Consider the following 115343-nt stretch of genomic DNA (forward strand, 5'->3'; position numbering starts at 1 on the left):
TGAATAAAACTTCAGCATTATCGTCTGCTTTATCAATCCGGTCCATAAAGAGGTATATATTTTGGTTAGCTAAGAGTGGACTGATAGCATAATATAAAAGCCTCACAGCTAATCCCTTCTTAGCACCAGACTTTTTCTTAGACAAATGATAAAGTCTCTTTGCCATACCTGCCTCTTTTTTTATCCTCTTGAAAAACGTGTGTGGTACTACTACCAATTTTTCCTTACCTGGGAAAATAATCAACTTATCCTTTGCATAGTAACTAGGAACCTTTTTTGAAAATTTGACATGTTTACCAAGCTTGTATCCTAAAACACGTTCCGTACCATCAACATTTATCTTAAACTTCACGTCATTTGTGGCTCTTGTTCCGTTAATCGGTATTTCATATTTAAAACCATGTATTTTTTTCACGGTTATTCCCCAGACTTTTACATCACTTAGGGGCCGATCAACCTGAACAGTGTTGTACTCTTGATCATTTACAAGAAGAGAAATTTGGCACTCATTTGCATCAAATGCGCTTGCAAACATACCTTCAACAAGTATTTTGTTATTATTAATTTCCATTGTATTAATATAAACTTTTTGATCCTCAAGCCTATTAATTAGACTTCCATTGAAATATAAATGAATACTATCTTTTAGTACCACCTTTTTCAGAAGGCTGTCTTCACTATTTAGATATTTTAACTTTAATGCGAACAATTTCAAATGGAAATTAATATATTTTTGATTATTGATAACATCGCTGTCAATGTAAAATAAGACATCTTGTATTAAGCTTACAAATTGCTGCTGATCTTCTTCGCTTAACACAGAGGTTGGTAATTCTTTAACTCTAAACTTCCATTGTAAATCGTACATGATTACATGTTGGAGATATTTAGGAACAGTACCCCACCTATCCAGAGCATCTTTAATTAATGCTAGAGAAAAGTGCACAAGACTTTCGTTATACCAAGCTTTAGAAGAACTACTGTTTTGGATAGCAGACGTTTGACTATTTCTAACCCTATAGAAATACTTGGTGTTAGATAATACTCCATACGCCTCCTTATTTAAGATTATTTGATTTATATATTTTGCATCTTCTCCGTATTTAAGGTTCTCATCAAACCTATACAGTGTTGCTTGTTCTGCTGTGATAAATGTGCTGCTAACATGTAATTGAATTTTGTTTGGTGTTTCATTAATATCAATTATACGTGTTTTATCAAATTTATCACTTAACATGTGTAACCCTTTTTTTGCTTCAAAGTAATAAATTGGAAGACATACAACATCAATTTTTTCAGTGTTTTTTGTAAAAAAACGGTAAACTTTTTCGAGAGCATCTTCTTTCAAAATATCATCAGAATCCAGAAAATTCACATACTTGCCCTTTACAAATTCAATCCCCTTATTTCTCGCACTACTGACTCCGCCATTATCTTTTTTAACATAATAAACATTGTTAGGGTATTGTTCAGAATACCTCAAGCAAACTTCCTCGCTATTATCAGGACTTCCATCATTTACAAGTATTATTTGAACATGGGTTTCAAAATCTAACGTTTGATCGATAACACTTTGAATTGTTTCACCGATATAATCTTCAACATTATAAACCGGGATAATTATTGAAAAAAGAAATTCTGATTCATTAGCATTAGGAAATCTATATTTATAAGCTAGTTTATTCTCATATTCGTTAATTGTACTTTTATAAATACCTTGCTTCATTATATAACACTCTCCTATAACGACCTTACTAACATTCATTCATATCCTAAGGGATTGTTTTTTTGCCAATTCCACGCGTCTGTACACATATTTTTAAGGTTTAATGTTGCACTCCAAGAAAGAATCTTTTTCGCTTTAGACGGATCGGCGTAACATATAGCTGCATCTCCGCTTCTTCTTTCAGTTATTACATACGGTATATTAACACCGGAAACTTCCTTAAAAGTTTCGATCATTTCTAATACCGATGTACCTTCTCCAGTCCCTAAATTAAATGCATCTATTCCTCTGGACCCTTCCACTTTTTTCAAAGCGCTTAAATGGCCATTAGCTAAATCAACTACATGAATATAATCTCTGACCCCAGTACCGTCTTTTGTAGGATAGTTATCCCCAAACACTTTTAACTTTTCCAACTTGCCGATAGCAACTTGAGTAATGTAAGGCATTAAATTATTCGGCGCATCGGATGGATCTTCTCCTATTAAGCCACTTGGATGTGACCCTACAGGGTTAAAATACCTTAAAAGTGCAATACTCCAGCGCTGATCTGATTTATATAAATCAGAAAGTATTTCTTCAATCATGAGTTTGGTCTGACCATAGGGGTTTATAGCATCAAGTCTTGCTTCTTCAGTAATTGGGTTACTTTCCGGCACACCATATACTGTAGCTGAGGAACTAAAAACTAAATTTCTAACATTATTTGCCTGCATTACTTCACATAAGTTTAAAGTACCCACAACATTATTTTGATAATATTTCATTGGATGCGTCACAGATTCTCCAACTGACTTTAATCCCGCAAAATGAATAACAGAATCTATTTCATTTTTTGCAAAAACCTCTTCAATCTCACTTTTTTCCTTTAGATCTATTTCATAATAATTAATTTCTTTACCGGTTATCTCGGCAATTTTATCAAAAACAATTTTTTTGCTATTGGAAAAATTATCGGCAACTACCACTTCATAATCATTATTTAGAAGTTCAACACAGGTGTGACTCCCTATATAACCTGCTCCTCCAGTTACAAGAATTGCCATTAGTAAATAACCTCCACCATCTATAGTAATACTACTTTTTCTAGTTTACAGCCTTGTAATTATATCAAAACTTGTCGAAATACGCTATGACACTACACTGAAATAGTTAATATCCAATTATAAATAGGCCATTATATAAACATAAAACGCACCCTGAAAAAGGGCACGTTTTATAATTATATTTTTTCTTTCAATGTTTCATTTAGAGTACTTAAATAATCCCTAAGATCATCACTTAGATCTGGTCTTGATAAACCAATTTCAATTGTGGTTTTTATAAAACCTAACTGTTCTCCTACATCATATCTACTACCTTCAAATTCATAACCGTATACCTCTTGTAACTCATTAAGCTTTTCAATCGCATCAGTTAGCTGAATCTCTCCACCAGCACCAATTTCTTGTTCACCTAAGAAATCAAATATTTCAGGTTTTAGTATATATCTGCCAATTATAGCTAAATTAGATGGTGCCGTACCCGGTTTAGGCTTTTCTACAAACTTTTTAACATTATATTTTCTTCCTTCACTGGATATAGGATCAATAATGCCATATCTGTGAGTGTCTGCTTCTGGTACTTGCTGTACGCCAATAACAGAAGATTGTGTTTCGTTATAGACATTGATTAATTGCTTAAGACATGGGGTTTCATTTCTCACGATGTCGTCCCCTAAAAGAACGGCAAATGGCTCGTTTGCTATAAACTTCCTAGCACACCAAACAGCATGGCCAAGACCTTTAGGTTCTTTTTGCCTAATGTAGTGTATATCTACTTTAGATGATTCTCTAACCTTTTCCAACAACTCAAATTTTTCTTTTTGAATAAGGTTGTCTTCTAATTCAAAGGAGTTGTCAAAGTGATCCTCTATCGCCCGTTTTCCTTTACCAGTAATAATTAGGATATCCTCTATTCCTGACTCTATTGCTTCTTCAACGATATACTGAATTGTCGGTTTATCAACTATAGGTAACATTTCTTTCGGCATTGCTTTTGTTGCAGGTAAAAATCTTGTTCCTAACCCAGCAGCAGGTATAATTGCCTTTTTAATACTACTCATCGCACTACCTCCTAATTTTTCTTCTTAACTTTTGCAAAGATTTGTTAATTATTATAAAAACCAGTGAGTTATTTGAAAAATAACTACTTTTTTTGGCATTTTTGACCACATTGTAAATCCTTCTATTAGAAGAGGTATCTTTATATTTAATGAACTTCCTACTTCTTTGAACAAATTCATCCTCAACACCGAAATCCATTTTAGCATATTTCTCAATTAATTCTAGTACACCTTGGTTCGTAAAACAAATTTTGCCTGGAAGATCTCTGTCTAAGTTAAGGTGTGATCCTTTTTTACCTAAAAAACGGCCTTGGTCAAATTGGTAATATATAACAGGTTTATTAAGGAAACTAAAATCAAATCCAACACTCGAATAATCGGTAACCATAAGTGCACTTTCTTTTATAAGGTCCTGAACATTCACTTCACCCAGACTTATTACCCTTACCGAAGGCTGAGCAATAAAATGGTGTGAATACAACTGCATATTAGGATGTAAACAAAAGACGATATCGAATTCATATTTAATTGCTAATTCATGTAACTCCTTACTTTCTAGAAGATTTTTGTATTCCTGGAAATATTCACTGTCAGTAAAGTTTACAGACGTAGTAATCCAATCTCTCCATGTTGGTATAATCAGAATTTGCCTTTTTATATTATTCTTTTTTTTATTTAAAAGTGTATCGAATCTAGATAATCCTGTTATATGAACTTGTCTACTGTCGTACCCTAAATCATTAACAACTATACCCTTTTCAAGATCAGAACTTACTAAAAATTCATCAATATTAAAATTATAAGCCTTCTTGCCATAATTCGAACTCATATTTTTTGTTCCCATTACCCCATGCTGCAAGAAAATCTTAGTCCCCTTGACTTTTCTTTTAAACTTCTCAGTCTTATTTGGATATAAATATTCTGGATGGTGGGAGCTAATTATCCTTCTAGCTCCAATTACATAAAGAATATGTTTTCTCGACTTATATGAAATAATGTTTCCTAGTTCTTTAACCTTCTCATATTCTGCAGATTCAATATCCATTATATAAAATATATTTTTGCTTGGATATTTATCTCTTACATATTTAAAAAATGAAACCCCAGTATCTTGGGCTTTATAGGGTTGTTCACCAACTATCCATATATTTTTTGGGTATAACCAAATTCTTATCAAAAAGGATAACCTGATAACCCACTTGTAGTACCTATATATGCTGGCTGGATATCTAACCACTTCGATAGATAAATTAGATTTTTTAAAAGTATAATAGGCGTTTAATAACATTACCTCTGAATGTTTAGAGTAACTACCATCTTTCTTTAAATATCTACCATTAAAAGTGGGGTTACCTAACCTTAATTCAGTATAACTCCCATTATCTACGATTAGATACAAGTCGTAAATATCCTCTGGAAGAAGTTCCCCGTTATTTAAGCTACTATAATCTAATGACCCTTTAACTAGATAAACAAGATTCTTGTTAGTCTTTTCCTTTGCAACCTCTAAACAAATATTATCGGAAGTGAATTCAGTCAAATTCCTCCTCCCTTTTAAAATAATTTTTCCGTAGGAGGAAAGAGCACGTGAACTGGATATTCTAGCAGTAATTATCATAGCTTCATTTTTTGAATCTATTTTTTCGACCTGAGCAGTTATCATTATCCATTATCCTTTATACTTAATTATTTATTTTTATTTAACTTAGAATTCCTTAACTAATATAGCTACCATATAAATATAGCACAGCCCTGTAATAGTCTAGTTTAATTAACATGATTTAGTTCTTTTTTCCTAAAAACAATATTTTCCTTAAAATTAACTTAACATATCTAGCAGTTTAAACGATAATGAAAACGTAATTAGTAATTTAAAAGGAGGATTTGTCGAAAAATTGCAACTTTTAAAAGGAGGAAATAAGTTTTTGCAAAGATATTCTCATGTACATTTTTGTTTTCGCTTTTTTGTAGTACTTTTGGTGGTTTTCCCATTAACATTTTTAGGTATTAGTGAGGTTTCAGCTGGCACGCCTCTAAGCGGAATAGCTTTAAGCGCTCCCACGCCGATTTATCAGGAGCCATCTAACTCTTCAACAGTAATAAAGGAGTATGAAAAAGGATCTGTATTAAATTATGAATCTTATTCGGCAGATTGGTATGTAGCTTCTGTATTTGTGGATAACAAAATGGTTCAAGGCTTTATACATAAATCTGATATCGCAACCTCAGTGACTCCTTCCGAAAACATACATGGAGTAGCACTCAAGGAAGATACCCCCCTGTATGAAAGGGCAAATGTTAATTCCGACATTACAAAGACTTATTTGGAAGGCACCTTACTTTCTTTCGAAACATTTACAAGTAGTTGGTATAAAGCAAGAGTATATACTGCTAACGGCTATCAGACTACTTATCTCCATCACTCCGATGTTGAAGTCGTAGATCTCAGCTCTACCCAGTTAAATGGGGTCGCTCTAAATAGTCCTACGAAAATTTATGCTAGGGCTACCACCGATGCTTTTGCAGTTAAATATTACGAGAAAGGGACAATACTTTCCTATAAAAACCTAAATAATAACTGGTATATAGCTACTGTTTATGTAGAGGGAAGAGCTAAAACTGGATATATATATAAACCCCACGTGGAAAGTAAAACAGCTAACCAAGAACTCAAGTCAGCAATTTCATTAAAAAGTCCAACTAACGTTTATTCTGAGGCATCAACCTCTTCAAATGCATTAAAGTCTTATGAAATTGGTTCCAATTTATCTTTTAAAACTTTTACTAGTGAATGGTATGAAGCCACTGTTTATATTAATGGTGTTGAAAAAACAGGGTATATTTCAAAAAAAGATGTAGAACAAAAATCTCCACAAAAGGAAAGTTTTAGAGGAGTAGGTTTAAAAGACCCAACACCTATTTATGGAGAAGCTTCAAGAAAATCTGAGGTAATTAAGACATATTCTCAGGGTAGTATACTTAACTATGAAACTTTTTCTGTAAATTGGTATAAAGCTACTGTCTATATTAATGGTTCATACTACACTGGTTTTATCCATAAAGATGATGTGACCAACGCAACTAAGGACCAACAAAATATAAAAGGTTTTGGGTCAGCCAATCCAACTTATATTTACAGCGATGCTTCAATTTATTCTAGCAGAATTAAATCATATCCAGCAGGACAAGTATTAAACTTTAAAACATTTATTGGTGGATGGTATGAAGCAGAAGTATATATTGATGGGCAAATGAAAACAGGGTATATTAACGCTAACCAAATTGAGCAAATTTATTCAGAAAACAAAGTTATTCAGGGGTTAGCCACTAAACAACCTACTAATGTATATAACTACGCTTCTAGAAGTTCTAAAATAGTAAAAAGCTATGGAAAAAATACTATCTTAAAATTTGAAAGTTTTTCCCAAAACTGGTATAGGGCAACCGTTTATGTAGACGGGAAAGCCCAATTTGGATACATCCATCGTTCAGACGTTAGCACTGAAAAGCTAATATATGAAACTACTAAATACAACTATAGCTTCGATTATGCATTAGATATACAAATGACTAGAACACCAAAAGCAGATGGAGCTGGTAGAATACCTGCAACAAGAGAGCAAGTTGCATACTATCTAAACCCATCTAATTTTCCTAAAAATTCAGGGAGTTTTTATCAGTTCCTTGTTCTATCCCAGCCCGCGGGTTTAGATCCTTCTGAAGTTAACTCAAAAATTTTAAATAACGCTGGCATATTAAGTGGAAAAGCAAATGCTTTTATTGAGGCGGGACAAAAATATAACATTAATGAAGCTTATCTTCTCTCACATGTTTTACATGAAACAGGTAATGGAACATCTACCTTAGCTACAGGAGTCCCTGTGGATTCGAATGGGGATGTTGTAAGCGAGTCGAAAGCAACTTATACTGTCTACAATATGTACGGCATCGGAGCAGTTGATGACAACCCATTAAACGGCGGAGCTAAAACTGCTTTCAAAAAAGGTTGGTTTACACCAGAAAAAGCAATTATTGGGGGAGCAGCTTTTGTATCTCAGAATTATATTCAAACTGGACAAGATACCTTATATAAAATGAGGTGGAACCCAGACAATCCTGGAGTACATCAGTACGCTACTCATGTTGCGTGGGCAGAAATACAGACAAATAAATTAACGCAAATTTACAACTCATTAAGCGACTATATCTTAGTTTTTGATATCCCGTCATATCAGGGCCAACCAGAGCCTGGATCAGAGCCTAAACCGGGTCAGGATAAACCAACACAAAACATTACAGAGTTCCCTGTGAATGTTTATGGAATAGTTAATGCAGATCCATCATTAAATTTGCGGGAATTTCCCACCACGAATTCTAGCATCCTAGATAGTATCCCAAATAACTCTAAGATAACAGTATTAGGCAAAGATGGGGCTTGGTACCAAGTTTCCTATAATGGCAAAACTGGATGGGTTCACGGAGATTATTTAAAACTGTTAAATCTATTGGAAATCGGCGTAGATAACCTTAATATTCGCTCAGGTCCTTCTACAAGTAATGAAGTTATAGGACAAGTCTCCCAGGGTTACTTAGTAGCAGGCGTCCTCGATGAAAACAATGAGCTTGTTAGAGACAATGAATGGTATCAAATATATTACAACGGTACAAAAGCTTGGACTAGTAACGGAAATGGTACTTATGTATATGAACGATAGATTAATAGCAACTTTTTAAAATCGGCTCTATCTTGAGCCGATTTTTTTATTCTATAGTAAATTATCTATCTATTGATTAATTAACAAGAGAGATGTAAAATGTGTTAGTGTTAATCCTTATAAACTTTTATGTTAAAATAAACGTAGGTATTGTATATTCCTTTTTGTAAATAAAAATAGACATTTTATTGTTTAATGCTTCTAGGCCAAGGAGGATCTAATGTGAAAAAAGTTATAACTTATGGAACATTTGATTTGTTGCATTGGGGACATATAAATTTATTGAAACGAGCAGCAGAATTAGGGGATTATTTGATTGTAGCGATTTCCTCGGATGGGTTTAATGCTATTAAAAATAAAGAAGCTTATCACAGTTTCGAAAACCGCAAAATGATTTTAGAAGCCATTCGTTATGTTGATGAAGTCATCCCTGAAGATAATTGGGAGCAAAAAGTTAATGACGTTCAGGATCATGACATTGATATCTTTGTCATGGGAGATGACTGGAAAGGTAAATTTGATCATTTGAAGGAATACTGTGAGGTCATTTATCTTCCACGTACTGTAGGGATTTCAACGTCTAAAATAAAAGACGACTTGCTTGATGTGGAAAATGGTTAGAGACCTTCTTGTAAGCATGTACTTGCTTACAGTAAGAATTTTATTTGAAGTGTTTAAAATGAGTCCCCAACAGAGGAAAACGGTGTTTGTTTCTTCTTTTGGGGATAATATTTTGCACACTGTTGAAGCCTTAAAGAAACAGTACAGTGGAAATATAGTCATTTTAAAGGACGTAGGTTGTCGTTATAGTTATAGAGAAGACTCCCAAACCTCCGTTCTTTCCTTTGACATGAAGAAACCTTATGCTTTTATACTATCAATCTATCATCTAGCTACTTGTGAAAAAGTGTTTGTCGATAATTATTTTGGGTTCTTAGCTGCTGCTAATTTTCGTGATAACGTAGAGTGCATACAACTTTGGCATGCCTCTGGAGCTGTAAAAAGGTTCGGGCTTAAGGATCCTTCAATCCACAACAGGACAAAACGGGCCAACGAGCGTTTTCGTAAGGTGTATAGTAAATTTGATCATGTTGTCGTGGGATCTGAAAAAATGGCGGATATATTTAAGGAAAGTTTCGGGCTTTCCGACACTCAAATCTTGAGAACAGGTGTACCCCGAACCGATTACTATTTTAAAGAAGAGGATAACGAAGATATCAAGGCTAGGATGGAGAGAAAACATCCTAGAATTAAAGGTAAAAAGGTTATTTTATATGCCCCAACTTTTCGGGACAATAAGTTAACCGATCCAGATATTCAATTAAATTTAAAATTAATGTATGAGAATTTACAGGAAGACTATGTACTTCTTATGCGTCTTCATCCGGCAATTAGGACAAAGTTCATGAACTCTTTTCCTAACTTTATCATTGATGTCTCGACAGGTGAGAAAATTAATGAACTATTAATGATTACGGATTTATTAATAACCGATTATTCTTCAATTCCTTATGAATTTTCGTTATTGAATAAACCGATGATTTTCTATTCGTATGACCTTGAGGATTATTCGAGGGCACGAGGATTTTGGGATGACTATCATTCGATGGTTCCTGGCCCTGTTGCTTATACAAGTGAAGAAATTATCGAGATTATTCTGAATGAGCCGTACAATATGAATGTTGTCAACCAGTTTTCTCTAGATTGGAATCAATATTCAAAAGGACAATCCAGCCAGCAACTCATCCAAGCTATTTATGGGGATGTAGCAGAGAAAGAAGAAGCTTTATTCGAACAAAGATAGTCGTTAAGGGGATCTTAACGGTTATCTTTGTTTTTTAATATAACGAACCAGACAATGTTTCGTTGAGGCACGCCCCCTTTCAATACCCCTTTTTATTTCCTGCCTTCCCAAACTTTGAATAAAAACATAGGCAGCTTAATCTGTCTCTTGATTCTCCACGGCTCAATGATCAAACGATACAACCACTCAATTCCAAATCGTTGAAAAATAGCTGGAGCACGCTTCACTTTACCTGACAATACATCAAACGAACCGCCTACCCCCTGAAAAATTCGCACATCAAGGTCTTTCATGTTCTCAACAATCCAGTGTTCTTGTCTTGGACTTCCTAGTGCCACAAATAGGATGTCAGGTTTAGCTGCATTGATTTGCTGCTTGATATATCCTTGATCCTTTACATATCCATCCAACACACCAGCTATTTTTAAATTAGGATATTTCCTGATTAGGCTTTCTTTCGCTTTTTCAGCCACCCCTGGCTTAGCCCCATAAAGAAAAACAGATTTATCATGGATGGTTGCCTGTTCACATAATGTAAGCAGCATATCTATCCCCGTTACTCGCTGTGAAATGTCTCCTCCTTTGATCTTTGAAGCCAGGAGAACACCTACACCGTCAGGTATCTGGTATGTTGCCCCATTTAGTAAGCGCCGCAATTCTGCATCTTGTTGAGCTCTAAGAATCTTTTCGGGATTAATCGCTACGATAAAAGATTGTTTCTTTTGTTCAATGTCCAACATAATCTTTTCTTTTAGTTGGTTATAAGAATGGCTGCTTACGTTAACTCCTAGAAACTTCTCCTTCATGATTTCACCTGTACTCTGTCAATTTTTGAATCCCCTAATCTCTTTACAAGGAACCCTGTATTTTTCCATCTGTCTAAATCCAGAACATTCTTCGTATCAAAGACCAGTTTATTCCTCATTGTATCCTTTACCTTTTCAGGATCCAGTGTTTTAAATTCATCATGATCTGTCAAAAAGACTACAATATCAGCTTGATTCAAGGCTTCCTCCAAATCTTGGGTTTGATTCATAACCACATTGTGTTTGATATGCGGATCAAAGGCTGTAAAGTTCATGCCTCTCTCCACCATTTTTTCTATAACCTTCAGGGACGGGCTCTCCCGCTGATCATCAATATTGGCTTTGAACGATATCCCAAATAGAGCTATTTTAGGATCTCCTATAAAGTTTTCCTGGCACAACTCTTCGATTTTATTAGCTGTAAATATAGGCATATGGTCATTTGTATTTCTCGAAAGCTGGATAATATTTGACAGTCCGGGTTCAATTTCAGCTAAAAACCATGGGTCAACTGCTATACAGTGTCCTCCTACTCCAGGGCCTGGTGTGTGGATATTTACACGAGGATGATAGTTGGCCAATCGAATGGCTTCCCATGAATTGACGCCAATTTTCTCACTTATTAACGCAAGCTCATTCGCGAATGCGATATTGACATCACGGTAAGTATTTTCGATCACTTTTGCCATCTCAGCTGTTGTTGCATCAGTCAGATGTATATTCCCGCGTACGAACGATTGATACAATTCTTTAGTCATCTGTGAAGACTCCTGGTCGATTCCCCCAACAATTCGATCATTACCCACCAGTTCTTGAAAAACTTTTCCTGGAATAACACGTTCAGGTGAATGGGAAACGAACAAGTCCTCCCCTAACCTCAATCCGGATTCACGTAAAATAGGGAGCATTACATCTTCAACGGTTCTTGGAGGTACAGTGGATTCCAAAATAACAAGGTTTCCCGGGTTAAGATAAGGAACAATAGACTCAGTAGCACTTCGTACATAATCCAGGTTGGCCGTTTTATCTGCTTTAATTGGAGAAGGTACAGCAATTATAAACACATCAGCTTCTGTCGGCTCTACGGATGCTTTAAATGATCTGGCTTCAACTGCTTCCTCCAAACGTTCACATAGTCCGTTCTCTTCAATATGAAGTTGTTTATTATTAATCATCTCCACTACCCCATCGTTTACGTCTACTCCATGGACCTGATGTCCATTTATGGCAAACATTACTGAGGTTGGAAGACCGATATAACCTAAACCTACTATACACAGTGACTTCTTCATCCCAAATACTCCCCTTTCTCAATCAGAAACATTGTTTATAACAAATTTATGCTTTCCGCCTCTTGTTTTTTCAAAATTATCAGTTATTTCTAAATTTACCTTGTTTAATTCAGCTTGCTCTAATATCCTGCGTCTGATACGTTCGATATTTTGTTCGAATCGGGAGTCTGACAATTTAAGCCTAACTCTCACTTCACCTACGTTATCCTGAATTACTTGGAATTGTTCGATTGCATCATATTGTCTGAAAGTCGTTGAGAAAAACCCTCCATGTACTTTTCGGTTTCCTGCTGAGTAGATAAATTCTTGCTGTCTTCCTTTAATATGTGTAAATCGAATTAAACCTCTGCCACAAGGGCATGGTTTTGTAGAAATAGCGCCATAATCTCCTACTTCATATCGTATGAAAGGCATAGCGTAGTTGGAGAGGTCAGTTAGCAGGATTCTGCCTTCCACACCGTCTGGAACAGAGTTCCCTTCTTCATCGACGATTTCGACAAGACAACGCTCCATCCCAATGTGTAATCCTTCATGTTGTTCACATTCAAACGCTGTCACTCCGCCATCATTTGCTCCGTATTGATCAAATACTTTACATGTAAAAGCCATCTCGATAGCTTTACGGTAATGAGGGAATAATACTTCTGATGTAGTAATCACACCATCCAGTTGAATGCTTTCTCCTCTTTTAATCATGAAGTTTGCCAATTCATACGCAGAGGATGCATAACCGTAAAGAAACTTCACGTTACCTTTTTTCAATTTCCTTACGTAAGATTTCATGGTCTTTTCTGACATGTTGTAAGATGAAAAGGGAATCCAATTGTTCAGGTAATAATACAGTTTCCGCTTCACGTCAAAGCCAGATAGTAATGATCCTCCAGCTAATATCGCGATTTTATCACCTGGTTGATAACCTGTGACGCTCCATCCTCGCCAAAGGTTCGCCCACATTAAGGAATGAGATAACTTCGGGACATAATATTTTAATGGCTCCCCTGTAGAACCGCCTGTCCGCTTTTCCGCTGCATTATAATCCTCTATATTATTAGTGACCATCTCTCTTTTATGAAGTTTAATCTCAGCTTTATCTACAATAGGTAGTTTATTTAGATCTTTTAGTGAGATAATATCCTTAGGTTCGATTTCGGCTTTTTCCATATAATCCTTATAATATGGAACATGTTTGTAAGCGTGACTTATCAACTCAGTTAACTTTTTGAATTGTGAAGAGGTCAATTGTTGCTGGCTGCCCCACTGGCTTTGTTTATATTTTTTATAATAGTGCATTCCATTTGTTTTTCTCATCTTTTCCATAACGAAAATCTTCAACCGTTTGATCAAACCCACACGTCTCTCTCCTTAATGTTTATCTGCTGAATTCCTAGAAAATTTACACCACTTTATCTCTGTAGCTATTTGCAATGGTTGATATGGATAATTCTACTTCCCGCTTATTCATTTCTACAACATTGTTTTTGTAAAGATTTGTTTACGATTGTAAAATGACTTTACATATGGTTAATAGACACCATGAAAATAATGGTTTATACTTCATGTGTCCGAAATAAAACTATTGTTGAGGTGCTATAAGATGCTCACGATTATAAATAAAGAATTTTATACAAAGATTCTGTTACTCTTCATTATAATCCAGCCTGTCCTGGATATACTTACATACTTTTCAATTAAATCACTAGAGACAAGCGTGACCATTGGCATTATTTTCAGAGTATTGTTTATGGTAGTATCTTTATGGTTTATCTTCTTTGGCAATTCAAGTCGACTGAAGAAACATGTCATTTTCTATTTATTGGCTATGTTTATTATCTTCGGCGTTGGCCTTGTCTATAATTTCTTTGCAAAACCCGTCTTTGACCCCTTTGTGGAACTTCAGTTTCTTGCCAAAACCGTTTACTTCTCCATAATGCTTTGTTCTTATTTACTGCTTTTTACTAACATTGATCATAAAGATGATGTCAGCCACCGTATCCTCAAAGCTATATCGGCTGCTATGTTGATCGTGTCTGTGACCATGTTCATAGCTATATTAACAGGGACCTCCTCGAGTACTTATGAATGGAATAAATTCGGGTTTAAAGGCTGGTTTTATTCAGGGAATGAACTCGGTTCTATCGTAGCCATCAGCTTTCCTTTAGTTTACTTATATGCACTAATAAAGTTTGATAAATTGAAAAAGGTCTACTATTTCATACCCGTGCTGATGCTGGCAGCGGTTTCGATCCTTATAGGAACAAAGGTAGGCTACTTCGCTGTTTTGGGAGCGGGTATCATTGTTTTTCTAACCTATCTAATCTACTGGATCATCCAGATGATTCGAAAGACAAAAAACCCTCAGACTAGCATGCGCCTTATCTGTTCATTCGTATTTTTGCTGTTATTTTTGCTGGTCACCCCCTTTTCACCAAGTTTTTCTAATGTGTCGGGGGATGTTGATGCCATAAATGAACAGTCTGAACAAACTAGTGATGAGCAAAATAAAAATCAATCCTCTGGAGATTCCGGGGAGGATAATTCTGACCAGAATCAGGATAAAGACCAGCAGCAATTGATGAAATCACCTATTCTAAAAATCATCTTAAGCTCTAGAAATGTCTACTTTACAGAGATTTATAATGATTATATGGATGCTTCCCCCATGCAGAAAATGTTCGGGATGGGCTATGCCGGGAACTACCGGGAAAGCCCAAAGTTAATTGAAATGGATTTCTTTGATTTATTCTTTTCTTATGGGATTATTGGGTTTCTTTTCATCTTAGTCCCTTTTATTTTTATTGTCGGCTTATTTATCAAGTTACTGTTTCAAGTACCTGGCCGCTTATTGCATCCCGAGAATATGCTCATCCTGCTGTCGATCGGTTTAGGTACAGGCATCGCCTTCTTAGCAGGTCATGTATTGTATGCCCCAGCCGTTAACATTTACTTAGCGATTTCCATGGTATTATTGATGATCAATATGCTGAAAATGAATAAAGACCGTTCTGAAGCTTAAGCCGCATTTGCTTAAGCTTCACTACATGTTAGGAGACCAACCAGATGTCAAAAATCAAAATATTACAGGTAGGACCTCTCCCCCCTCCAATTGGCGGGATGTCTGTATTTCTCAACAACCTGCGGAAATTTAAAAGCAGCCGGTATGAATTAAGCTTTTTTAATATTTTCCCTAAGAAAGACAGAAAACTTAATAAGGTTTTCTTTAACATCTTCATATTGATCAAGTTTTTATGGGAAATGAAAAAACAGAAGCCTGAAATTATTCATATCCACACTGCAGCTTATCGAGCTTTTACGAAAAGTATGTTTTTCGTAAAGTTGGCAAAATGGAGACAGAAGAAGGTTATTATCCATATTCATAGTGGTATGTTTGTAGAGTTTTATAACAAAAGTAGTAAAAAGCGACAACAAAGGATTAATCATACCTTACAGCAGTGCGACCAAATCATTTGTTTGTCTGAGACCTGGAAGAAATTATTTATCAATACTTTTTCTGTGGATGAGGAGAACTATACTGTATTGCCAAATGCAATTTTTATAGAAGAATTTAATGAGGTAGAGCCATTACCACCTAATGAAGGGAAAACGATCCTTTTTGTTGGCAAGCTCATCAAAATTAAAGGAGTACTCGATATCATTGAGATGGCCAAACGGCTGAAAGACCATTCTGAGATCAAGTTTCTTATCATGGGAGACGGCCCTTTGAAACATGTGTTAGAGGAGGCAATTGATACCCACAACTTACATATGAAAACGTTAGGCACACTATCGGGAAAACAGAAGGCAGAACAATTCGAACGTGCTAATCTTTTTCTCCTTCCTTCTTACTTCGAAGCACTCGGTCTATCTAACCTAGAAGGGATGGCTGCTGGACATGTGGTGCTATCTACTAACGTTGGCGCCATTCCAGACGTTATCACTGATGATCAGGAAGGATACTTATTTGAACCGGGGAATATTCAAGCTTTCGTGGAAAAAATATTGGAGCTGGACATGACAGTCATGCAAAGAATCTCCGAACATAATAAAGAACAAGCTAAGCAGTATGACTTCAGCATACTGAACAAAAACCTTGAACAGATATACGACGTTTTTTTAAAAAATAGGAATTAGCAAAAGCAGAGCGGGTGATTACGCTCTGCTTCTTTTTATCCACTACTCTTCTGATTACTTCGTTTAATTACAGACAACATCTGCTGAAACCCTTCCCGGTAAAAAAGATATAAACCAGCTATATAAAAAATGACACCAATAGGAACTAAGATTAACAATTGAAACAATGAATAAATGTGTTGTATGGGAGTCAACCATTGAATCAACAGGATCGGAAGCGCCATTACCGCTGTCGGGATACAGACTTTGACTACTAATTTGAGAAGCCTATACAGCTCACTGCGTGGATACCCTTTATAAATAACCAGCGTAATAAATACTAAATAATAGAATGAAACAATCGTACTGGCTAACGCTAATCCCGGATAGCCTAACGGAATCAGCAGCACGTAGTTCAAAATAATATTTAGCAGCACTGTTGTTGAACTTATCTTAAGCAGGCTTTTTGTAGCTCCTTGTGCATACATTCCTTTAACAGGTACCATAAGCATACCCTGTGTAACAATGAGAGGAATGTACATGTAGAGGGCATCAAGGGTATTCTGAGTATCCTCCGGCGTAAAAGCACCTCGTTCATATATGAATGAAATAGCAGCTTCGGCAACCAGTAATATCCCTATTGCTATTGGGACCAATGTCATTAAGCCTACTTGATATCCCATATATAATGTTTCTTTAAATTTATTTTTGTTATCACTTTGTTCGGATAGTAAAGTGAAAATGATCGCAACAATAGTTGTTTGAAAGATAGCACTTGGAATACTCATTAATAAAGATGAGTTATTTAAATACGTAACTGCTCCTTTCACTGTTCCAGAAGCAAACATTTTATCTACGAAAACGTTGATATGTCCGACTGAAGAGTGCAAGATAGCAGGTATGAGTAAAATAACAAATGTTTTAGCAAACCTTTTATCCAGACGAAGTGTGGGACGCCACTTATAATCGTATTTATATAAGTACCACACCTGGATAATCAAACCTAACGAAAGGCCAAACAAAAAACCATAAGCGATACTATATATTCCCCAACGATCAGCAAATACCAAGATAAACAAGGGAGCCATAATCGCCCCTAATAAATTAACGATCTGGTTCGGTACAAAGCTGCGTACTGCTTGTAGGTAAGATTCCAAGATACTAGTCAGACCAATTACGAGCATGAATAGAAAGAAGATTTTAGTCATCTTGATAGCTACAGTTTCTGTTATTTCCGGCATATCACCAAAGATAGTTGTTACGATAAATGGTGTTGAGAAGTAGGTAACTACCGTCAGGAAGACTAATAGTAAGATTGAATAATTCAACAGACTGTTCGCATTGCGTTGGGCCAGGATATTATCCTCGCGCATCCCTTTTACATACTGTGGCAAAAAAACGGAGTTAAACCCATTCTTAATCAGCGTCTTCATTAAGGTTACAAACGTAAAAGATAACAAAAATCCATCCGTATAAGCGTTAGCTCCAAACTCTTTTGCAATAAGACTTTCTCTTACGAAGCCAACTAACTTTAGAACTAAAGCCAAAATGGTGATCCACAACGCTGCCTTTTTTAGTTTGGACATATACGTATACCTCATTTTTCTCTTTATACTGTATAAACACTATTCCACATACTACCACTACTTATTATAACTGAGAATAAAACCTCTTTACCATTTCAATGAAAAAAGAGCCCGCTTAAGGCTCTTTTATATGATCTTTTTTAGTCTTCTTTTTACTTTAAACAAGAAATAGCCAAATTCTTCAGCCTTACTCGGATCAGGCACCCTTCTTTGTAAACCTTCATTTCTTGTGTATTTACACGGGTTACACAATCCGCATGGAGTGCCATTCTTCTTCGGTGTGTGGCAGAACCAAGTCATCTCCATGATATGTTGATAACCGTTTTCTCTTGCGACCTTTTCCATGTCCAACTTTGAAAGTTCCAACAACGGAAAACGATATGGATGAAAGATACTATACTCCGGTCTGGAAGGCTGTGCTTTCACCCGATAGTAATGATCATTTTCATCTTCTACTTTATAGGCATCATTCTGAATTAGCCCTTGGACTTTATCATGTAAATGCACAGATAATTCAAGATGATCGAGGTTGCGAGAAATTGCATATCTTCCTAACCAGTCATATTGGTCACCGAGTCGATCTGATGAAGCGAGCTTGTTGTACTCTTTAGTAATATCCTCACTAAGAGGAATATCCTCTTTTTTTATTTCGATAGTTGGATAAATATTTTTACTGGCCTCTGGAAAATCTCTTTCCAATTGTTCTTTAATGGAGGCCATCGTCCGAAGTTCCATTTCAGTCGAGGGCCTGACTGGATCAAGTACATAATACGGTTGCACATTTTCATTTTTTTCAATGACCAGATTCAAAACTCTAAATGTTGAATCCCAGCCGCCAGTCCATAAAACATTATGTGTCATACTAACCTCCTCGCTGGAAGCTACCGTAACAACTTAGATTGCTTTAAAACTCTAGTTGTTAGTATTTTTCTGCTTCCTGTTTTTTCTAGATCCTTGCTTCCTAATCGTATCCAACAAAGGTCGTTTTCCTTTATAAACAACCCCAGTTAATTCAGCAAATAAATGTAAAAGCAAAATGAATATTAGCGTAATGATTAGGGATATACCAAATGAGGTTAACGAGAATATAATCGCCAGAAAACCAAACACAGCACTAAATGCATAAACGATTAATACAGTAGCTCGGTGGCTAAATCCTTCCGCTAAAATTTGGTAATGAATATGTTTATTGTCAGGCATCATGATCTTTTGTTTATTTATAATTCGTCTTATAATCGAGAAAACCGTATCAAAGACCGGTACAGCTAACACAATGATTGGAATAACAAAGCTGAATAATGTTACATTCTTAAATAATCCTACGGTGGAGATAATAGCCATACAGTAGCCAAGAAACAGCGAGCCTGTATCCCCCATATAAATTTTAGCAGGATAGAAGTTATGGATCAGAAATCCTAAATTACTTCCTATTAACACAACGCATAAATAGACGATGGATATTTGGGGTTCTATAGCTAGTGCCATAATGGCAATACTTATTAAAGAGATAGTAGTTACACCTGTTGCTAAACCATCAAGTCCATCTATTAAATTGATGGCATTGGTAATCCCGATAATCCAAAGGAAGGTAAAGATCACACTAATTGGTTCATTTAGCGGGATCATCCCTATAAAAGGGATCGTAACAATGTCAATCTTCAATCCAGGGATAATTACCACAAAGGCTGCAATAATCTGACCTGTCAGTTTTACTAATGGATGAAGTTGGTATCGATCATCAAGCAGACCGGTAAGTACAATGACAAAAGCCCCCACACTGATTGGCGTTAAATAATCAATATCAGGTCTTATTATAAGCATACCTGCCACCACTCCTCCAAAGATGGCAATACCACCCATCCGTGGAGTAATTACTTTATGAATTTTTCGTTCCTCTGGATAGTCCATCATTCTCCATTTTACAGCTAGTTTTAATACTGGAAATACAAGCAGATAACTCACTAACATGGATACTGCGAGTGCTATTCCAATTTGGATGTATTCATTCATTAAAAAATCCTCATTTTTTGTTAAAGTCTGTAGAATTTGGCACATTTCAGTTTTATTATACCATAACCTTGTTATCCTAAGCGGACCCTGAATCACTTCTGTTCTAGGTAATGAGTAAACAGGATCCTATCACTATGAATAAGACTCCTATCATTTTTTTTCTTGAAATAATTTCGTTTAAAAAAACGTAGGAGATCAGCATCGTCCAAACATAGGTGATTGATGTTAATGGAAAAACAATCGTATAAGGCAAGTAATTCAAAGTGATAATATTCAAGATTGCCCCTGATCCATAAAACGCGACGCCTATGGTAAGATTTTTCATAAAGTGACCATTCATCGCAACACCTTCGCTGGTCGCTCGTTTAAAAAAATAACCTCCGACAGCTCCTAGTAAGGTGAAAACCATGATGATTCCTACCCACTTAATCATGATCCCCACCTCCTATCAGGGCAGCACCTACAATAATAAATAGCGTTCCAAGTAAATTGCTTTCCGTAATCGTTTCCTGCAGGACTAGACTTCCAAAAAACAGGGCAAACACGTACCCTATGCTTAATAATGGATGAAGCACTGATAAGCTTCCAAAACGGAAGGCTATAATCATAAAGACGGCCCCAAGGAAATATAAGAAAAAGCCGAGAATTAAAGTCCAATTCAATTCTCCATTGGCCATCTTCCAGAACATCTGCCCAAGGGCTGTCTGAAGGGAAGCCAATACCATTAATACTATTCCTAAACCATTCTTTTTAAATGACTGTTTAAATTCATTCATGTTTTACCGTCCCATTATCAAATTTCAGGAAGACAACTACCATCATCAGAAATGCTATAAACACATTAGCTAATTGGTACCGAAAGTCCTGTGCCGGTATAGCCAAAAACATGGTTCCTGTATTAAGCAGCACTGGTAAGATGACCAGTAAAGAGCGTGCGCCATTCTTTATAGCTAGTGCCATACCCGTAAGAATGATCAAAAACGTATAAGTAGCTGGCCGTAAAATAAACTCACGCAAGTTCTGGTCAATCCACCCAAGGCCATAATTGATAAAACGATGAACGGTGTTACTCAAAGGGTCTGTTTGCAGCCCATAATCATTATACAAATACACATTTCTGGCAAACGTACTCGTATAACCGTCATCCGGTTGATTGATTTGCCATAACAGCGAGGTTTGGTCCAGATAAGCTTCTACTGCCAACCCAAAATTGTTATATACGATCGACGCCCAAGTTTTCAGGTAATAAGGAAAGTCATTAAAAATAACATCCTGATTATATTCCCCTGCGAACTTAATAGGGTTGGTTATATAAGGGTTATATTTTTCTTTCCATTTTTCTAGCGGCAATATTTTATTGAGATAGGTGCGTTCCTCTTCTGTAAGATCACCATCTTCTACGATCACCTTAGCTATTTGCTGCGTTGGAATCCCGAGCGCTTCATTTGGACTTGTTGAACTTACATCCATATATGAATAAAATGGGCCAGTCACAACGAAATATGTCACCGCTACTAGTCCCACAGTTAAGATTAACCGTTTCAAATACTGCCGAAAAGTGATCATCATTAAAATGGCCATAACGATGAATATTGGCAAGCCATTATTTCGCATAAAACTAACACCCAGCACTGTTAAACCAAGAATAAAAAGATGACCATTGGAAGCCAGCCATTTTCCTTTTGTAGAGACAATATTGAACACGAGAATGGTAAAAAGGAAAAGGAATGCACTGAAAAAGATATCCTTCCACATGGCGATGGCGAAGATGCCGTTTAAAGGGAAAAGTGCGAACAACATCATACCTGGCCAAAGCCACTTTCTAGGAAGCCCTCTTTTTTCCAAGCTGTACACCATATAACCACTTATGATCGCAATGACTACAATTTGAGAAAAAGCCACAATGGCTGGAGACTTCCATATACTAGTTAGCCCCAGTATGTACCACGTATAAACCACCGGATGCCAATTACTAAAATCGAAAGTATGGATTTGTTCCCAGTGTGAAAATGAATCTGGAGTCATAGTTCCAGGGAAATAAGCAACTAAATAAACTGACCAAATCAAAACCGGCGGAATGGCATATAACAATATCCTCCAACGTGATACTGTTCTTATCTTTAATTGGAAGGAAGTATGAACAAGTATATATAACAGATACGTTATTCCCATAAAAATTAAGACAAATGACATACTATAGACCGATGCTTTGAACAGCCATGGATACAAATCCAAGTATTGATTCGTGTTTTTCAAACTAAAAACTAACAACAAAGAAAATACAGCCCCGAAGATGAGTATCATGGGCCTCTTAACGAATGTATGAAACTCATTCCTTCTTTTAATATAAGAGAATGAAATGGTAAGGCTTAAAGCAAAGAAAACAATAAAGCTCAGAATGACTACTTTCCATGAGGTAGCAGAAAGCTCCTGATATAATGAGATAAAAGATATTGTACTGATTAAACCAACTATACTACTGATAAAGGTGAGCATGACTACTTTTTTCTTCATTTTTGATAGCCCTTCATATCTGATTTGATCTTATTCAATTCGAGTTCATATTGCTTATTAAAATTAGCAGCTACCGTGTCAAGAATCAGCCCACAAACAAGTGATAACATGGATAGAATCACAAGACCTACAGCCAATATAGCAGAAGGTACTTTCGAGATATAACCCGTATTGATAAACTCGACAATGACTGGTACTCCTGCTGAGAGTCCTAATAGCAGGAATACCACTGCCCAAAAAGAGAAAAACAGTAAGGGTTTGTATTCCTTAAATAAGTTAAAAATCTTATTTAACACCTTGTAGCCGTCACTAAATGTGTTTAATTTTGATTCACTTCCGTCTGGGCGATCCTTATACTCAATCGGGATTTCTCTTATTGTAAAACGTTTATCCAAAGTATGAAGGGTCATTTCTGTTTCAATTTCAAACCCTGGACTCATGATCGGAATAGATTTAACGAATAAGCGGTCGAAGGCGCGATAACCTGTCATAATGTCTTTCAAATCACTTTTATATAAAAAGTTAATAAGGTTACGGACGAGGTTGTTCCCCAAATTATGAAACTTTCTTTTATTTTCTTCTATATATGTACCGTTCGATAAACGATCTCCAATCACAATATTGGCTTCTCCATTTATCACAGGTTCCAGCAATTGGTGTACAAATTTCGCGGGATAGGTCCGATCCCCGTCAACCATTACGTAATAATCTGCCTCGATATCGCGAAACATAGAACGTACAACATTCCCTTTCCCTTGTTTGTACTCCCTGCTAACGATAGCACCGTTTTCTCTAGCTACTTTAGATGTTTGATCTTTAGAGTTGTTATCATAAACATAAATGTCAGCCTGCGGGAGTTCCTTTCTGAAATCTTGAATTACACTACCTATTGTCTGTTCTTCATTATAGCAAGGTATTAAAACAGCAACTCTCACAACGACGAACTCCTTTACAAAACAATTTTAAGTTATCGTTCTCCCAACACTTTAAAACATGAAACGACATAATTTATACATCATTTTTGTTAAGTTTTGTTAAGTTGTGTAAAGTTATACCCTGATATATCCATAAAAAAGTAAAACTTGTTAAAGCAGTCAATAACTTTGGTTCTCACAAAAAAACCCGATAAACAGTTAACAAAACTGCTATCGGGCCCTGATATTAAAGATGATGCTGAATTTTATGATTTACAGATTCCTTCACTACTTCAAGCAACTCACTACTATCTCTCCTGGAATTTGTCTTCACACCATAATAAAATTTAATTTTTGGCTCGGTGCCGGATGGACGAAGGCAGAACCAGCAGTCATTCTCGAGGTTAAATTTAAGAACATTTGCTTTTGGCAAGTGAATCGTCTCCACTTCTCCGTTTGCATTCGTTCTTTCAGATGATGTGTAATCTTCAACAGATTCCACTTTTAATCCGCCAGCTTCCTTTAGAGGATTTTCACGAAAGTCATCCATGATAGCTGTGATTTGCTGCGATCCTGATATTCCTTCCATTTTCAACGACTGAAGATCCTCTAGGAAATATCCATGCTTTTTGTAAAGGCCTTCTAACGCTTGCAGTAAAGTTTTTCCTTTAGACTTCCAATAAGCTGCAACCTCTGCTGAGAGCATAGCTGCTTGGACAGCATCCTTGTCTCGGGCAAAGTCTTTAACGAGATAACCATAGCTTTCTTCATAACCAAACAGGAATGTATGTTGGTCTGTTTCTTCATATTCCTTAATTTTCTCACCGATAAACTTAAAGCCAGTTAATGTATCTAATGAGGTCACTCCATAATGATTAGCAATGACTCGCCCAAATTCCGAGGTTACAATCGTCTTAATCATAATTCCATTACTCGGCAAGTCTTTATTCTGGGAAAGTAGGTAATCCAGCAGTAAAGCACCCGTTTGATTACCTGTTAACACTTGGTATTCTTCATTTTCATCCGGCACCGCTATCCCAAGTCTGTCAGCGTCTGGATCTGTTGCAATAAGAATATCAGCGTTTGTCTCTTTCCCTTTATTAATAGCCATTTCAAAAGCCTGATGTTCCTCTGGATTTGGCGAGGCAACAGTTGAAAATTCAGGGTCTGGCTTTGCTTGTTCAGCAACTGTATGAACATTAGTTAGTCCAATCTGACTTAGACCTTTTTCTACTAACATTTTTGCTGTTCCGTGAAGAGGAGTGAAAACGACACTAAAGTCTTCAACTGTTTTCGTTACTTCAGAATTTACATTTACCGTTTTTAATTCATCTAAATAAGCTTGATCAACATCTTCATCAATCCACTTCAATAAACCGGATTGTTCAAGTTCTGCTTGATCAGCTACCTCAACGGTTAATTCATTTTCTACTTGATCAACAAATTTGATGACCGTTCCTGCTTCTTCAGGAGGCATCTGCCCGCCATCACCGTTATAAACCTTGAAGCCATTATATTCTGGTGGATTGTGACTGGCTGTGATGACAACTCCTCCTGCAGCTCCTAGATATCTAACGGCAAACGAAAGTTCTGGAGTCGGTCTTAAGGAAGAAAACACATATGATTGAATGTCATGATTACCTAGTACCTTTGCTGTTTCAACAGCAAATTCCTTGGACATGTATCTGGAATCATAGGCAATAGCGACACCTTTCTCTTGTCCTTCTCTTTCCTCTATGTAGGCCGCCAACCCTTCCGCGGCACGACGAATCGTGTACACATTCATACGGTTCGTTCCTGCTCCTAGTTTGCCACGCATCCCTCCTGTACCAAACTCAAGGTTTTTGTAATAGGCATCCTCAAGGGATTGTTCATCACCTTGAATTTGATCCAATTGGGTACGTAGGTTTTTATCAAGAGATGCGAAAGAATGCCAACGCTCGTATTCCTGCCTCCAACTCATGTAATCATTCCTTTTTTTATATGTATTTAGAGTCAATTATATCATAATTCATTTGTAAAATTAGACATAAAAAGGGACAGGAATTTTACCTGTCCTATACTATTAACTTTGTAATTGTTGGATCAATCGGTTAATTACATCTTCAGAAGAAGCTAGTTCAGATTTTTCAGATTGACTGATAATCGACTGAAGGATTTCTTTCAAATCTTCTGCTTTCATAGTTCCCACCTTTTCCTAAATACTCGTTAATATCTCCTATTCCTCAAAAATTCGATAATAAACTATCTTTTTCGTCGGTTTTTAATAGGTCTTCCATAATTACAACTTCTAAGAAAATGCACGATGCTGATTAGTATAATAGCAATCAAGCCACCTGTACCGTCCAGAAACACATCACCGTAATATGGGGTACGATTTGGTGTAATACCCTGGTGCAGTTCATCACTAATTGCGTATACCAATGTTGCAATCCAAGCCGTGATGATGGAGGATTGGTACGTTTGTCGAGTGGTTTTGCGGATGGCATGGTAAATCAAAACGGTTAAGACTAGAAATACGGTTACATGAGCACCCTTCCTAATAAAAAACTCGATAAATCCAGCTATTCCAAGGGTTGCGATGCTAACCTCACTATAGTGATAAGTAAACGAGACTCCTTCAAACAATGGGATGAGTCCTGAGAGGTCAATCCAATTACCTAATAAGGGCTTCACATCCTGCTCCTCGTAAGGTGTCGATGATGAATAAAAAATTATTCCCATCCAGACGATGGCAGGGATCCAATATATAAACTTTTTCATAGATTTCCTCACAATTTGTAAAACTATTTCTTATTTTAGCATATCTTCTTTTAATTTGTGAATATCTTTATCAAGGAAACTATCTAATATAATCCTACCCATACAGGTAAGACCCCCCTAATAAATGTCGAAATATCGAATTCATTATTTGAGCCTGAGGTAATATCAATATGAATATTAGTTATCTAGATACTGTAAGCAATTAAATGTTATGGAACCAAGGAGGACTGAGTATGGGACAAGCAAAGGAGAGACTCATATCAATAGATTTATTAAGATTCTTGGCTATCTGTGCAGTAGTTGTATTACACTGTGCTGCGCCATTACTTTATGAATATAATGGTTCAGGACCAAAGGTATGGTGGCTCGGTAATATATTGGATTCAATTTCACGCTGGTGCGTACCAGTCTTTGTAATGATTAGTGGAGCATTTATTTTGAAGCCATATCAAAACCAACAATCTTTGACTAAGTTTTTAAAGAAACGATTAACTAAAATTTTGTTACCTTTTATCTTTTGGAGTATTCTCTTTTTAGTGTATAAGGAATTCCATACTAACTCGGAAATAAATTTAGCTATTGGAGTCAAGCAATTTTTGACTGGTGACGTTTATTACCATTTATGGTTCGTGTACATGATTGTGGGGCTATACCTCATCGCCCCCATCTTTCAAATATTCATTTCAAAAACAAGTGAGAAATATATAATATATTTATTAGTTCTCTGGTTTATTTCCTCAATTATTTATCCTTTTGTAATGGAAGCGTTTGAAATGAATATACGTTTTGATATACCCGCAACCGATGGATTTCTTGGTTATTTTTTGTTAGGTTATTATTTAATGAATTACCATATAAAAAATAAATATAGAGTTACATTATACTTTTTAGGCATAGGCTCAATTTTTGTTACTATATTTGGAACATGGTATTTAACAGTAGTAAGAAGTGAAGGCACTTTTCGAGGTTACTTTTTTGACAATCATTCTCCTAATGTATTTTTTGTTGCGGTGGCTTTATTTTTACTTTTCAAATATATGAATATGCCTTTTCTTGAGGAGTCTCCAAAAATTAGGAACCTGATATTAATAGCTAGTGGAGTTAGTTTTGGAATATATATGATACACCCTATTATACAGAATACAATAACCCGATATATACCTTTAACTGAACACTCGTTTGTTTCTGTCCCTCTAGTTGCTGTTATGGTAATCTCAATTAGTTTTGGGATAATTTATCTGATGCAACAAAATAAAATAACAAAAAAATTAGTGCTTTAAGTGGATCTTCAAATAGGGATCCACTTCCATTTTAGTAAAAATAAAATATTAGTAATTATTCCCATAAAGAAACAGGCTTCCGAGAAAAGCCTGTTTCTTTAATTGAATCCTATTCGATTCCATATAAACGATGATTCAGTATTCAAAGCGACAATTTTAGTATGCATTTTCAATAGATAACCTTCGAAATTAAATCGGTGAAGGTGCTTAAGAATGCTCTCTCCATCGGTATTTTGATACGTATAGAAAATGACAACAGGATGATGAAGTGAATCGTAAAAGAAAATCGGGTCTAAGCTTCGGGCCATTTTTCTAAAGGGCCACAAACCTAATCGAGTCACCCTATCAATGTAGGGGTCATCAAGAATCCTTTGCGAATCCCATTGCATATCTTTGTAATAACTGTACTGCTGTAATTCATGATAGCATACAGCTGCCTGAAGATAAGAGAGCGGAGATTCATCACCTCTAATAGCCGCCATCGGATTCTGCTGCGCTTTATCCTTTTGGCTAAATGAGTGCAAATGCCCTGCCCGGCTCCAAATGTGATTGCCCGAACTGACCATAAGTTGAGAAAATTGTTGTACGACTGGAGTTAAGTCACAAATTATGTTTTTCGCCTCCAGGTGCTGTGGAACAGCCATCCCCGATCTATTCGGTTGGGCTGCTAATCGAGTGAACCTAATCTTCCCCTTCATCCTTCCACCTCTTCCTACGGCCCATTCCTGCAGGCACTTTATTTAGAAAAAATGCAGTCAGGATCGAGCCGCAATCTAAGCTCGTTCTCCTGAAATGAATTGCTTAATCTCTTCAATGCTGAGTCCAAGGTGTTTGGCTTCTTCTATAAGCTCGATCCATTCCTGATCAAGTTGTGCTTGTACTTTCGATTCTGCCATGTGATTACCTTCTCTCATTTAATTTGCTTGATGATTGTTACGTAGCTGATTTAATAATAATAAATCCTCGAGCGGAACATTTAATGTATCGGCAAATTTTTTCATAACGATAAGGGAAGGATTTCTTTGAATTCCTCGCTCGATATTGCTGATATAAGATTTTGATACGCCTGACATTCTAGCAAATTGATTTACGGTATATCCTTGTCCAAGGCGTAAGTCTCGTATTCTCTCTCCAAAGGTTGTCACGTCTTTCTAGTCCCCCGCTTCCTCCCCGGATATATTCGGTTTTTTGTTAAAAAAAGCAGACACAAGCTGTTGTGCTTATGTCTGCTTTTGTATTGTTCAAAGTTATGGTCTAAGAGGGTTACCTTCTTCTGAATTTGCCTTTTCATTGGTTTCAATGAAACCATTCTCATCCACGTCACTTCCTTTGACGTCAAGGCCTCCCCATTGACGGGCTTCGAGAGTGAAAGTTACGTCGGCTGAATCACCCTGGAATTTGTTTTGAACATAGTATTCTTCATTCTCGTCCTTGGTCTTATCATCTACGAACTCAATTTTAATTTTTACGTTATCCGGATCTTTTGGAACAACTGGTATTCCAGTCCATTTGCTAGGGTTTACCGTTGCTATGTTGATTCGTCCGTCTTCGCTTACATATCCATCCGCGACTGCTGCTTCAATTTCCCCTATAGCACTAGAAACACCTTTAGAAACTTCATAGATATCCTTAAGAGTTATGTCGTCCTCACTAGATACGATATTTTTAGGAAATCCACCGCTGCCCCCTTCTGCTCCTACCGTTATTACACTAACCTCGAACTGGTCTAGGTATTCTAATTCGTCATGATTATCCTCCATATCACTATCCCCGGGAGCCTCGTCATGAAATTCAAATTTATCTATTGAAAGCAACACATCTTTAATGGCAAGGCTTCCCGTGTTAAACATTTTAAAAGACCTTGTAGCATGATCTCCCGGCTTTAAGTTCGAAATACTAAATTCCTTTTCACCATTTAGATCCTGTAAATCCAGTTCAAGTGTACCTGTAGCCATTGTGTTATCTATAGCTTCTACGTCATTAAAGGCAGCGAATGTGCCTCCTCCGACTAAAGCTAACCCCATAGTAGCGGCTAAAGCGCCGTTTGTTAGTTTCTTTTTAATACCCATGGCGTCCCCTCCTTTCATAATTTAAGTAATGTATTCTTCATATCTGTTAATTTGAATGAATTATTTTTCTTCGCCTGGCATTTGTGTAGCTTCGAAATCAATATGAATATTGGCACTTTCACCTTGATATTTATTTTGTTCAAATAGTTTAGAACCTTCGTGTAAAGTATCATCATTAACAAAAGTTACTTTAAAATCTATATTTGTCTTACCCTCAACTGGAAGACCTGGCTCCCCTTCCTCATTTTGGGTGACATCGACGTTACCAACTCCATTTAAAGCTCCCAAAGAACCGTTATATCTTTCTACTCCATCTTGTAAAATTTTAATATTAAATTGATTCAAGAAATCCTGCATATCATTATCAGGTAATTCAGGGTGAGATACATTCGAATGCCCATCAAAACTTACATTTGCCAAGATCTCATTAATATCTAATGTTCCCCCATTTCCCAGTACGAGGGTTTTTTCAAAAGAATCTCCTGGCTTTAAATTGTTTAGTTCAAACATTGCTTCTGCACCTTCACTTGTTGTCAAATTAAGCGTCCCAGCAGCAAACGTATTATCAATTGCTTCCACATCATTAAACGCCGCAAATGAACCTCCACCTACAAGTGCTAATCCTAGTGCTCCCGTTGCAATACCCATACCCATCTTCTTTTTAATGCTCATTTTACTTCCTCCCTAAAAATTTTTTTTATATTGAAGTCCCTACCCAAAGAGACGATCAATCATGAAGTAGTTGATTCTTCTTTGTTTTTCGGATCAATCTCTCGCAATGCCCCTAAGATCGTGAAGAAGGCATAGCCTATCAGGAGTAATCCTGGAATAATAAGCAGTATGGCCGTTCCCATTTGTGAGTTGGAAAAGTCTAAGAAGTAGCCTATATAAGGAACTGTCACACCTGTATATTTAGCAACGACGTTGTCAGCGAGTACTAACTGCTGATCTGGGGCATCGTTGTTATCCCCTTTTGTTTGAAACATTAATGAATCACCTTGTTGCACAACATCAACAATTCTGTGGGTGACGAGTTTGTCTTCCGATTCGGAAAAAGTGATAATGTCACCTTTTTCAAGGTTCGCTGTATCAATTGCGGAGTCTACGGCAATGACTGACCCTGTTTGAAAGGTTGGTTCCATCGAACCCGATAAGACTACCTTAAATTGATGGCCGAAGAGAGTCGGATCCCCGCCTGATGCCCTCGAAATGATGACCAGGAACACCATGGCAATCAGGAGGGTAAACAAGATAACATTGACAGTCATGCTTAAGATTTTTTTTACTTTCACTTGATTCTCTCCCTTCCTTATTACTCCTTAGGGGTTGGTTGTTCTGACTTTTTTTGTTGGTCCTGCTGATTTTCTTGGGTATTTTCTTTTTTCATCTTTTCTTTTGAATCAGCTGCCTGTGCAGCCTTTGGTTGAGGTTCAGATTTTTCTTTCTTCACCTCTGGATTTGGCTCAGGGGATTGTGGAGATTCTGCGTTCTGCTTCTGCTCTTTTTCTGGTAAATCTTTAGGTTCAGCTTCATTACCTTCAATTTCTTCTTCCTTCTTTTGTTGTTTAGCAGGCTCTGTATCAGTTTCTTGCTTTTTATTAGTTGGTTCTTTCTCCTCTAATGAAGATGGTTTCACTGCTTTCTCTTGGGCATGTTCTTTTCTAGCTTCCTTCTCTTTAGATTTTGGCAAGCTATACTCAATCTCTTCACTCCACAGCTCACCTTTACCTGGATGGCCTTTACTATGGTAAGCCTTAAACATGTACTTGCCAGGTGTATCAGCTTCCAAAATCATACGGAAAGTCTCACCAGGATCAAGCATTGGGATTACACCTTCAGCAACCTTCTCTCCCTTTTTTGGGTTTCCTTGTTCAGCAAAGTACACTTCATAAGTAGTTGTTCTTTGCATAACTTCCGAACCATCACCATTTTTTACAATGGCGAACAGTAGATTCTTTTCGGATCCTTGGTCTTTAAACTCCAAGGAGCTTTTATCCCAGTCTTGATCCTGTTCAACATCTGCTTGTATGGAAAAATTCACGGATTCGATATCGTTAAAAGCTGCGTTCGTTGGAACGGACAGAAGCGACTGACCTGATAACGGAGCACTAATAATAGTGACAGTTACTAATAGGAGACTACACTTGCGTTTAAAAGGCTGAAAATGATCCCTGGACCGTCTTTTTCGCATCTCCACACCCCTTTCGCGAAGAACTTTTTGTTCTTTATAACGAATTTATAATTTGAGTATAGGTTGTACGGGATAAAATAGAAAACCGTAAAATCGACGATATTTTCTTTAAAACGAACAAAAATATATAGTTTACTCACTTTAACTAGGAATATCTTAGTTTTACATTCTTTTTAGTGAACGTTTTACTTCTATAAAGAACACAAAGGAAAAACCTTCCACCTCAGGTCATCCATATTATGGATGACCGATGACCTGAGGTGGCAGGTTTTGGCATTAAAAAAAGCGCTACTTGTCGTAGCGCTTTTTCAGCGTATAGATTAGATCGATCAGCTGTAGTCGGAATGCAAGGTTTCCGTTAATGTTGTGAAGGCATCATGATCCCGGATATCCAGCGACTGATCAATTAAACGTTGCAGATTACTTTTTTCAAGTTCATCAATAATCGCTGCTATGTCTGTTTTTTCCTCAATAATGTTCTTAACATCTTCTTTATAATAAGGAGCCGTTATCGAATGTAAATGAGTTAAAAAGTCAGGAAGCGCAATCAAGTCTGCCACAGATACATAAACAATGCGTTTACCTCGTTGAAAAACAAAAATATCAAATACATTATGAACACGCTTACGTTTTCGATCGATAATAATTTCACGCGACTCTTTCGGAATAAATTGATACAGTTCGTCATCAATAAACAGGGAGAAATACTGGTAGGCTAAAACAACTCGTATAAACCGCTTATCTTCCTTAACATAGTATGGTTTTAACATCTTTACATTTAGCATATCACCCACCCCTTTGTATCAGAATATTCAGTATTTTATTCTATTATCTCTCATTTCTTAAAAAATTGAAAGGATTTTGTGTAAGCGGATTCATAAGTATTGTGGTGATTCTATAATTTGTTTATTCCTCATTACAAATAATGTGAAACAACTTTCGTTAAGAATTTTAATATTAGAGGGGTTAATCGTGTATGACTACAAGCGAACGCAAATGATTACGGACGGCTACGCCGATGAGGTATGGTGTACATTGGTGTTCATCAGGATGACTTACCTTAAAGTTATGTATGGCCAGTAGTCCTTCCTTCATAAAATCATCCTTTTTACCTAGCAATCCCATTTCTGAAATAACCTGTAGAACAGCTGATTCAAGCGTACTTTTACTTGTCATTTTATTTATTCTCCTTTAAGTAAAATAAAATCCAGTTATTTATGAATAGGTATTTATATTCATATGTTTCATTATAATAATAAGTTAATTTTTAACAACTATTATCGTTCGTCTTTTTTCTACAAATTCCGCAACAATTAAACTATTCAACAAATTTTTAAAAAATACTGTGTTCTTCCTTGTTTAGATTCATACTTTCCGTTACAATGTCCATTATACAAAAATATATGTTTACTTCAGGTGGACAGGAGTGTGAACAATGAAGAATACCATTACAGTAGGATTATTAGGTTTAGGTACTGTTGGAAGTGGAGTCATTGAGATTCTTAACGACCATAAAGAAAGTATTCAGCATAAAACAGGGTGTGATGTCACCATTACAAAGGTTCTGGTCAATGACTTATCAAAGCCGCGTCATTTACCTAATGAAACGACTCAATTGACGGATCGCTATCAAGATATTACAGAAGACCCTGAAATTGATGTCGTTGTTGAAGTGATGGGGGGAATTGATCACACTTTATCAATCGTGCTTGAAGCAATGGAACAAGGAAAACATATTGTGACAGCCAATAAAGATTTGATTGCTCAGCATGGGGCACAACTTTTTGAAACGAGTCAGCGAAACAGCTGTGATTTATATTATGAAGCAAGTGTTGCCGGAGGGACGCCGATTATTCGGCCGATTCTGGATGGTTTATCTTCAGATCGCATTAGTAAAATGATGGGGATTGTTAATGGAACCACGAATTTCATTTTAGATAAGATGACAAGGGAAGGAGCAGACTTTGAATCAGTATTAAAAGAGGCTCAGGATTTAGGTTTCGCTGAAGCTGATCCAACAGCCGATGTGGATGGACTGGACGCTGCCCGAAAAATGGCGATTCTATCAATCTTAGGTTTTTCCATGCCTTTTAATTTAGAAGACGTTTCTGTAAAGGGAATCCGCGGAACATCCTTATCTGATATAAAATATGCCAAGCAGTTGGGTTATTCTATTAAACTAATAGGAATTGCCGACCATAACGAGAACGGTGCTTCTGTTAGTGTTGAGCCGACGCTGCTTCCTGTTGAACACCCGCTTTCCTCTGTCCATGATGAGTACAATGCAGTCTATGTATATGGGGATGCAGTCGGGGAAACGATGTTTTACGGACCCGGAGCAGGCAAACTCCCCACTGCGACCGCTGTCGTGTCAGATCTAATTGCCGTCATTAAAAATTTACGCCTCGGTGTGTCTGGTACAGCTTATGTACAGCCACAGTTTACAAAACAATTGAAATCCCGGAAAGATCAGCTCACTAAGAAATACATCCGCCTTCATGTCATGGATCAGCCAGGCATGTTAATGGAACTCACAAAGATTTTTGCGCAATACGGAATTTCATTTGACCAAATCATTCAGCGTCAGGCGGATCAGAACGACGAACGTGAACTAATGATGATTACACACCAAGTAAGTGAAGAAGATTTTGATAAAGCTTACCATGAACTGGAAGCTCTGGACACCATTCGATCAATTGATAGCGTGTTTCGAGTAGATGGAGGGAAATGACATGTGGAAAGGATTATTACATCACTACAACGAACTTTTGCCTATTAATGAAAAAACACCGAGCTTGACGTTGCATGAGGGAAACACTCCACTTCTCCCAGTTCCGACGATTTCAGAAAAACTGGGGATCGAAGCCTATGTAAAAATAGAAGGAGCTAACCCGACTGGATCGTTTAAAGACCGAGGGATGGTGCTAGCCATGGCTAAAGCGATTGAAGAAGGGTCGAAAGCCGTTATCTGTGCCTCGACAGGCAATACTTCTGCATCTGCAGCTGCCTTCGCAGCCCGGGCTGGACTGCGGTGCATTGTCGTCATTCCCGACGGTAAAATCGCTGAAGGAAAACTTGCGCAGGCCGTTATGTACGGAGCTGAGATTTTTGCAATAAAAGGAAACTTTGACCAGGCTTTGAAAATAGTCCGAGAGATTGCGGAAAAGGAACCTGTTACGCTTGTCAATTCAGTAAATCCATACAGAATTGAAGGGCAAAAGACAGCTGCTTTTGAAGTTTGTGACACTCTTGGAAAAGCTCCGGATTTTCTCTCTATCCCAGTAGGCAATGCAGGAAATATTACCGCATACTGGCGTGGATTTAAGGAATACCATGAACAACACAGCTATCAGCTTCCGCAAATGATCGGATTTGAAGCAAGTGGATCAGCTGCCATTGTCCGGGACCAAGTGGTTGAGAATCCTGAAACAGTGGCTACAGCAATCAGAATAGGGAATCCGGCAAGCTGGCAGCCGGCTGTTGCAGCAGCGACTGAATCCAATGGAAGTATCAATGAGGTGAGTGATGATGAGATCATCGAGGCCTATCAATGGCTTGCCCAAACTGAGGGGGTCTTCGCAGAGCCTGCCTCCTGTGCTTCGTTGGCTGGCACGATTAAAAAAGTAAACGATGGCACAATCCCTAAAGGGGCAAGCGTCGTTCACGTCCTGACAGGCAATGGATTAAAGGACCCTGTAACAGCGATTGATACAAGCCTGGTGAAACCTACCGTCATCGAAAACGACATCAAACAGTTTTCTGATGCTATCACAGGTGTACACTCATGAACAGCCTTACAATCCGTGTCCCAGCTACTTCCGCCAATCTTGGGCCTGGATTCGATTCGATAGGAATAGCCCTTTCCAAATACGTCACGCTGGAATGTCAGCCAGCTGAACAATGGTCTTTTTCTGTAGCAGAAAAGGATCAGCCTTATATCCCAAGCGACGAAACAAACCTTATTTATAAGTCCGCACTTTTTACAGCTTATCACTACGGGCTCGATGAATTGCCTCCGTGTCACGTATCGATGGTAAATGATGTCCCTGTTGCAAGAGGCCTTGGCAGCTCTTCGACGGCGGTTGTGGCAGGGATTGAACTTGCCAATGCTCTTCTTAATTTGGGACTGGATAAGGATGAGAAGCTGAAAATTGCCTGCAAGATTGAAGGGCACCCTGATAACGTAGCACCGGCTATTTTAGGCGGTGTAGTCATTTCAAGCTACACGGGTGAGGATCTAAATTACGTTCGCTTTACGGAGGGACTGGAGGGACTCTCTTTTGCTACAATTATTCCAAGTTACCACGTGGAAACGGAAAAAGCCCGCTTGGTCCTGCCTGATGCGATGAGTTATAAGTCAGCCGTGCTAGCCAGTGGAACAGCAAACGTGTTAGTGGCCGCTTTAGCTAAACGAGATTGGAATTTAGTTGGTAAAATGATGAATCGTGACCAGTGGCATCAGCCTTATCGCCGTAAACTAATCCCGGATTTCCCTTCCGTTTCAAAAACGCTTGAAGCGAATGGATCCTACGGCAGCTACATTAGCGGGGCTGGCCCGACGATGGTAGGGTTATTTCAAAAATTGACCCCAGCGCTGTGCAAATCATTGGTCCATCAATTCCCCGAACATCATGTAGAGATGTTAACAATAGATACAACAGGATTAGAAACAGCCATACATGTCGATCAGTGATTATTCACTGATCTTATTTTTTAAAAAAATAATTACTTTTTGCAATAATGATAACTAGTTGAATTATATTTCATACCAATGAGAGTGTTTTTTTGAAAAATAATTGCTCATACGAAAAAATTCGAGAAATTCTACTATAAAAATGGTGAATAATTGGATATAATAGAATAACAGAATTCAAAAAGGGGTTAGACGATGATGGCAAAAAAAAGTAAGCAATACGACTATGACTTAAAAGAAGTAAAACGACTAATTGAGGAAACCGGTAAAAACTATAGGGAAATTTCTCAGGAGACCGGGTGTCCCTATGCAAGTGTTGTTTATCATGGCCGAAAAATTCGCGGCCGAGTCAATCGAAGCAAACATGACATCATAACTGAATTACCGCAATCTACTCTTCTCCCATCAGAAGATAAGATTCAGGAGCCAATGCCGTTATTCGATGGTACCACTTTAAACATCTCGAGAAACAATATCCCTATTCATGATGCTGAGCAAGAAGCAGCTAGGATGATTAAAGCGGCCAGAGCTCTCGGGCTGAGCAAAATCAACATCACGATCGAGAAATAAACTAAAAACACCCCTAATCTATACTGAGCATCCCCATTTTGAAATGGAGGATGCTTTTCTGTTACGTCTCTTATTAGTAATTGTAGAAAAATAATGATCTTCTATGTTATTTTAAAATAATGAAAAGAAAGGAAGATCGCATAAATGTTTTATTTATTATTCGCTTGCTTTTTCGTCATTTACTTAATAGCAGGCTATGTTACTCCACTGGAACTCTCTGCTTTTGCAGTGGTGTTATCTGTTGCTCTTATCTGTTCAAACCTATACATGTTCTTCAAAAGCCGAAAAGAAGAAAAAGAGAGATAACAATTCCCACCCCAAGGCATCCAAATACTGGATGACCTGAGGTGGGAATTTTTTGTAACTATGTTAAGATGTTTAACACAATTGGGATGGTAATGATACTCAAAAGTGTTGTTATGAGTGTAATACTGGATACTAGATCGGGTTTTGAGTCAAACTGCACAGCATACATAGTGGTCGTTGCAGCCGATGGCATCGCTGCTGATATAATTAAGACGTTAGCCATTAAATCACTCATTGGCAACAAGGCCGTTAACCCCCAGGCGATTAGAGGTGATCCTACTAGTCGCAATGTGGCTGAATAAGAAATTCTGCCCCATTCCAGATGTTTAACGGTAATATTGGCTAGCTGCATCCCTAACAGGATCATTACAGTTGGGATTGTAGCGTTCCCTACCAGCGAGACACTCGACATTAAATTCTCCGGAATCGAGATAGAAGAAAATTTCATAATCAGAGCAACAGCTACCGCATAAGTTGGGGGCATTTTTAGCACCGTTGCGATGGCCATCCGTATGCCTGCAGATCCCTTTGCTGCATAGTATACGCCAAAAAAGTTCATGACAATCTGCTGTAAAACCATGAAGGAAACAGAATACACAAATCCTTCCTCCCCAAAGGCAAACAGCACAATCGGAGCCCCATAATTCCCTGCATTCATAAATGCTGTAGAGAGGATCATGCCGCTTTCTACCGAAGTATCAAACTTCATAACTTTGGCCGCGATTTTATTTATTAATAGAATTAGAAAGAGCAATAGAATCGAAAATAACAGCATCATCAGATATGCGTTATTGAATTCAGCCTGATAGAACGTTTCAAAGACAAGACACGGGAGCATGATATATAACGCTACCGTAGACAGTGATTTAATTTCAAGGTGCAGAAACTTCTGCAAAATGAATCCTGCTATAAAGACAATGATGACAGGAAGTACAACTTGGAAGAATATCGTCATAGGCTAAGCCTCCAATAAAAAATTTGAACTCTATTAGTTTATCAAAAATCAAGTCATCATACATAATATGCCACCTCAGGTCATCCAATTTATGGATGACCTGAGGTGGCATATTTATCCTTTCTCTAATTATGCAGGATTTTGAGGATAAAAGGCGAATATAACTATGTCTTGGTATAAACTGAAATAGAGAGGATATTGTTATGGCAAACCCGAAACGAATATGGTTTCCTCATGCTAGCTATCACATTACGGCACGCGGGAATCGAAAAGCAGATATTTTCTACGCGGATCAAGATCGCTATTATTATCTGGAGCTCCTTGCCCAGAACAAACAAAGCTACCCCTTCCACCTTCACGCATATTGCCTCATGACCAACCATGTGCATTTGTTAATCGAAACGATTAACCACCCTCCTGGTATCTTTATGAAAGAAATTCATTCCAATTACGCGATGTATTTTAACAAGAAGTATGATTATGCGGGACATCTTTTTCAAGGTCCATACAAGGCGGATCTTCAAGATGATGTGAATGGAATGCTACAAGTCAGCCGTTATATCCACCTGAATCCTTGCCGCGCCAATATTTCGCCCACTCCTGAAGACTATCAGTGGAGCAGCTACACCCATTACATTTCCTCACACCCAACCAACACACTCGTAACGACCTCAAAATTACTTTCCTATTTTAAGACCCAAGCAGAATACGACTGGTTTGTGAAATTACCACTAAAAACCACCTCAAGTCATCCAGAATTTGGATGAACTGAGGTGGTAATTTTACCCTATGAATGGCTATTCTTTGAGCCAGACTTCTCCATTTTTATATTGTACTTGTTCTGGATAGCGAAGATCTGTGACTTCATCTTGAGTTTCCTGAGTCGGTGGTTTAGTAGCCAGCGAGACGATGATATTGGTTATAATCGCCGCACTTGCTCCAAATACCCCGGCTCCTGTATCGATGATTCCTAAAATCGTAAAGCCTCCGTACTTAGATGCGAAGATATAACTTAGCGTAACCGTTAAACCGACGATCATTCCAGCAACTACTCCCGGACCATTCGCGCGTTTCCACCATACCCCAAGGAATAAAGCTGGGAAAAAGGACCCTGAAGCTAAGGCAAATGCCCAGGCTACAATTTGTGTGATGGCTCCTGGCGGATTTAACGCAAGTAAACCTGCACAAACGGTTGCAAGAATAATCGACCATCTTCCTACCGCAAGTCGTTTCTTTTCACTGGCATTAGGATTGATGGACCTGAAATAGATATCGTGTGAAAGGGCTGCTGATATCGCAATCATCAGTCCTCCCGCAGTCGATAACGCCGCAGCCATGGCACCTGCAGCCATTAATCCAACAACAAATATACCTAAGTTCGCAATTTCAGGTGTGGCCATAACCACAATGTCATTGCTGATCATGATCTCTGTCCATTGCAAAATCCCGTCACTATTGCTATCAGCTAATGACAGCTCACCCGTATTGATCCACGGCTGCGTCCAGGCTGGCAGATTGCTCAATGAGGACCCCGCGACCTCTGTCATTAGGATAAATCGGGAAAAAGCAGCGTAGGCTGGCGCAGATAAATAAAGAAGCCCGATAAACAGAAGCGCCCATGCCCCGCTCCAACGTGCAGCTTTCATCGTGGCTACTGTATAAAAGCGAACAATTACATGCGGCAGTCCCGCAGTCCCCGCCATTAATGTAAACATTAACGCTAGAAATTGCCATTTTGTCGCCCCTGTAAAAGGAACAATATATTCAGTAATCCCAAGTTGTTTATCAAGGATTTGCAGCTCCTCAATAATTTGCCCATAAGATAACCAGGGAGCCGGATTCTGAGTCAGTTGCAATGACATGAAAATTACCGGGATCAAATAAGCAACGATCAGGACGAGGTATTGGGCCACCTGGGTCCATGTGATCCCTTTCATACCACCCATAGCAGAATAGAAAGCAATCAGCACAACCCCAATTAAAGTACCTGTCGTTGTGTTCACTTCAAGCAAACGTCCAATAACAACCCCTGATCCAGATAACTGGCCCACTGAATACGTAAAACTGATAATGATAGTAGCGATCGCAGCAATGATTCTAGCAGTATTGCTCCTATAGCGATCTCCGATAAACTCTGGGACCGTGTAACGGCCATATTTACGAAGCTGCGGGGCCAACAAGAAGGTTAAAAGCAAGTAACCGCCTGTCCAGCCCATTATATAGGCAAGTCCATCATAACCGAGGGCCATTACGGTACCGGCCATTCCAATAAAAGAAGCCGCGCTCATCCAGTCTGCGCCGATCGCCATCCCGTTAAATACAGGTGGCACCCCACGACCTGCCACATAAAAGTCTGAAGTAGCGCGCGCTCTGTTAAAAACCGCAATACCGATGTATAAAGAAAAAGTCGCGATTATGAGGATGAGAGATACAATAAACTGTCCATCCACAATATTTTCCCTCCATTAATGATCTTCTGTTCTATTGTTGGTATCAACAAACTCAGGATCAAAGCCAAATTTTTTATCAATCTTGTCGCTCATAACCGCATTTAAAAAAAGCAATATGATGAAAGTCAAAACTGCTCCTTGTGACCCCATATAATAGTGAAAAGGAATGCCCATAACAGTAATGGATGAAAGATCTCGTGCAAAAAATACGATTACGTAAGATGCTAAAAAGCCTATTGTTAAATAAATAAGAATCATGGTTGTTCGATATTTAAAATAAGCCTCTGCTTTAGCTGGATCCATTTTCTTCATCTTTACCACCTCCCTTCAACTAATAAAGGAACGTCAACCACGTAAATTAAAAATAAAGCGAACTGTATCCCAGAAGGGCATAGGAACCATGATTATTTTTACTAAAGCAAAGCTAAACAAGCTAAGTAACGGTACGAGCATAAAGATTATTTTCTTTCTTCTTAATGCAAGTACAACGGAAGCAACTGTAATAAGTGAAAGAATGATAACTGGCAACACGGCTAGTCCCCCTATTTTGTAATCGCTATCATTTTACGCAAAAGAAAAAGAGGTTATGATCCCCTCCTTTAAATTATTTTTTAAATTATTAGAATTTATAGAATATTATGTCTGATATTATTAGACATAAACCGATAAAAGTCAATCATGAAAAAAGTCCTATAAGATCCAAAAACCCCCACCTCAGGTCATCCAATATATGGGTGACCTGAGGTGGGGGTTTTTGGAATTTTATTCACTTTCGGATACGGAATGGATTGCTCTTCCTATGTGGCCGTTATGTTTGTCAAGCGAAGCATGTACTTCTTCTCCTTTTAAAGAGGTTAATAAAGCTAAAATAGCTGGTTTAACTGCACCATATTCATGAAGTACCTGTTCTGCTTTTTTTTCGGAAACACCCGTTGCCTCCATGATGATATGCTTTGAGCGAATTTGCAGTTTTTGATTAGTTGGCTGCAAATCAACCATTAAATTGCTGTACACTTTTCCTTGTTGAATCATGGTACCCGTCGACAGCATATTTAAGATTAACTTTTGTGCTGTTCCAGCCTTTAAGCGGGTCGAACCTGTGAGTATCTCTGGTCCTACCTCCGCAACCATCGTTAAATCTGCAGCCTCCTCCATATCTGATCCCAGAGAGCACACAATTGCCAGTACAAGTGCGCCATGGTCCTTAGCCTCTTTCATAGCTCCAATCGTATAAGGAGTCCGGCCACTCGCAGCAATACCTACGACTACATCCTGTTGATTAACGTTCTTCGCTTTAATGTCCAATCGGCCTTGTTCTACATCATCTTCTGCTCCTTCAAACGCACTTGTAATGGCTGCGGGGCCGCCAGCAATAAGTGCCTGAACATGTTCAGGATCTGCACTGAATGTAGGAGGACATTCTGAAGCATCAAGAACGCCGAGTCGCCCACTTGTGCCCGCTCCCACGTAAATCAAGCGCCCCCCTAACGACATCCGTTCGGTAATCCTGTCGATGGCGGTGGCAATCTGGGTGAGGATCTTTCCAATAGCTTGTGGTACATCACGGTCCTCCTTGTTCATTAACTTCACGATTTGCAAACTGCTAGCTTGATCAATCGTCAATGTACTCGCGTTTCTTTGCTCTGTAGAAATTTCCTTTATATTCATAGACAAATCCCTCTCTTATTCAATAATGCAGTGTGAAATATCCAAAACTACCGCCTTCCCTTTTTCCCAGCCAGTGAACAAGCCCCCATATATGCAGGCCGGGCAAGACGTTTCACCTCACGAAACGGGCAGGTAATTTTTTTAGTAAAAGCAGAAAAAAACCGTTCACTGCTTAGCAATACATTCCCTGCGACTACAAGTACGGCCTCTCCATCAAGCTCCATCCTGTCGTAGAGCTGCTCTACCTGTCCGGCAAGTCTACAAGCACCTTCCTGCAGCAGCAGCCATGCCTCCTGATCTCCCTTTATCGCCAATTGATCGATATATTCAGCAATAGCAGCGACACCTGATTTGCTCTGCGCATAAAACCATCCCTTTACCTCATTTACATCGCGAGCGTCCATATAGGCCATCATTTTTTCGCAAAAAGGTGTTCGGTTCAGGTCCATTTCAAGAGTATACAGCACACGTTGAACAGCAGACCTGCCAAGATCGTATCCCCCTCCTTCATCTCCAAGTAAGTGACCCCAGCCTCCTCTGATAAACAGCCTTTGGTTTTTCTTACCTGCATGGATCGTTCCCGTTCCTGAAATCGTAAGAATTCCCTCTTGATCGGGTAAACCAGCTTCATAAGCGAGCTCGGCATCACTGATGACATCTATTATCGGATTATTCCGCCACGTCCTCGGCAGCGTGAGTCTCTTTTTCAAAGTTTGATAGCCGGCCATACCGATGACGATATGCTGGATAGGCTGCTTCGATGCTTCCCTGCATGCTTCCATAACCACTTCAATATGCTTAAATGCTTTTTGCTCATCAATCAAGGGATTCCCATAACCTGAGTCAAAGGTAAAAAGCACCTCTTCTTCATCACTGATCAGCGCGCCTTTCGTTGCTGTTCCACCAGCGTCTATCCCAATAATCACTGATGTATCCCTTTGCAATGTTGAAGCCGCTTTTGTCTCATTACAGTTATTCGGGCTCTTTTTTTCATGAAAAACGCCTCCCACAGTATAATATTTCATATAATATAAAATTTTATTGAAATTTAATTTCATTATAGCATATACTTATTCTATGATGTAAGCGTTTTTATTTGCTAATATGTTTACAGGACTTCAGAATGAACAACTACAACAAACTGCAAATTTAGACTTTAGGAGGAATGGTCGTGGCCTACATATCCGGCGGACTCGCTATGTTAAGAAGTGTGGTAAACAGCCTCCCCACTTCTGAGCAAAAAATTGCCAACTACATTTTGTCTACCCCAGAAACTGTCGTAACAATGACCGTCAAACAGTTAGCTGAAGGCAGTAAGACAAGCTCCGCTGCTGTTATACGTTTATGTAAATCACTCGATTTAAAAGGATTTCAGGAACTAAAAATGAGAATTGCCGGGGATGTGCAAAAGCAATCCTCAGCAGAATACAGGGATATAAATGAGGGAGAGTCTGTTCACCACATCATCGGGCAAATGACACAGAATGGGATTCAAATTATAAAGGAAACCGAGGAAATGCTGCGCCTTGAAGATGTAGAAGAAGCTGTGGCAACCATTCATGAAGCAGGGTCCATTCACCTGTTTGGAATTGGTGCATCCGGTCTTGTGGCGGCAGATGGCCAACAGAAATTCCTGCGTGCCGGACGATATGCCTTTTGTTTACAGGACCCGCACATGGCCTATACTACACTATCCAATGTGAAAGAAAATGACGTCGCGATTGCTGTTTCATTTTCAGGGGAGACGAACGAGGTCATTCAATACTTGCGTCTGGCCAAAAAGAATGGCATGAAAACGATCAGCATTACTAAATATGGATCCTCAACAATATCCCAACTTGCTGAGATCCCTCTCTACACATCCGCAACTCAGGAGGCGATGATCCGAAGTGCTGCAACGAGTTCCAGGCTCGCCCAGCTTCACGTAGTGGATATTTTATTTATGAGCTATGTATCCAATTACTATGAAGAAGTCGTAGAATCCCTCGACCGCTCCCGAGCAGCAATAGACGAACAAAAATAAAATATATAACATGGAAAAAAACACCACCTCAGGTCATCCAATTTTTGGATGATCTGAGGTGGTTAATTTAGGTAATTTATTTGTGAAAGTCTGGGTGGGTGCCTTTGCCTTTTTTTACATGAATTCGGGCGACCATTGGGTCATGGTCACTGGCACGTCCAGTCGCTTCAGAAAAGTCAGCGTTAATATGAAGGGCATCAATTGCTGTATCTTTTACTAAATGGTCACTTACAAGAATGTGATCAAGGACTTGCGAATTCCCTTGATAAATATAGGAATAGCGATCTTCAGTCGGAAGTTGTTTAACCATATTAGTAAGATCGTCGCCCGCAAGTGTCTGTAGTGGATTTGAGAATACGAAATCATTCAGATCGCCTAGCACAACAACGTTTTCCCGCTTCACTTCTTCATCGATCTCTTCAACAAAGTCGTTAACAACTTCAGCCTGTTCGATACGCTGCTCTTCACTGCCGAGGACAACAGGATGTTCTGCTCCGAACAATGCACCATCACCGCCTTTTGAATTGAAGTGATTGGCAATCACGATCACTTTTTCACCATTAAACTTGAATTCTGCAGCCAGCGGCTTACGAGAATCATCAAACGCGTCATTCATTGGATCAATACGACCCGGGTTTAATGTCAAGCCATTCTCGTTCACATCAACAGCTTTGACCGCGTCGCCCTTCGGCTTATCAGTCAACGATACTCGCTCAGGATTATAAAGGAATCCGACACGAATATTCCCTCCTGGCTGACCGCCATCCATTTTATCAACCGGGTTAATGTTAATGAACTTATAACTTGGCCCTCCTGCTGCTTCAATTGCGTCAATCAGCGCTTGATAGCTTTCATCCGCAGCGATTGTTCCATCATCCTTCGGTCCATTATTATCCTGAATCTCAGTCAGCCCGACAATATCAGGACTGTTTAAATTCTTCACTAATGCCCCGCCTAAACGCGCTGCCTTCTCCGGATCACTTGCAGCGGAAAAGTTCTCAACGTTATAGCCAGCCACAGTCAGCTTCTGTTTCGAACTCTTAAGCTCTGTCACTTCTCGCTCTGTTCCACCATCCATCAATTCAGGGAAATCTCCCGTCGGACGAATCTTGAAGTTACTGTAATCATAGCTGACCACACCCGTGATCATTTCAGTAAAGTAATCCCCAGTAACTGCATTAATTCCAAGTCCGTCCACATCAATCAATAGACGCTCAGGATTATAATCATCCGGTGAAATCAACAAACCACCAGCACGTGTAAACAGCTGATCCTCACTTGTTTCACCGTACACTGCAAGCTCCTCATATTTTACCGGAGCCGCAACCGTAGCATCCTTAATCCCAATTAACATTCCTTCAAGACTTTCATAAAAATCCAAGCCATCTTCTTTTGCATCGAATGACTCCATGCCATCATTTTCAATCACTTCCGTAGGCTGCTGACGGTCAACGCCTAACACAACCGGGTTCGGAAGATCGGCTCCACCCTCAAGAACGCTAACTTCTGAAGCACTAATTTGTGTTGTTAATAAATCTTCTGCATCTGAATAGCCTTCTTCACGCCATTCAATCACTTCGCCAGCTACCTCAACATGTTCGCCTACTTCTGCTGTACCTGAGCGATCATACACATAGATCCCTTCAGATGTAGCCACATTGTTATCAGGATTAAGACTTTGCATGTAAAAACCATTTGGTCCCTCAAGTTTGGTGACGACGCCTTCTACACTTTTAACGACATTTCCTTCGTATGGGGAGGTATGACTCGCCCCCTGAATGTCATGAATTTCTACATCATCCAACGGTTTTAAAATCGTGTAATCAAAGGTGGCCACTGGACTTGCTACACCAGTTTCTTTTACAACAACCGCTTTTAGGGTTGTGTCCTGATTAATTGTGATTGGCTCCGTGTACTCTTGGCTGCTGGCAGTAGGTTTCGAACCATCTGCCGTATAATGGATTGTTGCGTTTGACTGAGCTGTATAAAGCTCTACTTTTTCCCCTTTTACCAGAGAACCTGAAGATGGATTTGCCTGAACAGCAAACACTTCTTTGACAATATCACGCTCGTTACGAGGGATAAGTTTGTATTCATTATAGCTGTAATTTACAACTCCAAAGATCTGTTCATACGTTTCTCCAACTTCCAGAGCATTCTCATCATTTGGGGTAACCGTAAATGTTCCTGAGGCATCCTGCACCGTGAAATCTCCGAAACTATTTTTGGATAGTACTTCTACTCCGCTCACCTGCACGAATTCTCCCTCAATTACTTCCCCTTTACCTTTAGAAAATTGCTGTGAAGTTACTTTTTGTGGAGCAGGAATACCTGCCTCCGTCGTTACGACTTCTACATTCGCTGACGAAGCAAGAATTTGCTGCATTCCATAATAATCAGAGAACTCACCTGTGGCGATCACTTCATCGCCTGCTTCTGCTGATAAACCAGGGACACGAACAATAATACCCCCCGTTTCATCCTGAATGTAAAGGTTCGTTTGACCGCCTGCTTCAAAAGCAGCTGTCGCAATCCCCTTCACTTTAACCGTTGATCCAGGTTCACTCGCCCGTGCCTCTTTAATGGATTGAACTTCTACGTCAGGAACATCCGGCATTTGATAGCTTCCTAGGTACTCTTTCGTATCTTTAGCATAGCTGTCCCATTCTTCTGCGGTTTCAAAGCCGTCTTCTAAATTTGTGTCTCCGGCAGTCACGGATTCCTTACGAATAAGGGTGACATCACCAGCAAACGATTCTTCACTGCCGATTTGACCGATAGAATCAACAACTACACCGTCTTTTTTCAGGACTACAGGATCATTTCCATTAAAATTTATTGCTGAATTGTTTGTAGCATCCGCACTCGCTAAAATCTCTTCATCTGCACGACTATTGGCCGCAACGAAAACTTCACCGCTGGAGAGCGTTCCTGACAATTCGAAGGTACCTGTGGGTTCCAGAGACCCGTTCGCATACATTTCAATTGTGTAGGCAGATAAATCTATTGAACTGCCTGTTCCGTTATAGATTTCAACCGCTTTATTATAACTGCTGCCTTCTATGTATTCTGAGATAAATAAATCGCTCGGTGCTTCCGCAGCATAACTTTGTGGTACCGCACTTATAAATGGACCTAACGCCAATACGGCGGCCAGACCAGTAACGACCGTCTTTTTAATACTCATTTCATTCCTCCTAAATATGTCATATAAATCTATCAATCTTCCCCAAGTATAAAAGATAAACTACTCACACATTTATCTTTTTTGTAAAATTTTCAAATTGAATCAATAGACACAACATAAGACGTCTGACCACTAGAACCATTCCCCCTAATTACATCCAATTTATGGATGACATGAGGTGGAATATACTTCCACCTCATGTCATCTGCCCAATCAGAATAATGGAATTTACCTCTGAAGCTCCGTAAAATAAGAAACGTATGATATTAATAATGAGGTGATAAATATGAAAATAGAGATTTGGTCGGACTTTGTTTGTCCCTTTTGTTATATTGGTAAGTGTCGCCTAGAGGAAGCGTTATCACAGATAGGTGCAGGAGAGCAAACTGAGGTCGCTTACAAGAGCTTTGAACTTGATCCCCAAGCGGAGAAAAACACAGGAATGACTAACGCTGAAAAGCTTGCAGCCAAGTATGGCAAGAGTCTTGAAGAAGCAAAGCAGATGAACAAAAACATGGAACAGCAAGCCTCAAGTGTGGGGCTAAAATACAATTTGGACACAGCAGTTCCTACTAATACATTTGACGCTCACCGCTTGGCTAAATTCGCAGAGAGTAAAGGAGTCGGTAAAGAAGCGACAGAACAGTTCTTCCAAGCTGTTCTCACGGATGGAAAGGACGTTGGTGATCACGATACACTTATCGAACTTGCAGAACACATAGGGCTTGACCGAGCTGAAGTCCATGATGTACTGGCTGGTGAGCAATTCGGGGAACTTGTTCGTGCGGAAGAAGCAGAAGCAAGGGAAATCGGCGTTCAAGGAGTTCCTTTCTTCGTCATTAACCGTAAGTATGCCATTTCTGGCGCCCAACCTACTGAAGTTTTTGTACAAAACTTACAAAAGATTATGGAAGAAGAACAACAATCCCCTTCTCTCCAAAATTTAACAAATAAAATCCAAGGAGAAGCCTGCACTGACGAAAACTGTGATGTTCCACCAAACAACAGCTAACACCAATTTGTTCCACCTCAGGTCATCCAGAATCTGGATGACCTGAGGTGGAAGTTTCTTTATATTATCGTAAGCTGGCGCGGTTGCGTCGGTATTCTTTTCTGGCAGGTGCTGTTTGGTGCAGCCTTATTTCTTCACTCGTTTCGGGGATAACCTGTGGAACTGGGGTCGGTTTTCCTTCTGAATCTACAGCAACCATCGTAAGAAATGACTCCGTTGTTAACATTTTCTCGCCATTTAATAAATCATCAGCAAATACCTTTACGTACACTTCCATTGAGGACTTCCCCGTTGAGGTGACACACGCTTCAAGTGTCAGCGCATCCCCTACTTTAGCAGAAGATAAGAAATCTACTGAATCAATTGAGGCCGTGACGACCACACAGTTACTATGTTTCATCGCAGTTAATGCAGCAATTTCATCGATATAAGCAAGCACTTTTCCTCCAAAAATCGTATCCAGATGATTGGTGTCTGGAGGCAGAACCAACCGTGTCTGTGTCATTTTTGAAACTTGCACTGGCAAAGCATTATCCATTTCCTTTTCCCCTCTTTCTGATCCATACGCATCTATGTACGCTGATTTTGACAAACCGTAGTAAACCACTTTCGAGCCATACGCAACAAAAAAACACCTTCCTAACGAAGATGTGAATTGTGTGCAGTCAAAATGGATCAGCAAGAAAAAGCTGATATCTCATTACGTAACACCCTCCTATCTCCCGTAGGAAAAAACATGTTCTTCTTTATGGCAGGTCTCCTGGCTAAGAATCAGCAGCTCTTTCTCCTTCCCGTTTCTAGTAGAAACAGTGGAATTTAGAAAGGCCTCCTCCTTACAGTGGCGGGACCGCGTTGGATTTGCACCAATCTTCCCATTTTCAGCTTCAATACGAAGCCACCATAAAGCCTATTCAGTTTTTTCGAGGGCCCTTGCCCTCTTTCTTTACTATTGATTAGAACAGGCCAGTTGTCAATTGATTTATGTATTGGTTATGTCAGAAGGTTTAGAAAAGATAGATCACAAAAAAGTAAAAGCCTAAAGTGGAGTCATCTAGGAGCCTACAATCTTACTATTGACCTTAAAAGGAAAGCGATAGCAAACGTTCCATTTAACCGCGCCATTGTGACCGCCATTTATGTAGATGCCAATGGAAAAGTCACTAAATAAAGGTTTGCAATAACACCCCTGTCCCAGTTCACTAACATGAGGCAGGGGTTGGTTTTTTACATCTATCGTACCCATTTCACGATCATTTTTATAAGGAAATAGCCAACACAAAAGGCTAAAAACCCAAGTACACTTATAGCAGCATCGTTAAACTCCATAGCTCCCCTGCCTGTAATCTTTTGCTGGATTTCCACAGCCAGCACAAAAACGAGAACCATAGATAGGGTGAACAAAAATGAAATAGCCGTAATGCTCCATTTAGCAAGCGCATGAAACAGGATGTCCACGAAGATCAACCCTATGATCCCCAGTATTCCAATAATCCAGAAATGGAGCTCCTTATCAGTTAGATTCCACCCAAATGACTGGGATAATCTTAAAAACAGATCGTGAAACATATTAACAATTTCAGCTAATAGTATAATCATTTCTTTCATAAACCAGCCTCCTTCCCCCTAATCATGGTAGCACACCCAAGCATCCCTCCCCCACCTCAGGTCATCCAATAAATGGATGACCAAATGGATGACCTGAGGTGGGGGTTTTTTCCAATCTTTCACTCATCACTTTTACAAGATTCGCCATTCCAAGTATAATAGATAATTAGTTCAATGCTATTTTACATTAATTGAGGTGGAGTTATGGGACGTAAAGAAATGAAGAAAAGGAAAAGAAAAAAGGGCCGCTGGTGGAAAATTGCCCTTCTCATTATTGTGCTCCTGCTCGTTGGGGGAGGCGTCTATGCATTCACGATTTTCAACAACGTTAAACAAACAGTTAATAGCAAACTTCACGAAGGCGTACCTTCTATAGATACAGAGATGACGGATAAAAAAGTCGATAATAAAGAACCCATCAACATCCTTTTGCTTGGTGTAGATGAGCGTGAAAATGATCAAGGACGTTCCGATACGATGATTGTGATGACCCTTGACCCAGCTAATGATCAAATGCAATTGGTTAGTATCCCCCGTGATACAAAAGTAAAAATTGCAGGGGATGGTCGTGTAACTCGGATTAATCATGCTTACGCTTATGGTGGAAGTGACATGGCCGTTAAGACCGTTGAAAACTTCCTTGATATCCATATTGATTATTATGTAACGATGAACATGGAAGGCCTGGCACAGCTAGTCAATGCCGTAAATGGCATTACTGTCCATAATGATATGGCCTTTACGCAGGACGGCTTCCAATTTCCAAAAGGCCAATTGCACCTCTCCGGCGAAGAAGCCCTAGCCTATGTGCGTATGCGTAAAGAAGACCCTAAAGGAGACCTTGGACGTAATCAACGACAGCGCCAGGTGATTCAGGGAGTCATTGATAAAGCTGCTGGATTAAATATGATCAATCAAATTGATGAAGTGATGAATGTATTAGGGAACAATATGAAAACAAATATGGAATTTAGCGATATGCGCCGGCTCGCCATGAATTATAGCAGCGCGCGTAAAAACATCTCTACTTACCAAATGTCTGGGAACCCAATTACTAGTTCTGGCATGTATCTAATAGAAATGCCTCAGCAGGAAATTCAAAAAACACACGACTTGATCGTCAATTTTGGATCTTAAATAGAGAAACCGTGTTCCTACTATAGTAGGAACACGGTTTCTCTATTTATTTTAATTGTTAATTTTAACTACCTCAAGTCATCCAAAAAATGGATGAACTGAGGTAGGGATTAGTGGATTAGATCTATACATACTTAACAAATTTTTATTCGTTAAATAACTTCAGCCCGTACCCCTCAAGAATCCTTTTTGGAACAAAGAAGCGTGCCGTTTTCAGTGGGTCAACAATTTGGCTTACCTGAACCTCGCCAGCCGCACTCATGAGCATCGTAAATTCAGCTAAGGTTAGATCTGTTTGTGGCTGCAATAGATCAATCATATTTTCTACCGCAAGATCCGCAGCCTCATCTAAACTTTCTCTAGAAACAAGTGATGCTGCACCTGCTTCATTTTCGATATAAGGATAATCAATCGAGTACCCCTTAATCACGTCTAATGTCAAAGTCACTTTCGCCGGAATTTCAACACCTGAGACACATACCTCACCGTCACCCATGGCCGCATGTACATCTCCTAATGAAAAAAGTCCGCCTTCCTGAAAAATAGGAAAATAAAGCGTTGCACCGGTAGTCACAAGCTTTGTATCCATGTTTCCACCATGAGCTCCTGGCGTCCCGCATGAGACACCTTCGTTTTCTGGAGCAACTCCAATCACGCCAATCATCGGTTGCAAAGGAAGAGTAACTTTATCATCAAATACCACTTCATTATCCTTTACTTCAACCATTTTAATTTGAAAATCATCTATTCGGTGTCCCATAACACCAAGTTTTGGACCTGTCGCCATCACACCTTTTTCGCCAAGCTCAATGTTATCTATTCTTACTTGCAAAATATCTCCTGCCTGAGCACCTTCCACATAGACCGGTCCAGTTGCCGGGTTAATTCGCTCCCAGTCAATACTCGTAAAAGTTGCATCCTCGGTTTGTATTTGATTCTCAAAACAATCATACGTATCCATGACTACCTGCTCACCAGCTTGAACCTTCAAAGCTGGTTTATTCTCCTTTCTCATCACATACACATAAGAATCTTTTGCCAACATCTGTACCATGACTTTCACCCTCTCCATTCCGTTAATCCCCATTTTAGCAGAATAAACAGGCAACTGAGGAAAAATTCCATAAAAAACCACCTCAGGTCATCCAATTTATGGATGACCTGAGGTGGGAATAAGTGGAACACACACCATAAGTGTTGTCATTATGTTCATCTTTAAACTAGTCTAAACCTAAACAAACATATACTTAAGTTTGTCGTTTCAAGCCCCTGCTTTTTTTCAATCCTCTACTGTTGTTCAAGAAAATTGCTGCAATGATTAGGACGACACCGAGCCATTGCAAAGCCGTGATCGACTCGGAGAGAATGAGGTTTGCCGAGACGAGAGCGACAGGAAGTTCAACCGCACTTAGCACATTAGCTAATCCATCTGATAAGTTTGGAGCGCCGAACGCAAAGAACAAGGGCGGGATAATAGCACCAAAAAAAGCAACTCCTCCCCCGACGATCCACAAATCTAAATCTCCAAATGGTAATGAAGGAATATCTTTCATAAAAGTAATGACAACTAAAATCAGCGAACCAGTCACCATGATTGCACTTCGAACCCAGGAAACAACCTCAACAGCAATTTGACCGCTAACAAATATAAATCCAGCATACGAAATTGCTGATAACATGCCAAAAACAAGGCCTATAGCAGGAAGTTTGATTACACTAGTGGTAAGAATATTGGAAGCAAAAAAAACACCAATCAATGTTACCGCTATTGAACAAATAGCGAGCAATGTTGGTTTCCTGCGATTGAATACCCATTCAAAGAAGATACCAATCCAGACAAATTGAAACAATAAAATAATAGCTAATGATGCAGAAAGATAATGGATTGCTCCATAATAAAAGATACTCGTTAACCCAACAAAGCTCCCCATCGCCATAATTTTAAACACCGATTTTGGATTTAAGCTTGTTGCCTTGGCACGAATGAGAAATACCATCCCCCATAGAACCACGAAAGCGATAAACATTTGGATGATGTTTATATCGCCAAGTGAATAGCCACTTCTGAACCCCAGCTTTACAAAGATAGGAGTAAACCCAAAGCTCCCTGCCCCTAACAACACAAATAATATCCCTTTATTCCTAGACATCCGTAACAACGCTCCTCCCATAACCCCCCATTTTATCATAAAAGATCCGAACCCCATGTAAAAAATATCCACCTCAGGTCATCCAAATAATGGATGACCTGAGGTGGATATTTTTCTCAGTTATGTTTAAGTTGTTTCATGGATAGGGTACTTAGATAATATAGTTTACATCAATCATGCTAACCAATTTTTATGTACATACAATTCATTATTCAATCACAATACCAGTAAACCCTTGCGACAACCAAACCAGGAAATGATGACTCTTAAACTTTAGTTGAAGGTCGTTCTGTCCATAAGCCACAACATCATTAAAGGAGGCCTATATAATGGCGACAAATAATCGTGCTGTAGCCTATAACGGTGAAGGAAGCGTTGTAGTAAAGGATATTGATTTTCCAGAGTTAGTTTTAAGAGATGGTCCTGGTGTTAATCCAGCTAATGTGGGACGCAAATGTGAACATGGGGTGATTCTGAAAGTAGTATCAACAAATATTTGCGGAAGCGACCAGCACATGGTTCGGGGACGCACTACAGCGCCAGAAGGATTAGTCCTTGGTCATGAAATTACTGGTGAAGTCATTGAAACGGGAAGAGACGTTGAATTTGTACACAAAGGAGATCTTGTTTCCGTTCCCTTTAATATTGCCTGCGGACGCTGTGTTAACTGTATTGAAGGAAAAACACATATTTGCCTTAACGTAAATCCAGACCGTCCTGGTTCCGCTTACGGGTATGTCGACATGGGCGGCTGGGTCGGCGGACAAGCCGAATACGTAATGGTTCCCTATGCAGACTTCCAGGTGTTGAAATTTCCTGATAAAGACCAGGCAATGGAGAAAATGCTTGACCTGACAATGCTCTCTGATATCTTCCCAACTGGTTTTCACGGGGTGTATTCAGCGGGCGTCCAAATAGGCTCAACTGTTTATTGCAGGAGCAGGACCCGTCGGATTAGCCGCTGCCCACTCAGCACAGCTCCTGGGCGCATCAGTCGTCATCGTCGGCGACTTAATTGAGGAACGACTTGAGCAGGCACGCAGTTTCGGTTGTGAAACGATTAATATTAGTAAGCATGACAATATTTCCGAACAAATCGAACAAATTTTAGGAGTGCCCGAAGTCGATGCTGCAGTGGATTGCGTTGGATTTGAAGCGCATGGACATAGTCATGAGGAAGCACCTGCCGTTGTCTTGAACTCTATTATGGAAGCCACAAAAGCAGGCGGAGGACTGGGAATCCCCGGTCTATATGTCACAGAAGATCCAGGAGCCTCAGACGAGGACGCACGCCAAGGTGCATTGAAACTCAATTTTGGCTTAGGATGGGCAAAAGCTCAATCCTTTGTAACCGGACAAACTCCCGTCATGCGTTATCACCGAGAATTGATGCAAGCTATCTTAAACGGCAAGGCAGACATTGCTAAAGCTGTTAATGCTACGGTCATCGGACTTGAAGACGCGCCGAAAGGATACAGTGAATTCGACAGTGGAGTCCCAAGAAAATTTGTCCTCGATCCCCATGGATTACTAAGAAACTAACAAAAAACCTCCTTCGCCTGTAATTTGGCGAGGGAGGTTTTACTTACATGAATTACCACCTCAGGTCTTACATTCATTTCCATTACAAAATTGGCTCAAAGTGATGGAGGTGTGATTTCCAAAGGTGGCCATTACGATGTACATACACAACTGCTTCTTCAAACGTACCTGGGGAAAATTGTGCCGGCAATTCTGCTGGCATCCTTTCCTCCCCGCTAAGCAGTTCATACACAAATTCATTTCGGGAGTTCGCTGATTTTAATTCAAACGTACTATCGTTACGATCCATCCCTAATAAGATTTTTAATAAAGCAATGGTAAACATTCGCTCCGTGGACATCTCATTAGGGAACAAGTCAAGTAATTTTTGTAGATCAAAATACCTTTCCCTTTCAATATACAGTGGGATTAATTGCGAGCGTATGCCTTGATTATCATTAGGATTAAGTTCGATCAGATCTTCATAAGAGTCAATGGCATTATTCTGTTCACCCTTTTCTTCATATAACTCTGCCAAAAACTCGATTGCTCGCAAAAATGGTCGCGCCTCTATGACTTGCCAAAGGATAGCATCTTCTCCATCGTCCCACTCTCCCAAACGACGATAACCAGTATCAACGGCTTCTAACACAAATATGAGTTTTTCTGCCATAACGTTTGTAAACTCTGCTCTTAAAGCAAGTCCATCTATATTATTCTCATCCAACGACAATGCTTCATTTACTAGCCTTCTTTTCTCTTCCTTATCTTCTGTTTCATAAGCTTCGTATGCCTTAATCTGTGCAAGTTCTGTATCATTTGCAGGAACAAACGGATCATTCCTATGATGATTCATATTAATATCATCGATCGAATCGAAATTCATTTGTTCTACCTTTTTATTCAGTTCATATGTGCTTCTTTCAACGCCTATTTGAACACCAGGAGCATAGTAATGAAACACCGGTCCTTCATTAAAGCCCTCATAACTCATAATCAGTTCGGAAAAGAATTCTTCTAATTCCTGGTGCCGTTTAGAAATACTGTTTGGGCTGATCCCATATTTTTCGGCCACACCTTTTTGCGTAACCATTCGCCCTCCCCCTAAAGAAGGGACATCATAGAAAAAGTATTCAAGGGTTGCTGCAAATACCGCCGGTTTTCTTATAATCGGATCCTGTTCCTCGCAAAACCTCAGCCATAAGCCTTTCAGTGTTAAATAGGCTTCAAGCTGCTGGTCAGTTACATCTACATGTTTATCAAGAAGCATAATTACTTCATTTTGCTGAAGCGTTAAATCCCAGTCATCTTCTAAAGACTCGACATCTTCCATATAAAGCCACTTAGGGAATTGATCTAGAAAAGTGTGATGTAAGTAGCCACTAAGCTCAACAGCCTTTGATTGTGCGTTGAACTCTGCTTCTACTCCAGAAATAAAATAATCATAACCTGATTTTGTATTTGGCAGTGCAAGAGGTATAAAATTATAAAAACTTCCCCAATTCATTAAAATGCCCATGTAATATGGGAAATCTTGAAGATCTTCGTTGTCCAGTGGAATTCGTTCTCTTCCTACTTTGAATTGTCCTCCATTTAGGGCATCTTCAACATATACAAATTCATCAGAATCTTCTTCTAAAAGGCGAAAGACACTCGGACATGAAGATCCCCAAGTCTCAAGAGCCTTCGTTGTAGCTGGCCGAAGCATTGATTTCTTCTTTTGTTTAAAAAAGTGTTGAAATACAGTTTGTCCATCAGTCTGGGGCACGAATAGTCCTTTATAAAGAAGGTGAACAAAGTGTTCAATCTCTTCTTCTTGAGATGAAGCTTTCGTGGAGGGGAATAAATGAGGGTAATTATCATACATGTAATCCTGAAACTGAAGTAAATAACGGTCCAATTCCTCTTCAACTTTTTTCGAAGGGAATTCAATGACGTTCGTTTTCCCGTGACACTTTTTATATTTCTTGCCACTTCCGCAAGGACATGGATCATTTCTACCGACCTTCTCCATATAAAATCTCCTCTCTTACAATACTCTATCATCTATTATATAGGTTTTTTTCAAGTAAGGAAAAACAATAAAACCCATACATTTACAAATATAACCACCTCAGGTCATCCAATATTTGGATGACCTGAGGTGGAAGATTAATCCATTATTTTGTTCTGTAATATTGATAAAGAGCTTGGGTTCCGCTGTTGGCGTAGCCGTCCGCTGAAATTCGATCATACAATTGTTTGGCGAGTTTTAATCCAGGGAGGTCGATTTCCATTTTTTCTGCGGATTCAATTGCGATTTTCATATCTTTAATAAAATGCTTAATGTAAAATCCTGGCTCCAAATCACCTTTGATGACCCGAGGAGTGAGGTTACTTAATGACCAACTTCCTGCAGCGCCCCCGCTAATACTCTCAAGTACAGTGGATGGATCAAGTCCCGCAGCCTCAGCATAGATCAATGCTTCGGATACACCCATCATATTTGAAGCAATAGCTATCTGATTGCACATTTTTGTAAATTGGCCAGCCCCTGCAGGCCCTTGCAACACGATTTGATCTCCTAATATGTTCAGAATAGGCTGAATGTATTCCAGTGCCTTCTCTTCCCCTCCGACCATAATCGAAAGTGTTCCTTGCTTCGCTCCAACATCACCACCCGACACCGGGGCGTCCAAAGCAAGTGAACCGCGTTCCCCAGCTGTTTGATTAATTTTCTTCGCAAGGTCCGGAGAGGATGTCGTCAAATCAATCAAATAGGTCCCTGCAGCAGCGTGTTCAAGGATCCCGTTCTCTCCATAATAAACCCCTTCTACATCTGACGGATAGCCGACCATTGTAAATATAATGTCTGATTCCATAGTCAAACTTCTAACATTATCCTGCCAGTGGGCACCTTTCTCAATCAACTCTTCCGCCTTCGAAGGTGTCCGAGTATATACATTTACTTGATAACCCTCATCCAGCAAGCGGTTTACCATACTTTTCCCCATAACCCCTGTACCGATCCAGCCGATTCTAGCATTCTTCAATTCTTTCATTTCCAATCCTCCCTTTGCTTTTATGTAATAAAAAGGCAAGACTCTTCTTCTGAGTCCTGCCTGTCCACTTGTTATTTAAGACTTCTGGTAATTTAAATCCCAGGTCACCCCAAAACGGTCCTTTACCTTGGCAAACGTCGCCCCCCAGAATGTATCCTGAAGCTCCATATGCACTGTACCGCCTTCACTCAAACGGTTATAAACTGTATTGATTTCATCTTCATGATCTAGCTCTAACGCTAAGGAGATCAGGTTACCTGCTTCAGAAGTGCTTCCCGGAAACGTATCGGAAACCATAAAGAAAAGTCCGTCTTTTGTAAAACGGGCATGCATAATTCTGTCATCCGCTTCAGGAGGTGTATCAAAATCAGCCTCCCCAAATGTTTGAACATCTGTTATTTCACCTTCAAAAACACTTTTGTAAAAGTCCAGCGCCTCTTTTGCATTTCCGTTAAACGTAAAGTAAGGATTAGCTTGTTTTTGCATTCAATTATCGCTCCTTTTTACTTTATTTTATCATAATTAAAGGGAAGGCAAACCTTCCCTCTACGAACTGTACTCCTTAATCATGTCATGTGTCTTCTTCACTTCAGACTGCGGCACTTGCAGATAGTAAATATCGTTGATTCTGGTGCCCTGCCCAGTCATCTGGTACGTCGTCAAGTTCTTCCTGGCACTCCGATAATTCATGGCTAGATTCCTCATATCCTCAAACTTCATATTGGTTGCCACGTTTTCCCCGAAGACATCCATAATTGAACCAATATTATTCACAATATTAATCGATGAACCTTTATCAATAACACCTTGAATTACCTGGCGCTGCCGTTCATTTCGCCCAGCATCTCCCTGAGGGTCGTCATAACGCATACGCACCCATGCAAGGGCTTCTTTCCCTTCAAGCGTAATTTGACCTTCTGGAAAACTGTAACCTCCCTGGGAAAAAGAAAAGTCATTTTGCACAGTAATCCCGCCCACTAGATCAACCATCTGAGATAAGCCTTCCATATTCATTCGCACATAGTAATCCAGACTTATATTCAGGAAATTTTCTACTGTGTTGACAGACATATCGCTGCCGCCAAATGCATAGGCGTGATTAATTTTATCCATGATTCCTTTTCCGACAATTTTTGTCCGGGTATCTCTGGGAATACTGACCATCTGCATACGGTTATCGGCTGGGTCTAGTGTCATCACAATCATCGTATCGGAACGTCCGGTGTCATGTTCTCGTTCATCTACACCGAGTAGCAAAACATTTATTGGCTTTTGCGCTTCCACTTTCTTTTTGGTAACTTGATGATCAATGCCTGAAACCTTTTTATGGATTTCACTATCGACCGTTGTTTTAACATTATGATAGATGGAATATAAATAAGCAGCACTGCCCGCCGCTATAAGTAAGACTACCGCTAGTGAAATCCATAACCACTTCTTTTTCTTTTTATGTCTATCTTTTCGCGTTGCCATTTCTACACCCCTTTGCCCTTAACCCTACCAATACCGAATATTCTCTGTTTTACAACACTATTATACATTATTTCTGAGTATTTATTTTACACGTTTCCTTGCATTTTGCAAAATTTAGATAAAATGTTTTACTACCCAAGTTTTATAGATAGATATGAAAAAGCTGCACCATGTGATCTCACTTCACAAGGTGCAGCTTTTTTATAAAAAAGGTGTTACAGAACACCCTTCATTAACTTAGAAATCTTAGGTGAGAAGAGAAACAAGATAACACCTAATAAGATTGAAACTCCTCCAAGAATACCAAAGTAAGCAATCTCAGTGTTAATATTGTAAAGTTTCACAAGCTGAGCGTTCATCGCTTGTCCTGCTGCATTAGAAAGAAACCATAGGCTCATTGTTTGTGAGGCAAAAGCTGCAGGCGCCAGTTTAGTTGTGGCTGACAAGCCCACAGGAGATAATAGCAATTCCCCAATGACAACTATAAAGAAACTGAGCACAAGCCATAATGGATTGACTAAATTATCCCCATTGGTTAACGCAGGAATAACCAAGACAAGGAAAGAAATTCCGGCAAACATTAAACCGAATGCAAACTTCTGTGGTGTGCTTGGCTGTTTTCTTTTTAAGCGAATCCATAACCAAGCAAATACAGGAGCCAGGAAGATAATAAATAATGGATTTAAAGATTGGAACCATGAAGATTGAATACCCAGCCCACTAAAGCTTAAGTCTACACGCTGGTCTGCATACTGAGCTAAAATAATGGATCCTTGCTCCTGGATAGACCAAAACATCATTGACGCGACAAACAAAGGAATGTAGGCAAGCAATCTTGATTTTTCGTTTTTCGTTGTTTTTTTATTTCGATACATAATAATAAAATAAGCCGTTGGAATAGAGAGACCTAGAAAACTGACAAGATATGTTAAGCGATTGATCGTCATGATCCCGGTCGGAATAGTTATAGCAAAAAAGGCAATTACAATGGCTGCACCGATACCTGCTCGTTTGTATGTCTTGCCGCGTTCCACTTTCGTTAATGGATTAGGAACATTCTTCCCTGCTAAACCAAGGTACTTTTTCTTCGTCACCATAAAGGTAAGTAATCCAAAGAACATACCAACAGCAGCGATAGCAAATCCTGCATGAAAGTTAAACTCCTGTCCAACTGTTCCTACGATTAAAGGAGATAAGAAGGCTCCAAGGTTAATCCCCATATAAAAAATGCTGAAACCTGAATCTCGGCGATAATCCTCAGGTGCATATAGATCTCCCACCACATTAGATACGTTTGGTTTTAATAAACCTGTACCTATAATGATCAGAGCCATTGAAATGAAAAAGGCCGTTAAACTGCCTGGCAAAGATAAAGCTATGTGTCCAAACATAATGAGGACACCGCCATAAAACACAGTGGATGTCCCACCTAGCAATCTATCAGCAATCCAACCTCCGATTATTCCTGACATATATACGAGTGCCCCGTAAATAGCCATAATAGAAGCCGCGGTTCCCTCATCTAACCCGAGGCCGCCCTTTGATACTTCATAATACATATAGAATAATAGGATTGCGCGCATTCCATAATAGGAAAAACGTTCCCAGAATTCGGTGAAGAATAAAGTAAACAATCCTTTAGGGTGACCAAAGAACCCTTTTTGAGGAACACTGTTTACGATTTCCTCCTTGCTGTAATGAGCCACGATTTTTAACCTCCTTGATGTATAAGCAGGTAATGCATGTGAACATAACATTACCACTTAAAGGAATTTTCAGAAAATTATTTGTCGAAATTCCTCTAGCATTGTAAAATTATATTCCTACTAGCAGGTAAAAATCAATCGATTGTAATAAATTCCAAATAGGGATTATTTTCAAACTAAAGAGAATTATTTTTCACTTAAGGTCTATCCTCCTATGTGCAAGAAAATAAAACTATCTCAGAAACCCTGTATGTAAACCAAAAGACTCCTTTTCTAGAGGTCCGAAGTCATATGTTAATTTCCAGAACTCCATTAAAAAAACCGTTCCTGTAAAAGAACGGTTTTAGATCATTGACACTATATTGTATTACTTTGTAATCTTTTCCAACTCATCTTTTAATAGTTCTATACCTTTCTGGCTCAGAACAAGACCGTTATAAAATTCACGGTTATCTTCGCTAACTTCTCCAGTTATAACACATTCTTTGTTAGCCTTGTATTTCTTCAAAATAATTTTGTCATCTTCAACAAATATTTCAAGCGGAGTCTTCTCCTCTACTTGTAATGTTCGACGCAGCTCTTTTGGAATGACAATTCTTCCAAGTTCATCAACTTTTCGTACAACGCCTGTGCTCTTCATTCTATTCAACCCCTAATCACATTATATTCTTCATTCCTAGTAAAGCTAGGATATTATTCAGTTTTCAACTAGTCTAACACAATATCGAATCAGGATGAACTATTAGAAATACTAATAATCAAGCTCTGACAGCGAGCTGCGATGACATTTACCACATCATTTGCATAAATGTAGTTCAGGGGTTAAACTATATATGTTGTTTAGGGTATAAACTATTTTCACCTGGAGGTTTTTATAATGAATGATCGCTTAGATAAAGCTGTAGATCTCTTTAAAGAAGTCATGATCTTCGGTACGGAGAGAATAATAAAATCAATTGACCACGAAATCTATGAGCTGTATTCACCAGAACAAATTCATATGCTTCAAATTTTATTCAAGTTGGAAAAAGCATCACCAGGGAGACTTGCAGAATTACAAGGGGTCCATAAAAGTGCGGTTTCTAACAGGCTGAAAAAGTTGAGCCATAACGGATTAATAGATGTAGTGGAGTCTGAAAAAGACCAGCGGGGCAAAACACTGACCTTGACCGACAAAGGAAAATCTATCATCCGACAGTCTAACGAGCTCATTTCCAGCCACATAGAAGAATTACTGGCTGGTGAACTTAAAGAGTCCGAAATCGATGAATTCATTCGCATATTCAAGAAAGTAAAAGCTATTCTAAAAGTAGAGGACGATCAATAATGAGGACGATATTAAAGTTTAAATGGGTCATTGTTACTCTCATGATCCTGTTAACGGCAGGCTTATTTATTGTGTCACCCAATTTAACTCAACAAGCTGAAGAAGCCGGGAACTTACAACTTCCCGAAGGCACAGATTCTCAAAAGGCAGCAAAAATTTTAGAAAAAGCCGGGGCAGACGCTGAAACGATATCACTTGTATTCAGTCTTGATGAGCCTGCTGATCAACAAGTTAAAGAAACGATTACTTCCGTAGTCGACCAGTTAAATAAATTAGATGGCTCAATTACTAATGTGGCTGCACCTTATGAAAATAAGGAAGCAACGGATCAGCTCGTTTCACAGGATGAGAAAACGGTCCTCGTTCCAATCACAGTTGATGGGACAGATGAAGAAATCAACGAGTTGGCTTCACACATTCAGTCCAATATTCTTCCCGAGGATCTAACCGTTTATATTACTGGAGAAGCGATCATTAATCAGGATGTGAATGAGAGCAGTCAAGAAGGGCTGGAGCGAACTGAAATCATTACAGTCGTTCTGATCTTTGTACTGTTGCTTGCGGTTTTCCGCTCTATCATTACACCATTCATCCCTCTCGTTGCCGTTGGGATTACTTATTTACTTAGCCAATCAATTGTTTCATTTCTTATCGAGTGGTTTAGTTTCCCGGTTTCAAACTACACGCAAATATTCTTAGTTGCCGTCCTATTCGGAATCGGAACAGATTACTGTATCTTACTGTTAAGTCGCTACAAGGAAGAACTTACGAATGGACACACTACAGAAACCGCGATTGTGAATACGTATAAGACCGCTGGCCGTACTTTATTAATAAGCGGTATTGCTGTTTTTATTGGTTTTGTTGCCATCGGTTTTGCTGAATTTACTATTTTCAAATCAGCTGTCGGTGTAGCAGTGGGGATCGCTGTTTTAATGGTTGTGCTATTCACGCTTATTCCATTTTTTATGGCTGTCCTAAAAGATAAGTTGTTTTGGCCCTCTAAGAAATCGGCTTCACACAAGGACAGTAAGTTGTGGACCCAACTCAGCCGCTTCTCTGTCCATAGACCAATTTGGTCCCTGGTGATTGTCGCTATCATTACTGTTCCATTTTTACTAACTTATAACGGCCAATTGTCATTTAATACAGTGGATGAAATTGGTGATGATTATGGTTCGGTAAAAGGGTTAAAAGCAATCGAGGAAGGCTTTGGCAAGGGCGAATCTCTCCCCTTAAAAATCGTCATTAAGTCTGAAAATGATATAGTTACAAGACAGATTATTCCTTACGTGGAGGAATTGGGTTCGGAGATAGCTAAAAATGAAAATGTCGATTCCATTCGAACGATCACAAGACCTACGGGAGAAGTTCTTGAAGAATTATATATTGATCATCAACTGCAAAAAGTGTCCGACGGTCTAACTTCCGCTCGTGAAGGAATCAATAAAACCAAAGCTGGTCTAACCGAGATTGAAGCAGGCTTGAATAACATATCAAGTCAGCTTCCATCTGGCACAACAACTAATACAAGTGGCCTAGGCGAAGCTGCTAACGCACTCAATCAAATAAACCAACAGCTTACCGCAATTAATCAAGGTCTTCAACAATCAGGAAATGTGGCTGCCGCCTCAACACAATTGACCGAAGTCCAACAGCAGCTTGGGCAAATCCAGCAATCACTTGCCAGTGCTTCTTCCAGTTTACAAGGCCAGACAAGTCAAGTGAGCAGATTAAAAGACGGACTGACAGAATTATCAAATGGAGTCAGCGCTTCTATCGATGGCCTTAATGATATCGAGTCAGGCCTTAAAGATGCTGAAGAAATTACGAAGGCAATGGGAGAATCAAACTCGGCGAGCAAAACAGGGGTATTTGTTCCTGAAGGCACCCTTGGTAACAAGGGATTTCAGCCATCTATCGATCGTTATTCTTTTGGTAATCAGAAAGGAATTATACTGGAGGTCGTTTTAAAGAACGATCCTTACTCTAAAGAAGCTATTGATACTACTGAAGCCATCAAAGGAACAGTACAGAACCAAGTCATAGGCACACCATTAGAAGATATGACCATAGCGTACAGCGGGATTCCTGCTACAAATGATGATCTATCAGAGATATCCAAAAATGATTTCACAAGGACGATGATCATTATCTTAAGCGGGTTATTCATTGTACTTACAATATTATTCCGTTCCATGATCATGCCGCTTTACATGATTGGATCTCTTTTGCTCACTTACTACACGTCTGTTTCCATTGCAGAATTGATTTTCGTCAATCTATTAAACTATGACGGAATCAGTTGGGCCGTGCCATTTTTCGGCTTTGTTATGCTCGTTGCACTTGGGGTGGATTACTCCATCTTCCTGCTCGATCGTTTCAATGAAGAAGCAAAAATAGATGTTAAAGAAGCTATGATGACCTCTATGGCTAAAATGGGAACGGTTGTCATTACTGCAGCCATTATTCTGGCGGGTACTTTCGGAGCCATGATGCCGTCAGGGGTACTAAGCTTAATACAAATCGCTACCATCGTAATTACTGGTCTTCTCCTGTATGGCTTGATTATTTTGCCATTACTGATTCCATCTATTACCGTTTCCTTTGGTAATGGAGTATGGTGGCCATTTAAACGCAACAATAAATAGAACAGATTACTATTAACATGGGGCCTCTCTATAACAGATGGGTCCCATTTTTATTCCTAAAAGATTCACGCCCCTGTATAGAACTTCTTATGCTCCCGATGAAAACGTAAGCAATCCTGGCAGTACTCAACCCACGAAGTCCGCCCATCGGTTACGGCTACAATATCATGTTCCTCAACCATCTCTTTACATTTCCAACACATCTTCAGGTGGTGATCCAATAGATCTCTGACACTTCGATTCAAGCTCTCAAAATGATCCATATTGACTAACTTTCCTCCTTATTATTTACCGAGAACTATACACTTTTGCCTAGCTGGTGTCGAATTAATATTCTTGAATACTTCTACGCTTTCTTGCAATAACTTCATAGAAAACTACGGCTGATTCATTACTTTTCCAGCTTTCTATCATAGGAATTTATAATTTATTCACTTTTCGTTCCTATATGAATTTTTAGAAAATAGGCATAATTTCCCTTGGTAATTAAAAGGAAGTACGATATACTACAGGAAAATAATAGAAGGAGATTTACATGGTTGCTCAAGTACATACGGTCGATTTGTTTAGCGAACTTACCATTGCGTTAAGAAACTATAATCAGGAAGAAAGTACTCAATTGTTAGCCGAATTAGAAAGAGAATTTCCTGACTCATCTCTACCTGAAAATAATTCAGATTTGTGTGCAAAATATATACTAATAGCCCGGTACCATATACAATATGGAGATATTCAAGCAGCCTACACAAAACTATTGCTAGCGAGAAACCAAAGTTATAAATTTAATGAAGGTCTTCACTATATGTACGCATATGTTTCAGCTTTATATGAGGTAAATAAGAAAAATTATCCAAAAGCTTTGAAATGGTACACCCAAGCAGAGAAATATCTTTATCACAATAAAGATCCTCTTGAAACAGCTGATTTTTATTACAGAAAAGCAACTTTGCATTATTTTATGGAAGGTGCCATTGAATCTATGCTTTGCTTAGAACAGGCAATAAGGATTTATAAAGATGATTCTTGTTTTCATTCGTCTAAGATCGCTCATTGTGAATTAATCCAAGGGTTAAATTATATCGATTTAAAAAATTATGATCTCGCGGAAGAGTTTTTTCACTTATCGTTGAGTCATAAGGGAAATGATATAGAATTTGAAACCTCTATTTATCATAATTTGGCACATTTGTATTCTAAGAAAAACTTACCTAAAACTTCTCTCAGATATATAGAAAAATCCTTAGAAAGAGAAGATTCACATCCTGATTTATCAATGGCTTATTTCTTATTAACAAAAGAACTCCTTAAGATTAGTAACCGAAAAAAGGGTAAAGAATTGTGTGAAAGAGGCTTGGTACATAGTAAAGAAGCCAATGATTTAATTCACTTCCATTTATATACCATACTTAAAGAACTCTATCTTGCAAAAAACGCTGAGGAAAGGTCTTTAAATTGTGCCATATCATTTTTACAAAAGAATAATAAATGGATCACAATAGAAGATTTCTCGGACGAAATTGCTTCCTATTATTATGATAGGGATGAATTCGAGTTAGCTAGCAAATATTTCAATATTTCTTTACAAGCAAAGAACTTACGCTATGGGAGGTGTTAAAATGAAGAAAAAGTTGATAGTAACAGCATTTGCAGCCGCTTTAGTAGCTAGTGTATTAAGTGGATTTGCAAACACCCAAACAATCGAGGAAGCTCATAGAGGAGTGATCCCCGGTTCAACTGTAGAACTCAGCTAACCAAAAAAAGGAGCAGCCATCATGGCTGCTCCTTTTTGATTACCATTTTACAAACTATGAATAAAATCTCTAAAAGCTTTCTTCCCTTGTTTAGTCCGTTTGAACACACCTGCATGTTCCAGCACTTCGGAAAATCTTAATCCGACCTCATGCTTAAGGATCTCTTTCCCATTATCTTCAGTGATAACGGGATGCTTTTTCCTTATTTCTTTTGCCCACTCCACGTGTTTAGCTGTTTTTTCATTCCTAAAGCTGAATCCAGTGAATGAGCCACCATATATTCTAAGAGTTTCTCCATTTCCTCCACGAGTCGACCAGGCAATACCGCAAGCCCCATAACTTCAATCAATCCAACGTTCTCTTTTTTTATATGATGGACGTACTCGTGTGGATGAAAAATACCCGTTGGATGTTCTTCATTTGTGCGGTTATTCCTTAGAACGAGATCCATTTGAAATTCGCCGTTAACTTTTCTAGCTATTGGTGTGATCGTTTGATGAGACTCTCCATTAGTTCTAGAAAAGATGTCTGCATCAGCATCATTATAAACTTGCCACTTTCCTAGAATGTAATCAGTTGCTGCTGCTAAGTTAGCCTTATCTTTCCCTTGGATTCGAATAACAGACATGGGCCACCTGATGATGCCCATTTGAATATCAGGAAATCGATCAATTTTGAATTCCTCATCATATTCAGCTCTTGCCATTGGAAATTCATGATGACCCCCTTGAAAATGATCGTGACTCAAAATGGAGCCGCCCACAATTGGAAGGTCCGCATTTGATCCAATAAAATAGTGGGGAAATTGATCGACAAAGTCGAGCAATCTGCTAAATCCACCCGACGATACTTGCATCGGCCGATGGGCACTTGAGAAGACAATAGAATGCTCCTTGTAATACACATATGGTGAATATTGAAAATACCATTGCTCCCCTGCCAGATCGACCGGTATAATCCTATGATCTTGCCGTGCGGGATGGTCCAGACGACCTGCATACCCTTCATTCTCCTTATATAACAAGCATTTAGGGTACGCTACATTCGCCAACGGAGATCTCTAACTAAAGAAGCCAAAGAAACGCCGATTACACTATCCATGCTCGGCGATTATGGTACTGCCTTAGGTGCGGTTTCTTTAGTATTAGTCGAGCTATTCTCCAAATAAAAAGGCTTTTCCAATAACCCCCACCTCAGGTCATCCAATAATTGGATGACCTGAGGTGGGGGTTATTTCCAAATTACTTATAGTTTATGTGCTTACATACAATTCTTCCAGCTATTTGTTTCAACTTGTACAGTAATTAGAGACTAAAGTTTAATCTTAGATTTTGAAAAAAACTGATCCCCTGAAGCTACAGGGGATCAGCTCTTTTTCCTTATCTATTAACTATTTACTAGCCTTTATTAAGGCATTTTTTTACGATATTTGCTTACTTATAAATAAGCACTTTTCCGACAGTACCATCTTTACTTTGACCTGCAACGCGGAAATTTAAGCCATACTCAGGAACATTACGCCCCGCATCGACTAGTCCCTCATTCAAGTAGTTCTCACTGTCATCAAATAATGGCGTGCGCTTCGTGTGATAATCTTTCATAGTTCTTCCAAGTAGTTCACTATAATCAATGAACATTTTATCTTTCTTTTCTAAAGTGAAAGCTGCATCATGCACCTGGTAACGAGTAGAAGCTACTGTCCCGTCACTCCAGTAGATTGCTTTCTGGTCTGCATCGACTACACCAAGGAAGCCTTCGCCTGGATGGAAACCTGTCCAGTTTTCCGTGTACTTGTTATCTATATACCACACAACCAAACCTGGATCATATTCCATTAGGCTGCCTCCACGACGCAGGTTAGCAAGCCCGCGATCGACACCGTTATGACTGCGCCACTCTAGCAAATAATAATGCTCGGACATTTTGATTCCATTTGACTTCGTAAATCCATTTAGCTCAAAATTACTTTCGCTTTCTGCATCGTCAAAAACAATTTCTTCTCCATCAGCTTTGATGCTAATATCATCGGCATAGAATCCTGGTAAAATAGCCGCTGCATCTGTTTTATACTTAAAGCCGACTTCAACTTTTTGCCCTGCGTAAGCAGAGAGATCAAAACTTACTTCCTTCCATCCATCTGAACTACCTGTTATCCCATTACCCAGATTGTTTCCGTGCGGATTCTCATCTGTTGTGATCGCACCTTCGATTGGTTCACCATTGACTGTCACATAAGCATAATCCCAATTCGTTTCAATATCATACCATGCTTGAAAGGTCAGCTCTGCACTAGAAGCATTTGTGAGGTCAACCGTCTTTGTCATTGTGTTCGTTAAACTATTGTCACTTCCGCTGAAGTATTCGTATTGCCCGCTGACAGGTTCATTAATGACTGTCTTCTTATCCGGCAAAGTGACTTTCACGGCATCATTATTGGTCCCTTTTGTCACTGCTTCGTCGATTAAAACTTCAACAGGCTGTTGTGAAACATCATCTACACTGATTTCTGTACCAGTCAGCCAGTTTCCGCCTGCCGTTCCTTGAAGCATCTCTTTCGCATAAGGACTGAAACCTGTTGGCATCGTTCCGGGAATATCGCCTGCCCAGCTGCCACTTGCCATAATAGACCAGTAGGCTACTGGTTCACCAGCTCCAGAATACTGCGTATCGTATTCATCCGGAAGACCTAGATCATGTCCGAATTCGTGAGCCATAACACCCACAGCTCCATCTTCTGGTTCAATCGTGTAATCGAATGCAGCCATTTGGCCACCCCAATAATCTACAGTTGCTTCTGTTCCCTTAATAGCAGTAGGTTGTGCAAGATTCCAACGGTGGGACCAAATCGCATCGGAACCTAATGAGCCTCCGCCAGCTTCCTCGCCGACACCAGAGTGAATAACCATAAGATGGTCAACCAACCCATCTGATTCCATATAGTTTCCGTCACCATCTAAATCATAACGATCCCATTCATCGAAGTTACTTAAATTTACGTCAGAGTCGTTTGCAGCAGCGTTAAGCGCTTCTTTTACCAGACCGCGGGCGTTGATGTCACTTCCGTCTGGCGCCGGATCATTTGCACCATAATAAGCAGCTGGGTGGTCAGCTTCATACCAACCGGCTACAGTTCCTTCAACAGAATAACTACCGCCAGACTGCTTTTCATAGTATTGTTTCATAGATACATAGGTTTTGCCGTCTGGACCGACCCAGCCACCATCACCAAACAGCATATCTTCATAATGCTCTTTCGAATAGGCATTTTCACCTTCATAATACATATCTGTTTCACTAGCTGACATCGAATTATGGGGTTTGTTTGGGTATTCAATCAGTAAAACAAGTACATTATCAGTACGTGTTTCACCGTTCCATGCTTCTTCGTCAACGGTGGTTACTCTATTTTTCTTGGCTTGCCCCAACTTGTTCCCTTTACCGTTTGTCATGCTATTGTTTTTAGCGTTGTCAGTTAACTTAGCACGGTTTTCTGCCTTCTCTTTATCCATCTTGCCTTTATCTTCTTTTTTGGCCTTATTAGCGGCAGCTTCTGATTTTGCATCTAAGTATTTATTCAGGGCTCGTTTTGCCTCTTCTGGTGTGGCATTTTTCGAGATCTTCCCGCTTTCCTTTAACATCTCTATTAACCGTTCATCGTTAGCGATCGCTAAATCAAAAGGTGCACCTCCCTTTTCATGAGCATGTGCCTTATGTACATCGGACTGAACTGTGCCTGAATCAGCTAATACACTGGAACTAAATGGGGCTAATGCCAGGGTAAGAGCCAAGGCTGAGGTAACAATCTTACTATTCTTTTTCAAAATTATTTCTCCTTTCCAAAATATATGATAATAAATCACTATCTACAAATATAGCAATTTATTCAGAATAATCAATCGTTTTAATAGTAGAAATTTACAAATAATTAAAATTACCCACATCATAATTTAAAGCTTTAAAGGGGAAAATGGGTAAAAGTCACCACCTCAGGTCATCCATAAAATGGATGACCTGAGGTGGTAGTTTTTGGTTACTAAATTTGGTAAGAAAAAACCTGTCAGTTGAATGATGGGTTCAGACTGACAGGTTCTCATTTAACTTGTTTGGTTTGATAGTTTCAAATGTAATCTATAGTACGCGGAGAATGCTAAAAAGGAAACGAGCGAACCCGTAAAGATTGGAATAATGACTTGAAACATGTAAAGACTGATATAAAGACTGATGCCCGCACTAACTGCCACAGCAATAAACAACAGCGGGCTTCCTATCGTAATAAAGAAAGAATGCTTTAATAATGCCTTTAGTTTCATATCATAATGGACCATGACAGAGAAAAAGTTTAAAGTCCATACTAATAACAAAATGCCAAGAACCAAAAACAGATTCATCAGCAGTCCATTCCGGCTTGAAAAGTAATAAATATCAGCAGCCAGAACCCCCCACAAAATAATGAACACCAATCCGCTCTGCAAACTGGTCATATAATTATTTTTATAGTGGCTCAAGAAGGATTGAGTTGTCCCCACATCTTCCTCTTTTCTAACCCATTCGCGTGCTTTTGCAAACAAGGCGGTCGTCGCCGGGAAAAATAAGATCGGAAGCAGAACGACAAGCGGGACAGCAAGATAAAATGTCCCTGAAGTGTTTTCTAAGTATAATAAGCTGAGAAGGAGGAGCCCAATTGGCAGATTAAACAGAGCCCATAATAAATTTGATAAGGAGAATCGCATAATCCACTCACTAATAGCGAAAAAACCTCCCGCTAATCCTGAACTATTCTTCACTTTCGACTCCCCCTTCCTGTTTCTTAAGGCATATTTAAACTAGGCCCACCACATATCAGCTGGAGGCTCTTCAATATTTACTGCTTTTAAGTTTTTCACGGCTTGATTAAAACCTTCACTGATTGACATGATAGGGTCTTCATGCTCAATGCTGATCACATGATCATATCCATAAGTACGAAGTGCACTAACAATGTTAGACCATTCCTGGATGCCGTGTCCATAGCCAACTGAACGGAAACTCCAGGCACGTGTTTTCACTTCAGAATATGGCTGCATGTCGGTTAAGCCATACATATTTACATTGTCCTGATCAATATACGTATCCTTCGCATGGAAGTGATGGATAGCTCCAGCATTTCCTAAGATTTTAATGGCTGCTACAGGATCGATACCCTGCCACCACAAATGACTTGGATCGAGGTTTGCTCCTATGGCGTCACTAGTAGCTTCGCGCAGTTTTAACATCGTGTATGGAGTATGGACAAGAAATCCTGCATGCAGTTCTAACCCTACCTTAATACCGTGTTCTTCGGCGAGCTTCCCCTGTTCCTTCCAATACGGAACCAGCTTCTCATTCCATTGCCATTCCAATACATCTGAATACTCTGCCGGCCATGGAGTGACAGGCCAGTTCGGTGACGTGTCTGCTTCCGATCCACCCGGAGTGCCTGAAAACGTATTAACGACCGGTACATCGAGCTGACTCGCTAATTTAACTGTTTTTACAAAAGCCTCGTGGGATTCCTGTGCAAATTTTTCATCTGGAGAAATCGGATTGCCGTGACAGCTAAATGCACTGATCGTCAAGCCGCGAGAGTGAACCTTATCCAGGAATTCGGCTTGTTTCTCTTCGCTCTCAAGCAGTTCATCCACGTTACAATGAGCTGTACCTGGATAACCGCCTGTTCCGATTTCAACTGCTTTTAGGCCAGCATCCTTCACATGATCAAGCATATCCTCAAAAGACTTATCAGCAAAAAGGACTGTAAATACGCCCAATTTCATACTAATCTCCTCCCACCTAATTTTAGACTAGTTTAATACTTGTACCTGTTTCACTACTTTTATAGATGGCTTCTATTAACTGTGTTACCCGCAAAGCCTGTTCTGGCTTGACGATCTGTTCGGAATCCCCTAGACAGCTTTCGACAAAATTATCTGCTTGTAAAAATCCTGGACTCAAACTTTCTTCAGGTAATTTGGCCCAGGTATTCCATACTGTTCCATATTTCGTCTGATAGAGTTCAAATGGATAGACATCCATTCCTCCCTCTGCTCCTGAAATACTCAAGGACGTTTGATCCTCCTTGATGTTTGCAGCCCACGAACATTCAAACTGCATGGACATCCCATCTTCAAATATGATGTAACTCGTAACATGATCATCCACATTAAATGTTTTATGGTCGAAAGCACCCCAGTCATTAACCTGACCAGGCGCTTTGCTTAACCTATTATAGGTTTTCCCAATAACCTCCACAGGCTTCGGATCGTCAAGCAGCCATAAAGCCAGGTCGAGCAAGTGGCAGCCAAAGTCGATCAAGCTGCCGCCTCCTTGCAAGTCTTTATTGGTAAATACACCCCAGCCTGGCACTTTACGCCGACGCATCGCCTGCACGCGGGTAACAAGCGGATCTCCTATTTCCCCATTAAATATGGCTTCCTTCGCTAATTTAGCTTCAGGCATATAGCGATAATGATAGGCAATTGAAAGCAGTCGATCATTTTTCCGCGCCGCCTCAATCATAGCTTCACACTCTTCCGTGGTGATCGCCATTGGCTTTTCACACAGAACGTGAACGCCGGCATTTAATGCGGCCACGGCAATTTCTGAATGAAATTTATTTGGAGTACAAATTGTCACCGCATCCACTACTTCAAATAGTTGTTGATAATTTTCAAAAACATGTGGAATATCGAACATTTCCGCCACTGATTTAGCGCGCTCGTTGTTTACATCTTGAACCGCTGTCAGCTCTACTCTTTCTTCCATACCGGCAAATGCAGGTATATGCCGTTGTTGGGCGATTCCGCCAACACCGATGATTCCCATCTTCAATTTATTCATTCAAAATCACTTCTCTAACTTTGAAATTTTACGTGTCTCCCCCGATTGCAGTGCACCTAAAATAATTTCAAGCGAACGTTTTCCTTCATAACCATCAATCAGAGGTATTTTGTTATCAATAATACTTTCCACAAAGTGATCAATCACATTAGTATTCGTCTGCCCGCCTTCATCATTAGATTGAATTTGGCCAAGCTCATACTTTACAACTTCTCCGGTTGCATATTGAGCAATAAGCGAATACTGGGGATCATCCTCTAAACGCAAGGTAGCTTTTTCACCATATATAATTGTAGAGTTGTCTTCTTCAGGCTTATAAGCCCAGCTCGCTGTAAGGGTACCGACAACTCCAGATTCAGAACGCAGAATACAAACGGCATTATCGTCAACGGAAATTCCTTCTTTCGCGTTATTTTCGATAAAACCTGCTACATCAACGAATTCTTCACCTAATAAGTAGCGCAGCAAATCCGCTTTATGTACACCAAGGTCGCCCATAGCTCCAATAAACGCTTGGTCTTTTTTAAAGAACCAGCTGTCAGCTCCGTCAGCACTCCAGCCTTCAGGTCCTCCGTGTCCAAATGTAGTACGGAAGCTGTACACTTTTCCAATCTCCCCTGATTCAATCAACTGGCGAGCCTTTTGATGAGAAGCTACAAAGCGTTGGTTGTGGCCAATCATCAATTTTTTGCCGTTACGCTCAGCTGCTTCAATCATTTCTTCAGCTTCTTCAGAAGACGTCGCCATCGGCTTTTCACAGAGGACATGAGCTCCTGCGTTCAATGCAGCAATGGAAACGGGAGCATGTAAATAGTTTGGCAGACACACACTTACGGCATCTACGTTCTCTTTAGCCAAAAGTTCTTCATAATCAGTATAGGAACGCGCACCAAAAGCTTCTGCTGTAACCATGGCACGCTCTTCGACAATGTCACAAACGGCTGTAATGTCTACTTGTTCATTCGCTTCATATTCCATCAAATGGCGATTTTGTGCAATACTTCCACACCCAATAACTGCTACTTTCAAATTAGCCAACTCAATCTCCTCCTACTTTTCAGAAATGTTTTCTAATGGCTGAGAGTTCCCGTAGACATTCTTCGGTGTTCCCCCATTGTCCGCCCACTTCACACCGTTGCGAATCACTTGCTGGACCTCTTTATTATAGTATGTTGGGTACGTTTCATGTCCAGGACGGAAGTAGAAAATTTTACCCCGGCCGCGTTTAAATGTTGCACCGCTTCGGAATACTTCGCCGCCTTCAAACCAGCTGACAAATATAAGTTCTTCAGGTGTCGGAATATCGAAGTGTTCTCCGTACATTTCCTCTTTCTCAATTTCTATATACTCCCCAAGGCCCTCTGTGATCGGATGTGTTGGATCTACTACCCACATACGCTCCCGGTCATCAGCTTCACGCCATTTCAGATCACACGAAGTACCCATCAGCTTTTTGAATACTTTTGAAAAATGAGCAGAGTGCAGTACAACTAGTCCCATTCCGTCTAAGACACGTTGTTTCACTTTCTCAGCAATTTCATCTTTCACTTCATCATGCGCTTTATGCCCCCACCATACGAGCACATCTGTATTTTCAAGTACTTCCTCTGTCAAGCCATGTTCTTCTTCATCAAGGATAGCCGTTTTTAGTACATGTCCGTCCTCTTCAAGGAATGTGGCAATTGTAGAGTGAATTCCTTCCGGATAAATGTCTGTGACCACTTGATTTTCCTTTTCGTGGCGATATTCGTTCCATACTGTAATGTTCATTGTATTGACTCCTTTTTCATCATGTAGTGCTAGGTTTTCTATTTTTGTTAACAGAATAATGGTTATTCCATGTTATGTGTCATTTTTCTGCTGCACGAGTGCCTTTCCACAATTGTGGTAGGTACAATAACACTGCGTTTTAACATGCCAGGCTCATCTAGTAATTGAATCAAACTATTACTGGATTCATAACCAAGCTGATAAGAGTTCGTGTCCACTGTCGTCAGCGGGGGATTCGACAATTTAGCAAGCATTGTATTGTTAAAACTTATGATGCTGACGTCTTCCGGCATCTTAATGTTTCGATCTTGTAAAACTGCCATTACCTTTAACGCATTAATATCGTCTGTGACCACTAAGGCTGTAGGCGGTTCCGGCAGGTCCATTAATTCATGGATCACCTGCATCTCCTTGCTATTCCCAGTATCAATATTTGTTATATAACCATCCGGCAGGTTCAACTTATGTTCGTTCATGGCATATTTGAAACCTTCCAGTCGTGCTTTGTCTACTTCAAAATGGGAACCTCCACCGAGAAGAGCAACATTGTCATGGCCACGGTTAATTAAATAATTGGTTGCATCTCGACAGGCCTGAACATTATCGTTATCGACATACATCACATTGGATGAGTCAATGACTGCTTTTCCAACCATTACAAACGGGAAGTCGTGTTCCATTAAATAAGGAACCACTTTGTCATCCTTTTTGGAGTAAAGAACAATTACACCGTCCACTCGCTTTCCTTGAACCATTTTTACAACATCGTTAAAAATCTCTTCTTCTGATTCACCTGTTGTCAGGTTGATACTATAATCGTGTTCATGACAAGCTTGGCTAATCCCCCGCAGTAACTCTGAGAAAAAGGGATTTTCAAACGAGTGACTCGCGGAGTTCTTCATCACGATCCCGATAGTTTGGGTGGATTGTCTAACGAGAACACGGGCATTCAAATTCAGATGATATCCCATTTCATCCATCACTTTACGGACTTTCCGTTTCGTTTTTTCACTAATTCTCGGGCTGTTTGAGATAACACGTGAGACCGTGGAGGGAGCTACATTTGCTTGTTTTGCAACATCTTTTATGGTGACCGACACGTTCATCTACTCTCCTAATAAGTATTCTAAAGTTCTTATTTGACAGCCCCTTCAGAAACTCCTTTAATAATTTGCTTCTGGGCGAAGAAATATCCGATAATCACAGGGATAATCGCGATCGTCAGTCCCGCCAGCGCTAGGTGCCACTGTTTCGTATATTGCCCGAAGAAGAAGAACATTTTCAAAGGAATCGTGGCATTCGCTTCATTGAGCACCAGGGACGGCAACAGGTAGTCATTCCAGATCCAGATCGTATTTAAAATTCCGACTGTCACCGAAATCGGTTTTAACAACGGGAAGATGATATACCAGAACAGTTGAAACCGGTTGGCTCCATCAATAATCGCCGCTTCATCCATCGTTTTCGATACGCCGGTCATCGCTCCATGATAAAGAAAGATAGATAGACTACAGCCAAATCCGAGGTACATGAAAATTAAGCCCGCAGCGTTCAACATGTTCACCTGTCCAAAAATGGATACGAGCGGGATCATCACCGATTGGAATGGGATCAACATGGCGGCCACGAAGATCAGGAACAGCACACCGCTTAGCTTACTTTTGTTCCGAGCTAACGCATAGCCGGCCATCGAAGAAAACAAGATGATGACGACAATACTTAATCCCGTGATCAACACCGAGTTAAATAATGATTTCAGGAATTCCAAATCAATGAAGGCCTGGACAAAGTTATCAAAATTTAATGATTCTGGAAGTCCCAGCACTCCGCTGAAAATTTCTCTTTTCGTTTTAAACGCATTCACGATCATTAGGTAAAACGGGGCGATCCAGATCAGCCCGAGAATGACGCCAAGGACCTCGATTGAGAGTAAATTTCGCTTTTCGGTATTTTTCTTCATTACATCTCAACCTCCCGTTTCTTGTTGTAATACACCTGTGTCAGCGCAATGACGGCTACAATTAAGAAGAAGATAACCGCTTTCGCTTGGGCAAACGCCATTTGCTGATCCGAGAAGGCCGTCCGGACAATTTCCATCGCCACCATTTGTGTCGAATTAAACGGTCCCCCGTTCGTCAACGATAAGTTCTGGTCATAAATTTTAAACGCCATCGACAGGGTCAAGAACATACTGACCGTAAAGGCTGGAGCCACCAATGGAAACGTAATGCTTTTAAAACGTTGGAAGCTGTTGGCGCCATCAATTTTGGCCGCTTCGATCAAGTCTTTCGGAATGTTTTCTAAATAGGCAATATAAATGATCATAATGTATCCGGCCATCTGCCAGGCCGTGAGGATCACGAGTCCCCAGAACCCGGTGCGGGTCGTCGAGAGCCAGCCCTGCAAGGATTCCATACCGATCAACATCCCGATATCATTAAAGACACTGACAAAAATAAACTGCCAGATGAACCCGAGAATCAGCCCGCCGATTAAGTTCGGCATGAAAAAGACTGTTCGCAGCAAGTTGTTCGTTTTAATATTACGGGTTACAAGCAGAGCCAGTCCAAGCCCCATAATATTCAAAATAATCACTGTAATGATGGCAAATTTTACTGTAAACCAAATCGATGCCATGAATTCATCTTCTTGAAATAGATTGATATAGTGTTGTAGTCCGACAAATTTCGTAGCGGTAATCCCGTTCCAGTCTGTGAAGGAAAAAATGAATCCGTAGATGAATGGAACGACAACGACTAACCCCAACCCTAAGATCACCGGGGTAAGAAAGAGCCAGAACCATATATTGCGATTGTGCATGTTACGCCCTCCAATGCTTATACTCTTGTTACTGAAGTTGATGCATATGGATATGATATCGATTTCAGCAGCTTATAAAATAAAACATCTCGTCTATTAGAATCATAGCTGTTCTAATAGAGGAGATACTTTATTGTGGCTGACAAACACATCAACCGATGCATTTGTCAGCTGTTAACACTTCTACTTACGGGATTCTTCCCATGCTTTTCTGGATTGCTCAAGGACTTCTTCCCATGTGATATTGCCAGCGATATATTCTTGTACCGCAACTCCAAACGCATCCTCAGTCCAGCCTATTGGCGCTCCTAAGAATACCCAGCCTAACGTTTTTTCTGCTTTTACATATTCATAGATTTCTTGAGAGATTGGATCCGCAATTTCAAGATCTTCATACCCTTTGTAGGCAGGGATGAACTTAAATTTCTCAGTTACAAACTTCTTACCTGTTTCAGAAGTGTACATCCAATCAAGAAAATCTTTACTAGCTTGTACTACTTCATCTTCTGATTCTTTATTGACTACCCAGTAGTTCGGTACGCCTACTGGAATTCCTTCATAACCTTCTACAGGAATCGGAAGAAGGCCTACATTGTTCTGCGCGAATTCTTCATCCATTGAAGCAATCGTGTTATACACCCAATTTCCTTGTTGAATCATGGCTACTTTACCAAGCGAGAAGTATTCTTCGACTTGCTGAGAGTAATCAAGACTCAGTGTTGGCTGAATAGAGTAGTTATTCTGCAGATCTAAGAACCGTTTCATTTGGTCAGCCATTTCGAATTTAATTGTATCTGCTTCATAAGCATCCATCACACTATGATTAAATTCTTCAGCTATATAAGCATTGGCAAGGTGGTTCCCAATTACCCACTTCTCTTTAGCCGGGAAGGCGAATGGTGCCTTGATACCGAGTTCTTTTTTATTACTATCCAGTTTTTTGACAGCGGCCTCAAGATCGTCCATTGTCTTAATTTCATCTGGATTAATTCCTGCTTCTTCAAAGACCTTCTTATTGTAAAGCAAGCCATATCCTTCCTGATTATACGGAAGTCCTAGAATCTTGCCATCTTTTTTAACACTTGTAAGCGTGCCATCAAGGGCAGCTTCTGCAGCTTTTGTATCTGACAGGTCAGCTAAATACTTTTCGTATTGCTGCACATCAGTTGGTCCGCCAATATTGAAAATGTCTGGCTCTTCACCAGAAGAGAAAGATGTTTTCAGGGCAGCACCGTAGTCATTTCCGCCCCCTACTGTTTTAACATTGATGTTTACATCAGGGTTTTCTTCTTCATACATAGAGACAAGCTCTTCAAATTGCTCTTTAAACTCAACTTTAAACTGAAATACATCTACAGTTACTGCATCCTCAGAAGATTCACTAGCACTCTCATCTCCTGATGAAAATGAGCACCCTGTTAATGCAATACTCGATGCCAGCAACGCGGAAGCAATTCCCGTGTAAAACTTTTTCCCCTTCATGTAACCCACTCCCTAGATTGGTTTTTTACTAATGAATGAATGCGCTTCCATATCCACCTAAAAAAATAATGGTTCGATCGCTTCCAAAGCGCATACGTTTGCACTTTGAATTGTAAAGCGTTTCCATATGTAAAATGGAAAGTAATAATAATACGTTAATAATATCAGATACATTGAGTGAATACGTTTGCACAAATTCATTAAACAAATCATATCACGGGTTGTCCGATATGGCAACATGAATTTTCAGAACTCTTTAAAATCTGTTGTTTCATTGGTTTTGTGCCTTCTCTCTAATTTTAAACATAAAAAATTCCCCCAGTTTCAGACATTTTAGAAGTCTACAAACAGGGGAACTATTTTCAAGGTGAAGGGATCTAATTATAGGAAACTAGCCAATCCCTGTAGCCGCTCCATAAAATCCAGCACAAAGGCTTGAACAATGAAATAAGTGAGTAACATAGTAACAGCACTTGTACCAATACTCCAATAAACATTTCTGGTCTCAAATTGGCTGCTTAATCCATGATGATAGACTGCAATAGCCGGTAATATAAATACAGTAAATACAAGCGAAATATTCAATGAAACAAGCGTGAAACCAATTGAACCGCTAAGCCCAAACAGAATCGCTATAACGTTTAAAGCTGTAAACGGCACCATGAGCCCGCCGTATTGGGCAACTACTTCTGGGAAAGAAAGGTTAATATTCATCATTTTCAAGACTAGAAATACCGTAACAGTAGCTGCAGTAATAAATAAAAAGACAAAGAGAAAGATAGGCGCTGCTACCTTGAAAAATGGGAGTGATTGCTGGATATTCACTTCACCCATAAAGGATCCGAATCCGCCTATTGTTACTTTATATAACTTATTGACCAGAAAATACAAACTCAACATAAACGCCAAAATATAAATAGCCATTGTTACGAGACTTGAAACAAATTGCCTCTCCGTTAAGTTAAAAGCAGTCGACGGTCTTTTAAGCATCTGCAAGGCATTTCTTCCAAACTGGGCGGAGAGCTGTTTTGCTTTTGCCATATTGTCAGTTTGCGGCTGTACAACCGTCACGGCGGCATGAGCTTGCTGTTGTTCTTGTAGTCGTGAGGACCCCTCTGGCTGCGGTACAGACTCCTCCGATATTTTTACTCCACAAACCCTACAAAAATTCCCGGATTCTTGTTCATGACTACAATTTGAACAAATCATTCTATCACTCTTCCTTTCCACTACTTAAAGTTGTTTCGGTTCGTTTCATGGATATTAACTTTTTAAATTTGATAACGGTCTTCCCTTGGAATAATCGTAATAAATGAGACAGCACCTTCAACGCTTGAGCCTAGTCATTCGCGCCTGCAACTGAATTTCACTAGTAGCAGAATCTACCTTAATTTCCTCCTCCATAGTGACTTCGCCTTATAAATTGAAAAACCTCATACTTAACATTAGTATGAGGTTTCATCTTATATATACTTTGGTTTTAGACGTTGAATGCTTATATACAGTAAATAAGATACCAAGAATAAGTAAGGGGTGAAAAGTAGCCCCCAAAGTAAATTTTCCCTGATTACGCTGAAACCGGCATAATCAACCAGTCGGTTTGTTATATCCATAACCGCTGTATGGATCACGTAAATTCCTACTGTATTTTTGCCAACTTTGTTAATGGTCGACTCTTTCCCTATATGGGGCAGTCTCAGGATGAACATGAATAAAGATAACGATACGAAAATGGTTGAAATAAAATAATTCCCGCCGCTTCCACCAAGTTCGTGAGCCGTGATGTGTCTTTCAAGGAATTGCAGAACTGAAAGGCCTATAAACACCAGTCCCCATACCCATGGCTTCCATTGATGGGAGAACTTTATAAAGTAGGTCTGATACTTACCAATTGTGCCACCAAGTGTTACATAAAAAACCCCAAAGAATGTTCCATCTCGAGATTCAAAGCTAAGATTATAAATTCCTGAGTACGATTGATCAAACAAACCAATGACATATAATATAAAGCTGATCACTAGTAACAGTCTGATTTTATCAAAATAGTAAAAAAGAGCAAAAATAATCATGGCCCAAATCGCCGCCGGTAAATACCAAAGGTGGTACTGCGTGTGGCCTGCTCCATAATAAAAAATATCCAACGTTAAAAAGGTGCTGATATATTCAATAATCGGTTCACTCGAGAATCCCTTTTCAACGATCACTATGACTAAGTCATACATAAAGAAAAACAGGAACCAAGCAGCGTACAAATTAATTAAAGTAGAGATATACTTAGGAAAATAATGTCCGCCCTTTCGTTCGACCTGGTTCACCACTAAATACCCGGCCACCATAAAGAAGAATGGTACTCCAAAGCGGGCAAATGTATCAATAAAGAAGTCAATTCGCTCACCGTTGATTCCGAGGAAATCCACTTCCTTAAAGGAATGGGAATGAATATAAACAATAAAAAACATAGCGATAAATTTAATAAAATCGATGGTTGAAACTCGTTTCATAACAAAAACCTCACTTTAAAAACGCTGCTAGTGAGATATCTATTCGTTCTCAATATTCTGTTGGTGAGCGGCGTAACGAAAATGAAACAGAATTGAAAAACCCCTGATAGATGATCCTATCAGGGGGAGTGTCATTTTCCAGTTTCATAAAGTTTTGATAGTGAGAAACCGCGGCCGAGGATTTCCGACGCATTGAGGAAAACAATAAACGAAGTGGGTTCCTTCTCTTGGAGAGCTTTTTTCAAATAGATAGCTTCCTCCTGTTCAACAACACACAGGATCATAGTTTTCTCTGTATTGGAATGACCTCCAACCGTCCTTATTTTTGTTAATCCGCGGTCAATTTCATTTTTAATAATCGACTGAATTAACTCTTCCTTCTCAGATATAATGAGAACGAGCTTCGATGGTGATGTTTGCAACTGAACAAAGTCAATCACCTTACTCGTTACATATATTGACATCATTGCGAATAGGGCGAGCTCCAGATTAAATACAATAGCGGAAGTGATGACAACGAAACCATCCACAATTAACTGAGAAAATCCACTCGATAGTCCGGTGTACTTTTTCAAAGCCTGGGCAATCATGGCTGTTCCACCTGTTGATCCTTTTCCTCGATAAACCGTACCCAGTCCGACACCTAACAGAATCCCGCCATAAATCGCGGCCAGCAGGGGATTATCAATTTTGAAGGGAATGTCAGCACTAAGCCATATGATAAAAGGTACAAATAATGTTCCTACTAACGTCTTTAAACTGAAATCCTTTCCAAGTAAAATAACCCCTAAAATAAACAATGGAATATTGATGGCCCATTGAACGTACGCTGGGTTGAACTTGTACAATTCATATAAGATGGTACTGATTCCAGACACACCGCCTGAAGCAAGCTTCGCCGGTAACAGGAACATATTATACGATAAGCCAACGAAAGCTGAACCGATAATAATATAACAATATTCAATGAATAGCTTTAATTGTGGTGAACGTTGTGTCATCTTACCTCATCCTTTCTTCGACGAACTCCACTATTCTAACATAAAATTCGGTAAATCTCTTATCCCTGTTCTTGCCTTGAACGTCCGCCATTAATACACACTTCGCTTTCCGCGGGTGACCCGTGAGTCTCCTCGAACTTTTGTGCTACGGTGGCAAACTTTTGCACTGTTGATGCAGGAGTCTACGCGTGTATCAACGGCTCCCAGCATTTGCTTAAATTCTCTTTGATAAACAACAGAAGTATGAGGATTAGCTTGCGCCAGCTAGGTGAAGGAGGGTTTTTTCGAATACGTAAGGGCTAGTACTGCGAGACTCCTTGTGGAAAAATGGGCAATCCGAGACCCCGGAGTGTGGGTTTCACGAGCAAGCTAAGCTCGGGCAACATAAACGAGGAAGTTCGATGTTGGCACAAAAAAGCTTGTAGAGAAAAAAGAAGTTTCTCTACAAGCTGAATCCATCTTTTTGGATGGCTCACAAAGGCGATTATAATATCACTGCTGCAATGATTCCGAAGATGAATAGTGGAATATTGTAATGCAGAAAGGTTGGTACACATGTTTCCCAAATATGATGGTGCTTGCCGTCTGCATTCAAACCGGATGTTGGCCCGAGTGTACTGTCTGAAGCAGGGGACCCGGCATCACCTAACGCCCCTGCTGTACCGATTAAGGCAGCCGTAGCCATTGGTGAGAATCCCGCTGCCATACAAATAGGTACATATAATGCAGCAATGACTGGGATCGTACCAAATGAGGAACCAATCCCCATGGTGATTAATAACCCTACGAAAAGCATCACGATGGCAATCAATAAATGCGATCCATTCAGAAGTCCTTCCGTTTGATCGACAAGTGACTGCACTGAACCTGTTTCTTTTAAAATAGTGGCATAACCTGACGCAATCAGCATGACAAAGGCTATCATTCCCATCATTCCAATCCCATCCTGAACAACTTGCTCACCTTGATAAAATTTAACAACCCTGGTCACAAACATAACGATAATTCCTGCAAGTGCTCCAATTACGAGGGAATCTGTATAAAGCTGAAGACCCAGAGCTACTAAAATAGCGAGAATCGTCATCCAATGCTGTAATCCCCATGAAACCTCTTTTCGATGAAAGACGTCTTCCGGAATATTTTCATCATCAGCGATTTTCGGATCATCCTTCCCGTCCCGGCTAACCCGATCCTTGCGATATGTAATAAGTAAGGCGATTAATAAACCAACAATCATGGCTGCTCCCGGGAACAGCATAGCCATGGTCACTTTGTTTAGAGCAATTTTCATTCCATTTGCGGCCATTTCATCACGAATGATCCCTTGAAAGATCAAGCCGAACCCTGCAGGAATCATAATATAAGGAGCCTTCAAACCAAATGTCAACGCCGATGCCACAGCTCGTCTGTCCAGTTTTATCCGATCAAATAAAGAGAGCAAAGGCGGAATTAAGATCGGGATAAAGGCGATATGGACGGGAATGACATTTTGAGAAAGACAAGCGAGCCCAGCGATCGTAAAAACGAGCATCAATTTTCGGTGTCCAATCACCTTGAGCATCTTGTTGACCAAAATGCTCGTGATCCCTGACAGTCCAATCATGACCGCGAATATGCCCAGTAAAATGTAACTGAGTGCTGTATTCGACTGATTTCCCATACCTGAAACCACAACAGCTACCGAATCCGATACACTCATCCCCGAGACCAGACCAGCTGTTATGGCTGCAATTAAGATGGCAAAAATAACATTGATCCGTACTAAGCTTAGAACTACCATAACGATAACACTTATAATCACAGCATTTGTGAACATCTAATTCCCCCTCTGCATTTCGATTACATATTAACTAGATATCGTCTTATGTTGGATCGTCCAATCATATTGATCACGGCTCAACCATGTCGCAAGGGCTTCTATATCTTTTGAATACGCACGATCTTCGATTATGGTCGGAACCACCTTTCTTCCTCTGGCAAATAGATTTTGAACAGAAATAGAAGCTAAGGAAGATCCGCGATACTCAAGGGCTTGCATCGCACAAATCATTTCAATGGAAACCACTTTTTGTGCATTGACAATGATTTGATGGGCATGCCTCGCCCCAATCGTACCCATGCTAACATGGTCTTCCTGATTGGCAGATGACGGAATTGAGTCTACACTTGCCGGGTGAGCCAGTGTTTTATTTTCCGATACGAGCGACGCAGCAACATACTGCATTATCATGGCTCCTGATTGAAGACCTGGATCAGGGCTTAAGAATCCAGGCAGATCATTAAGCTGTGGGTTTACGAGCCGCTCCACACGTCGTTCAGAAATATTGGCTATTTCCGCTACAGCAATTTTTAGAAAATCCATTGCAAGGGCAATCGGCTGGCCATGAAAATTCCCACCAGATACGATGGTTTTTCCATCATCAAAAATGAGTGGGTTGTCGGTGGCAGCATTCATTTCAATCTCCAGTTTTTCTTTCACATAGGCAAGACTTTGTCTCGAAGCCCCGTGAACTTGAGGAATGCAGCGAAGGGAATAGGCATCTTGCACGCGTTTTTCACCCTGGTGGGTGATAAGTTTGCTGTCACTAGTAATCGCACGTATTCTTTCAGCTACTTCCATTTGTTCAGGATACCCGCGAGCCTCATGAATAGCTGGATGAAAGGCATCGATAATTCCTTGTAGTGATTCCAACGTCATGGCAGCGATCCAGTCAATTTGGTCGATTAATCGTTCTGCGGCAAGATAATTGATCACTCCCATCGCCGTCATCGCCTGTGTGCCGTTAATAAGGGCGAGTCCTTCTTTTGCTTTTAAGGTCAATGGTTCATAGCCCAACAGGTGATAGACCTCTTTCGTGGATCTGATTTTACCACGATAGTGAACTTCTCCCTCTCCTACGAGCACCAGGGCCAGATGGGAAAGTGGAGCAAGATCTCCTGAAGCTCCGAGCGATCCTTGACTGGGAATGACAGGAAAAATATTCTCGTTGGCGAGATCACGCAAACGTTCCACCACACATGGTCGAACTCCAGAGAATCCTTTCAGTAGAGCATTCATCCTTAATACAATCATTGCTTTACTCACTACATTGGGAAACGCTTCTCCTACCCCGCAGGCATGTGATCGAATCAAATGCAGTTGCAGCTCATCAACATCCTTATCCTTAATACGAACATCACTAAACTTTCCGAAGCCCGTGTTAATTCCATATACGGTGTCCCCGCTTTCGACAATTCTCTCTACGGCTTCTCTGCTTTTCCGTACTTTTTCCATGCTATCTGGATTAATGGCTACGAACTCATCGTCGTAAATAATGCCTTTCATTTGCTGTAGTGTTAAATCTGAACCATTTAGTTGAATCAATTTCATTACTCCTTTCAGTCTTAAAAAAAAGAGACGGCAATGGCATACGAAATACCATTGCCGCCTCCTCATAACTCATGACTATAGGCAGCTGTTACCCTATGTGATTAATCCCTAGTCCGAATGTTTCATGCTCGAGACCTTTTACTGGTGCGCCAATTGTTCCGTAAAAAGCGACAGCCAGCCATTCTCCTTCATCCAATTGCTCATAGGGAGAGCCTCGGACAATCGCAAACCGTAAGCCTACTGTCCGCATCATATCTCCTGCGCCAAGTTGCCCGCGCATGACCCCTTCGAGCGCTTCTAAAATCGCGTGATACAAAGCATGTGTTTCTCGGTATAATTCATCAGAGATAATTTGACTGCGTTTCGCGGCTGTTTCTACCGCTGAAATCACCTTCTGCATATTCATCGAGCCTGCTCTTCCCTGACAGTACTCCACATCTTTCAGCTGTGAAGTAAATGGCTCTAACTCTGCTGGTGTTAAGGAAACGACCAGCATGGCTAACTTTCCAATCGGAATCTTCTGCGTCATTCACTTCACCTAATTCAACGTAAGAATCAACTACTAACTATTAGCTATTTAAATTGTAAACGCTTTCTAAATTATCTGTCAATAGTTATTTGGTAAATTTTATCATATTATCATGCTGATGAAGCAGCGTAATAAAGGAAAGCAAAGAAATCTGGATAAAACTACCACCTCAGGTCATCCAATTTATGGATGACCTGAGGTGGTAGTTATTGTAATTTATAAGTTTTTTTCGATTTTCTGTTGTGCTGCATATTCTTCCAAGGCCATATTTTTCGTCGCAAGACTGACGAATACATAGGCGATAAACGATAAGGCAATCGGTAAAACGACGCTATGCATCCCAAATGGTGTTGGGAAGAATTGCTGAATCACAATATAGGAAATGACTCCAACAGCCATTGAGGATAGTGCGCCATATTTATTACCCTTTTTCCAATATAACCCCATCACAACAGGCCAGATAAACGTTGCTTCCAACCCGCCAAAGGCAAACAGATTAAGCCATATCAGGAGATCTGGGGGATTTAAAGCCATTAAGAGCACGAGGACTCCCAGCAGTGATGTCACCCCTAAACTTAACGTTTTCACTCTTTTGGGAGAAGCATCAGGCTTGATGTAATTGACATAAACATCCTTAACGACAGAGGAACTGACTAGAAGCAGTAATGAATCAACTGTTGACATTATAGCTGCCATTGGTGCAGCTAAGACGACACCTGCCAGCCATGGAGGCAACACTTCTAAGGCAATCAACGGCATCACTTTATCGCCTACCTCAATCCCCGGCAGAATTGGTCTTGCGAATACTCCGATTAAATGCATATTCAACATAATAAATCCAACGACAATCGTTCCAATAATTAAGGCCCGATGCATGGCTTTCGAGCTTTTATAGGACATTGCCCGTACAGTAACTTGAGGCAGCCCGACTACTGCTACGCCTACAAGAATCCAGAAAGAAGAAACATAAGTAGGTGTCAAACTACCTTCTGCTCCAAACGGTGTAATTAAATTTGGATTCTCTGCAGCTAATCCTTGTATAATATCAGGAATACCTCCACCCGCGATAATCGTAGCGACGAGAAGAATCAGTGTTCCTCCAAACATCACAACTCCTTGGACCGCATCTGTTAACGCCACCGCCCGGAAACCGCCGATCACCACATAAACGAGGACAGATAAGGCAAATATGAATAATGCCGTATGGTAAGGCAAACCTGTTAATGACTCGATTAATCGAGCACCGCCTACCCATTGAGCAGCCATCGCTGAGAATAGAAAAATAATGATGCTGACTGCTGCGATCAGAACGACCCATTTACTTTGATAACGTCCCTTTAAATAATCAGTCAAAGTCACCGCGTTATATCTTCGTGACATGATAGCAAACTTTTTCCCTAAAATCATCAGTACAAAATAGCCGGTAACCACTTGGGACATGGCAAGCAAGACCCAGCCTAATCCTTCTGTATAAGCTACCCCGGGTCCTCCTATAAAACTACTTGCACTCCCATATGTAGCTGTCATGGTCATCGCTAAAATAAATCCACCCAACTCACGTCCACCCAGGAAGTATTCTTCTAAGAAGTCATGATTGGATTTCCTTAAGGATCCGCTAGCTATGAACCCAACTAGAAAAATCAGGATTAAAAAAATGATCAATGGTACAATCACAGCTTCATTCATGACTCATTTCCTCTGTCTTTCTCTTCTTCAAATGGTACGTCCACGAAAAAGAATTTTACAACTACTATTACGAGAGCCACGATAAGTATGAATCCTACTACACAACTATAAAAAAACCACGCTGGCAATCCTAGTACAAAATGATAGTTTTCCGGGGATTTGCTGCCTAGTCCGTACGCAAAACCATACCACCAAACAAAGTTAATCACTGCTAACGCAATACCAATTAAAGCCTCGCGATTTGCTATGGTAAAACGATAGTCTTTATTCTTTCCAGACATGTCTCATCCTCCATACCGATATGTTTACCTTAGTGTACCAGATTTGTTTGCCCTCTCAACAAGGAAACTGTTTATTCTACAATTTTTTACTGCTGTCGAAACCCTGTGCCCCAATCGTGTTATTCACCTATACAAGACGAATGCATACATTACATTATAAAGTGAGATCAGGATTGAATAATGGATTCAAAGGAGTGTTAAAATGCCAGGAAAAGTTATTCATTATTTTGCCGGCGATTATACAGCTAAAGGCTTTTATCCTTTATATGATTTTAGTTTTCAGGGACTTGATCAAGTTTTTATGCTCCAGGGCTTACCTTATACAGGAAAAGTTGACGTGATGAAGAAGTTGCTGAAGGAATGGGAAGAAAAGGATTTCAATGTAGAAGCCATTCACACTTCGACTGACAATCAGGGATTGGACGGCATTATTATTCCTCAATTAAAAATAGGAATTTATGGTGCAGAAACCCCATTACTAAACTTCGATTTAGATCATGTCGAGTATATCAATATGAATGCAGCGATTAACTTTGATCAATTAAAGGATCAGAAAGACCAGATTTTATCATTAAAAAATAAAATAAAAAAAGCTCGTCTTGAAGCCGTTAATTCATTTAAAAAAGGGCTTGAGATACATGACGAGTTAGAGGAAATCTACATTGATGAAATGAATTTTGCAAAAGCTGACCAGTTAACAAATGACTTAATTAACCACCTCTTTACCACTAAAAGCACTTCTGATACCAATCCTGTAGTGAAGCGACGCTTCTTTGGTGCCTCCACTCCAGAAGGGGTAACGGATTATATTCCAAACTTAACCGAAGATTTAAATAAACGATATTTCATTAAAGGCCGCGCAGGTACAGGCAAGTCTACAATTCTTAAAAAAATAGCTGCTGCCGGTGAAAACCTCGGATATGACGTGGAAATTTACCATTGTGGGTTTGATCCTGTCAGTTTAGACATGGTGATTGTTCGCGAATTAGGATTTTGTATTTTTGACAGTACCGATCCACATGAATACTTCCCTGAACGTGAAAGTGATGAAATCGTCGATGTGTACGCCGAAGCCGTTACACCTGGCACTGATGAAAAATATGCGGATGAAATTAGCAACCTTACACGTGGGTATAAGTCTTATATGAAGGAAGGAGTCGCTTTCTTGAAGGAAGCAAAACAACACGACGATGAACTTGCCTCTATTTATCAAGATGCTGTAGACACATCAGTACTAGATAGCCTGTTTGAATCGATTCAAATGGAGATCGGGAAAAAATGAAAACTTTAAAATAAAAGTTGATGCTGTAACAAAGAAAATGGCCGATATGATCCAATATAGTCGCTTAAAACGGCACTTTTTTAACACCAAGTGGTGACTTTTATAAAACTTGAAAACGTGCTAGAACCAATGAGGTTCTTGCACGTTTTTTTGCCTATTCAACTAAATTTTGTTACTTTTGCAGTAATCGAGTCATTTGACGGTCTGCCAAAGTGTAAATTTGAATAATTTAATTATTGAACTAATAAAACAGGAGGTAATTTATGCAATGAAACAGGAAGTTGGCGGTCTAGTCCTAAGACTGACGTTAGGGGTTATTTTCTTTTTTCACGGATTCGCAAAGTTTCAAGGTGGTATTGAAAATACGGTAGGCATGTTTGCTGATCTAGGCTTACCAGGTTTTCTTGCCTATGTTGTGGCTTTCACAGAACTCATTGGAGGAGTTGCTTTAATCCTTGGGTTAGGAACACGAATTGTATCCGCACTGCTTGCCATCATTATGGTGGTAGCTATTATTAAAGTAAAGCTGGCAAATGGATTACTTGGTGGCGGACAAGCAGCTGGCTTTGAATTTGACCTTGCGCTATTCGCCATGTCTATTTATCTTCTGTTAAATGGTAACAAACTATGGGCAGTCGATCAGATTTTATCAAGAGAGTCAGACGTACAAAAATCTGCAGCTTAAATTATCATAGCATTTAGTAAAAATCATGCATTGAGTTACTGACTAGCAGACTTTTATAAAAACTCGCTTCTTTATCGATATAAAAAGACCGGGGTTTACACCCGGTCTTTTTATATCCTTTCTAGCATGCGCTGAAGTGCCTGTTCAGCATCTATCGCAATCTCTTTATCTACTTCTATTAAATTAGTTGGCTCTCCTTGCGCGATGGACTCAAGCGACCAGGCCAAATGAGGCAGGTCAATTCGGTTCATGGTCAAACACGGGCACATGTTAGGATTTAAAGAAATAATGTGCTGGTCCGGATGCTCCTTAATAATTCGATTAACGAGATTCATCTCAGTACCGATCGCCCATGAACTGCCTGGTGGTGATTGTTCAATCGTTTTGATGATATGGTTGGTAGAACCAGCATCGTCAGACAACGCTACGACTTCCCGGCGACACTCAGGATGAACGATAATGTTCATATCAGGATTTTGTTCCCGAACTTGCCATACATTAGCAACCGTGAAGTTTTCATGAACCGAGCAATGACCTTTCCACAAGATGACTTTGACATCATCGAAATCCCCTTCATAGACTAGCTCTTCTTTTATAGGATCCCACACAGCCATATCATCCAGTGAAATACCGAGATCGTAAGCTGTATTTCGACCAAGGTGCTGGTCAGGCAAAAACAAGATCCGCTCTTTTTGAGTGAACGCCCATTGAATCATTTGCTTCGCGTTCGATGAGGTAACAGTAGCTCCTCCGTGTTTTCCAACAAACGCTTTAATCGCAGCCGTTGAATTGACATAAGTTAAAGGAAGAATCGTGTCATCGAAATCCTTCATAAGTCGTTCCCATGCCTTTTCTGTTTGAGTGAAATTCGCCATATCAGCCATCGTACAGCCTGCCCGCATATCTGGCAGGTACACCTTCTGATCATCTCTTGTCAAAATATCAGCTGTTTCCGCCATAAAATGAACCCCGCAAAACACGATGGCTTCCGCTTCATGTTGAGATGCCGAAATTTGAGCGAGCTTTAAGGAGTCACCGCGGACATCGGCAAATTCTATAACTTCATCTTTTTGATAATGATGTCCAGGTAAAAACAGACGCGTCCCCATTTGCACTTTAACTTGCTGAACACGTTCACTCAGCTCTTTGTTGTCCATCTCCAAATATCTTTCTGGTATTGTCGGTGATGAACTTTCCAGTGTTTCAAAAATATTCATTGCTCAATCCTCCCCTTATCTGACTCCACATTGACGCTTATATCCAGTGCAGGCACAGAATGTGTTAAGCACCCTAACGAAATATAATCAACCCCACAGTCGCTATATCTTGAAAGGTCCTGCACCGCAATCCCCCCCGAAGACTCTGTCGTAATATGGTCAGGAACAAGCTCTACGAATCTATGAATCTCTTCCACACTGCAATTATCGAACATGATACAATCTGCTCCTGCTTCGACAGCTTCAAGCACCTGAGACTCCGTTTCGGTCTCAACCTCAATTTTCACCATGTGGCCCGTCTTAGAGCGAACCTTTTCCACTGCCCTGGTAATAGATCCTGCAAAACTAATATGGTTGTCTTTAATCATCACCGCATCGTATAAACCGTTTCTATGATTAAATCCGCCGCCAGTTCGAACAGCATATTTTTCGAACATACGAAGGCCGGGTGTCGTCTTTCGTGTATCACAAATCCTCGTATGATCACTATTAAGTCTAGAAACGGCTTCACGTGTAAAGGTAGCAATCCCACTCATTCGCTGGATCAGATTCAGGATTACGCGCTCCCCTTTTAATAGACTAGCCCATTTTCCCTGAGCCACGGCGATCGTTTCACCTTTCTTTATCCAGTCACCCTCTGCTTTCAGTAGATTCACCTTAACCGTTGGGTCCAGTAATCGGTAGCCGGCCAAAATGATAGTCGTTCCACACAGCACTCCTGACTGTTTTGCTTCAAACACAACGCTTCCTTCATGGCTGTCCTCAAATAAATAATCACTCGTCACATCTTGATCACCTATGTCTTCAATGAAAAAATGCTCCAAGGCCCGTTTAAGCTTGAACTGATTCATTTGCGATCCTCTTTTCTAATGTCTTTGTTAGATGATGTTTCTCCCATGCCTTATTTTCAATTGGAAAATCGCTTCTGTAATGACCTCCTCGACTCTCCGTGCGTTCTAAAGCAGCTGTAGTAATCAGCCAGGAAGTTTGCAGCATGGAAACGACCTCCCATTGAGTTTTAGTAAGATGACTGAAATCGGCTGCCACCCACTTATCAATCTCAAACGAATCAATCCAACTGAGTTGATCCTTAAGAGAGTCTTCGTTACGAACAATCCCCACCCGGTTCATCATTGTTCTCTGAATCTCTTCCTTCACAGGCAGCTTCAGGGGAGGTGGGCTTGAAGGATCAGCTGGCGTTGGTATTCCTGGAAAAAAAGGAAGCCGGTCCTGTACCGACAAATGCTGAGCTAACCGTCGCCCATACACTAACCCTTCCAGCAAAGAATTACTGGCCAGGCGATTAGCTCCATGTACTCCCGTGCAAGCCACCTCCCCGATCGCATAGAGACCAGGAACATTCGTTCTGCCTACATGGTCCGTTTCCACACCACCCATCAGAAAGTGACATCCTGGAGCAACAGGTATTTTCTCTTTCACCCCAAATTGGGTACACAATCTTGCTGCCGATGGAAACTTTCGGTCAAAATTAGCAATAGATGAAACATCTAAATAAACCGGACGGCCCTTCTCTATCGAATTAAAAATGGTTTGGGCGACGATATGTCTGGGCGCCAAATCACGAGAAGGGTGAACACCGTCCATCAAATAGCTGCCCCCTTCATCCACCAGCCGCGCCCCTGCTCCGCGAACAGCTTCCGAAATCAACCCCTGTGCTTTTCCATCATTGAACAGCAGTGTAGGATGGAATTGCACGTATTCCATATCCTTCACTGTAGCTCCCGCCCAGTAGGCTAACGCAATCCCGTCTCCTGTCACCTCTTGGGCATTTGACGTAAATGAATAAAGCTGACCACAGCCTCCTGTTGCCAAAACCACATGGGGAGCCAGGATGTTGTACACGTCTCCGCCCTTCGATTTACTTCTCACTCCGTAACAAGAACCATCCTTCTGAATGAGCAGCTCATATACCGATTCCTCTTCAAATATTTGAATATTAGACCGCAAATTTTTTACCAGACTCTCAACAATCTTACGCCCTGTCTGATCACCGCCACCATGAATAATTCGAGCATGGCGATGTGCTCCTTCTCTTCCCAGTTGAAGGTTTCCTTCCTCGTCATAGTCAAACTGACATTTCCAGTACATTAACTCTTGAATGATACCTGGTGCTTCTTCAGTAAGTTGCCAGACAGCCCGGTGACTATTCACATTTCTTCCCGCTTCAATTGTATCTTGATAATGCGAAGCAGGATGATCGTTCTCTCCTAGTGCAGCCGCAATCCCTCCTTGAGCCAAGAAAGAATTACTTTGCTGCATTTTTGACTTTGTGAGAATAATCACATGCGAGTGCCTGGAAATATGTACGGCAAGCTGCAAGGCGGCGATCCCGCTTCCTACAATGATGACATCCGCTTTCCGCAAATCATCCATCTCCTTATTTACATATGTATTGACACATATCTTTACATATATTTTAATGGAATACAAGGGATTTGTTAAGGGGGATCATCAATTATGAAGTATTTTGACTATGCAGCCACTTGCCCAATGAACGAGGAAGCTTTACAAACCTACATAAAAGCTTCTCAAGAATACTTCGGCAATACCCGCAGTGTTCATGATGCAGGATCAAAAGCTGATGGATTAGCAGAACATTGTCGAAAAAGGTTAGCGGAATTATTGAATGTTCGTGCGGAGGGAATTACCTTTACGAGCGGTGGTACAGAAAGTAACCTGTTAGCTTTATACGCTCTCGCCCATGCCGAGAGGGGCAAGCATATAGTAATCTCTGCAGGTGAACACTCCTCGATTCATAACATAACGGCAAAGCTGGTTGAGGAAGAAGGATACGAAGTCAGTAAAGTGGGATTGACTAAGGAAGGAGCAATAGATGTACAAGAACTAGAGCAGGTGGTCCGAAAAGACACCGTATTCGTCTCAATCCAGCACGTTAATTCGGATATCGGAACGATCCAGCCGCTTGAATCTATTTCTGAGATTTGCAAGGAAAATCGAGTGTTCTTGCATAGTGATTGTGTGCAATCTTTTGGAAAAATAGATCTTAGTCAAGTCGCTTCATTAGTCGATAGTTTTTCGATTTCCAGCCATAAAATCTACGGCCCAAAAGGTGTGGGTGCTTTGTACATACGTCCTTCCATTTCGTTCACTCCTTTTTTGCCGGACGTGTCTCACGAGAGCGGCGTCCGACAGGGTACCCTGAACACTCCAGGTATTGCAGCTTTCACAACATCCGCAGAAATAAGTGTCACGAATATGGAGAACAATCAGCAGCAAATCACGACATTAAAGAAGGAGTTTTTAAATGCCTTAGATGATATGGGGGATTCTGTAAAAGTGGTAGGTTCAGGGTTGGAGTCCTCTGTCCCAGTAGTCGGTCTTTGCATCCAGGAAACCGACGGTCAACACGTGATGCTCGAGGGAAATAGGCGTGGTTACTTTTTTTCAACAGGAAGCGCATGTCAAGTAGGAAACAACGGCGCTCCGAAAACATTGCTGTCGATGGGGGTTACTGAAGAGGAAGCGAAAACTTTCATACGGATATCGTTTGGCGTTGATCAATCAGTGGATGATGCGATCGGACTGGCGAATTGTCTTAAGGAAGTGATCGCGAGCGGAAGAAAGTTGTATGAGAATGATGCGGTTTGTGGAGATAACGACCTAGCGTAAGTTTCGATTTGAATGTTGATTTTCTAGACTGAAAGCCCTCGCACATAAGTTTATGCGAGGGCTTTCTACATTCTTTATACCAAAGTTTTTTCCTGTTGAAAATTCGGCAGCATTTCGCCGTGGGCCTCAATAAGGTCATCACAGAGGGAGACGATATCATCGATAGATAACTCCGAAGCTGTGTGTGGGTCGAGCATTGCAGCATGATAAATATGTTCCCGATTTCCAGTCATTGCAGCTTCTATCGTTAACAGCTGGGTGTTAATATTGGTTCGATTTAAGGCGGCCAACTGTTCGGGAAGATCTCCCACATAACATGGATTCACTCCGTTTCGATCAACAAGACACGGCACTTCGACAACGGAATTTGCAGGTAAATTACTGATTAACCCTCCTGTGTTAAGTACATTGCCGTGAATTCTAAACGGTTTATCTGTTTCCATAGCCTCAATAATATAAGAAGCATACTCGTGAGTGCGTTCATGGGTGAGATTTTGATTGTTAACAACATCTTCCCTCATTTTCTCCCATTTCTCAATTTGTTCTTCACAACGGCGTGGATATTCATCAAGAGGAATATTGAACTTCTTAATTAGGTCAGGGTAATTGTTTTTTATAAAATACGGATGATATTCCGCATTATGCTCTGATGATTCCGTTACATAATATCCAAATCGATTCATTAATTCAAAACGAATCATATCTTCGTGTTTTTCTTGTTGTTTAGCCACTGCACGTTTTTTAATTTCCGGATACAAATCTCTCCCATCCTTAGACACCTCAAGCAGCCAGGCAAGGTGATTAATTCCGGCGATCTTCCATTGAACTCCTTCCGTATCCATGTTAAGAGACTTAAACAGATCTGGAATGGCAGCTTGGACACTGTGGCACAACCCTACTGTTTTAATACCTGTATACCGCAGCATCGCACCTGTTAACGAAGCCATTGGGTTTGTGTAATTTAAGAACCACGCATCCGGGCAAACTTCCTTCATGTCTTTTGCGAAATCCAGCATAACAGGGATGGTACGAAGTGATCGGAAAATTCCGCCTACCCCAACTGTGTCACCGATTGTTTGACGAAGGCCGTATTTTTTCGGAATCTCAAAGTCGATCACAGTACTAGGCTTATACCCTCCGACTTGAATGGCATTCACGACATATTTCGCGTCTCTTAACGCCTCTTTACGATCCGTATAGGATTTCACAGTAACATCGCTGCCAAGACTCTTCTTCAAGTTATTCAACATATTCTCGGAATCTTTTAATCGTTGTAGGTCAATATCATAGAGAGCAAATTCAAACCCTTGAATACTTGGTGTTAACATGCAATCTCCTAGAACATTTTTTGCAAAAATTGTACTCCCTGCACCTAGAAATGTAATTTTCGACATAAACACTCTCCTAACTATATAAAAAGTTGTTATCCTTTAACAGATCCTGAAGATAGACCTGCCACAAAGTATTTTTGTAAAAAGAGAAACAGAATCGTCATCGGCAGCATTGACATAATGGCGGCCGCTGCGACTAAGTTAAGATTGCTTTGATTCTGTCCAAAAAAGCTTGCTAAAGCAACTGTTAATGTTTGAACACTTTCATCTTGCAGGAAGAATATCGCAAATTGATAGTCATTCCAGATAAATACACAGGAAATGATTAATACGGTCGCAGTAATCGGTTTTAACAACGGAAAAACTACTTTAAAGAATATCTTTAATGTACTTGCACCGTCGATTTTCGCCGCTTCCTCAAGCTCTTTAGGAATAGTAGAGCGAATAAACCCGGCATAAAGGAAAATCGTTAACGGCAAGAATGCTGCCATATTGTTTAGAATTGCTATCTCATGTGTATTCATCATTCCCATATCGACGACCATTTTGTACAAAGGAACGAGTGCTGTTAGTGGGGGAACGATCATGATGGCAATAAACAAAAAGTAGACGAATTTGTTCAATCGTGTATTCATTCTTGCTAACGGGTAGGCTGCTAGTGATCCGAACACAATCAATAACAGGGCTGCACCTGCTGTAATAATGGTTGTGTTAATAAACGCATTGCCCAGGCTTGCTTGTTCCCATGCTTTCATAAAATTTTCAATATGAATCGAGCTTGGCAGTACCCATTTAGAACTGAAATCATTGCTAGCTTTCAGCGATGTTGTAATTAATATATAAAAGGGGATGAGATGAAACAACGTTACGATAAGGGCCACGACTGTGAAAAATCTTCTGGATTTTTTCTCCTTATTCTTCATCAAGCATCAACCTCCTTGCGTTTAAAGTAAACTAGAGCAAGCAGGCTGAAGACTAAAGTAATAAACGCCATTAACACACCTTGTGTGGCTGCGTAGCCCGCATCTTGTCTGCTGAAATATAAGGAATACATAAATGTTGACATCGACTGCGAAGCATTGCCTGGCCCCCCACCAGTAAGAGCAAGAATAACATCAAATAGTTTCAACCCTCCAATGATATTGAGTATCACATTAATGGTGATGGCGGGCATTAATAAAGGCAGCGTAATATTTTTAAACTTCTGGAACGCCGAAGCACCATCGTTCACAGCAGCTTCGTAATAATCTTTCGATATGCTTTGCAAACCTGCCAGATAGATAATCATCGCTATACCTACAAATTGATAGGTATTCACAAAAACAATAATCCACGTATTTACGTCAGGGTTGCCTAATGCATTGATTTTCTCGAAACCAAATAACATCAACACATCGTTCAATGCTCCTCCCTGATAAGCAAAAAAGAAATACCAAATATATCCCATCACAAGTGGACTGATAATGACAGGAAGGTAAATAATTGTTCGGGTTAATGACTTTAATCGAATGCTTTTATTAAGCAACAGGGCATATAAAAGCCCGATCACATTTTGAAAAATTGTACTTCCGATTCCATAAAGTAAAGTGTTTTTTACCACCAGCCATGTATTAGGATCCAGGAACATACGCTTATATTGCTCAAGACCTACCCAATTTTTAGTTTGAGAAAATCCATTCCAATCTGTGAAAGAAATACGGATTCCATTTAAAAAAGGGTAGATGATAAACACACTGACTACGACTAAGGCCGGAAGATACATCCACCAAAGGGATCTTTGCCGCCGTTTTTTCCGGGGCTTGGCCTCCTCTTGCCGAGCAATAGCACGTTGTGATTTATTGACCATTTCACTCATATTAGAAACACTCCTATAAGCTTGGTTTACTGAATTTAGCAAGTGAGATACCACTGCACTTTCCTTATCAGGCTACTGGTCTAATAGTCTCTTATATTCTTCGGCCATTTTTTTAGAGACTTCTTCCGGCGTCATCTTCCCTGAAAGCAATTGCTGTCCGGTTGACCCCATCACATTCCACATTCCACTAGGTAAATAGACTCTGTCAAAATAGGGCTGCACTTTTACATCTTCATATTTTTTATAATACTCAGAATAATAATTTTCAGCTTCAATATTCTTCAAACCAGCTGGAAGTGACGTCCCTTCTGCAATTTTCTTAGCGATTTCAGGTTGAGCCAAGAATTCAATAAATTTCTTCGCTTCTTCTATGTGCTCTGTATCTTTCCAAATGGCAACAGTGTGTCGTTCTCCACCAATCCAGCTCGGTTCATCCCCTTGATGAATCGTTGGCATTGGGATAACTCCAACTTGCACTTCTGGATTCAGGTCCTCTACTGCTGGTCCGAGTGAGCTGCTTGCCAAAGTAAATCCAATTTTACCCTGAGCCATTAATTGAGCTTTCTGCTGAATTTGCGCTGTTAAAACATCTTTATTAAGTAATCCCTTTTCCTTCATTTCTAACAGCTTTTCTGGCAGAAATGTATAGTGAGACCAATCAAATGTTCCATTTATCAGTTCTTTTTCATAATTATGTTTCTCATCTGTTACTAACAGAGGTGTCGCAAACTGATCGAAGTACTGACCTAAAGCGGATTTATCGGAACCATTGAACCAAAATGGAGTGACTTCACCTTTACTTCTCTCCTTGATTTCCTCTAAAGCTTTCATAAAACTCTTAAATGTTGTCGGAGGTTTTATTCCATATTCGTTAAGTAATGTTGCGTTATAAGATATGCCATCTTTTGCCTGATTTAAAGGATAAGCGTATACTTTGCCTTCCTCATCCTTTAGAATTGGATCAAGCGCTGGATCAAGATTTTTCACCCATTCCATCGCACTCAAGTCTGCTACATATTCTCCATAACGCTGTTTAGCCCAGCCATGGGTATCAAATAAGTCTGGCAGATCATTTGCTGCCATTTTCACACGTAACATGTCTTCGTACCCGTCTCCCGGATAGTTATCTTCTATATCAATATCAGGATATTTCTCCTCAAATGCAGCAACAGCTTCTGAAATCACTTTCTTATCTTCTTCAGAGGTAGCTGTTGAATAAAATGTCAAAGTAGTTCCACTGCCATCCCCTGATGCTTCATTACTGGAACAACCAGCCAAAGTGATACCAACAATCATTACAAGTAACAGGACCAATTTTCTCATTTTAATTCCTCCTTAACTCGTTGATGTATAAACACAAATAATTGTAGTCGTGCATCAGTTCAGTTATAATTTGACATGCTGAAGCAGGTTTATTTTCGCAGAATAAACTATCAGCACACTTCATGTGCACCTGCCTTGCTCTTTAAACTCTGGCAGGTGTACAGTCTTTTACCTGACTCACCCTATACACATCGCGTTCTGCCTTTTTTACTCGACATCACCTCCTTTATTTCCCGGGAAATTTCCATTATGACCCTACCTCTTTCTTTAATTTGACGGCATTCGATTGATTTCTGGTTCCGCAGCTATCCCTGACAACTAACCTTGTTGGCACCGTAACTTTTATCGGAATCTCCCTGCCATTGAGACGATCCACCATTAATTTCACTCCCAACCTTCCCATCTCTTCAGTCTGAACTTTTACTGTAGTTAAGGGAGTACTAGCAAATTGAGCCAATTCGATATCATTGAAGCTCACGATAGCTACATCTTCAGGAACTTTAAAGTTACTTTCTTGCAAAGCTCTCATTGCCCCAATTGCCATGGCATCACTAGCTATAAAATAAGCATCGGATAAGTCGTCTTGCTGAATAGAATATTTCATTAATTCATATCCATCAGCCATCGTAAATTCACCAACATGAAATGATGCTGGAATGAATAACCCCTTATCCTCCATAAAATTTTTGAAAGTAGACTTTCTTATATCTTCAAACTCCACCTTGCCGCCGTTTAGATGTTCTCTTTCCTTCCCGCCAATAAATCCAACCTTTTTATAGTCATGATCTAATAAATGGTTCAATGCCCGTATGGTCGCTTTTTCAAAATCAATGATAACGGAATCATACTTATCCTCATCCACTGTATGGTTGATGTAGACAATGTTTTGTAATTGATCACTGATTTGATCTAGAATATCTGAATTGATCCTCCCCACTACTATTAGGTTCTTAATGTCACTACTGATCTGGCCAGAAGTTAAATTGTTTAGTCGAAACAGTTCTGTAGTCACCAACCCCCTCTTCTGACATTCATTCTCAATGCCTTGCCTGATCGATAGAAAGTAAGAATCATTTAGCTCTTCCTCAACTGAATGGCAGAGCAGAATGCCGATTTTTGTTGTTTTCATGTCACTCGGAGGTTGCTTCTCCTTTTTACGTTCCTGTAACGTTTTATATCCCATGTCTTTGGCAACATCCAATATTTTTTGACGTGTTTCAGAAGCAACCGATAGTGTTGTATCATTGTTTAACACTCTCGAAACAGTCGTATTTGAAAAGTTAGCACGTAAAGCTATTTCTTTAATTGTTGTCATAAAGTATCCCCTTCTTTATTTAACCAGTAAATATTTTACTGAATTTTAGTATCCTATATTGAAATACTATCAGATCATTTAAGCGCTTTCAATATTAATTAACTAAATTTTTTGAAAATAATATAAGTTATCTTTGCTTTTAAACCGCAATAAAGCAATAATTTCATTATGGGAGACATTTATAACACACAATCAAGTTAAAATATTTACTTATTATTACTAAAATTCACCTAATCTCGGAGCCAAAGAGAGAATTGCGGGCTATACACCTATCAAGCCCGTGGTGCATAGTCTACACTGTAGAACGCCGGCATGTATGAGGCGAAGCGAGGAGGCTCCGTACCGTGGTATTAACACTTTCCCATTGGTTATATGGTTTATTTACGCTATTAATAATTATTACCATGATATTTCGTAAAGGAGTAGTGCTGCCGACCTTACTAGGTACATTCGTGGTGGTATGGGTTTTCAACGGCAGCTTAATCAGTGGTTTTATGGGAATATTTAATGCGAATCTAGTCGCTGCCAAAGAACTTTTTAACATATTCCTTATTATTACCTTCATGGTTGCGCTTTTGCATTCCCTTAAGGACCTCGGGGCAGACAGAAGAATGATTATGCCTGTCCAGAAAATCATGATCAATAGTCATGTATCTTTTTTTGTATTAGTTGGAGTCACCTATGTCATTTCGCTTTTCTTCTGGCCGACACCTGCTGTTCCACTTATATGTGCTTTACTTGTGCCAGCAGCAATAAGGTCGGGTCTTCCGGCAATGGTGGCAGCTATTGCCGTAGCACTTGCCGGGCAAGGCATGGCCCTGTCTTCTGATTACGTTGTGCAAGTCGCACCTGGTCTGTCAGCTAAAGCAGCTGGAGTTAGTACCGAAACGGTAATGGATCAAGCATTGGTTCTGTCAATCATCACTGGTTTTATAGCCATTGGCCTTGCTTACCTCTGGAACAAAAAACATTTCCGATCTAGACATGATCCACAAAATGAAATTGAAATTAGGGCAATGCAAGGTTTGCAGGAAGGTCACCAATCAACGAACAAACATATCAACAAGTGGAGTAAAGTGTTTGCTGTACTTGTCCCGTTATCTATGCTCGCCGTAATGATTTATATGGTCTCAACGAAGCTTAGTTCAGGAAGAATGGGAGGATTTGAAGGTGGGAACGGTGCTGCTTTTATTGGTGGAGTTGCCGTAGTTCTGCTCCTGCTATCCACAGTAGCATTTGGAAAACACCGCGCCCTCGATTATATTAGTGACCATATTACAGAAGGTTTCGTATTCGCATTTAAAGCAATGGGGCCTGTCATCCCGATCGCCGGCTTTTTCTTTCTAGGGAGTCCTGATTTTGCCGGGGAAATTCTTTCTGTTTCCGCTGATACCGCTCCGGCCCTGTTATTTGATTTAGTGGAATCTACTCAAGGATTTCTACCACAAAGTGCTTTCTTAGCTGCCTTTAGTATTTTAATTATCGGAATCATCACGGGACTCGACGGATCTGGTTTCTCCGGCCTCCCGTTGACCGGTGCTTTATCAGCATCTCTGGCGAACTCCTATATTGATCCGGCAACCTTAGCAGCTATTGGTCAAATGGGATCGATTTGGACGGGTGGAGGTACGATTATTGCTTGGTCCTCCATGATTGCGATTGCAGGGTTCTGTGGGGTCTCGGTGATGGATCTAGTTCGGAAAAACTTTATCCCGGTAATCTCCGGGTTAATGATTTCAACGATTGCCGCGTTATTTATATTTTAGAAAAGCATTAAAATTGACTACCCCCTAACTAAAACTCTTTAGTTAGGGCTTTTTTTTATCGCTGCCAACAAATCTCCCGTGTTCTGGGATAGCTATGCGATCAAAATCTCTTGTAAGTTTTCCTAGATTCTCTGTCAATTCTTCTCCCGCCATTGGGAACCCATGTCCAGTTATCGCTATGTTTGGTTTCAATGACTCAAGTTTTTTTACCGATTCCCAGGCAGCCTCCCAATTTGTCGTTAAGTATCGAGGAGGGCCACTAATTTCTTGTTCCTGAGTCAACACTTTGAATAAATACTCTTGTTTCACTGTTACAAATGCATCGCCCGCAATTAACGTTCGATCGTTTTCTCTAAATAGTGAAACATGACCTTCCGTATGACCGGGAGTATGGATCCATCGCCATTCCGGCAAGTGAGGTATCGTCCCGTCTTCAGGTAATGGTTCGACGCGGTCACTCAAGTCAATACCCTCATTAGGGAACATACGTGACATCTTTGAAACGAGCCCGCCTTCTACGGTTGTGTCCGGTTCTGGGTAGTCCTTTTTACCAGTCAAGTAAGGCATTTCTCGTTGATGGGCATAAACCGTTACATCCCAATATTCCGCAAGTTCCTTAGCAGCACCTACATGATCGAAATGGCCATGAGTAAGAATAATGGCTTTAGGATTGTATCGTGACCCAAAGAGCTCCCCTGCTGTATCAATAATCTTATCCGCTGATTTCGGCATTCCTGCATCAACTAGAACCCAATCACCTGGGCGTTCGGGGTTACCGAGAAAACATACGTTTACGACCTGTATGGGCAGGCAATGAATATCATTTGCTACGGTCTGTTCAATCCCGCTTGCTATCGATGTTACTGGAATCAATTTATCCACCATCACTCGACCTCCTTCATTTTACTTATTTTGTTCCTAATCAATGATCTTATTACATACGAGTTACCGTTTATTTCACTTAATAAACGTGAATAGACCATAGGTACATTCATTTTGAAAGAAGGGAGTCACATGATAAACATCCTGATCAATCATATCCCTTCTACTGCCTTACATTTGCTGACGGGATCACTGATTATGTACATCTTTTTCAGTAAAAAAGGTTTTCTCCTTCATGAGCGATTAAAGATCATCAGCCTTGGAGTCATCGTACTCCTGCCTGATCTTCCGAAGTTAGCTGGTGGGAATCTGGCCCATTCTCTGTTTGCACTCCCGTGGTTGTCACTGCTGACAGCTTTTTATGTGAGAAAGATTACGAAGGAGTCTTTTCAAAAGTCATGGTTTGCTTCTTTGTTCACCATATTGTTTGGGGCGATTTTCATCGATTTTATCGGAAATGGTGTCCAATTGTTCTTTCCACTGACTAGCGACATTATAGAATTTACGATTATTCAAAAAGAAATCTGGCTCGTTTGTGCTTTATTTGCCGTTTTCTCCGCCGCTTTAATTTTTAATCATAAACCCTTACTCATCACTAGTTTACTCATTATAAGTTTGTTACTGGTAGGCAAAGCTATCTCTAAAGTGGAACTTGAAAACAGGCTTGAAGCTAAGTATGACGATAATCAAATCCATGTGATCGTCACCAAACCGGAAAAATATTTAGGATTAAACTGGAGGTTTTCCGTACTTACAAATGAAAAAGTAATCCAAGGAACCTCCCCTGTCTTCCAAAAAGAAATAACAATTAAGCAAATCGTAGAACATTAACCATTACCAAAAACCCCCACCTCAGGTCATCCAATATCTGGATGACCTGAGGTGGGGGTTTTTGGTATTTAGGAACAGAATAAATTGGGTGGTTGAGGCTCAAAATATGTATTCAGGTACTAGGATTCGGAGGCATTATCATGACTAAGACTAAGAGTTCGGATACGACTAAGAAACTTCAATGGTGGCAGCTCTCCCTCATTGGGGTAGGCTGCATCATTGGCACTGGCTTTTTCCTCGGTTCTTCACTTGCAATTAGATATGCCGGCCCAGCTGTCATTTTTGCATTCATTTTAGCTGCCATTGGCACATACATTGTGTTTCAGGCACTGGCAAAACTTACAGCGGAACACCCGGAGAAAGGCTCATTCCGCTCATATGCAAAAAAAGCTTTTGGGAGATGGGCTGGTTTTAGTAATGGCTGGGTGTACTGGTCGTCAGAATTACTTATTATGGGCAGTCAATTAACAGCCCTCGCTATCTTCTCCCAATACTGGTTTCCAAACCTCCCTCTCTGGCTGTTGTCGACCATATTTGGAGTATTAGGGATCGGGGTAATATGTACAGGTGTAGCTGGATTTGAACGAGTTGAAAATATTTTTGCTGTCATTAAAACAGCTGCTATTTTCATGTTCATCATCATCGGTATCCTTGCCCTGACTGGACTTCTAACTGAAAATCGTCCTGAACAAACAACTATCCAATTTGCCTACAACCAGCTATTTCCGGAGGGTATTACCGGTGTTTGGACAGCTTTACTCTTTGCCTTTTATGCATTTGGCGGGATTGAAGTCATGGGGATTATGGCAAACGAATTAAAAGATCCTAAAGATGCTTCAAAATCGGGCAGAATTATGCTGCTTCTCCTCGGAATCATTTACGTTGTTTCGTTGGGACTAGCTTTATGTCTTATCTCATGGGAACAATTCAACCCGGATGAGAGTCCTTTTATTACGGCTTTATCCCCCTTTAACTTATCGTTTGCCCCACATGTTTTCAATGGAGCCCTAATCATAGCAGGCTTTTCTACGATGGTGGCCTCTTTGTATGCGATCACATCGATTCTTGCCACCTTGTCTGAAGATGGAGATGCCCCGGCTTATTTTGCTGCCAAAAGTAAACGGGATGTGCCTATCCATGCCCTGTTTCTTACGATTGCAGGGCTGGGTGCCTCAATTCTTGTAGCCTTACTTTTACCTGAGAAGGTTTTCGAATACATGACAACAGCTGCTGGATTAATGCTGCTATACAATTGGTTGTTCATCCTGTTTTCCTATAAAAAATTGATGAAACTGACCACTGTGGAGCATGTAATACGTGGTGCAGGCATCCTCTTAATCGTAGCTGCTGTTAGCGGAACGTTCTTCGATTCCACAAGCCGTATCGGCTTTTTCATTAGTCTGATATTTTTAGGAATCATCAGTACAATCACCTTCATGATGAGAAAAAAATGGCGTAATCAGCAATAGCCTTGTCTAGAATTGAAGCAGCAATTTAATGGCCTGGTAGCCAAAGTAACCGGCAAAACCAAACATACAAAACCCTGATAATATAGAAATCCCTTTTAATGAACGTGGGGTAAGGAATTTTCTAAAACCGCTGGAAACAAAGGCCATGGTAATATCCCACAACATCAAACCAATGATAATAGCCGCTCCATATAAGATGAGATGAAATTGATCATAGCGGGTGATCGTATTCGCTAACACGGAACCATAAATCCCAAGCCAGAACAAAATGGAAAGTGGATTAGTAACCGAGATGAGAAAGCCAGTCGCAAATGTTCTTTTTAATGGGTCTTTGTCTCCCTTTTGACGCATTTCAAGTTTTTGCGAGCTGGTAATACTCTCAACTCCAGTATAGATTAGAACGAAAGCACCGAAAGACCATAGAAATGTTTTCATAAACGGAAGTTCTAGAAAGTGAATGACACCAAAGAAAACGGCTAAGATATACAGCAACTCACCAACAATTGATCCTAACCCGATCACCCAGGAATGGAAAAAGCCATTCTTAATGCCCTGGTCTATTTGGGCTGCGTTAATCGGACCAATTGGTGCTGCCAGGGATAGTCCTAGAAAAATATAACTTAGGAATACTACCAATCCTTTCACTCCTCTAAAATGTGATTAGCTTGTACCAAATGTATTCGCCAACCAAACATTGTATTACAATGAGTAAAGAACTTGAGATCAAAAAAACACATTGCAAAATCACAATGTGTTCTCATCCTTATCGATTATTCGCCTGGTTTGTTTCCTCAATCAGTCTCAATTGGTCTTTAGCCTTTTGAATTTGTTGTGCATTTTCCTGCGTATTCATTGTTGGATCTAGATTTGCTTTGGCAAGTTCTTCTTCCGCTAATTTCACATGCTCTTGGGCCTCGACAAACCCGGCACGATCCTCCTGCGCTCGTTCAACGGCGCGCTGTGCATTGTTCAATTGGTTGATCAGATGATCCATGTCCATTATGCTCCCTCCTGTCTTATTTATTAATTTTGTTATTTTACTTAATTTTATTCATTCAACCTCCAGCTTCGAAAAATATCATCGAATACATAGGACGATCATGTGGTGGCATAGCCATTAACCAAGGGAGGGGATGGATCTGTTTTATATTCATGTGGAGACAGAACAAATTGTGGAATCCTTCTATGATTACGGGTACACCAATCAAGGGGCTATGAGGATAGAACGTTTTTATCACTATTTTGGATATGTTGAAGGGTGTCCAATGATCGAAGAAATAGCTGACGGGCAATATCGTCTCATTACCTGTAAAGAGAACATCGACTTTTACCGGGAACATACTATTGAAGAGCCTATTCTGTGCATGCTTAAAACCTTCTCCAACGATAGTGAACGTTATTTGGAAGTTTTAAAGCATTTAATAGATGGAAAAGCGAACTCCTCATTTAACGATAAATACCAGATCGTTGATAAACTACTGCTAAACCACTACACACTCTCCGCAATTTCCAAATACATCCAAATCCCTGTAAGTGAATTACTCAAATTTAACTATCGCGAAGATAAATATCAGCCCTACCTTGAATTAGCCCGGCGGAGAAGGGTTAGAACCTGTATGGAGGATACCGTAAAGTTTCTTAAAAGAAGGTATTATTTTAAAGGAAAGTCAGAATTGTACCTTTTACAATTAGTTTTAGGAAAAGGAGAGCTGCCACGCCCCATCACTTACCAGACATGGCTGATTGCTAAAGAAATATTAGAAGAGATAAGTGAAATGTTTGACCAGCTTCATTGGGAAAATCAATGTAGAATGATTTTTGAAATCTGTTCTAAAGGCAGGAATGACCTTATTCCCTTTCATAAGAAAGAAGCTCAGGAATTATTAGAAAGCCAGAACCGTCGCAGAAACCGCATGCCAATGATTACCATTCAATCACGCGGCCAACAAAAAAATGCCCGTCCCCCACATATTTACACGTAAGAAAACAAGCATTTTTTTAAGCAGAACGGGCCCGTCTTCTACTTCGTTTAATCAGAAATTCGAAAGCACCTGTCCCAATTAACACGCCGCATACGATCAATACCAGACCAATAATATGACTGATGGTAATCGATTCATTTAAGAACAGAGCGGCTCCAACCAATGCAAAAAATGTATTAAAGTTGATAAATATAGCTGATTCAGACGGTCCGACCTGCTTGATGGCAAAGTTATAAACCATGTGACCAAAAGCTGTACAAATGAGGGCGCTAAACAGGAAGATTAAGATTAACTGACCATCCACGAGTTTAAAGATCTGTGCTGGATTCGATTCCACAAATAAACTCGTGATAAAAATAAATACCGATCCGATCACCATCATGTATCCTGTTAGCAAACGTGGGTCAAGACCCGGGTTCAATTTACTGATCAAAATAAAGCTGAATGCTTGCACAGCTATCGAAATAAACACCATGACATCACCAATCGATACAGTTGTCATCCCACCCGCCCCAGTTAAAGTCGTAATTATTACCCCGACAAATCCCAGTGCGAAGCCAAAACTCTTGAAGTAGGTCACTTTTTTACTTAACAATAATGTCGACAACACCATCGTAAGCAATGGCCCCATCCCAACAATCAACCCCGCATTAACACCGGAGGTATACAGGAGACCGAGTGCCATGAAACTGTGGTGAGCAATTACATTAAATATAGAAATGTAAAAAATAATCCAGACTTCCTTCTTTGTCGGCATTCGCAGAATTCCCATAAAGGCCAGAACCACTAACACGGCAATCCCTGCCGTGAAAATTCTGACCGAGGTCAGAAGAATGGGATCAACAGCTGATACAAGCACTTTAATGGCAGAGACGTTAAATCCCCACAACATCATGACGAGCATGATCATAAAGTAGATTCTTTTCATACCTATCACCAAAATTCTATAACGTTAAGTTGTGTATTCTTTCACTATACCACTCTGGATCATGATTTTGGACCATTAAAAACTACTAGTTTAGAAAAAGATGAATATATTAATTTTCCAATTTGCCTTACGATTTTTCGTATCATAGTGACTTTGCTTTTTCATTCGTTTGATCCACCTCTGAAATCCCCTTCAAAAACCTGTTTACTTTTACAAAAGAAAGCTGGAAAATCGGGCTTTGAATAAATGTATAGATAAACGTAAATACGAAAACAGGTCCCCCTAGCAAAAGTCCCATCATTAATACCATACTCTCCACAGCGATCCTAGTTTTACTAATAGAATAACCGAGTTTATCTGATAACGATAACATGAGTCCATCTCGCGGTCCTGCCCCAAACCCCGCCGCGGAATACATACCCCCTCCAATACCCATTAAAATAATTCCTGTTAATAAAACTATGACATCCATTACTGTTGAGGACGATGCCGGGAAAATATCAATGAATAAAAACAGGTCAATCATAGGTCCGACAGAAAGGGCATTGATCAATGTGCCAATTCTTATGTATTGACGATCGACGACTAAGGACACAAGTACAAGCAGGAGTCCAACAATCAGATTCCAAACCCCTATAGTAAGACCAAACTTTTCAAAAAAGGCTATATTCAATACATCCCAAGGGTGAATCCCGAGGTACTGCACTTTAATCGCTACTGCAATTCCATAACTAAATAAAACAAGACCCAGTGCAAAGAAAAGTAATTTTAATCTCATAAACTTCGCCTCTTTCCAAAAAGTAAAGTCTATTCATCTTATCCTATAATCAGAAAATTGGAAATTAAAATGAACTTTGTGCTGTCTAATTCTTAGAAAAATGAGGAATGTATGAAGGTACACGACCAGCAGTCCTTCTATTAATCAAGTTGAATCTTTAGTAAATTTAACCTTCAACTTTTTTACATTAATGCGTAAAAATAAGCATCCACAAGTATTTCCAATCATGCGCTGAATGAAAACGCTTAAATGCATAATGTTATCGCTTTTATAAGGTTTGATGTTCTGGATAATTTGTTCAATAATCAGAATAATCTTTAAATTGTTAGGAGTGTTGACTATTAGTGTTACAGTCACAAAGGAAAAGGAAGTTTATTCAGTAACTGGAAATGAAGAGCTCGGCTCTTTCCCGTTGTACTCTCAAGAAGAGGTGGATCATTCGATTCAAAAAGCAAATCAAGCTCAAAAGAAATGGGCGAAAACAGAAGTATATAAACGGGCTGATATTCTACATGATTGGGCTGACCGTCTAGCCGCTAAAAAAGAGCAAATCGGTGAAATGATCTCTAAAGAAGTTGGGAAAAATCGTTCTTCTGCAGTAAAAGAGGTTGTCCGAACAGCTGATTTAATCCGTTACACAGCTGAAGAAGGCTGTAGAATCCACGGGGACATGCTGAGAGGAGATTCTTTCCGCGGAGGAAGTTCTAAGAAAATGGCTATGGTCGAACGCGAACCGCTTGGCGTTGTATTAGCAATTTCTCCATTTAACTATCCTGTCAACTTAGCAGCCTCAAAAATTGCCCCAGCTTTAATGGCAGGGAATGCCGTCGTATTCAAGCCTGCTTCACAGGGTGCATTAAGTGGTCAATTAATGATTGAAGCCCTGCTTGAGACAGAACTTCACCATGACACCGTCCAATGTATAACTGGGAAGGGTTCAGAGATTGGCGATTTTCTTGTTACTCACCCACAAGTGAGTATGATTACATTCACCGGAAGTACTGCCACAGGTCAATCCATTTCTAAAAAAGCAAATATGATCCCTGTTGTTCTCGAGTTAGGAGGTAAAGACCCTGCAATTGTTCTCGATGATGCCGATCTTGATCTGGCTGCAGATCAAATTGTCAGCGGGGCTTTTTCTTACTCTGGACAGCGATGTACCGCCATCAAACGAGTATTAGTCGATGAGAAAGTAGCAGATAAACTGTCAGAGAAAATTGCACAAAAAGTTGATGGACTAACTGTTGGAAACCCAGAAGATGACGCTGTCGTTACACCATTGATCGATCCCAATGCGGCTGATTTTGTACAAGGATTAATTGATGATGCCTTACAAAATGGAGCAGAACTTGTTACAGGTAATAAACGTGAAGGCAATTTAATTTATCCTACACTGCTTGATCATGTACTCCCTCACATGAAGGTGGCTTGGGAAGAACCTTTTGGGCCAGTACTGCCAATCATTCGTGTACAGGATGAAGCTGATCTTGTTTCCATCGCTAATGAGTCAGATTATGGCCTGCAAGCCAGCGTTTTTACAGCAAACGTTCAAAAAGCCATGGACATTGGGGCAAAACTAAACGTCGGTTCCGTACAATATAATGCGAAAACTGAACGTGGACCCGATCATTTCCCCTTCCTCGGTGCTAAAAACTCCGGCCTTGGTTCACAAGGAATCCGCCGCAGCATCGAATCCATGACAAGAGACAAACTATTCGTACTTAATATGTAACCTATAAAATACCACCTCAGGTCATCCAAATATTGGATGACCTGAGGTGGTAAAAAAAGGATAATAATACATTTTATTAAGGTTATTTTTCCACTAATGCATCGGCAACTTCAACCGCTAACCGTTCAGCAGATAAAGGCCCTGCAAATGTCCCCATATCACCAGGAAGTTCATATGTGCGATCCTCTTTTACAAATTCAAGGTTCGTCCAAGCAGGGTTATCCGCAAATTGGTTCGTAAAGATGTTGTCATCCTCCTGAACGAGATAAAAGAAATGGGCATTTTGGTAATTTTGCAGCGCTTCTACAGAAGACGAAATAAATCCATAAACCTGTGGCTTTTCAACCTCCACGGCGTTATCTACTCCCATTTGTTCTAATACCCCTGCTACCACAGAGTTATCTGTAAACAGCCTCATAATCGGCGAATTTTGGGATGTAAAAGCCTGAGTAACTACGGCTTTGATGTCAGATAATCCAGCTTCTTCAATCCGTCTCCCCTGTTCTTCAAACGTCTGCTCTAACTGCTGCTTGACTGTCTCGGCCTCTTTTTGTTTATCAAAAATTTTGGCTACTGTATCAAATTCATTCAACATATGCTGATATTGATTTTCCACTCCTTCTTCTGAATAAGGAGCAAATAATACAGTAGGGGCTATCGATTCCAGTTCTTCTATAATTGCTTCATGACGGTATTTTGCACCAATGATGAGGTCTGGCTTTAATCGTGCAATGGCCTCTAGGTTTGGTTCTGCCCGCGTCCCCACATCTTTTGTAGATTCAGGGAGCGGTGCGCCTACGTTGATCCATTTATTATAACCTTCTACATCTGATACACCGACAGGTTTAATTCCTAATGGCAGCATATGCTCCACATAAGTCCACTCGAGAACTACAACCCTTTGCGGTACGCCTTGGATTGTTTGCTCTCCCAATCCTGTATCAACTGTTACAGAACGTTCAGACTCACTTTCCGCTTTACTGTCTTTTACTTCTTGATCACTTTTATTACAAGCTGCCATTATAACTAGTAAAAGTAATACGATAAACAGCCCAAGTTTCTTCGTCATTCATTATCCACTCCATTGACTTATTTCAATTGGATCTAAAAACATTATGTATAACTCCGATCACAATTGATAAGGATTATCATTATCAATTGTGATCATATCCCTATCCTAGTAGTTTGTCAACATATAAAAAGCCCCTAACTTGGAACAGAAATGTTCTGAGTTAGAGACTTACAACTAAAGTGCTTTTACTAATCCGCCATCGATCACAAGAGATTGACCTGTCAGATATGTGTTCCCGCCTGATGCAAGAAAAACAACTGCTTTCGCAAACTCCTCAGGTTCCCCATAACGTCCCATCGGTATCGATTTCTCCGCTTTTTCTCTAATCTCCTCAGGCGTTACACCTAAATTCTCAGCATTCTTCTCATCAAGTGAAGCTACACGGTCCGTGGCAATCCTGCCCGGCCCTACAGTATTGATCAAAATATTATCCTTAGCCAACTCCTGAGACAGACTTTTCGATAATCCTACAATTCCCGCCCGGAATGTATTCGACAGGATCAGATTATCCAATGTCTGTTTAATAGAAGAAGAAGCAATATTAATTATTCTACCGCTTTGTTTCTTTTTCATAAAAGGCAGTACTTCCCGGATTGTCCTGATAAAGCTTAACAAGTTTAGCTCATATGCATGATTCCAGTCTTGATCTTCAAAGTCAGCAAAAGTTCCTGCTGGAGGCCCTCCCGCATTATTAATTAACACATCAATCGTTCCATTCCACTCAGCAGCAGTTCGTGCCAGACGTTTAATTTGCTCAGGATTCGTTACATCACACACTATGTAGCTGACATGTGGGTTCCCGCTACTTTCCTTGATCTCAGTTTGCGTCTTTCTTAGCTCGTCCTCACTTCTGCTCGATAGTAAAACATGCGCTCCTTCTTTTGCAAACTCTAATGCGGTGGCCTTCCCCAGGCCTTTGCTCGCTGCTGTGACCACGACCGACTTTCCATTTAAGTCCAAGTCCATGCCCATCCATCCCTTCTCTATTAAATTTCATCTGTCTTCGGCCTTGTTTCTATATTTGTATTATACATTCAAGTGATGGAATTTTCAGTTTTTTGCTTCTAAAGTGATAATTCTAGCTCCAGAAGAAAATCACGCCAAAAAACCTTGAAAAATGACATAAGGACTTCTTGGTATATAGTTATTTATCATTATTCTCTTCTTGTATTAATACGAACTTATTCTGAATTCTACTAATATTCCGATTTTCCATCTGGCTCATGGTAATGCTGCCCCACGAAAACTAAGTCACATTATTCCCACCTAGATCTTCTTTTTCCCTTGGCCTTATCCTCAAGTCAAAGAGATTTTGTAATTCACCCAGGAGTTGCTTAACTGGCAGCAGACCCGTTGGAGGAATGATAGGCCGCCGCGTTTGTTCTAATCCAATGGTCACGTTGGCCGTTTCATTACTTCCTAGCTAAACAGCAGTTGCTTTCGATACATAGTCCGGGTCAGAGGCTATCAAAATATATTCACCAGGAGGTAAGTTGGCAAACAAACACACCATGTAGATCCGTGATCACAGCTTTTATAGTTTCCCCGCGTATATTCCTCAACGTCACGGTTGCTCCAGAAATAGGCTCTTAAGTGTTTTCATTAATGACCCGGCCAGTAATCGAACCCGGTTGTAAGACCGTTTCTAATGCAAAGTTTACGGTTTCCTCTTCTTCAGGTCCAAACACAACTATTAGAGTTCGGGTTTCGCTCTTCGCTAAGAATTTGTCCGCCGAACCGGGCTGGGTTAAAGACTAGGTGAAAATTCACTGTTCCCTTTGCATACCTCATTATGGAAACATATGGATAATTTACAAATCCGAAGGCATATACCTTTACCGT

The 115343-nt window shown here is 40.0% G+C and carries 104 protein-coding genes, 1 pseudogene and 1 riboswitch (1 of these 106 cut by a window edge); of the genes and pseudogenes, 28 read left to right on the forward strand and 77 right to left on the reverse strand.

Features of this window, described 5'->3' with window-relative positions; genetic code table 11:
* The 4 genes from P9989_RS15720 to P9989_RS15735 all read right to left on the reverse strand — a co-directional run.
* On the reverse strand, window positions 1-1726 hold the 5' portion of the coding sequence (locus tag P9989_RS15720) for a bifunctional glycosyltransferase/CDP-glycerol:glycerophosphate glycerophosphotransferase (RefSeq protein WP_283075811.1). Its footprint begins 1031 nt before the window's first position; 1726 of the gene's 2757 nt are visible here — the first part of the coding sequence; it begins with the start codon at window positions 1724-1726; its stop codon lies off the left edge, out of view.
* 35 nt (window positions 1727-1761) lie between these two features.
* A complete protein-coding gene (gene galE, locus P9989_RS15725; protein ID WP_283075812.1) occupies window positions 1762-2772 on the reverse strand; it encodes a UDP-glucose 4-epimerase GalE in 1011 nt (336 codons plus the stop codon).
* Between the two features lie 176 nt (window positions 2773-2948).
* The gene (gene galU, locus P9989_RS15730; protein WP_283075813.1) at window positions 2949-3830 is read right to left on the reverse strand and encodes a UTP--glucose-1-phosphate uridylyltransferase GalU; all 882 of its coding nucleotides are present in this window, start codon (window positions 3828-3830) and stop codon (window positions 2949-2951) included.
* A 4-nt stretch (window positions 3831-3834) separates the two neighbouring features.
* Entirely contained in the window at window positions 3835-5493 is a 1659-nt protein-coding gene (locus P9989_RS15735) for a CDP-glycerol glycerophosphotransferase family protein (RefSeq protein ID WP_283075814.1), read from the reverse strand.
* A 232-nt stretch (window positions 5494-5725) separates the two neighbouring features.
* Here P9989_RS15735 and P9989_RS15740 point away from each other — a divergent pair, with 232 nt between their 5' ends.
* The 3 genes from P9989_RS15740 (at window position 5726) to P9989_RS15750 (ending at window position 10349) form a co-directional block, all read left to right on the forward strand.
* The gene (locus P9989_RS15740) at window positions 5726-8545 is read left to right on the forward strand and encodes an SH3 domain-containing protein (protein WP_283075815.1); all 2820 of its coding nucleotides are present in this window, start codon (window positions 5726-5728) and stop codon (window positions 8543-8545) included.
* Window positions 8546-8767: 222 nt separating this feature from the next.
* The gene (gene tagD / locus P9989_RS15745) at window positions 8768-9166 is read left to right on the forward strand and encodes a glycerol-3-phosphate cytidylyltransferase (RefSeq protein WP_283075816.1); all 399 of its coding nucleotides are present in this window, start codon (window positions 8768-8770) and stop codon (window positions 9164-9166) included.
* A gap of 22 nt (window positions 9167-9188) precedes the next feature.
* Window positions 9189-10349: a CDP-glycerol glycerophosphotransferase family protein gene (locus tag P9989_RS15750; protein WP_283075817.1), complete on the forward strand. Its 1161-nt coding sequence runs from the start codon at window positions 9189-9191 to the stop codon at window positions 10347-10349.
* A gap of 92 nt (window positions 10350-10441) precedes the next feature.
* Here P9989_RS15750 and P9989_RS15755 read toward each other — a convergent pair whose 3' ends face one another.
* From P9989_RS15755 to P9989_RS15765, 3 genes are read right to left on the reverse strand one after another with little or no spacing between them, the layout of a single operon-like run.
* On the reverse strand, window positions 10442-11155 hold the full coding sequence (locus tag P9989_RS15755) for a WecB/TagA/CpsF family glycosyltransferase (RefSeq protein ID WP_283075818.1): 714 nt from the start codon (window positions 11153-11155) through the stop codon (window positions 10442-10444).
* Complete coding sequence (locus tag P9989_RS15760) at window positions 11152-12447, reverse strand: nucleotide sugar dehydrogenase (RefSeq protein ID WP_283075819.1); 1296 nt, start codon at window positions 12445-12447, stop codon at window positions 11152-11154. The genes P9989_RS15755 and P9989_RS15760 overlap by 4 nt, the downstream gene beginning before the upstream one ends.
* 18 nt (window positions 12448-12465) lie before the next feature.
* Entirely contained in the window at window positions 12466-13797 is a 1332-nt protein-coding gene (locus P9989_RS15765; protein WP_283075820.1) for a phenylacetate--CoA ligase family protein, read from the reverse strand.
* 244 nt (window positions 13798-14041) lie between these two features.
* Here P9989_RS15765 and P9989_RS15770 point away from each other — a divergent pair, with 244 nt between their 5' ends.
* Together P9989_RS15770 and P9989_RS15775 are read left to right on the forward strand one after the other, a co-directional pair.
* A complete protein-coding gene (locus P9989_RS15770; RefSeq protein WP_283075821.1) occupies window positions 14042-15460 on the forward strand; it encodes an O-antigen ligase family protein in 1419 nt (472 codons plus the stop codon).
* A 44-nt stretch (window positions 15461-15504) separates the two neighbouring features.
* A complete protein-coding gene (locus P9989_RS15775; RefSeq protein WP_283075822.1) occupies window positions 15505-16575 on the forward strand; it encodes a glycosyltransferase family 4 protein in 1071 nt (356 codons plus the stop codon).
* A 35-nt stretch (window positions 16576-16610) separates the two neighbouring features.
* Here P9989_RS15775 and murJ read toward each other — a convergent pair whose 3' ends face one another.
* The 9 genes from murJ to P9989_RS15820 form a co-directional block, all read right to left on the reverse strand.
* The gene (gene murJ, locus P9989_RS15780; protein ID WP_283075823.1) at window positions 16611-18140 is read right to left on the reverse strand and encodes a murein biosynthesis integral membrane protein MurJ; all 1530 of its coding nucleotides are present in this window, start codon (window positions 18138-18140) and stop codon (window positions 16611-16613) included.
* Between the two features lie 126 nt (window positions 18141-18266).
* Window positions 18267-19001, reverse strand: coding sequence for a 7-cyano-7-deazaguanine synthase (locus tag P9989_RS15785; RefSeq protein ID WP_283075824.1), 735 nt, complete (start codon window positions 18999-19001; stop codon window positions 18267-18269).
* Window positions 19002-19052: 51 nt separating this feature from the next.
* On the reverse strand, window positions 19053-20150 hold the full coding sequence (locus P9989_RS15790; RefSeq protein ID WP_283075825.1) for a glycosyltransferase family 4 protein: 1098 nt from the start codon (window positions 20148-20150) through the stop codon (window positions 19053-19055).
* A gap of 103 nt (window positions 20151-20253) precedes the next feature.
* On the reverse strand, window positions 20254-20583 hold the full coding sequence (locus P9989_RS15795; RefSeq protein WP_283075826.1) for an EamA family transporter: 330 nt from the start codon (window positions 20581-20583) through the stop codon (window positions 20254-20256).
* Window positions 20576-20926, reverse strand: a complete 351-nt coding sequence (locus P9989_RS15800) for an EamA family transporter (RefSeq protein ID WP_283075827.1) — start codon at window positions 20924-20926, stop codon at window positions 20576-20578. Before P9989_RS15800 ends, P9989_RS15795 begins: the two co-directional genes overlap by 8 nt.
* On the reverse strand, window positions 20919-22664 hold the full coding sequence (locus P9989_RS15805; protein WP_283075828.1) for a DUF6020 family protein: 1746 nt from the start codon (window positions 22662-22664) through the stop codon (window positions 20919-20921). The genes P9989_RS15800 and P9989_RS15805 overlap by 8 nt, the downstream gene beginning before the upstream one ends.
* Complete coding sequence (locus P9989_RS15810; RefSeq protein WP_283075829.1) at window positions 22661-23599, reverse strand: glycosyltransferase family 2 protein; 939 nt, start codon at window positions 23597-23599, stop codon at window positions 22661-22663. The genes P9989_RS15805 and P9989_RS15810 overlap by 4 nt, the downstream gene beginning before the upstream one ends.
* 226 nt (window positions 23600-23825) lie before the next feature.
* Window positions 23826-25541, reverse strand: coding sequence for a phospho-sugar mutase (locus tag P9989_RS15815; protein WP_283075830.1), 1716 nt, complete (start codon window positions 25539-25541; stop codon window positions 23826-23828).
* 281 nt (window positions 25542-25822) lie between these two features.
* Entirely contained in the window at window positions 25823-26341 is a 519-nt protein-coding gene (locus tag P9989_RS15820; RefSeq protein WP_283075831.1) for a VanZ family protein, read from the reverse strand.
* A 233-nt stretch (window positions 26342-26574) separates the two neighbouring features.
* On the opposite strand from P9989_RS15820, the gene P9989_RS15825 reads away from it, so the two are divergent.
* Window positions 26575-27621 (forward strand): acyltransferase, encoded by a 1047-nt coding sequence (locus P9989_RS15825; RefSeq protein ID WP_283075832.1) that lies wholly within the window; start codon window positions 26575-26577, stop codon window positions 27619-27621.
* Between the two features lie 98 nt (window positions 27622-27719).
* Here the strand turns inward: P9989_RS15825 and P9989_RS15830 are convergent, their stop codons facing one another.
* The 9 genes from P9989_RS15830 to P9989_RS15870 form a co-directional block, all read right to left on the reverse strand.
* Entirely contained in the window at window positions 27720-28319 is a 600-nt protein-coding gene (locus tag P9989_RS15830) for a hypothetical protein (RefSeq protein ID WP_283075833.1), read from the reverse strand.
* Between the two features lie 75 nt (window positions 28320-28394).
* Window positions 28395-28517: an anti-repressor SinI family protein gene (locus P9989_RS15835; RefSeq protein WP_283075834.1), complete on the reverse strand. Its 123-nt coding sequence runs from the start codon at window positions 28515-28517 to the stop codon at window positions 28395-28397.
* Between the two features lie 18 nt (window positions 28518-28535).
* Window positions 28536-28766 (reverse strand): helix-turn-helix domain-containing protein, encoded by a 231-nt coding sequence (locus P9989_RS15840; RefSeq protein ID WP_283075835.1) that lies wholly within the window; start codon window positions 28764-28766, stop codon window positions 28536-28538.
* A 102-nt stretch (window positions 28767-28868) separates the two neighbouring features.
* Window positions 28869-29690, reverse strand: a complete 822-nt coding sequence (locus P9989_RS15845; protein ID WP_283075836.1) for a TasA family protein — start codon at window positions 29688-29690, stop codon at window positions 28869-28871.
* 60 nt (window positions 29691-29750) lie between these two features.
* The gene (locus tag P9989_RS15850) at window positions 29751-30362 is read right to left on the reverse strand and encodes a TasA family protein (RefSeq protein ID WP_283075837.1); all 612 of its coding nucleotides are present in this window, start codon (window positions 30360-30362) and stop codon (window positions 29751-29753) included.
* A 59-nt stretch (window positions 30363-30421) separates the two neighbouring features.
* Window positions 30422-30958, reverse strand: a complete 537-nt coding sequence (sipW, locus tag P9989_RS15855; RefSeq protein ID WP_283078950.1) for a signal peptidase I SipW — start codon at window positions 30956-30958, stop codon at window positions 30422-30424.
* A 44-nt stretch (window positions 30959-31002) separates the two neighbouring features.
* Entirely contained in the window at window positions 31003-31881 is an 879-nt protein-coding gene (gene tapA / locus P9989_RS15860; RefSeq protein WP_283075838.1) for an amyloid fiber anchoring/assembly protein TapA, read from the reverse strand.
* Window positions 31882-32210: 329 nt separating this feature from the next.
* The gene (locus P9989_RS15865) at window positions 32211-32666 is read right to left on the reverse strand and encodes an IDEAL domain-containing protein (protein WP_283075839.1); all 456 of its coding nucleotides are present in this window, start codon (window positions 32664-32666) and stop codon (window positions 32211-32213) included.
* A 181-nt stretch (window positions 32667-32847) separates the two neighbouring features.
* Window positions 32848-33057, reverse strand: coding sequence for a hypothetical protein (locus P9989_RS15870; RefSeq protein ID WP_283075840.1), 210 nt, complete (start codon window positions 33055-33057; stop codon window positions 32848-32850).
* A 259-nt stretch (window positions 33058-33316) separates the two neighbouring features.
* Here P9989_RS15870 and P9989_RS15875 point away from each other — a divergent pair, with 259 nt between their 5' ends.
* From P9989_RS15875 to P9989_RS15895, 5 genes are all read left to right on the forward strand, one after another.
* On the forward strand, window positions 33317-34612 hold the full coding sequence (locus P9989_RS15875; RefSeq protein ID WP_283075841.1) for a homoserine dehydrogenase: 1296 nt from the start codon (window positions 33317-33319) through the stop codon (window positions 34610-34612).
* A 1-nt stretch (window position 34613) separates the two neighbouring features.
* A complete protein-coding gene (gene thrC / locus P9989_RS15880) occupies window positions 34614-35669 on the forward strand; it encodes a threonine synthase (RefSeq protein WP_283075842.1) in 1056 nt (351 codons plus the stop codon).
* Window positions 35666-36574 carry a homoserine kinase gene (gene thrB / locus P9989_RS15885; RefSeq protein ID WP_283075843.1) on the forward strand — a complete coding sequence of 303 codons (909 nt, stop codon included), beginning with the start codon at window positions 35666-35668 and terminating at the stop codon, window positions 36572-36574. Before thrC ends, thrB begins: the two co-directional genes overlap by 4 nt.
* Window positions 36575-36769: 195 nt before the next feature.
* Window positions 36770-37144, forward strand: a complete 375-nt coding sequence (locus tag P9989_RS15890; RefSeq protein WP_283075844.1) for a hypothetical protein — start codon at window positions 36770-36772, stop codon at window positions 37142-37144.
* A 144-nt stretch (window positions 37145-37288) separates the two neighbouring features.
* Window positions 37289-37450: a hypothetical protein gene (locus tag P9989_RS15895; protein WP_283075845.1), complete on the forward strand. Its 162-nt coding sequence runs from the start codon at window positions 37289-37291 to the stop codon at window positions 37448-37450.
* Between the two features lie 58 nt (window positions 37451-37508).
* Here the strand turns inward: P9989_RS15895 and P9989_RS15900 are convergent, their stop codons facing one another.
* Window positions 37509-38405: an AEC family transporter gene (locus P9989_RS15900; RefSeq protein WP_283075846.1), complete on the reverse strand. Its 897-nt coding sequence runs from the start codon at window positions 38403-38405 to the stop codon at window positions 37509-37511.
* A gap of 203 nt (window positions 38406-38608) precedes the next feature.
* Between P9989_RS15900 and P9989_RS15905 the strand changes: the two genes are divergently transcribed.
* Complete coding sequence (locus P9989_RS15905; RefSeq protein ID WP_283075847.1) at window positions 38609-39172, forward strand: transposase; 564 nt, start codon at window positions 38609-38611, stop codon at window positions 39170-39172.
* A gap of 30 nt (window positions 39173-39202) precedes the next feature.
* Here P9989_RS15905 and P9989_RS15910 read toward each other — a convergent pair whose 3' ends face one another.
* From P9989_RS15910 to P9989_RS15930, 5 genes are all read right to left on the reverse strand, one after another.
* Complete coding sequence (locus P9989_RS15910; protein ID WP_283075848.1) at window positions 39203-40855, reverse strand: sodium:solute symporter family protein; 1653 nt, start codon at window positions 40853-40855, stop codon at window positions 39203-39205.
* 15 nt (window positions 40856-40870) lie between these two features.
* Window positions 40871-41167, reverse strand: a complete 297-nt coding sequence (locus P9989_RS15915) for a DUF4212 domain-containing protein (RefSeq protein ID WP_283075849.1) — start codon at window positions 41165-41167, stop codon at window positions 40871-40873.
* Window positions 41168-41200: 33 nt separating this feature from the next.
* A complete protein-coding gene (locus P9989_RS15920) occupies window positions 41201-41386 on the reverse strand; it encodes a hypothetical protein (protein WP_283075850.1) in 186 nt (61 codons plus the stop codon).
* A 231-nt stretch (window positions 41387-41617) separates the two neighbouring features.
* Window positions 41618-42523 carry an N-acetylmuramic acid 6-phosphate etherase gene (gene murQ, locus P9989_RS15925; RefSeq protein ID WP_283075851.1) on the reverse strand — a complete coding sequence of 302 codons (906 nt, stop codon included), beginning with the start codon at window positions 42521-42523 and terminating at the stop codon, window positions 41618-41620.
* Window positions 42524-42570: 47 nt separating this feature from the next.
* A complete protein-coding gene (locus P9989_RS15930; protein WP_283075852.1) occupies window positions 42571-43581 on the reverse strand; it encodes a BadF/BadG/BcrA/BcrD ATPase family protein in 1011 nt (336 codons plus the stop codon).
* A gap of 113 nt (window positions 43582-43694) precedes the next feature.
* On the opposite strand from P9989_RS15930, the gene P9989_RS15935 reads away from it, so the two are divergent.
* A complete protein-coding gene (locus P9989_RS15935; RefSeq protein ID WP_283075853.1) occupies window positions 43695-44546 on the forward strand; it encodes a MurR/RpiR family transcriptional regulator in 852 nt (283 codons plus the stop codon).
* A gap of 76 nt (window positions 44547-44622) precedes the next feature.
* On the opposite strand, the gene P9989_RS15940 is transcribed toward P9989_RS15935, so the two are convergent.
* Window positions 44623-47733 carry a DUF8508 domain-containing protein gene (locus tag P9989_RS15940; protein ID WP_283075854.1) on the reverse strand — a complete coding sequence of 1037 codons (3111 nt, stop codon included), beginning with the start codon at window positions 47731-47733 and terminating at the stop codon, window positions 44623-44625.
* A 286-nt stretch (window positions 47734-48019) separates the two neighbouring features.
* Here P9989_RS15940 and P9989_RS15945 point away from each other — a divergent pair, with 286 nt between their 5' ends.
* Window positions 48020-48745, forward strand: coding sequence for a DsbA family oxidoreductase (locus tag P9989_RS15945; protein ID WP_283075855.1), 726 nt, complete (start codon window positions 48020-48022; stop codon window positions 48743-48745).
* Window positions 48746-48809: 64 nt separating this feature from the next.
* Here the strand turns inward: P9989_RS15945 and P9989_RS15950 are convergent, their stop codons facing one another.
* Window positions 48810-49283 carry an acyl-CoA thioesterase gene (locus P9989_RS15950; RefSeq protein WP_283075856.1) on the reverse strand — a complete coding sequence of 158 codons (474 nt, stop codon included), beginning with the start codon at window positions 49281-49283 and terminating at the stop codon, window positions 48810-48812.
* A 195-nt stretch (window positions 49284-49478) separates the two neighbouring features.
* A riboswitch (cobalamin riboswitch) is annotated at window positions 49479-49663 on the reverse strand.
* A gap of 312 nt (window positions 49664-49975) precedes the next feature.
* Complete coding sequence (locus P9989_RS15955; protein ID WP_283075857.1) at window positions 49976-50350, reverse strand: hypothetical protein; 375 nt, start codon at window positions 50348-50350, stop codon at window positions 49976-49978.
* A gap of 204 nt (window positions 50351-50554) precedes the next feature.
* Between P9989_RS15955 and P9989_RS15960 the strand changes: the two genes are divergently transcribed.
* Window positions 50555-51487: an LCP family glycopolymer transferase gene (locus P9989_RS15960; RefSeq protein WP_283075858.1), complete on the forward strand. Its 933-nt coding sequence runs from the start codon at window positions 50555-50557 to the stop codon at window positions 51485-51487.
* Between the two features lie 145 nt (window positions 51488-51632).
* On the opposite strand, the gene P9989_RS15965 is transcribed toward P9989_RS15960, so the two are convergent.
* Together P9989_RS15965 and P9989_RS15970 are read right to left on the reverse strand one after the other, a co-directional pair.
* Window positions 51633-52541: an acetamidase/formamidase family protein gene (locus tag P9989_RS15965; protein WP_283075859.1), complete on the reverse strand. Its 909-nt coding sequence runs from the start codon at window positions 52539-52541 to the stop codon at window positions 51633-51635.
* 193 nt (window positions 52542-52734) lie between these two features.
* Window positions 52735-53637 carry an EamA family transporter gene (locus tag P9989_RS15970; protein ID WP_283075860.1) on the reverse strand — a complete coding sequence of 301 codons (903 nt, stop codon included), beginning with the start codon at window positions 53635-53637 and terminating at the stop codon, window positions 52735-52737.
* A gap of 329 nt (window positions 53638-53966) precedes the next feature.
* On the opposite strand from P9989_RS15970, the pseudogene fdhA reads away from it, so the two are divergent.
* Window positions 53967-55179 (forward strand): annotated as a pseudogene (gene fdhA / locus P9989_RS15975) (formaldehyde dehydrogenase, glutathione-independent).
* Window positions 55180-55261: 82 nt separating this feature from the next.
* On the opposite strand, the gene P9989_RS15980 reads toward fdhA, so the two are convergent.
* The 6 genes from P9989_RS15980 to P9989_RS16005 form a co-directional block, all read right to left on the reverse strand.
* Window positions 55262-57172 (reverse strand): SEC-C metal-binding domain-containing protein, encoded by a 1911-nt coding sequence (locus P9989_RS15980; RefSeq protein ID WP_283075861.1) that lies wholly within the window; start codon window positions 57170-57172, stop codon window positions 55262-55264.
* A 145-nt stretch (window positions 57173-57317) separates the two neighbouring features.
* Window positions 57318-58199 (reverse strand): NAD(P)-dependent oxidoreductase, encoded by an 882-nt coding sequence (locus P9989_RS15985; protein ID WP_283075862.1) that lies wholly within the window; start codon window positions 58197-58199, stop codon window positions 57318-57320.
* Between the two features lie 75 nt (window positions 58200-58274).
* A complete protein-coding gene (locus tag P9989_RS15990) occupies window positions 58275-58685 on the reverse strand; it encodes a VOC family protein (protein ID WP_283075863.1) in 411 nt (136 codons plus the stop codon).
* Between the two features lie 60 nt (window positions 58686-58745).
* Window positions 58746-59672 carry an LCP family glycopolymer transferase gene (locus tag P9989_RS15995; protein WP_283075864.1) on the reverse strand — a complete coding sequence of 309 codons (927 nt, stop codon included), beginning with the start codon at window positions 59670-59672 and terminating at the stop codon, window positions 58746-58748.
* 215 nt (window positions 59673-59887) lie between these two features.
* Window positions 59888-61378, reverse strand: coding sequence for a peptide MFS transporter (locus P9989_RS16000; protein ID WP_283075865.1), 1491 nt, complete (start codon window positions 61376-61378; stop codon window positions 59888-59890).
* 367 nt (window positions 61379-61745) lie between these two features.
* On the reverse strand, window positions 61746-62018 hold the full coding sequence (locus P9989_RS16005; protein ID WP_283075866.1) for an AbrB/MazE/SpoVT family DNA-binding domain-containing protein: 273 nt from the start codon (window positions 62016-62018) through the stop codon (window positions 61746-61748).
* Window positions 62019-62255: 237 nt separating this feature from the next.
* Here P9989_RS16005 and P9989_RS16010 point away from each other — a divergent pair, with 237 nt between their 5' ends.
* Complete coding sequence (locus P9989_RS16010) at window positions 62256-62705, forward strand: MarR family winged helix-turn-helix transcriptional regulator (protein WP_283075867.1); 450 nt, start codon at window positions 62256-62258, stop codon at window positions 62703-62705.
* Window positions 62705-65356 carry an MMPL family transporter gene (locus P9989_RS16015; protein WP_283075868.1) on the forward strand — a complete coding sequence of 884 codons (2652 nt, stop codon included), beginning with the start codon at window positions 62705-62707 and terminating at the stop codon, window positions 65354-65356. The genes P9989_RS16010 and P9989_RS16015 overlap by 1 nt, the downstream gene beginning before the upstream one ends.
* 65 nt (window positions 65357-65421) lie before the next feature.
* Here P9989_RS16015 and P9989_RS16020 read toward each other — a convergent pair whose 3' ends face one another.
* Entirely contained in the window at window positions 65422-65619 is a 198-nt protein-coding gene (locus tag P9989_RS16020) for a hypothetical protein (protein ID WP_283075869.1), read from the reverse strand.
* A gap of 272 nt (window positions 65620-65891) precedes the next feature.
* On the opposite strand from P9989_RS16020, the gene P9989_RS16025 reads away from it, so the two are divergent.
* Window positions 65892-66971, forward strand: coding sequence for a tetratricopeptide repeat protein (locus P9989_RS16025; protein WP_283075870.1), 1080 nt, complete (start codon window positions 65892-65894; stop codon window positions 66969-66971).
* A 1-nt stretch (window position 66972) separates the two neighbouring features.
* Window positions 66973-67107, forward strand: coding sequence for a hypothetical protein (locus tag P9989_RS16030; protein WP_283075871.1), 135 nt, complete (start codon window positions 66973-66975; stop codon window positions 67105-67107).
* A gap of 202 nt (window positions 67108-67309) precedes the next feature.
* Here P9989_RS16030 and P9989_RS16035 read toward each other — a convergent pair whose 3' ends face one another.
* The 19 genes from P9989_RS16035 to P9989_RS16125 all read right to left on the reverse strand — a co-directional run bounded on the left by P9989_RS16035 (window position 67310) and on the right by P9989_RS16125 (window position 89402).
* Window positions 67310-68158, reverse strand: coding sequence for a hypothetical protein (locus P9989_RS16035; protein WP_283075872.1), 849 nt, complete (start codon window positions 68156-68158; stop codon window positions 67310-67312).
* Between the two features lie 382 nt (window positions 68159-68540).
* Window positions 68541-70928, reverse strand: a complete 2388-nt coding sequence (locus tag P9989_RS16040; protein WP_283075873.1) for an immune inhibitor A domain-containing protein — start codon at window positions 70926-70928, stop codon at window positions 68541-68543.
* A gap of 273 nt (window positions 70929-71201) precedes the next feature.
* A complete protein-coding gene (locus P9989_RS16045; RefSeq protein ID WP_283075874.1) occupies window positions 71202-71891 on the reverse strand; it encodes a YesL family protein in 690 nt (229 codons plus the stop codon).
* A 39-nt stretch (window positions 71892-71930) separates the two neighbouring features.
* A complete protein-coding gene (locus tag P9989_RS16050; protein ID WP_283075875.1) occupies window positions 71931-72899 on the reverse strand; it encodes a sugar phosphate isomerase/epimerase family protein in 969 nt (322 codons plus the stop codon).
* A gap of 22 nt (window positions 72900-72921) precedes the next feature.
* Entirely contained in the window at window positions 72922-73962 is a 1041-nt protein-coding gene (locus P9989_RS16055) for a Gfo/Idh/MocA family protein (RefSeq protein ID WP_283075876.1), read from the reverse strand.
* A 6-nt stretch (window positions 73963-73968) separates the two neighbouring features.
* Window positions 73969-75000 carry a Gfo/Idh/MocA family protein gene (locus P9989_RS16060; protein WP_283075877.1) on the reverse strand — a complete coding sequence of 344 codons (1032 nt, stop codon included), beginning with the start codon at window positions 74998-75000 and terminating at the stop codon, window positions 73969-73971.
* A 12-nt stretch (window positions 75001-75012) separates the two neighbouring features.
* Window positions 75013-75732: a ThuA domain-containing protein gene (locus tag P9989_RS16065; protein WP_283075878.1), complete on the reverse strand. Its 720-nt coding sequence runs from the start codon at window positions 75730-75732 to the stop codon at window positions 75013-75015.
* Window positions 75733-75794: 62 nt separating this feature from the next.
* Window positions 75795-76832 carry a LacI family DNA-binding transcriptional regulator gene (locus tag P9989_RS16070; protein WP_283075879.1) on the reverse strand — a complete coding sequence of 346 codons (1038 nt, stop codon included), beginning with the start codon at window positions 76830-76832 and terminating at the stop codon, window positions 75795-75797.
* 35 nt (window positions 76833-76867) lie between these two features.
* Window positions 76868-77692, reverse strand: coding sequence for a carbohydrate ABC transporter permease (locus tag P9989_RS16075; protein WP_283075880.1), 825 nt, complete (start codon window positions 77690-77692; stop codon window positions 76868-76870).
* Window positions 77692-78552, reverse strand: coding sequence for a carbohydrate ABC transporter permease (locus P9989_RS16080; protein ID WP_283075881.1), 861 nt, complete (start codon window positions 78550-78552; stop codon window positions 77692-77694). Before P9989_RS16080 ends, P9989_RS16075 begins: the two co-directional genes overlap by 1 nt.
* Window positions 78553-78735: 183 nt before the next feature.
* A complete protein-coding gene (locus tag P9989_RS16085; protein ID WP_283075882.1) occupies window positions 78736-80034 on the reverse strand; it encodes an ABC transporter substrate-binding protein in 1299 nt (432 codons plus the stop codon).
* Between the two features lie 381 nt (window positions 80035-80415).
* Complete coding sequence (locus P9989_RS16090) at window positions 80416-81243, reverse strand: CHY zinc finger protein (protein WP_283075883.1); 828 nt, start codon at window positions 81241-81243, stop codon at window positions 80416-80418.
* Between the two features lie 254 nt (window positions 81244-81497).
* Complete coding sequence (locus P9989_RS16095; RefSeq protein ID WP_283075884.1) at window positions 81498-82535, reverse strand: acyltransferase; 1038 nt, start codon at window positions 82533-82535, stop codon at window positions 81498-81500.
* Between the two features lie 131 nt (window positions 82536-82666).
* A complete protein-coding gene (locus tag P9989_RS16100; protein ID WP_283075885.1) occupies window positions 82667-83536 on the reverse strand; it encodes a YitT family protein in 870 nt (289 codons plus the stop codon).
* Window positions 83537-84020: 484 nt separating this feature from the next.
* Complete coding sequence (locus tag P9989_RS16105; protein WP_283075886.1) at window positions 84021-85352, reverse strand: Na+/H+ antiporter family protein; 1332 nt, start codon at window positions 85350-85352, stop codon at window positions 84021-84023.
* A 30-nt stretch (window positions 85353-85382) separates the two neighbouring features.
* Window positions 85383-86900, reverse strand: a complete 1518-nt coding sequence (gene hutH / locus P9989_RS16110) for a histidine ammonia-lyase (RefSeq protein ID WP_283075887.1) — start codon at window positions 86898-86900, stop codon at window positions 85383-85385.
* A gap of 94 nt (window positions 86901-86994) precedes the next feature.
* Window positions 86995-87435: a histidine utilization transcription antiterminator HutP gene (hutP, locus tag P9989_RS16115; protein ID WP_390304849.1), complete on the reverse strand. Its 441-nt coding sequence runs from the start codon at window positions 87433-87435 to the stop codon at window positions 86995-86997.
* Between the two features lie 216 nt (window positions 87436-87651).
* Window positions 87652-89121, reverse strand: a complete 1470-nt coding sequence (gene panF / locus P9989_RS16120; RefSeq protein WP_283075888.1) for a sodium/pantothenate symporter — start codon at window positions 89119-89121, stop codon at window positions 87652-87654.
* Window positions 89118-89402 (reverse strand): YhdT family protein, encoded by a 285-nt coding sequence (locus P9989_RS16125; protein WP_283075889.1) that lies wholly within the window; start codon window positions 89400-89402, stop codon window positions 89118-89120. The genes panF and P9989_RS16125 overlap by 4 nt, the downstream gene beginning before the upstream one ends.
* A 202-nt stretch (window positions 89403-89604) precedes the next feature.
* On the opposite strand from P9989_RS16125, the gene P9989_RS16130 reads away from it, so the two are divergent.
* The gene (locus P9989_RS16130; RefSeq protein ID WP_283075890.1) at window positions 89605-90684 is read left to right on the forward strand and encodes a PRK06851 family protein; all 1080 of its coding nucleotides are present in this window, start codon (window positions 89605-89607) and stop codon (window positions 90682-90684) included.
* A 268-nt stretch (window positions 90685-90952) separates the two neighbouring features.
* Complete coding sequence (locus P9989_RS16135; RefSeq protein ID WP_283075891.1) at window positions 90953-91369, forward strand: DoxX family protein; 417 nt, start codon at window positions 90953-90955, stop codon at window positions 91367-91369.
* A 110-nt stretch (window positions 91370-91479) separates the two neighbouring features.
* On the opposite strand, the gene nadA is transcribed toward P9989_RS16135, so the two are convergent.
* From nadA to nadB, 3 genes are read right to left on the reverse strand one after another with little or no spacing between them, the layout of a single operon-like run.
* Window positions 91480-92586 (reverse strand): quinolinate synthase NadA, encoded by a 1107-nt coding sequence (gene nadA, locus P9989_RS16140; RefSeq protein ID WP_283075892.1) that lies wholly within the window; start codon window positions 92584-92586, stop codon window positions 91480-91482.
* A complete protein-coding gene (nadC, locus tag P9989_RS16145; RefSeq protein ID WP_283075893.1) occupies window positions 92583-93437 on the reverse strand; it encodes a carboxylating nicotinate-nucleotide diphosphorylase in 855 nt (284 codons plus the stop codon). The genes nadA and nadC overlap by 4 nt, the downstream gene beginning before the upstream one ends.
* Window positions 93418-94980 (reverse strand): L-aspartate oxidase, encoded by a 1563-nt coding sequence (gene nadB / locus P9989_RS16150; protein WP_283075894.1) that lies wholly within the window; start codon window positions 94978-94980, stop codon window positions 93418-93420. The genes nadC and nadB overlap by 20 nt, the downstream gene beginning before the upstream one ends.
* An 84-nt stretch (window positions 94981-95064) precedes the next feature.
* On the opposite strand from nadB, the gene P9989_RS16155 reads away from it, so the two are divergent.
* Window positions 95065-96237, forward strand: a complete 1173-nt coding sequence (locus P9989_RS16155; protein WP_283075895.1) for an IscS subfamily cysteine desulfurase — start codon at window positions 95065-95067, stop codon at window positions 96235-96237.
* Window positions 96238-96311: 74 nt separating this feature from the next.
* On the opposite strand, the gene melA is transcribed toward P9989_RS16155, so the two are convergent.
* The 5 genes from melA to P9989_RS16180 all read right to left on the reverse strand — a co-directional run bounded on the left by melA (window position 96312) and on the right by P9989_RS16180 (window position 102061).
* Window positions 96312-97631, reverse strand: a complete 1320-nt coding sequence (gene melA / locus P9989_RS16160) for an alpha-glucosidase/alpha-galactosidase (RefSeq protein ID WP_283075896.1) — start codon at window positions 97629-97631, stop codon at window positions 96312-96314.
* Window positions 97632-97660: 29 nt separating this feature from the next.
* Window positions 97661-98491, reverse strand: coding sequence for a carbohydrate ABC transporter permease (locus P9989_RS16165; protein ID WP_283078952.1), 831 nt, complete (start codon window positions 98489-98491; stop codon window positions 97661-97663).
* Window positions 98491-99330: a carbohydrate ABC transporter permease gene (locus P9989_RS16170; protein WP_390305006.1), complete on the reverse strand. Its 840-nt coding sequence runs from the start codon at window positions 99328-99330 to the stop codon at window positions 98491-98493. Before P9989_RS16170 ends, P9989_RS16165 begins: the two co-directional genes overlap by 1 nt.
* A 165-nt stretch (window positions 99331-99495) precedes the next feature.
* Window positions 99496-100746, reverse strand: a complete 1251-nt coding sequence (locus P9989_RS16175) for an ABC transporter substrate-binding protein (protein WP_283075898.1) — start codon at window positions 100744-100746, stop codon at window positions 99496-99498.
* Window positions 100747-100993: 247 nt separating this feature from the next.
* Window positions 100994-102061, reverse strand: a complete 1068-nt coding sequence (locus P9989_RS16180) for a LacI family DNA-binding transcriptional regulator (protein ID WP_283075899.1) — start codon at window positions 102059-102061, stop codon at window positions 100994-100996.
* A gap of 344 nt (window positions 102062-102405) precedes the next feature.
* Between P9989_RS16180 and P9989_RS16185 the strand changes: the two genes are divergently transcribed.
* Entirely contained in the window at window positions 102406-103827 is a 1422-nt protein-coding gene (locus tag P9989_RS16185; RefSeq protein WP_283075900.1) for a hypothetical protein, read from the forward strand.
* A 42-nt stretch (window positions 103828-103869) separates the two neighbouring features.
* Here P9989_RS16185 and P9989_RS16190 read toward each other — a convergent pair whose 3' ends face one another.
* On the reverse strand, window positions 103870-104712 hold the full coding sequence (locus P9989_RS16190) for an MBL fold metallo-hydrolase (protein ID WP_283075901.1): 843 nt from the start codon (window positions 104710-104712) through the stop codon (window positions 103870-103872).
* A gap of 129 nt (window positions 104713-104841) precedes the next feature.
* Between P9989_RS16190 and P9989_RS16195 the strand changes: the two genes are divergently transcribed.
* Window positions 104842-105540, forward strand: a complete 699-nt coding sequence (locus P9989_RS16195; protein ID WP_283075902.1) for a metal-dependent hydrolase — start codon at window positions 104842-104844, stop codon at window positions 105538-105540.
* A 140-nt stretch (window positions 105541-105680) separates the two neighbouring features.
* Window positions 105681-107009: an amino acid permease gene (locus P9989_RS16200; protein ID WP_283075903.1), complete on the forward strand. Its 1329-nt coding sequence runs from the start codon at window positions 105681-105683 to the stop codon at window positions 107007-107009.
* A gap of 6 nt (window positions 107010-107015) precedes the next feature.
* Here P9989_RS16200 and P9989_RS16205 read toward each other — a convergent pair whose 3' ends face one another.
* Window positions 107016-107645 carry a LysE family transporter gene (locus P9989_RS16205; protein ID WP_283075904.1) on the reverse strand — a complete coding sequence of 210 codons (630 nt, stop codon included), beginning with the start codon at window positions 107643-107645 and terminating at the stop codon, window positions 107016-107018.
* A gap of 127 nt (window positions 107646-107772) precedes the next feature.
* The gene (locus tag P9989_RS16210; RefSeq protein WP_283075905.1) at window positions 107773-108009 is read right to left on the reverse strand and encodes a hypothetical protein; all 237 of its coding nucleotides are present in this window, start codon (window positions 108007-108009) and stop codon (window positions 107773-107775) included.
* 133 nt (window positions 108010-108142) lie between these two features.
* Here P9989_RS16210 and P9989_RS16215 point away from each other — a divergent pair, with 133 nt between their 5' ends.
* A complete protein-coding gene (locus P9989_RS16215) occupies window positions 108143-108991 on the forward strand; it encodes a hypothetical protein (protein WP_283075906.1) in 849 nt (282 codons plus the stop codon).
* 16 nt (window positions 108992-109007) lie between these two features.
* On the opposite strand, the gene P9989_RS16220 is transcribed toward P9989_RS16215, so the two are convergent.
* Window positions 109008-109919: a DMT family transporter gene (locus P9989_RS16220; protein WP_283075907.1), complete on the reverse strand. Its 912-nt coding sequence runs from the start codon at window positions 109917-109919 to the stop codon at window positions 109008-109010.
* Window positions 109920-110061: 142 nt separating this feature from the next.
* Window positions 110062-110697, reverse strand: a complete 636-nt coding sequence (locus P9989_RS16225; protein WP_283075908.1) for a YczE/YyaS/YitT family protein — start codon at window positions 110695-110697, stop codon at window positions 110062-110064.
* A gap of 331 nt (window positions 110698-111028) precedes the next feature.
* Here P9989_RS16225 and P9989_RS16230 point away from each other — a divergent pair, with 331 nt between their 5' ends.
* A complete protein-coding gene (locus P9989_RS16230; protein WP_283075909.1) occupies window positions 111029-112429 on the forward strand; it encodes an NADP-dependent glyceraldehyde-3-phosphate dehydrogenase in 1401 nt (466 codons plus the stop codon).
* Window positions 112430-112511: 82 nt separating this feature from the next.
* Here the strand turns inward: P9989_RS16230 and P9989_RS16235 are convergent, their stop codons facing one another.
* Together P9989_RS16235 and P9989_RS16240 are read right to left on the reverse strand one after the other, a co-directional pair.
* Window positions 112512-113498 carry an ABC transporter substrate-binding protein gene (locus P9989_RS16235; protein WP_283075910.1) on the reverse strand — a complete coding sequence of 329 codons (987 nt, stop codon included), beginning with the start codon at window positions 113496-113498 and terminating at the stop codon, window positions 112512-112514.
* A gap of 177 nt (window positions 113499-113675) precedes the next feature.
* Window positions 113676-114467 carry an SDR family oxidoreductase gene (locus P9989_RS16240; protein ID WP_283075911.1) on the reverse strand — a complete coding sequence of 264 codons (792 nt, stop codon included), beginning with the start codon at window positions 114465-114467 and terminating at the stop codon, window positions 113676-113678.
* Window positions 114468-115343 lie beyond the last annotated feature (876 nt).

This window comes from Halobacillus naozhouensis, from assembly GCF_029714185.1.
Classification (GTDB): Bacteria; Bacillota; Bacilli; order Bacillales; family Halobacillaceae; genus Halobacillus_A; species Halobacillus_A naozhouensis.

Coding starts and splice junctions, on each gene's coding strand:
- galE (WP_283075812.1), bottom strand. CDS start 2,772: ATGGCAATTCTTGTAACTGGAGGAGCAGGTTATATAGGGAGTCACACC.
- galU (WP_283075813.1), bottom strand. CDS start 3,830: ATGAGTAGTATTAAAAAGGCAATTATACCTGCTGCTGGGTTAGGAACA.
- P9989_RS15735 (WP_283075814.1), bottom strand. CDS start 5,493: ATGATAACTGCTCAGGTCGAAAAAATAGATTCAAAAAATGAAGCTATG.
- P9989_RS15755 (WP_283075818.1), bottom strand. CDS start 11,155: ATGAAGGAGAAGTTTCTAGGAGTTAACGTAAGCAGCCATTCTTATAAC.
- P9989_RS15760 (WP_283075819.1), bottom strand. CDS start 12,447: ATGAAGAAGTCACTGTGTATAGTAGGTTTAGGTTATATCGGTCTTCCA.
- P9989_RS15770 (WP_283075821.1), top strand. CDS start 14,042: ATGCTCACGATTATAAATAAAGAATTTTATACAAAGATTCTGTTACTC.
- P9989_RS15775 (WP_283075822.1), top strand. CDS start 15,505: ATGTCAAAAATCAAAATATTACAGGTAGGACCTCTCCCCCCTCCAATT.
- murJ (WP_283075823.1), bottom strand. CDS start 18,140: ATGTCCAAACTAAAAAAGGCAGCGTTGTGGATCACCATTTTGGCTTTA.
- P9989_RS15785 (WP_283075824.1), bottom strand. CDS start 19,001: ATGACACATAATGTTTTATGGACTGGCGGCTGGGATTCAACATTTAGA.
- P9989_RS15790 (WP_283075825.1), bottom strand. CDS start 20,150: ATGAATGAATACATCCAAATTGGAATAGCACTCGCAGTATCCATGTTA.
- P9989_RS15795 (WP_283075826.1), bottom strand. CDS start 20,583: ATGATTAAGTGGGTAGGAATCATCATGGTTTTCACCTTACTAGGAGCT.
- P9989_RS15800 (WP_283075827.1), bottom strand. CDS start 20,926: ATGAATGAATTTAAACAGTCATTTAAAAAGAATGGTTTAGGAATAGTA.
- P9989_RS15805 (WP_283075828.1), bottom strand. CDS start 22,664: ATGAAGAAAAAAGTAGTCATGCTCACCTTTATCAGTAGTATAGTTGGT.
- P9989_RS15815 (WP_283075830.1), bottom strand. CDS start 25,541: ATGAGTTGGAGGCAGGAATACGAGCGTTGGCATTCTTTCGCATCTCTT.
- P9989_RS15820 (WP_283075831.1), bottom strand. CDS start 26,341: ATGAAAAAGTTTATATATTGGATCCCTGCCATCGTCTGGATGGGAATA.
- P9989_RS15825 (WP_283075832.1), top strand. CDS start 26,575: ATGGGACAAGCAAAGGAGAGACTCATATCAATAGATTTATTAAGATTC.
- P9989_RS15830 (WP_283075833.1), bottom strand. CDS start 28,319: ATGAAGGGGAAGATTAGGTTCACTCGATTAGCAGCCCAACCGAATAGA.
- P9989_RS15835 (WP_283075834.1), bottom strand. CDS start 28,517: ATGGCAGAATCGAAAGTACAAGCACAACTTGATCAGGAATGGATCGAG.
- P9989_RS15845 (WP_283075836.1), bottom strand. CDS start 29,690: ATGGGTATTAAAAAGAAACTAACAAACGGCGCTTTAGCCGCTACTATG.
- P9989_RS15850 (WP_283075837.1), bottom strand. CDS start 30,362: ATGAGCATTAAAAAGAAGATGGGTATGGGTATTGCAACGGGAGCACTA.
- sipW (WP_283078950.1), bottom strand. CDS start 30,958: ATGACTGTCAATGTTATCTTGTTTACCCTCCTGATTGCCATGGTGTTC.
- tapA (WP_283075838.1), bottom strand. CDS start 31,881: ATGCGAAAAAGACGGTCCAGGGATCATTTTCAGCCTTTTAAACGCAAG.
- P9989_RS15865 (WP_283075839.1), bottom strand. CDS start 32,666: ATGCTAAATGTAAAGATGTTAAAACCATACTATGTTAAGGAAGATAAG.
- P9989_RS15870 (WP_283075840.1), bottom strand. CDS start 33,057: ATGACAAGTAAAAGTACGCTTGAATCAGCTGTTCTACAGGTTATTTCA.
- P9989_RS15875 (WP_283075841.1), top strand. CDS start 33,317: ATGAAGAATACCATTACAGTAGGATTATTAGGTTTAGGTACTGTTGGA.
- thrC (WP_283075842.1), top strand. CDS start 34,614: ATGTGGAAAGGATTATTACATCACTACAACGAACTTTTGCCTATTAAT.
- thrB (WP_283075843.1), top strand. CDS start 35,666: ATGAACAGCCTTACAATCCGTGTCCCAGCTACTTCCGCCAATCTTGGG.
- P9989_RS15890 (WP_283075844.1), top strand. CDS start 36,770: ATGATGGCAAAAAAAAGTAAGCAATACGACTATGACTTAAAAGAAGTA.
- P9989_RS15895 (WP_283075845.1), top strand. CDS start 37,289: ATGTTTTATTTATTATTCGCTTGCTTTTTCGTCATTTACTTAATAGCA.
- P9989_RS15900 (WP_283075846.1), bottom strand. CDS start 38,405: ATGACGATATTCTTCCAAGTTGTACTTCCTGTCATCATTGTCTTTATA.
- P9989_RS15905 (WP_283075847.1), top strand. CDS start 38,609: ATGGCAAACCCGAAACGAATATGGTTTCCTCATGCTAGCTATCACATT.
- P9989_RS15915 (WP_283075849.1), bottom strand. CDS start 41,167: ATGAAGAAAATGGATCCAGCTAAAGCAGAGGCTTATTTTAAATATCGA.
- murQ (WP_283075851.1), bottom strand. CDS start 42,523: ATGAATATAAAGGAAATTTCTACAGAGCAAAGAAACGCGAGTACATTG.
- P9989_RS15930 (WP_283075852.1), bottom strand. CDS start 43,581: ATGAAATTAAATTTCAATAAAATTTTATATTATATGAAATATTATACT.
- P9989_RS15940 (WP_283075854.1), bottom strand. CDS start 47,733: ATGAGTATTAAAAAGACGGTCGTTACTGGTCTGGCCGCCGTATTGGCG.
- P9989_RS15945 (WP_283075855.1), top strand. CDS start 48,020: ATGAAAATAGAGATTTGGTCGGACTTTGTTTGTCCCTTTTGTTATATT.
- P9989_RS15950 (WP_283075856.1), bottom strand. CDS start 49,283: ATGGATAATGCTTTGCCAGTGCAAGTTTCAAAAATGACACAGACACGG.
- P9989_RS15955 (WP_283075857.1), bottom strand. CDS start 50,350: ATGAAAGAAATGATTATACTATTAGCTGAAATTGTTAATATGTTTCAC.
- P9989_RS15960 (WP_283075858.1), top strand. CDS start 50,555: ATGGGACGTAAAGAAATGAAGAAAAGGAAAAGAAAAAAGGGCCGCTGG.
- P9989_RS15965 (WP_283075859.1), bottom strand. CDS start 52,541: ATGGTACAGATGTTGGCAAAAGATTCTTATGTGTATGTGATGAGAAAG.
- P9989_RS15970 (WP_283075860.1), bottom strand. CDS start 53,637: ATGTCTAGGAATAAAGGGATATTATTTGTGTTGTTAGGGGCAGGGAGC.
- P9989_RS15980 (WP_283075861.1), bottom strand. CDS start 57,172: ATGGAGAAGGTCGGTAGAAATGATCCATGTCCTTGCGGAAGTGGCAAG.
- P9989_RS15985 (WP_283075862.1), bottom strand. CDS start 58,199: ATGAAAGAATTGAAGAATGCTAGAATCGGCTGGATCGGTACAGGGGTT.
- P9989_RS15990 (WP_283075863.1), bottom strand. CDS start 58,685: ATGCAAAAACAAGCTAATCCTTACTTTACGTTTAACGGAAATGCAAAA.
- P9989_RS15995 (WP_283075864.1), bottom strand. CDS start 59,672: ATGGCAACGCGAAAAGATAGACATAAAAAGAAAAAGAAGTGGTTATGG.
- P9989_RS16005 (WP_283075866.1), bottom strand. CDS start 62,018: ATGAAGAGCACAGGCGTTGTACGAAAAGTTGATGAACTTGGAAGAATT.
- P9989_RS16010 (WP_283075867.1), top strand. CDS start 62,256: ATGAATGATCGCTTAGATAAAGCTGTAGATCTCTTTAAAGAAGTCATG.
- P9989_RS16015 (WP_283075868.1), top strand. CDS start 62,705: ATGAGGACGATATTAAAGTTTAAATGGGTCATTGTTACTCTCATGATC.
- P9989_RS16020 (WP_283075869.1), bottom strand. CDS start 65,619: ATGGATCATTTTGAGAGCTTGAATCGAAGTGTCAGAGATCTATTGGAT.
- P9989_RS16025 (WP_283075870.1), top strand. CDS start 65,892: ATGGTTGCTCAAGTACATACGGTCGATTTGTTTAGCGAACTTACCATT.
- P9989_RS16030 (WP_283075871.1), top strand. CDS start 66,973: ATGAAGAAAAAGTTGATAGTAACAGCATTTGCAGCCGCTTTAGTAGCT.
- P9989_RS16050 (WP_283075875.1), bottom strand. CDS start 72,899: ATGAAATTGGGCGTATTTACAGTCCTTTTTGCTGATAAGTCTTTTGAG.
- P9989_RS16055 (WP_283075876.1), bottom strand. CDS start 73,962: ATGAATAAATTGAAGATGGGAATCATCGGTGTTGGCGGAATCGCCCAA.
- P9989_RS16065 (WP_283075878.1), bottom strand. CDS start 75,732: ATGAACATTACAGTATGGAACGAATATCGCCACGAAAAGGAAAATCAA.
- P9989_RS16075 (WP_283075880.1), bottom strand. CDS start 77,692: ATGAAGAAAAATACCGAAAAGCGAAATTTACTCTCAATCGAGGTCCTT.
- P9989_RS16080 (WP_283075881.1), bottom strand. CDS start 78,552: ATGCACAATCGCAATATATGGTTCTGGCTCTTTCTTACCCCGGTGATC.
- P9989_RS16085 (WP_283075882.1), bottom strand. CDS start 80,034: ATGAAGGGGAAAAAGTTTTACACGGGAATTGCTTCCGCGTTGCTGGCA.
- P9989_RS16090 (WP_283075883.1), bottom strand. CDS start 81,243: ATGATTTGTTCAAATTGTAGTCATGAACAAGAATCCGGGAATTTTTGT.
- P9989_RS16095 (WP_283075884.1), bottom strand. CDS start 82,535: ATGAAACGAGTTTCAACCATCGATTTTATTAAATTTATCGCTATGTTT.
- P9989_RS16100 (WP_283075885.1), bottom strand. CDS start 83,536: ATGACACAACGTTCACCACAATTAAAGCTATTCATTGAATATTGTTAT.
- P9989_RS16105 (WP_283075886.1), bottom strand. CDS start 85,352: ATGTTCACAAATGCTGTGATTATAAGTGTTATCGTTATGGTAGTTCTA.
- hutP (WP_390304849.1), bottom strand. CDS start 87,435: ATGACGCAGAAGATTCCGATTGGAAAGTTAGCCATGCTGGTCGTTTCC.
- panF (WP_283075888.1), bottom strand. CDS start 89,121: ATGAATGAAGCTGTGATTGTACCATTGATCATTTTTTTAATCCTGATT.
- P9989_RS16125 (WP_283075889.1), bottom strand. CDS start 89,402: ATGTCTGGAAAGAATAAAGACTATCGTTTTACCATAGCAAATCGCGAG.
- P9989_RS16130 (WP_283075890.1), top strand. CDS start 89,605: ATGCCAGGAAAAGTTATTCATTATTTTGCCGGCGATTATACAGCTAAA.
- P9989_RS16135 (WP_283075891.1), top strand. CDS start 90,953: ATGAAACAGGAAGTTGGCGGTCTAGTCCTAAGACTGACGTTAGGGGTT.
- nadA (WP_283075892.1), bottom strand. CDS start 92,586: ATGAATATTTTTGAAACACTGGAAAGTTCATCACCGACAATACCAGAA.
- nadC (WP_283075893.1), bottom strand. CDS start 93,437: ATGAATCAGTTCAAGCTTAAACGGGCCTTGGAGCATTTTTTCATTGAA.
- nadB (WP_283075894.1), bottom strand. CDS start 94,980: ATGGATGATTTGCGGAAAGCGGATGTCATCATTGTAGGAAGCGGGATC.
- P9989_RS16155 (WP_283075895.1), top strand. CDS start 95,065: ATGAAGTATTTTGACTATGCAGCCACTTGCCCAATGAACGAGGAAGCT.
- melA (WP_283075896.1), bottom strand. CDS start 97,631: ATGTCGAAAATTACATTTCTAGGTGCAGGGAGTACAATTTTTGCAAAA.
- P9989_RS16165 (WP_283078952.1), bottom strand. CDS start 98,491: ATGAAGAATAAGGAGAAAAAATCCAGAAGATTTTTCACAGTCGTGGCC.
- P9989_RS16170 (WP_390305006.1), bottom strand. CDS start 99,330: ATGTATCTTCCGGCCTTAGTCGTAGTCAGTGTGTTTATCATCTACCCT.
- P9989_RS16175 (WP_283075898.1), bottom strand. CDS start 100,746: ATGAGAAAATTGGTCCTGTTACTTGTAATGATTGTTGGTATCACTTTG.
- P9989_RS16180 (WP_283075899.1), bottom strand. CDS start 102,061: ATGACAACAATTAAAGAAATAGCTTTACGTGCTAACTTTTCAAATACG.
- P9989_RS16190 (WP_283075901.1), bottom strand. CDS start 104,712: ATGGTGGATAAATTGATTCCAGTAACATCGATAGCAAGCGGGATTGAA.
- P9989_RS16195 (WP_283075902.1), top strand. CDS start 104,842: ATGATAAACATCCTGATCAATCATATCCCTTCTACTGCCTTACATTTG.
- P9989_RS16200 (WP_283075903.1), top strand. CDS start 105,681: ATGACTAAGACTAAGAGTTCGGATACGACTAAGAAACTTCAATGGTGG.
- P9989_RS16210 (WP_283075905.1), bottom strand. CDS start 108,009: ATGGACATGGATCATCTGATCAACCAATTGAACAATGCACAGCGCGCC.
- P9989_RS16215 (WP_283075906.1), top strand. CDS start 108,143: ATGGATCTGTTTTATATTCATGTGGAGACAGAACAAATTGTGGAATCC.
- P9989_RS16220 (WP_283075907.1), bottom strand. CDS start 109,919: ATGAAAAGAATCTACTTTATGATCATGCTCGTCATGATGTTGTGGGGA.
- P9989_RS16225 (WP_283075908.1), bottom strand. CDS start 110,697: ATGAGATTAAAATTACTTTTCTTTGCACTGGGTCTTGTTTTATTTAGT.
- P9989_RS16235 (WP_283075910.1), bottom strand. CDS start 113,498: ATGACGAAGAAACTTGGGCTGTTTATCGTATTACTTTTACTAGTTATA.
- P9989_RS16240 (WP_283075911.1), bottom strand. CDS start 114,467: ATGGACTTGGACTTAAATGGAAAGTCGGTCGTGGTCACAGCAGCGAGC.